Raw genomic sequence first — 112911 nt, 5'->3', positions numbered from 1 at the left:
ACGGTGCGACAGGACCTGTTCGAGCAGCGACACCAGCACCTGCTTCACCGAATCACGTCGTCTGGCATCGCATTCCAGCACCGGGATCCACGTCTCGAGTTCGAGTGCCTCACGGACCTCGTCGAGCGCGAAACGGGTGCCGCCGTCGAAGCGGTTGACCGCCACGACGAAGGGCGTGCCGCGCGCCTCGAAGTAGTCCAGCACCGGATAGCAGTCGTCGACACGGCTGGTGTCCACCACGATCACCGCACCCAGCGCGCCGTCGACCAGGTCGTCCCACAGGAAGACGAAACGGTCCTGGCCCGGCGTGCCGAACAGGTACAGCAGCAGTGCGCTGTCCAGGGTGATGCGCCCGAAGTCGAGTGCGACGGTGGTCTGTGTCTTGTCCGCCCCGTGCCCCGCGTCGTCCACGCCGACCGCCACCTCGGTCATCGCCGCCTCGGTCACCAGGGGCTCGATTTCCGAGATGGCCCCGATGAACGTCGTCTTCCCGACGCCGAATCCGCCGCTGACCACGATTTTCACCGAGGACGGCATAGCAGGCGTGCGTGTGTCAGAGTGCCCGGACAAGGTCCCTGATCCTCTCGATGGCGGCGGCGGTGAGCTGATCGGCGGCGCGCACGGTCACGTGTCCGGTGGCGGCCAGGTCGCTGACGACGACCTTGGCGACCCCGATCGGGACGCCGAGCGCGGTGCCGATCTCGGCGATGGAATGCGGCCGCTGACACAACCGCACGAGGGTGCGCTGCTCGAAGCGCAGCGGTGCGGACAGCGCGGCGGGCTCGGCCCGCACCAACGTCTCGACGCGCAGTCCGTCCAACAGCGGTGTGGTGCGTCCGGCGGTGACCACGAAGGGACGCACGAATCGGTCGTCGCCCGGAGCCGGTTCGTGTCTCATCGCCGCAGCGACTCGCGCAGCTCGGCGATGAGCGCGGGGTCCAGCAGCGCACCCGCACGGTCGGCGAGCACCGCCATCTCGTAGCCGACCAGTCCGACATCGCAGCCGCTGTCGGCGATCACGCCGAGACAGCTGCCGCTGCCCATGGCGGACACCAGGAGGAATCCGCGTTTCATCTCGATCATGATCAACTTCAGCCCGTCGAAGGAATAACTGCGCGATGCGCTTCTGGCGAGCCCGACCAGCCCGGACACCATGGCGGCGAGCCGGTCGGCAGAAGCACGGTCCAAGCCGTCGGACATGGCGATGAGCAAGCCGTCCGAGGAGACCGCGACCGCCTCGCGCACACCGTCGGTGCCGCGGACGAAGTTGGCCAGCAGCCAGTCGAACGTGTGCTGGTCGGCGCCCGATATGGGGGTGGTCACCGGATCTCCTCTGTCATGGTCGCTGCGGATCGGAGTTCGTGCGCCGAGTCGGCCGCGGGCAGGCGGTGGTCACCTTCGGCGGCGTGCCGCGCGGGCGCGCCACTCTGATGGCCCGATCGGAAGGCCGAGAGCATGCCGCGGATCTGCTCGGGTGAGCGTTCGACCGCGAGGGCGGGCTCCGGCCGTGGTACCGGATCGGGACGAACGCCGGTAGCGGCGGCGCGGGCTTTCTTGTTGCGTTTGACCAGGCCGTTCTCGGTGCGCCGCACGGCGTCTTCGTCCGCATCGGATCCCGTTGCCGCGCGGAGTGTTTCGGCTGCGCCGAGGCTTGCCGCGGGCTCGGATCGTGCGGCACCGAACTGGGTGCGGGCCGAAGACCGCGCTCGAACCGCGGTGTGAACTCCGGCAGTCCGAGTGGGGCGCGCCATCGGCGAACTGGAATCGCCCTGCCCGGTGGAGCGCGGCGCGGGCTCACGCGGGTCGCCGCGCTGTTCCTGCTCCGTCTCGAGCATCCCCGGCGGCAGCGTCAGGCGCGCGACGATGCCGCTCACCGGCGACACGCTCAACTCGACCGCGATGCCGAGCCGATCGGCGAGCCTGCCGACCACGTAGTGACCGAGATTACGGGTCGGCGCGACGATGAAATCCTGCTCGCCGCGCAGTCGCGCGTTGGCCTGGGCCAAGTGACCCGCAGGCATGCCGACACCGTGGTCGACCACCGCGAGCAGGTATCCGTTCGGTCCGGCACGCCCGTAGATCTCCACGTCGAGATCCGGCGGGGAGAACGCCAGCCCGTTCTCGATCAGCTCGGCGAGCATGTGTGCCAGTTCGCTCGCCACGGCACCCGCGACCAGGACATCGTCCATCCGGCGCAGCACCACCCTGCGGTAGTCGTCGACCTCGGACAAGCCGGCGCGGATCACGTCGCTGAGCGGGATCGGTTCGGCCCAGCTGCGCGGACCGGCCTCGCCGACCAGCACGAGCAAGCTCTCGGCGTTGCGGCGCATCCTGGTGGCAAGATGGTCGAGTTCGAACAGATTCGACAGCGCCTTGGGATCGAGCTCTTCGCGCTCGAATTCGCTGATCAGGCCGAGCTGGCGACGCACGAGGTTCTGGCTACGGCGGGCCAGGCTGACCATCGACTCGGTGGTGTTGCGGCGCACCAGCGCCTGCTCCGACGCGAGGTCGAACGCGGTGGACTGCACGCGATCCAGCGCTCGGGCCACGGCGGCGATCTCGATGCCCGCGCCCGGCGGCGCTCGCACCGGGGCGGGCGGGTCCGGCGGCCCGGCGTCGGCGCCGGCGCGCCAAGCGGAGATCACCTCGGGCAGTCGGCGGCCCGCCACGTCGTCGGCGTCCGCCGCCAGCGTGGCCAGCGGCCGGACGATCGCGCGCACCGCGGCGACGACCAGCGCCACTTCTCCCGCGATCGCCGCCAGCGCGGCCAGCACGAACGCGCCGAGGATCAGGGCGGCGTTGCGGCGCAGCGCCTCCGCCCGTTGCCGGACGTCGTCGCCGACCGCCTGTTGTACGGTGCGCTGCTCGTCGATGACCGCGGTCATCCGGGCCCACCAGGTGATCGGATCGACCGGTCGTGCCATCGGTCCGGCATTGGAGGCGATCGCGATGTTCTCCGACTCGGCGGCCGCGATTGCGTCCGCACCGTCCAGCACGGCGTCCAGAAGCGCCTGTTGGGCCGGGGTCGCGTCGCGGGCGAACGCGGCCAGACCGGCCAGCTTGGCCGCCCGGATGTCAAGGAACTGCACGTACTCGCCCGGCCCGAAGACATCCGAGGCGAAAACGCCGTTCAGGAAGCCGCGTTCGCGGGCCGTCTGCTCCTTCGCCTCGCCCAGTGCGTGCAGCGCTTGCAGCCCGTGCCGGACCGCCGGGTCGGCGGCCTGGTCGAGACCGAGGGACAGACGGTTCAGCCCATCGATGGCGTCGGTGTAGAACTGGAACGCCACCTGCCGGGAGGTGCGCTGTGCATCGATCCCCGACCGGGTCACGTCCAAGTCGGTGAACGGACGGGCCGCCGTACGCACCCGCTCCGCGCCGGGCGGGCCGTCCGCCGACGCCTGCCGCAACGTGCGCAGGGCGCCGTCGACCGCGCCGCGCTGGTCGTCGACCGGCTGCCGCAAGCGCTGGTCGCCGCCGAGCAAGCCATTGGTCAGGCCGCGCTCGCGTTGCGTCTCGTGCACGAGATCCTGCACCGCCAGCGCCAGCGACACCGCGCCCACCGTGTCCCGGCTCTTGCGATACGCCTCTCTCTCGCGGGCGACCATCCCACCCAGAAGGGCGAGCACCAGAACGAGCGAGACGACGAGGATGCGAGCCAGCTGCCCGCGGATGGTCCGCGGACGCATGATGCCACTGCCCGGCATTCGGCGTTCACCGTCGTGAGCGCGGAGCGGGACAACCGTTGCGCCCCCGGAACTCTCCGGTCGTCGAGGTGACCGCACCACCCTCTGCTCCTCCGATCAGCCGCCGCGCCTGCTCCACAGCGAGCACACCGAAATCAAGGGCAAACTGTCACAGGGCCGCCGCGCCGTCAACGCGAAAACCGGACCAATCGGACAGTGTGCGGACTTCTAAACACACTGGCAACGAGGAGTTACGAGCACGACAAACCGACATCCGCGTGGACGCGCGAGCGGATGCCGGACCGTCGGCTCATCCCCGCCTTCGACCGCCGCAAACCCCTCCAGCGCGAGTCCGATACAGCGGACGGGTGCGCGGCGCGTTCACCAGACCCGCGTGACGGGAGCGCCCGGCGCCACGCTCAACCCGCGCTACGGGCGACGAGGTGATCCGCCCGGTGCGACAGCACCTGTTCGAGCAGCGCCACCAATACGGCCTTGACCGAATCACGCCGGCTGGCATCGCAATCCAGCACGGGGATCCAGTCCGCGAGCGCGAGCGCCGCACGCACCTCGCCGAGGTCGGCGTGGGTGCCACGGGCGCGGTTGACCGCGACGACGAAGGGCGTGCCGTGCTGCGCGCAATAGTCCAGCACGGGATGGCAGTCGTGGACGCGGCTGGTGTCCACCACGATCACCGCGCCGAGCGCACCGTCGGCCAAGTCGTCCCACATCCAGGCGAGGTCGTCCGCACCCGGGGCGCCGAACAGGTACAGCAGCAGGGAGCTGTCCAGGTCGATCCGCCCCACGTCGACGGGGACGGTTCTCGGCTTCCAGTCCGCCCGGCGCTCCGGGTCGTCCAGGACGACGATCGGCTCGGCCGCCTCCGCCTGGGTCACCAGCGGGCCGATCTCGGAGACGGCCCCGACGAACGTCGTCTTCCCGGCGCCGAGTCCGCCGCCCACCACGATCTTCACCGAGGACGGCATGGTCTGCTTTCGCGTGTCGCAGTGCCAGGACAATGGCGCTGATCCTCTCGATGGCAACGGCGACGCGCACATCACGTGTCGGGCGGCCCGGTCGCGGACGACGGCTTGCCGATCCCGATCGGGACTTCCAGCGCGGTACCGATTTCGGCGATGGAAATGCGACTGCCGGCACAGCCGCACGAGAAACGTGGTACCCGTCCTCGCCCGCCGCGAAACCTCGCGGTGCGACTCTGATACAGTCCGGCGCGACACACCGGAGGGCAAGAGGGCTGGATGGCGCACCGAATTACGTTGTTTCCCTTGGCAATAGCACTTGTGCTCGGAGCGGCCGCCTGCGGCGACGAGTCCGGCGGGGCACCGGCGACCACCACCACGCAGGCCGCGAGCACCGCCACCCAGCTGTTCGATCCGTGCACCGGCATCCCCGACACCGCGCTGACGAGCGCGGGCCTCGATCCGGCGAGCAAGCAGGTCGGTGTCGGCGGGGTGAAACAGCCCGGTTGGGAGATCTGCGGCTGGAAGGGCGCCGACTTCACCCTCGGCGTGTTCTCCAACGGCATGTCCGTGGCCGAGTTCGAGCGCAAGCCGGGCAATGTCGACTTCCAGGACGTCACGATCGGCGGGCGCACCGGACGCCAGTTCCGCGTCGACGACGCCGCCAAGGACCAGATGTGCGACGTGCTCTTCCCCGCTCGCCAGGGCCTGCTGCAATTGACGCTGGTCAACAAGACCACCGAGCAGAACCCCTGCGAACGCCTCGCGACCGTCGGCGAAGCGATCGTGCCTACCCTGCCGAGATGAAAAGCCCTGGGCCTCAGCCGCCGAGGATGTCGAGCACCTTGTCGGAGGTGTAGAAGGGGGCGAGGCGCTCGCGGATCAGCCCGGCGAGCACTCCTTCCCGCTTCGCGCTGTCGATGACCGCGGGCCCGTACCGCAGGATCTCCGCGGCGATGTCGTCACCGGTGAGACCGAGTTCGGGCAGCATGGCCGCCAGGGTGTAATCGCCGTACTTGGTGAAGAACACCTCCACGCACTCGTCCAGCAGCAGGCCGAAGTACTCCTTCTCGCGCGTGGTGACGGCGATCTCGTAGCACAGCAGCACCAGTTCGTTGAGGTCCTTGCGGCTGAGGTATTCGCGCAGACCGCTGACCGGTTCGTCGGCGTGCAGATCCCAGAACTCCATCGCGGCGGCGTGCACCGGCGCGTCGCGCAGCATCTCGCGGATGGCGTTGTTAGTGCGCTTGAGCGCGAACAGCGCGCCCTTGCCCGCCAAGTCGCCGACGAACGTGCCGTCGGCGGCCTTCTTGGCGCGATTGGCCGCCGACTGGCCCAGCGACATCAGCGAGGAGACGCCCGGGATCTTCTCGGCGCGCTCGCGGTTGGCCTGCATGAAGTCGTTGATCAGCTTGTCCACGAATTTCGACGCGACGGTGGCCACCAGCGGGCTCTCGGTGAGCCGGTCCAGGATGCGCTCCTGCGCCTGGTGCATGCCGAAGATCTTCTCCAGCAGCGCCTCGACCGGCTCGCGCTCGACCACCTCGCCGAGGGTGTAGTCGTTGTTGGTCGCGATGTGGTCGTAGATGGAGTCGGCGAACACACCGACCATGTCGGCGAACACCGGACTGCCGCCGATCAGCTCGACGATGGTGCGGACGGTCTGCTTGGCCTGCTCGACCTCGACGACGTCCCGGAAGACGATCGTGTCGGCGACTCCGAGGACCTCCTCGGTGTCGCGCGCGATCACCTCCGCGAAGCGCTCGCCGGTGACCTCGGCGAGCAGGAATTCCACCTGGGCGTCCAGTAGCCGTTCGGCGATCTCACGCGGCTCGCTCATCGAATTCCACCCATCTTCATCCGGCGCGCCCGGCCCGGTTCACGTCTGGTGCGGCTCGGCGTCGTTGCCGTGCAACGATTCCCGGATCCGGTCCAGTCGTTCACGCGCGGCCTTCTCACGTGCCTGCCATTGTTCGTCCGCGCTGCGGCCCGCTGGAGTCTGCCGGTCGAGTTCGCCCATCCCCTGCGCGGTGCCGTAGCGCTGCTCGACCTTATCGCGAACTGACTCGAAAGTAGGAACACCGGAGACCGAATATCCGCCGCTCGGGGCGGTGCCGGGCATACCCGGCGGCGGTACCGGTACCGCCGGTACCGCGGAACCGCCGCCTACCTGGCCGGATACCTCCGACCCCTGCCCTGGGAGCGCGGTGCCGCCGACCGGGGTGGTAGGAGTCACATTCCCGGCGGTACCGGTATCCCCCGTCTCCACCAGCCCCAGCAACGCGGCGTGGACCGCCGCGAACCCGGGACGGCCCGCCGTGGCGACCAGCAGGACACCTGCCAGTTCCGCGTCGGACAGCCCGCCCAACCGGCTCGCGATATCGCTGTTGTCACTCATACCGCCAGGCTACGCAGCCACGACCGCGCCGCACATGGTTCACGACCGGACGAGCGCGCCCGCCCAGTCGCGCACGAGGTCGTACCAAGCCGAGCCGCCGACGACGATCAGATCGTTGTGCCCGGCCCCGGGAAACACGACGAGCCGTTTCGGCTCCGGCGCGGCGGCGTAGAGCCGGTGCGCGTGCCGCAGCGGCAGCAGCTCGTCCCGGTCGCCGTGCATGATCAGCACCGGAGCGCGCAGCGCACGGATGCGGCGTTCGTTCGGATAGGCGTTCGGCACCAGGGGCGCGGGCAGGAACGGATACACCGAACGAGCCGCGTCGCGCAGACCGCTGAAGGTGGACATCAGCATCACCCCCGCCGGCGGATGGTGTTGCGCCAGCTCGAGCACGACGCCGCCGCCGAGGGACTTACCCAGGTACAGCACACGATTCGGATCGACACCCGGTTGCGCGAGCAGCGCCCGGTGCGCGGCGTGCGCGTCCAGGTAGGTGCCGTGCTCGGTCGGTTTGCCGGTGCTGCGCCCGTACCCGCGGTAATCGAAGGCCAGCACGTCGAAACCGGCCTCGGTGAGCAACGCGTAGATCGGCACCCGGTCGCCGAGGTTGCCCGCGTTGCCGTGCGCGAACAGGATGTGCCCGACCGAGTTCCGGGCGGGCATCCACCACGCGTGCACGATCTCCCCGTCCGAGGTGGGCAGCGACAGCTCGGCGTACTCCATGCCGAGCAGCGCCGGGGTCTGCAGCACCGTCCGCTCCGGCAGGTAGGTCAGCGCGTTGAGGATCGGACGGGCCGGGTGCCGCACCGCGTCAGCCTCGCAGCACCGCGCCCACGGCGTCGGCCGCCGCCGCGACGGCCGCGTCGCGCGCCGCACTGGCCTCGTCTTCGGTGAGCGTCCGGTCGGCGGCCCGGAAACGCAGGGCATAGGTGAGCGACTTGCGTCCCTCGCCCGCCTGAGCGCCTTCGTACACGTCGAACAGCGCGATGTCCTCCAGCAGCTCCCCGCCGCCGGTGCGCAGCGCGGCCTGTACGGTCGCCGCAGGAATCGTCTTCTCGACACTCACCGAGACGTCCTGCAGCACCGCGGGGAACGGCGACACGACGGGAACGGGTCGCGCTTCCCGCAGCGGCAACGCGTCGAGGTCGAGTTCGACGGCGCACGTGCGCGGCGGCAGACCCGAACGTTCCAGCACGGCGGGGTGCAGTTCACCCGCGTAGCCGACGACCGTTCCGTCGACCACCAGCTCGGCGCAGCGACCGGGATGCCAGGGCAGCTGGGCCGCCGCCCTGCGCTCGACGGTCACACCGGCCGCGTCGGCGACGGCGTCGGCCAGTGCGAACGCGTCGGCGGCCTCGACGGCACGACCCGGACCCCACGGCCCACGCGGCTCTCGACGGCCGGTCAGCACGGCGGCCACGTGCACCGGCTGCTCGGGCAGCGAGTCGAGCAGCTCGGCGATCTCGGCGTCGGTAGGGCGCCGGTCCACCGGCAGCGGGTCGACCGCCCTGATGTTCGCCCCGGGCAGCACGACCTGCGCGATGCCGTAGATGGCCAGGTCACGCGCCCCCCGCGAGATGTTGCGGACGGCCACTTCGAGCAGGCCGGGCAGCAGGGTGGTGGCCAGTTCGGCGCGCTCCACGTCGAGCGGATTGAGCACCCTGGTGGTGGCGCGGCGCGGGTCGTCGGCATCCAGACCCCAGGTGTCGAACACCCCGGCGGGCAGGAACACCGGCGGCAGAACCTCCACGGCGCCGGCGAACGCCAGCGCGCGGCTGACCGCGCGGCGGCGGCGCTGGGTCGGCGTGAGTCCCCGCCCGGCCGGTGCGGCGGGCAGCACGGACGGGATCTGCTCGAGACCTTCCAGCCGCAGCACCTCTTCCACCAGGTCGGCGGGCTGGGCCAGGTCGGGCCGCCAGCTGGGCGGGGTCACCACCAGCTGGCCGTGCCCGGCCTCGCTGACAGCGACCTCCACGGTGCAGCCGATCTGGGCCAAGCGGCGCGCGGAGGTTCCGGTGGGGTAGGTGACGCCCGCGACGCGGTCGGCCAGGTCGATGTCCATCCGGATGGGCTCGGGCACCGGGATCGGGGCCCGGAAATCCGTCAGCACGGGTTCGACGGTGCCACCGGCGATTTCGGCGAGCAGGGTGGCCGCGCGGTCCAGCGCGGCGACGTTGATCTCCGGATCGACGACCCGCTCGTACCGCTTGCCCGCCTCGGACACCAGCTTGTGCCTGCGCGCGGTCCGGTAGACCAGCAACGGGTTCCAGGTGGCCGCCTCGAGCAGGATGTCGGTGCTCTGCGCGCCGACCTCGGTGCTCGCGCCGCCCATCACGCCCGCCAGCGAGACGACACCCGAATCGTCGGCGATCACCACGTCCTCGGCGTCGAGCGTGCGCTCCACCTCGTCCAAGGTGCGCAGCGTCTCGCCCTGGTTCGCGGTGCGGACCACCAGCCCGCCGGACACCTTCGCGGCGTCGAAGGCGTGCAGCGGCTGCCCCAGCTCGAGCATCACGTAATTGGTGACGTCCACCGCGGGCGAGATCGGGCGCACGCCCGACAGCAGCAGCCTGCGCTGCAACCACCAGGGGCTGACCGCCTTCGGGTCGATGCCGGTGACGCGGCGGGCCGCGAAGCGGGTGCACCGGGAGTCCGGCTCGACCCGGATCGACCAGGCTTCCTGCTCGTGGTCGGGCAGGGTACGCACCGCAGGGTCGGCGTATTCGAGATCGAAGCCGCAGGCCAGTTCGCGCGCCAGGCCGCGCACCGAGAAGCAGTAGCCGCGGTCGGGGGTGATGTTCAGTTCGATGACGGTGTCGTCCAAACCCAGCAGCGCGTTGGCGTCGGTGCCCGGCTCGGCGGTACCCGGTTCCAGCACCAGGATGCCGGAATGGTCCTTGCCGATACCGAGTTCGGCGACCGAGCAGATCATTCCGTTGGAGACGTGGCCGTAGGTCTTGCGGGAAGTGATCTGGAACCCACCGGGCAGCACGCCACCGGGCAACACCGCGACGACCAGGTCACCGACCTCGAAATTCCGCGCGCCGCAGATGATCTCCTGCAAGTCGGGCTTGCCGATGTCCACCTTGCAGAAGCGGATCGGCTTCTTGAACTCGGTCAGTTCGGTGATCTCGGCGACCCGGCCGACCACCAGCGGCGTCTCGCCGTCCTCCGGGCCCTCGACCCGATGGAGCTTGTCGACCTCTTCGACTTCCAGTCCGACCCGGACGAATCCCGCGTCGAGCTCCTCCGGCGTCACCGACCACTCCGGGTTGGTGCGCTGGATGATGTCGGTCAGCCAGGACTGCGCTACTCGCACTTGACGTTTCGCTCTCTCGATCGAAGGGTGAGGTCAGGACCGGATACCGAAGGGCAGCGTGAAACGCACGTCGCCCTCGACGATGTCGCGCATGTCCGGGATGCCGTTGCGGAACTGCAGCGTCCGCTCCAGGCCCATGCCGAACGCGAACCCGCTGTACACCTCGGGATCGATCCCGCTGGCGATCAGCACCTTCGGGTTCACCATGCCGCAGCCGCCCCACTCGACCCAGCCCGCGCCGCCCTTCTTGTCCGGGAACCACACGTCGACCTCGGCCGAGGGCTCGGTGAACGGGAAGTAGTTCGGGCGCATGCGGGTGCGGGTCCGGGGGCCGAACAGCGCCCTGGCGAACGCGTCCAGCGTGCCGCGCAGATGCGCCATGGTCAGGCCCTTGTCCACCGCCAGGCCCTCGACCTGCGAGAACACCGGAGTGTGCGTGGCGTCGAGCTCATCGGTGCGGAAGGTGCGGCCCGGGCAGACCACATAGATCGGCAGGTCGCGTTCCAGCATCGAGCGCACCTGCACCGGAGAAGTGTGCGTGCGCAGCACCTGCCGCGAGCCCTCCGGCGCGATGTGGAAGGTGTCCTGCATGGTGCGGGCCGGATGGTCGGGCAGGAAGTTCAGCGCGTCGAAGTTGAAGTGCTCGGTCTCCACTTCGGGACCTTCGGCGACCTCCCAGCCCATCGCGACGAACACATCGGCGATCTGCTCGGAGATGACGGTGATCGGGTGCCGGGCGCCCACGGCCGCGCGGCCCGCGGGCAGCGTCACGTCGATCGCCTCGGCGACCAGCACGGCGGCGTCGCGCTCGGCCAGCAAGGTGGCGCGGCGCGCCTCGAACGCCTCCGACACCCGGGACCTGGCGACGTTGACCCGCTTGCCCGCGTCGGCTTTCTCCGACTTGGGCAGGCCCCCCAGGGCACGCTGCGCCAGGGCCAGCGGCGCCTTGCCACCGAGGTGCTCGGTTTTCGCGACCGCGAGCGCATCCAGGTCGGCGGCAGCGGCGAACGCCTTCTCGGCGGCCGCCGCTGCCGCGGCCAGTGCCTCCTCGGTCAGCGCCGCGTTCTGCTCGCCTGCGTCGATGTCGTCGGCCACGATGCTCCGTCTCTCCCCTGGGGATCGGTTCACGGGCACGGCTGCCGCCTGCCCGCATTGCTGCTGGTCGCAATCGTATTCGATGCGCTGTGGCGGATTCACCCGGATTACCCGCGACGCCGCGCGAGCCGTGTGGTAGCCACGCGGGCCGTGCACCCGCACCCGCCGAGCAGGCCGGGCATGCGCCGGAGCCGCCCGGCAACCGGTCCGGAACGGCGCGGATCGTCACCACCTCCGGGACGCAGGCCGAGCAGGAAGGGATGAGGGGGAGTTCCGGCAACCGCCGCGGAACGCCCGGCCGAGGAGAGAAACTCCGGTGACCGGGCGTCCAGCGATCGGCGCGCGACAGTTCGGCGGTCAGCGCGCGACGGCGATGCGGGCGGGCAGCAACCGCGACACCACCGCGCCGACCGCGACGATCGCGGCGCCGACCCACACCGCGGGCGCCAGTCCGTCGACGTAGCTCTGCGGATCCTCGTAGGAGCCCTGCGCGGCGAAGACCGACGCCAGCACCGCGACGCCCATGGCCACCCCTACTTCGCGCAGAGTGTTGTTGGTTCCCGACGCTATCGCGCGGTCCTCCTCCGCCGCCGCGGCCATCACCACGGTGGCGCTCGGCGCGAAGGTCAGGCCCATGCCGATGCCGCCGAGCAGGAACGGACCGACGAACGACAGGTAACTCGCCTCGACGGAGGTGACCGCCGCCATCCAGGCCAGCGCGACGGCCAGTAACGCCTGCCCGGTGGTGAGCAGCGCCCTGGCGCCGACCCGGTCGACGATCAAACCCGCCAGCGGAGCGACGACCATGGGTGCCATCGTCCACGGCATGGTGCGGATGCCGGACTGCAACGGCCCATAGCCCTGCACGACCTGGAAGTACTGGGCCAGCAGGAAGATCGAGCCGAACACACCCATCGAGAAGGTGAAGCCGGTCGCATTGCTCACCCGGAAGGCGCGGGAGCGGAACAACCGCAGCGGCAGCATCGGCTCCGGCGTACGCAGCTCCCAGGCGATCAGGCAGCCGAGCAGCGCGACGCCACCGACCAGCGCGGACAGCACGCCGGAAGACGTCCAGCCATCGTCGGCGCCGTGGATCACGCCCCACACCACCGCGAGCACGCCGCCCGCCGACAGCAGCAGTCCCAGCAGATCGGCCCGCCTGCTGCCGCCGTGCGACTCCCCCAGTACCCGCAGCGCGAACGGCAGCACCAGCAGGCCGATCGGCACGTTCACCCAGAAGATCCAATGCCAGCTCAGCCCCTCGACGACCGCGCCGCCGATGAGCGGGCCCAGCGCCACGCCGAGGCCTGCGATCCCGCCCCAGATGCCGATGGCGGCGCTGCGCATCTTCTCCGGCACCGCCGCCGACAACAGCGTCAGCGACAGCGGCATCACCGCCGCCGCGCCGAAGCCCTGTACCGCCCGCGCCGCGATGAGCATGCCCGGTGCGGTCGCCAGCGCGCAGATCGCGGAGGCCGCCGTGAACACCGCGATGCCGAGCAGGAAGATCCGGCGTCGGCCGAGCCGGTCACCGAGGGCGGACGCGGTGAGCAGCAGCGAGGCGAACGACAGCGTGTAGGCGTTCACGAACCATTGCAGGTCGGCCAGCGAGGCGCCGAGTTCGGTGCGGATCACCGGCAGCGCGTTCGTCACGACCAGGTTGTCCAGCGTGACCATGAACATCGGGATTCCGACCGCGGCCAGTACGGCGGCGAGCCTGCGACCACCGATCGTGGCCGCGGGCGCGGCGACGGGCGCCGCGGCGGGTGGAAGGGTCTCGGTCATGTCCAGTCCTTGTTGTAATCGACTGATAACTAATGGAGAGAACGTTATGCATCGACTGATAACATGTCAAGACCGAGCCCAGACCAGCGAACACGGAGCACGATGGCGACCAGGACCAGGATGACGGCGAGTGAACGGGGCGAACAGGTGCTGCACGCGGCGATCCGCGCGTTCGCCGAAGCCGGTTACGCCGCCACCCGGACCGACGAGATCGCCCGGCGCGCGGGCGTGTCACAGCCGTACGTGATCCGGCTGTTCGGCACCAAACAGAACCTGTTCCGCGCCGCCCTGCACCGCGTGTGCGACCGGATCGAGGAGGTCTTCCGCGCCGCGCGCGCGGAGGCTGCGCCCGACGCAGACCCCGAAGCGGCTTTGGCGGCACTCGGCGGCGGCTATTCGGTCTTCCTCGCCGAACGCGAGCTGCTCCAGCTACTGCTGCACGGGTTCGCGGCCAGCATCGAGCCGGAGATCGGCAACCAGGTCAGGGCCCGCTTCGGGGAGATCTACCAGTTGATCCGGGAACTGACGGGCGCACCGGAAACGGAGGCGCGGCGCTTCCTCGCCACCGGAATGCTGCTCACGGTGATGAGCGCGATGCGAGTCGCCGGTCCGGACGCGGTGCCCGCGGCATGGGCGACGGAGATCCTGGAAGATCTGAGCATCCACGGCGATTGACGATTTGAAGTCGCCTTCACACGCGGCGCGATGCAATCGCACCTCGCCATCACCGAAGCGACCTCACGCCCCCACCAAAACCCTGGTAGTTGGATCACAACACGCGCAGCCACACCGCCTCCACGGGTTTCGAGCGAAGCGAGACCGAGCATCCGCCGTTCGCGGCCCGGCTCGCGTCCGAGTGGCCGCCGCGTAGGCGACGAAGGAGCAAGCGGCGGTCGCTCGGACGCGAGCCATGAAGGGGCCGCGAACACCCAGCGCCGCAGGCGCTGGAAAACCAACACAGAGATCAGGCACCGTAGCGAACGCGGGAGTTCGCGTACAGGCAGATCGCGGCGGCCGTCGCCAGGTTCAGGCTCTCGGCGCGGCCACGAATGGGAATGCGGATGCGATGGTCGGCCCGGCGGGCCACGGCCGGGTCCAAGCCGTGCGCCTCGTTGCCGAACAGCCAGGCCACCGGGCCGCTGAACAATGCGTCGGCGTCGTCCAGCCCGACTTCGCCGTTCGCCGCCGTCGCCAGGATCGTGATACCCGCCGCGGCGATCGCGTCCAGCGTCTCGGCCACATCGCGGTGCCGCGCGATCGGCACGTGGAAGATGCTGCCCGCGCTGGCCCGCACGCACTTGCCGTTGTGCGGGTCGACCGTGTCGCCCGCCAGCACCACGCCGTCGGCGCCGACCGCGTCGGCGACCCGCACGAGCGTGCCCGCGTTCCCGGGCTCGGCCATCGCGACCGGCACGGCCAGCATGCGCGGTCGCGCGTCCAAGATCCGGCTCAAGGGCACGTCGAGCAGGTCACAGACCGCCACCAGCCCCGGCGCGGTCACGGTCTCCCCGAGATGCTGTGCCGCTCGATCGCTGACCAGCGTGGTGCGGACCCCCACCGCGGCGGCCCCCGCGATCAGCGCGTGGTCGCGTTCGGCGGCCGCCGCCGAAAAGAACAACTCGTGGACGCGCGCGGTCTCCAGCGCCGCGGCGACGGCATTGGCGCCTTCGGCCAGGAATCGGCCCGTTTTGCGACGCTGCGCGCCACGCTGCAGCTTGACAGCGGAAACGACCCGCGGATTGCGCTCGCTGAGCGCTTCCACGGGTCGTTCCGAAAGATGTCCGTGTGCCAACGGATGCGACTCAGGCGGCCGGCGCGTTGACGTCCTGCGGCAGGGCGGCCTTGGCGACGGCGACGAGACCGGCGAACGCCTCGGCGTCCGACACTGCCAGCTCGGCGAGGATCTTGCGGTCCACCTCGACACCGGCGGCCTTCAGGCCCTGGATGAAGCGGTTGTAGGTGATGTCGTTGATCCGCGCGGCGGCGTTGATGCGCGCGATCCACAGCTTGCGGAAGTCACCCTTGCGCGCCCGGCGGTCCCGGTAGGCGTAGGTGAGCGAGTGCAGCTGCTGTTCCTTGGCCTTGCGGTACAGCCGCGAGCGCTGGCCGCGGTAACCCTTGGAGGCCTCGAGGATGGAACGGCGCTTCTTCTGAGCGTTGACGGCCCTTTTGACGCGTGCCACTGGTCAGTCCTGTTCGATCTGGGGGCGCGGGGCAGCGCCCGGAAATGGGTCGGTGGGTGGCGACGGAGCTGGTCCGGTCGCGGTGTGCCTATCGGTCTGCGCGGGCGCGATCAGAGACCGAGCAGCTTCTTCACGCGACGGACGTCGGCGGAGGCGACAACTTCCACGCCGTCCAGACGACGAGTCCGGCGGCTGGGCTTGTGCTCGAACAGGTGGCGACGGTTCGCCTGCTGGCGCAGCAGCTTGCCTTTACCGGACACCTTGAATCGCTTCGAGGCGCCGCTGTGGGTCTTCATCTTCGGCATGGATTCCTCTATCTGTCGTCCCGGCGGTCGGGGCGGACCGCCGGTGTTCTGATCGGTGTTACTGCGGGCCGGCGGTCTCGGCCTGCTCCGCAGCGGGCTGACCGGCCGGGGCGGCGCTGGGCGCCGGGCGCGGGGCCGACTCCTGCTGCGCCTTCACCCGGGTCTTCGCACCCTTGTGGGGCGCGAGGACCATGGTCATGTTGCGACCGTCCTGCTTGGCCGAGGTTTCCACGAATCCGAGCTCGGCGACGTCGGACGCCAGGCGCTGCAGCAGCCGGAAGCCGAGTTCGGGGCGGGACTGCTCGCGTCCCCGGAACATGATCGTCACCTTGACCTTGGACCCGGCCTCGAGGAAGCGAACGACGTTGCGCTTCTTGGTCTCGTAGTCGTGGTCGTCGATCTTCGGACGGAGCTTCTGCTCCTTGATCACCGTCTGCTGCTGGTTCTTCCGAGACTCGCGCGCCTTCTGCGCCGTCTCGTACTTGAACTTGCCGTAATCCATGATCTTGCAGACCGGCGGACGGGCATCCGGTGCCACCTCGACCAGATCGAGGTCGGCTTCGAGGGCGACGCGTAGTGCATCTTCAACACGCACGATCCCAACCTGCTCGCCGCCCGGTCCGATGAGCCGGACCTCGGGAACACGGATGCGATCGTTGATGCGGGTCTCAGTGCTGATGGGGCCTCCTAGGTCAAGCGGTGTCGTCGGACGACCGCGCGCAATAACTGCAACCCCTGTTCAACACGAAGGCCCCGGTGCGGTATTCCGCGACGGGGCCCGATGTCGACCGATCGCCGGCCACGAGTGAACTCGGGCCGACCCTCGCGTCCCGGTTCTCCACGAGAACCTCGGCACGAGAAACCCGCCCTCGCGGGGCGGGCGACCGGACCGTTGGCCGTACGATGATTCGTCGGCAACGGTGGGAGTCGGGCTCCACTTATCAGCCCCGGGGCAAGCCCGGGGCGGTCGTCAGCGGAAAGTCTAACATTCCGTTCCGCTATCGCCGAATCGGGCGGAAAACACCTTGCCCGGCGGTGTCCCGCATGCCACGCTCCCCCGGTGCTCACACCGCGCCGCGACCTGCTGCGATGGCAGTTCGACCTGACCTGGTCACTCGCCGGGATCCACCTCGACGCTCTCACGCCGGAGGACTTCCTCTGGGAACCCGCCGAACTCAGCTGGACGGTCCGCCCCGATGCCGACGGCGTATGGCGGCCGGATTGGGCGGATACCGAACCCGACCCCGTGCCCGTCCCCACGATCGGCTGGCTCACCTGGCACATCGGCTGGTGGTGGGGCGCCGCCATCGATCATGCCGAGGGCGTCACCCCGCCCGCGCGGGAGGACGTGCACTGGCCCGGCGATGGCGCCGCCGCCATCGCCTGCCTGCGCGATCTGCACGGCGAGTGGACGCGCGTGCTCGACGGGCTCGACGAGACCGCTCTGGACCGCCCTTCCGCCTATCCGTGGCCCGCCGAGGCCGGATTGACCGTCGCGCACCTGGCGGGCTGGGTGAACGCTGAGCTGATGAAGAACGTCACGGAGATCGGCCACCTCCGGATGCTGCGTGCGGCGTCGCTAGCCTGAAGGCATGACTGACGAGCTCGACGCCTCCGTACGCGAACTGGCCGACATCCCCGCTGTCGAGGTGATCAGCCGCGCCGCGGTGATGCTGATGAGCTCGGCGGCGGAGAAGCTCGGGCTGGCCGACGAGGACCCGGACGCCAGCCCGCGCCGCGACCTGGACGAGGCGCGCCGCCTGATCACCGCGCTGGCCGGACTCGTCACGGCGTCGGTGGAGTACCTGGGCCCGCACGCCGGACCGATTCGCGAAGGGTTGCAGTCGCTGCAACGCGCCTTCCGTGAGTCCTCCGCGCATCCCGACGAGCCGGGCAAGGGCCCCGGCGAGAAGTACACCGGCCCGGTCTACTGACCGGCTCGGCCAGGGCGCACGAGGACGTCGCGCGCCCAGCGGACCGATCCCGGCGCTGAGCGCGGACGCCCGGTGTCGCGCTGCGCCGAGCCGCCGACCGCGGGCGGCATACGGCGAGGACATACCCGTCGGGCCCCGGCCCGACGGAATTCCGAAGCGCGGCGGAAATTGTGGGCGAATCACGCACTGAGACAACGATGTTTAGGAAATTTCCCAACGGGTAGGGCACAGTGAGCCCATGGCTACTCGGATTCTGCTCGCTCCCGGATTCTGGCTCGGTGCATGGGCGTGGGACGAGGTCGCGCCCGATCTGCGGCAGCGTGGCAACGAGGTAACGGCGCTCACGCTCCCCGGCCTGGACGCGGCCGATCCCGATCGGTTGTCGGCCACCCTGGAATCCCAAGCGCAAGCGATCATCGACGCGGTGCCCGCGGGCGAGACCGCTGTGCTCGTGGCGCACTCCGGCGGCGCGGCGCCCGCCTATCTCGCCATCGACCGGGCGCCCGGCCTGTTCCGCCGGGCGATCTACGTCGACAGCGCGCCGCTGCCCAACGGCTTCGTCATCAACTCCGCCCTGGACATCGCCGCGCGCGAGTGGGCACTGCCGGAATGGTCCGATCTGGAGACCGGAGGCAGCAGCTTGGCGGGCCTGGACGAAGCCGCCCTGGCGCGCTTCCGCGAACGCGCCGTGCCGGAGCCCACATCCGTCGCGGCCGCGCCGCTGCGATTGAGCGACTCGGCCGCGCGGCTGGCGGTGGCGACCACCGTGATCTGCAGCAGCATGACCGCCGATCTGGTCGAGAAGCTGCGGGACAACGGGGAAGCCCCCCTCTTCGCCGAGTTGGCGCGGATCGATGCCGAGTACGTCGACCTGCCCACCGGGCACTGGCCCATGTGGTCGAAGCCGAAGGAACTCGCCGCACTGATCCACACCATCGCCAACCGCTGAGGCGAAAAGCGGCGCGGCCCCGGAGCATCCGGGCCGCGCCGCATCGGACGACGGGTCAGCCGACCGCCGCGGTCTTCTTCACCGCGCGCTTGGTGGCCTTCGCCGCGGCCTTCTTCGCCGGAGCCTTCTTCGCGGCGGTTTGCGGCGCGGGCGGCTGGTCCAGCACCTCTTTGAGGAACTGGCCGGTGTAGCTGTGCGCGACGGCCGCGACCTCTTCCGGCGTGCCCTCCGCCACCACGGTGCCGCCGCCGGAGCCGCCCTCGGGGCCCATGTCGATCACCCAGTCGGAGGTCTTGATGACGTCCAGGTTGTGTTCGATGACGATCACCGTGTTGCCCTTGTCCACCAAGCCGTTGATGACGTTGAGCAGCTTGCGGATGTCCTCGAAGTGCAGGCCCGTGGTCGGCTCGTCGAGGATGTACACGGTGCGGCCGGTGGACCGCTTCTGCAACTCGGCGGCGAGCTTCACCCGCTGGGCCTCGCCACCGGAGAGGGTGGGAGCGCTCTGCCCGAGGCGCACATAGCCGAGCCCCACGTCCACCAGCGTCTTGAGGTAGCGGTGGATCGAGGTCACCGGTTCGAAGAACTCGGCGGCCTCCTCGATGGACATGTCCAGCACCTCGGCGATGGTCTTGCCCTTGTAATGCACCTCGAGGGTTTCCCGGTTGTACCGGGCCCCGTGGCAGACCTCGCAGGGGACGTAGACGTCCGGCAGGAAGTTCATCTCGATCTTCAGCGTGCCGTCGCCGGAGCAGGCCTCGCAGCGACCGCCCTTGACGTTGAACGAGAACCGGCCCGGCTGGTATCCCCGCACCTTCGCCTCGGTGGTGGCCGCGAACAGCGTGCGGATCTTGTCGAAGACGCCGGTGTAGGTGGCCGGGTTGGACCGCGGCGTGCGGCCGATCGGCGACTGGTCCACCTGCACCAGTTTGTCGAGGTGGTCGAGGCCGTTGACCCGGGTGTGCCTGCCGGGCACCTGCCGCGCGCCGTTGAGCCGGTTCGCCAGCACCGTCGCCAGGATGTCGTTCACCAAGGTCGACTTGCCCGATCCGGAGACGCCCGTCACCGAGGTGAGCACACCGAGCGGGAAGGCGACGTCGATGCCCTGGAGATTGTGCTCGCTCGCCCCGACGACGGTCAGCTGGCGCTTCTTGGCGACCGGACGGCGCACCAGCGGCACCTCGATCCGCTCCCGGCCCGACAGATACGCCCCGGTCAGCGAGTTCGGGTCGGTGAGCAGTTCTTGGTAGGGCCCGCTGTGTACCACCGTGCCGCCGTGCTCGCCGGCGAACGGGCCGATGTCGACCACCCAGTCCGAGGCGCGGATGGTGTCCTCGTCGTGCTCGACAACGATCAGCGTGTTGCCGAGATTGCGCAGGCGCGTGAGGGTTTCGATGAGCCTGCGATTGTCCCGCTGGTGCAGGCCGATGGACGGCTCGTCGAGCACGTACAGCACGCCGACCAGACCGGAGCCGATCTGGGTGGCGAGCCGGATGCGCTGCGCCTCACCGCCGGAGAGCGTGGCGGCCGCGCGGGACAGCGAGAGGTACTCCAGGCCCACATCGAGCAGGAAGCCCAGCCGCGCCTGCACCTCCTTGAGCACCTGCCCGGCGATGGCCGCCTCGCGCTCCCCCAGGGTGAGCGAATTCAGGAACGCCGAGCACTCGCCGATGGACAGGTCGCTGACGTCGGCGATGGACTTCTTGTCGCCGTTCGCGGCGATGGTGACGGCGAGGATCTCCGGGCGCAGCCGGGCGCCGTTGCACACCGGGCACGGGATGTCGCGCATGTACCCGTCGTAGTGCTCTTTCATCTGCTCGGACTCGGTGCTCTCCAGGCGCCGCTGCAGGAACGGCATCACGCCCTCGAAGTCCGCGTAGTACGAGCGCTTGCGGCCGTAGCGGTTGGTGTAGGACACGTGCACCTGGTCGGCGCTGCCCTCCAGCACCGCTTTGCGTGCTTTGGGCGGCAGGTCCTGCCACGGGGTGTCCATGGAGAAGCCGATGGCGTCGGCGAGACCGGACAGCAGCCTGGTGAAGTACTCGGCGGTCTGGCCGCGCGACCACGGCGCGATCGCGCCGTCGTTGAGGCTCAGCGCCGGGTCGGGCACCACCAGTTCCGGGTCGACCTCCTTGCGGATGCCGAGGCCGGTGCAGTCCGGGCAGGCGCCGTAGGGCGAGTTGAACGAGAACGAGCGCGGCTCCAGGTCCTCGATGTCGAGCGGGTGACCGTTCGGGCAGGCGAGGCGCTCGGAGAAGCGGCGCTCCCGGTCGTGCGCGTGCTCGTCGCGATCGACGAAGTCGAGCACCACGATGCCGTCGGCGAGCCGCAGCGCGGTCTCGATCGAATCGGTCAAGCGCTGCTTGGAACCCGGCTTCACCGCCAGCCGGTCGACCACGACCTCGACGTCGTGCTTCTCCTGCTTCTTCAGCTTCGGCGGGTCGGTGAGCGGATACACCACGCCGTCGACCCGCACGCGGGAGTAGCCCTGGGAGTTCAGCTGGTCGAACAGGTCGACGAACTCACCCTTGCGGGTGCGCACCACCGGGGCGAGCACCTGGAAGCGGATGCCCTCCTCCATGGCGAGCACTTGGTCGACGATCTGCTGCGGCGTCTGCTTGGCGATCAGCTCGCCGCACACGGGGCAGTGCGGCGTGCCCGCCCGCGCGTAGAGCAGCCGCAGATAGTCGTAGACCTCGGTGATGGTGCCCACGGTGGAGCGCGGGTTGCGGTTGGTCGACTTCTGGTCGATGGACACCGCGGGCGACAGGCCTTCGATGAAGTCGACGTCGGGTTTGTCCATCTGCCCCAGGAACTGCCGCGCGTACGCCGACAGCGACTCGACGTAGCGGCGCTGCCCTTCGGCGAAGATCGTGTCGAAGGCCAGGCTGGACTTGCCGGAGCCGGACAGACCGGTGAACACGATGAGGCTGTCGCGGGGCAGGTCGAGATCGACACCCTTCAGGTTGTGTTCCCGAGCTCCGCGCACAGTGAGGCGTTCCGCCACAGGTCGTCCCTTCTCCTTCGTGTTCGGCGTCCAGACATACCCCCGGCCGCCATGCTAGGCATGGGCACCGACAAGTTTCGCGGACCGCCCGTCACCTCGACGAATAGCGGGAACCCGGCGACCGGACATTACGGATCGGGCCGGGGAAACAGGCCAGGACGCCTCCGTAGAATCGCCCTCCCGGCACCACTGGTCAACAGCGCGACCGCACTCGACATTCCCCCCGACATTCCCCCCGACGCGGCCGTCACGCTGCCGCCGCCCGCACCCGAAGCAGCCGGGACCTGGCAGGCGAGTGATCGCCAGCGCGGTGGCGCGGTGCTCGACGTCACCCCGCGTGTGCGTGACGACCCACATCGCGACCCTGGAACTCACGCTGGTCGAGACCGCGCCGACGTCTCCGGCCGCGCCGACTCCTCCGGGTCATCGCTCGGCGCAACTTCGCAGCGCACGCACGGACCGCCGATTAGACTGAGCGCGCTGTGCGCCCCCCACCGGCCTCCCCCGACTCCTTCATGACGGAACTCACCCCTCATCTCTCGTCAACGGTGCTCGACACTTTGCGCGCCCTCGTGCGGACCGCCACCCGTCTGGTCGACGCCCGCTACGGGGCGCTCGGCGTACGCGGACACGGCGACCGGCTGGTCGAATTCATCTTCCAGGGCGTCGACGACCTGACACCTGCCCACATCGGCCTCCCTCCGCGAGGGCGGGGCGTACTCGGCCTGCTGCTGGCGCACCCGCGACCGATCCGGTTGGACGACCTGTCGGAACACCCTGCCTCCGTGGGCTTTCCGCCCGGCCATCCGCCGATGGGCAGCTTCCTCGGCGTCCCGGTGCGGGTCGGCGAGGAGATCTTCGGCAATCTGTACCTCACCGAGAAGGCGGGCGGGCAACCCTTCACCGACGACGACGAGGCCATCGTGCTGGCGCTGGCCGCCGCGGCGGGCATCGCGATCGAGAACGCCAGGCTGTACGAATCCGCGCGGACCAGGCAGGCGTGGATCGAGGCGACCCGCGACATCGCGACCGAATTCCTCGCGGGCACGGCGCCGGATCTGGTGCTCGCGCAGGTGGTCGCCCGCGCCCGGGCGCTCACCGGTTCGCAGCAGGCGCTGCTGGCCGTGGTGGCCCCCGCGACGCCGCCCGACGAAGCCACCGAACTCGTGGTGGCGCAATGGTTCGGCCCCGGAGCGGGCCCGGAGCGGGTGCGCATCGCGGGCACCGTCACCGGCACGGCGTTCACGCAGCGCGCGCCGGTACAGGTGCCGGAGGCCGCCGCGGAGGATCTCGGCGCCGCGGTGGGCCCGGCGGGGCCCGCGCTGGTGCTGCCGTTGCGGACCGCGGACCTCGCGCTCGGCGTGCTGATCATCGCGCGGCCACCCGGGGCTCCGCCCTACCCCGGCGACCTGATCGAACTGACCGCCGCGTTCACCGACCAGGCGGCCCTGGCCATGCAACTGGCCGAGACCCAGCGCAGGATGCGCGAACTCGACGTGCTCGCCGACCGCGACCGCATCGCGCGCGACCTGCACGACCACGTCGTCCAACGATTGTTCGCGGTGGGGCTCGGGTTGCGGGCGACAGCGGCACGCACGCAGGATCCCGAAGTCCGGCAACGGCTTTCGGCCGAGATGGACGGGTTGCAGGAGGTCGTGCAGGAAATCCGCACGTCGATCTTCGACCTGCACGGCGGCGACCCGCTGCGGCGGCGACTGGAGGACGCGATCCGCCAGCAGACCGCCGACGGCGTCTTCCGGACCAGTGTGCGATTCGCCGGGCCGCTGTCGGTGGTGGGCGACGCGCTCGCCGACCACGCGGAAGCCGTGGTGCGCGAATCGGTCAGCAACGCGGTGCGCCATTCCGGCGGCAACCGGCTCGCCGTCGAGATCACCGTCGACGACGAGCTGACGGTGCTCGTCGAGGACAACGGCGCGGGCATGCCCGCTGAGGTCACACCGAGCGGGCTGGCCAACCTCGCGCAGCGGGCGAGCATGTCCGACGGCCGCTGCACGGTCGGGCGGACCGAGAGCGGCGGCACCAGGGTGCACTGGTCCGCGCCGCTGGCCTAGCGATCAGACAGGCGCGACGAGCGCCAGGTCGCCGTCGTGGCGCCGGTACAGCAGCCCGCCCCGGCCGCTGTCCGGGTCGGTACTGAACAGGAACGGCAGTCCGCCGCGGCACAACGCCGTCGCGGCCTCGGCCGGAGGCAGGCATGCGGCGGGCTCGGTGTCCACGACGATCGGCGGGGTGCTCCGGACCGGCTCCGGCGACCGGATCGGCGGATTCGTCGCCCGCTGGCGGATGAGCCGCACGCCCGGCGCTGCCCAGTGCACCACCGCGTCCTCGCCGGTCTCGGCGTCGGTGAACAGGTGGGCCTCGTAATCCATGGCGTCCAGCACCGCGACCGCTTCGGCGGGCGTGCAGGTGGACAGGGCACACCGCTTGCGGCGAACGATCGGACGCGGCTCCCCGGCGCGGGACAGCGGCGGCCGGGCCGGATCGGGCCAGGTCCGCGTTTCCCGCGCGGCCAGCCGGGCCAACCGGCGGTCGAGCCGCTCGGCGGCGAAGGTCACCGCGAACCCGCGTGGCCCGGTGACCTGGACCCGGGTCACGACGTCCCGGTGGCGGACGTCGACCTGCACCACCGTCAGGGCCTCCGGGCCGGGCAGCGCGCCGAGGCGCACCCGGGCGGGAGCGTCGAGATGGTGTCTGCGCAGTACCCGGGAGACGGCTCGCACCGCCCGCGTGACGTCCAAGGCGGCCACCTCCCCTCGCGTGGTCACCGCGACCTCCGGCCCCGCGGCCGTCGTCCACTGTTCCGATACGCACCGCAGCCCTGATGAGACCATCTGCATTGCCCCGCTCTCCAGATCGATCCGTCCCGCCCCTATGCCAGCACCGCGTGCGCTGCCGCGAACAGGGCCGAAAGTCCTTATCGGCGAAAAGTGCTGACACAGGCTCGAATCAGGCCGACCGGGCCGGGCGGGGCGTTCGCCCGCGCGGCGAATCGCGGTCAGGTGGCGCCGAGCACTACGACGGAGTTGTTGCCGCCCATGCCGAGGGAGAGCTTCAGGGTGACGCCGCCCTCGAACGGCGCCGGGCCGTCCAGCAACCGTGGATGCGCGGGCGCGACGATCGGGGCGGCGGGCACGATGCCGCGCTCGTAGCCGAGGGCGGCCGCCGCGACCTCGACGGCGGCCGCCGCGCTCTGGCAGTGGCCCACCAGCGGCTTCAGCGCGTAGATGTGCGGAGGGCCTGCGAACAGGTGCTCGATCAGATGATGCTCGGCCACATCGCACTGCCTGGTCCCGGTGCCGTGCGCGTTGAAATAACGCACGTCCGTGGCGGCGACCTCCGCGTCGGCGAGCGCGCGGTGAGCGCAGTCGAGGATCTGCTCGTGCGTCGGGTCGACCGAGACCACGTGATAGGCGTCGTTGGACATCGCGCCGCCGAGGACCGCGGCGTAGGGCCGGTCCGCCGAACGGGTCAGCACGAACGCCACCGAGGCCTCCCCCATGCTGAATCCGCGGCTGCCCTGCTGGAAGGGGCGGCACGCGTCCAGCGGTTCGGTGTCGGTGACCGCGGCGCCGAGCCGGACGAAGCTCTCCACCATGTCCGGGGTGGCGGACAGGTCGGTCGCCACGAAGATCACGTCGTCGGCCATGCCCGCGTCCAGCCAGAGCTTCGCGGTGATCAGCGCGACGTTGGCGGAACTGCACGCGGCGGACACGTTCATGGCCGGCCCGTGGAAGCCGAACTCCTGCATCAGCATCGAGACCGGGGTGGACGGCAAAAGCCGCAGATAGTCCCTCGACCGGCGGTTGCCCCCGTCGACGAGGTAGAAGTCGCGCCAGTCCGCCACGTCGCCGAGCACGATGGCGTGCAGCAGACCGACCGTGCGGCCGGGCCGCCAGCCCCGCTCGCGGGCGTCGGCGACGGCCTCCCGCGCCGCCTCGTGCACCGCCCGGCCGTAACGGCTCGTGCTCAGCTCGGGATCGCCGCCGTCGGGCACCAGCGATACCCAGGCGTCCTCGTCCCGGCCCGGCCCGTAGCCGGGCAGCAGGGCGGCGGCCGACTTGCCGCTGAGCAACCCGTTCCACAATCGCTCACGGCCCCACCCGTAGCCGGTGATCGCGCCGATCCCGGCGATGGTCATAGGATCTCGATGCCTCGGCGGAGTTCGGAACCGCGCGGCGGTGTTCGGGTCGGCACCCGGCATATCTCGCTCCTTCGCCGGCTGCCCGGGACGCTCGAGCGGTTCGCCCCTGCTCGACTCGGCAACCGGTATCTGCCATGATCGCCGGACCCCGGCCGAGAACGTGCCAGTACTGTGATCGAAGCAATACCGTGGACGATGTGATCTTGTACACGTCGATACCAGAATGATCCCGTGTTCCAATGGCCATAATCGGGTCGATGATCGGGGGTTCGAGTGGGTGACGACAAGCTGGCCGCCGCGGTCGACGCCGCCGAACAGCTGGCCGCGCGCTACCGCTCCCTGGTCGAGCACACCCCGGATGGAATCTGTGTGCACGAGCGCGGCCGGGTCGTCTACGTCAACCCGGCGACCGTCCGCCTGCTCGCCGCGGAGAACGCCGAGGAGATCGTCGGCCGCCCGCTGACCGACTTCGTCCACCCCGCGTCCGTCCCCTCGATGCTCGACCGCATCAGCACCCTCACCACCGCGGGCGCGGCCTCGATCCCCACCGAGATGACGCTGATGCGGGTGGACGGCGGCACCGTTCCGGTGGAGACGGTGTCGGTGCTGACCGCCTGGCACGACCGCCTCGCCTACCAGGTGGTGATCCACGACCTCACCGCCCAGCGCCACGCCGAGGCCGCGCAGCGCAGAGCCGAGCACTACTTCACGACGGTCGTCTCCCAGTTGGAGGAGGGCGTCGTGGTGATCGATCCGGAAGGTCGCATCGAATCGATGAACCCGGCGGCCAAACGTATCTTCGGCACCGAGGGACCCGACCGCCAGGTGATCGGGCGCACCATCCAGTCGCTGCCGCTGGTGCTACTGGACGCGAACGCCCAGCTGCTGCCGCCGAGCCGCCATCCCGTGGCGCGCACGCTCGCCACGGGCGAGACCATCACCGGCTACATCTTCGGCGTCGACCGGGTGGACGGTCAGCGCCGCTGGCTGTCGGGCAGCAGCCGCCTGCTCAACCCCGGCGACCCGCGCTCCTCGGCCGTGTCCTCCTTCGCCGACATAACCGAATTCCGTGCCAGCAGGCGGCAATTGGAGTATCAGGCCACGCACGACTCGCTCACCGGGCTGGCCAACCGCTCGCTGATCCTCTCCCAGCTGGCCGCCGCGCTGGCCAGCACCGATGAACTGCTGCCGGTGTCCACCGTGCTGTTCATCGACCTGGACGGGTTCAAGGCGATCAACGACACCCTCGGGCACGCCATCGGCGACACGGTGCTGCAGATCGTCGCCCAGCGGTTGCAGCGCGCGCTGCGCGGCGACGACATCGTCGGCAGGCTCGGCGGTGACGAGTTCCTGGTGCTGCTGTCCGGCCGCACCCGCCGCGTCGACATCGAAGCACTGGTGAGCAGATTGCGTTCCACCATGGCCGAGCCGATCATCGCGCGCGGGCACCGGATCGAGGTGAACGCCTCGATCGGCGTCACCGAACTCGAGGTGGGCGATCGGCGCAGCCCGGAAGCCGTGCTGCACGACGCGGACCTGGCGATGTACCGCGCGAAGCCGCCGGGGCGACGCGAAGGCACCGTCACCAAGGGCCGCAGGCCGAACAGCACCCACGCCTCCTGACGCGCATGATCATCGAACACGCCCTGCTGCCGGTTCGCCCCGAGCGCGCGGCCGATTTCGAGGCCGCTTTCGCCGCGGCGCGGCCGATCATCGCGAGCATGCCCGGCTTCCGGTCGCTGTCGCTGTCGCGCGGTGTGGAGTCGCCGGGCAGCTACCTGCTCCGGGTGGAATGGGACCGGCTCGACGATCACGTCGTCGGGTTCCGCGGCTCGCCGGAATATCAGCGCTGGAAGGACCTGCTACACCACTTCTACGACCCGTTCCCTGTGGTCGAGCACTTCACGCCGGTACCGCTCACCCCGGACCACGACCCCGGCCCCACTTCGCAGCCGGGGCCCTGACCTGCGGTTGCGGCGAGCCCGCCGCTGCACCGGTAAACTCGACAACTCTGCTTTCCGCGCGTTCGCCTGCCCGGCCGGGTAGCGTGCGCGCGCCTGTTCGCGGTGACAAGGAGTTCAGTTTGCCCGACCTCACTCAGGACCGTGCCGCCCACGACGGCACCCCCGAGCGGACCCGCGAGACCGACCGGGAACAGGCGTACCTGTCGGTGCTGTACGAGCGGCTGGACGAGATGCGCGACTACGCGCGCAACCGGTTGCGCACGGTGCTGCTGGAGACCGGGGGCACCCCGCAGGCGCGCAGCGAACGAGAGTCGTTCAGCCAGCTCTACACCGAGGACCTGGCGAAATACGATGCCGCCGAACACGGCCTGTGTTTCGGCCGCATCGACCTCGACGGCGAGCAGGACGAGTACCGCTACATCGGCAGGCTCGGCATCCTCGACGAGAAGGACGACTACGAGAGCCTGCTGCTGGACTGGCGCGCCCCGCTGGCGCGCCCGTTCTACCTGGCCACCACCGCGGCGCCGGACGGTGTGACCCGGCGCAGGCACATCCGCTCGCGCAATCGCAAGGTCACCGCGATCAACGACGAGTACCTCGATCTGGCGGCCGCGCGCCGGGCCGGCGTCACCGACGCCGACGGCGGTGTCGGCAGCGAGAGCGCGCTGCTGTCCGCGCTCAACGCCGCGCGCACCGGTCACATGAACGACATCGTCGAGACCATCCAGCACGAGCAGGACGCGATCATCCGCTCCGAGCACAAAAGCGTGCTCGTCGTGCAGGGCGGGCCGGGCACCGGCAAGACCGCCGTCGCGCTGCATCGCGCGGCGTATCTGCTCTACACCTACCGTCAGCAGCTGGCCAAGAGCGGCGTGCTGATCATCGGACCGAACGCCACCTTCCTGGACTACATCGGCCAGGTGCTGCCGTCGCTCGGTGAGACCGGCGTGCTGCTGTCCACCATCGGCGATCTGTATCCGGGCGTTCGCGCGGCCCGCGAGGACTCGCTGCGCGCCGGCGAGATCAAGGGCTCGCTGACGATCCTGGAGGTGCTCAAGCAGGCGGTGCGCGACCGCCAGGAAGTGCCCGCCGAACCCGTCCGGCTCAGCTTCGACGGCTATCCGGTCACGCTGGATCGCAAGATCGCCACCAAGGCCCGCGGTCGCGCCCGGTCCTCGCGCCGCCCGCACAACCTGGCCAGGCCGATCTTCGCCGCCTCGGTGATCGACGCGCTGACCGATCAGCTGGCCGAGACCATGGGCTCCGATCTCTCCGGCGGCCCCAGCCTGCTCAGCTCGGCCGACCTCACCGAGATCCGCGACGAGATGCGCGCCGATCCGCAGATCCAGGCCGCCATCGCGAAACTCTGGCCGATCCTGTCCCCGCAGGACGTGCTGGCCGACCTGCTCGCCGACCCGAAGCGGCTGGACCGGGCCGCGAGTTCGCTGGACCCGGCCGACCGCGCCGAACTGCTGCGATCGGACGACGGACGGTTCAGCGCCGCCGACGCGCCGCTGCTGGACGAGCTGGCCGAGCTGCTCGGTGTGGACGACACCGAGGAACGCGAGCGCGCCCGGCGCCGCTGGCGCGCCCGGATCGCCGAGGCGCAGGACGCCCTCGACATCCTCACCGGATCCGCCCCGCAGGATCTCGAGGACGATCTCGATCCCGAGATCCTCATGGCCTACGACCTGATCGACGCGAGCCAGCTGGCCGAACGACAGGACACCCGCTCCCGCCAGACGACCGCGGAGCGCGCCGCGGGCGATCGCACCTGGACCTACGGTCACGTGATCGTGGACGAGGCGCAGGAGCTGTCGGAGATGGCGTGGCGCATGGTGATGCGGCGCATCCCGAACCGGTGGGTCACCGTGGTCGGGGACGTCGCCCAGACCGGCGACCCGGCGGGCGCGTCCTCGTGGCAGCGGATGCTGGAGCCCTACGTCGCGTCCCGGTGGAAGCTGACCGAGCTCACCGTCAACTACCGCACCCCCGCGGAGATCATGGACGTCGCGGCCGACGTCCTTGCCGCCATCGATCCGGCGGCGACCGCGCCGCGTTCGGTCCGCGAGACCGGCGCCGCGCCGCGTGCGTACCGGGTCGCGCCCGGCGAGGTGCACGCGGAGGTGGCCCGGCTGGTCGCCACCGAGACGGGGCCGGGCACCACGGCGGTGATCGCGCCGCAGGCGCTGGTGGCGGAGTTGGCCGATCTCGCGGGCGAGTCGGTGCGGGTGCTGACCGTGCACGAGGTGAAGGGCTTGGAGTTCGACGCGGTCTACCTGGTGGAACCGCAGGACATCCTCGGTGAATCGCCCCGCGGGCTCAACGATCTGTACGTCGCGCTGACGCGCGCCACCCAGCGGCTCGGCGTGGTGCACGGTGCGGAACTGCCCGGTGTGCTCGCCCGGCTGCGCTGATCGACGCCCGGACATCGGAACGAGAAAGGCTCCGCGCCACATCGCGATTCGCGATGGACACGGAGCCTTTCGATCGTCGCGAGACTCAGCGCACGGTGTGCACGATCAGCACGTCGGAGCGGGACTTGCGCGCCACGTCGGAGGGCACCGAGCCGAGCAGCCGCCCGGCCAGGGTGTTCAGGCCCCGGTTACCGACGACCAGCAGGTCGGCGTCGACCTCCTTCATCAGCGCGAGCAGCGATTCCACCGGCTCGCCGACGATCGCGCGCTCGACGATGTCGGCCGCACCCGCCGCGATCGCCTTGTCGCGGGCGATCCGCAGGATCTCGTTGGTCGGCGCGGAACCGCGTACCTGGTAGGCCTCTTCCTTCAGCACGTCGGCCGCGGCCGCGACATCGCGGTCGTCGGTCGGGTAGTACGCGCAGGCGATGACCAGGGTCGCGCCGGACACACCGGCCAGGGCCCCTGCCTTCTCGACGGCGACATACGACGAGTCCGAGCCATCGGTACCGACGACAATGGTCCGGTAGGCGGTCATTCTCTCCTCCAACTATGCGGTGGGTCAGGTGCCGCGCACGGGTTCGTTCCGGTACGACCGGTACGCCGGCGCGGCGACTGGGCTCGACCATAGCGGCAAACCGGGCGGAAATATCAGAAATCGCAAGACATCACACTCGGGGTGTTCGGCCATTCCCGCCGCGGATTCGCCAGGGAATGCCGGAAGGGCCTGAGCAACCAGGGCGGACTCAATTCCAGGGAACTAAACCTGTGAGGTGCCACAACCGCGTCGAACCGTTTTGCGGCCCTGGGATATTCATCACAGAGCCAGGTCCGTCACAGGAAGACCGGCCTGTCCGGCAGGTGAATCGCGCGCCGGGAACAGGCCGATGGGAACCGGACTACCGTGCCGCCACGGCCACAGCCGATAGTTTGCCCAGAATATGCCAAGAATCGCTCCTATGCGGTCCATGGCTTCCTCTTCCTGCGCTGAAAACGATGCGCAGAATTAGCGCGCAGGGGCGGGACTAGAGGTCGAAAAGGGGCCCGGTGATGGTCAATCCGAGTTCGTCGACGTGTGCGAAGAACGCGAACAACATCAGGGCGGCGCCCGCCAGAGCAACGTCCTTACTGAACTGGATCAGCTCGCTCTGCTTGGTCTCCTCGTCGGTCTCCTGCCAGAACCGGTGCATCACGACGGCGGTGGGCAGCAGCGCGAGAACGAGCAGCAGTGCACCGAGGTCGGCCCAGACACCCAGCAGCACGCTCAGGCCGCCGAGGGCGAACAGCAGGCCCGAGCCGAGCACGGCGGCCTTCGCCATCGGGACTCCCTTGCTCTGGGCGTACCCGGCCATCGCCTCGGTCCGTGTGAAGTGCCCGAGGGCGGAAGTCAGGAACAGCACCGCGAACAACACTCGTCCGATCAACACCACGACGTCCATGTCCGGCTCCTCGTCGGCAGTCCGGCAACTAATCCCGCGTCCGTACGACCTTCGCGGTGACCTCGTTGCGGAAGCGTAGCGAATTCTTGGCGTATTCGAGGGGGGCCATACCCACTTCCGTGGTGAACTCACGCGAGAAGTGCGCCTGATCGAAATAGCCGAGTTCGGCGGCCAACGCCGCGAGATCTTCGGTACGACCCTTCGCCAGCAGATCGGCGCCGTCCTGCAACCGGTAGCGCCGCAGCACCCATTTCGGACCCGCACCGACGTACCGGCGGAACATGCGCTGCAATGTACGGGCGGGCACATCGAATCGCTCGGCGATCTGATCGACCCTGGTCAGCTCCTGATCGGTGGCCATGGCGTCGACGATGCGCAGCACCAAGTGATACGTCGGGTCCGCCACGACGGGATGGTCCGCGAGGTAGTTCTCGACGACAAGTCGGCGCCGCTCGGCGGTCGGCGCGTCGAACACCCGCTCGGTCAGGCTGGCGGCGTCGGGCAGCACGTCGCCGATGGGCACGGCGCGGTCGCGGAACGAGCCGACATCGAGGCCGGTGAACGCGCCGAACCCGCCCGCGCGGAAACGGATCCCGAACGTCTCCCCCTGCCCGCTGAGTTCCCGAATGAATTTCGTGGTGACCACGCCGTTGACGAATCCGCCGGTGCGCGTCTCGGATCGCTCGAAGGTGAGGTTCACGCTCGGGTAGGACAGCACCTCGGCTCGGTACGGCGGCCTGCCGCGCAGATCCCACCGCACCGCCCAGTACCACTCGATGTAGCGGTCCACCGCCGGGCTCGGCGGCAAGCGGAGCAGGGAGCGATGCTTCGCCTGCTCGTCCGGATGCAGGATTCCCTTGGTGTCGGTGGGCGCGGCGGGGTTGCGGGCCTGCGGCGGCTCGTCGGCGGATTCGGAACTAGGCGCCACGGTGTCGCTTTCTTACAAGACCCACCGGCCGTGACCGGCGAAAGTGGTGGGCATGACGAACACAGTGAATCCCATCGCCGACGGCTACCACTCGATCACCTGTTTTCTCGCGGTCGGCGACGGCAACAAAGCGATCGATTTCTACACCGCCGTCTTCGAGGCCGAGGTGATCACTCGCAACGACCTGCCCGATGGTCAGCCGGCGCACGCGGAACTGAAGATCGGCGATTCGACCCTGCAGATGGGGATGCCCATTCCCGACAACGGCGTCCTGGCACCGAACGGCGAGTGGGTGCACACCTCGATCGTGCACTACTGCCCGGACGTCGACGCGGTCGTGCGGCGCGCCGTCGAACACGGCGCCCGCAGCGTCGAGGAGCCGCAGACCTTTGTCACCGGCGATCGGTTCGCCGTGGTCATCGATCCCTTCGGCCACCGCTGGGCGGTGCTCACCAAGGTCGAGGACGTCTCGCGCGAAGAGGCCGAGCGCCGGGTGAACGAATGGATGGCCACCCAGTCCTGACGGCTCGGCTGCCTCCGCGGTTACCCGGCGAACGGCCCGCGGAGGCAGCGCCGCTGCGATCCGGGTCAACTCAATCCGGCGGCGTCCATGCCGCGCAGTTCCTTCTTCAGATCCGCGATCTCGTCGCGCAGCCGTCCGGCGAGCTCGAACTGCAACTCGCGCGCGGCGTTCATCATCTGTGCCGTCAGTTCTTTGACGAGATCGGCGAGTTCGGCGCGCGGCATCGACTTGACGTCGCGGCCCTCGTACACGCCGGCGCTCACCGCTCGTCCGGGCTCGCCTTGCGCACGCCTGCCGCGGCTGGCATTGCGGCCGGAGCCGCCGACCTCCACCTCGGTCTCGTCGGCTTCGCGGTACACCTGGTCGAGGATGTCGGCGATCTTCTTGCGCAGCGGCTGCGGATCGATGCCCATCTCGTCGTTGTAGGCGATCTGCTTCGCGCGGCGGCGCTCGGTCTCGTCGATGGCGAACTGCATGGAGTCGGTGATCTTGTCCGCGTACATGTGCACTTCACCGGAGACGTTGCGCGCCGCGCGGCCGATCGTCTGGATCAGCGCGGTGGTGCTGCGCAGGAATCCTTCCTTGTCGGCGTCGAGAATCGCCACCAGCGACACCTCGGGCAGGTCCAAGCCCTCGCGCAGCAGGTTGATGCCCACGAGCACGTCGTATTCGCCGAGTCGCAGCTGCCGCAGCAGCTCGACCCGGCGCAAGGTGTCGATCTCGGAGTGCAGGTAGCGCACCCGGACGCCCAGCCCGAGCAGGTAATCGGTGAGATCCTCGGCCATCTTCTTCGTGAGCGTGGTGACCAGGACGCGCTCGTCGCGCTCGGTGCGTTGCCTGATCTCGTGGATCAGATCGTCGATCTGGCCCTTCGTCGGCTTCACCACGACCTTGGGGTCGACCAAGCCGGTCGGACGGATGACCTGCTCGACCACCTCACCGCCGGTCTGCCCGAGTTCGTACGGGCCGGGGGTGGCCGACAGATAGACCGTCTGCCCGATCCGATCGGCGAATTCCTCCCAGGTCAGCGGCCGGTTGTCCACCGCGGACGGCAGCCGGAAGCCGTATTCCACCAGATTGCGCTTGCGGGACATGTCGCCTTCGTACATACCGCCGATCTGCGGAACAGTGTTGTGCGACTCGTCGATGACGAGCAGGAAGTCCTCCGGGAAGTAGTCCAGCAGCGTCGCGGGCGCCGAACCGGCCGGGCGGCCGTCGATGTGACGCGAATAGTTCTCGATGCCGGAGCAGAACCCGACCTGACGGATCATCTCCAGGTCGTATTGGGTGCGCATGCGTAGCCGCTGCGCCTCGAGCAACTTGCCCTGGCGTTCCAGCTCGGCGAGCCGATCCTCGAGTTCGGCCTCGATGTCGCGCACCGCGCGCTCCATCCGATCCGGCCCGGCTACGTAGTGGGTGGCGGGGAAGATCCGCAGCGTGTCCACCTGGCGGACCACGTCACCGGTGAGCGGGTGCAGGTAGTACAGCGCTTCTATCTCGTCACCGAAGAACTCGATGCGGACGGCCAGCTCCTCGTAGGACGGGATGATCTCCACGGTGTCGCCGCGCACCCGGAACGAGCCGCGGGTGAACGCCATGTCGTTGCGGGTGTACTGCACGTCGACCAGCAGCCGCAGCAGCGCGTCCCGGTCGATCTCGGTGCCGACCTGCAGCTGCACCGACCGATCGAGATACGACTGCGGCGTACCGAGGCCGTAGATGCACGACACCGAGGCGACCACCACCACGTCGCGCCGGGACAGCAGGCTGGAGGTCGCCGAATGGCGCAGCCGCTCGACATCGTCGTTGATCGAGCTGTCCTTCTCGATGTAGGTGTCGGTCTGCGCGATGTACGCCTCGGGTTGGTAGTAGTCGTAGTAGGAGACGAAGTACTCGACGGCGTTGTGCGGGAGCATCTCGCGCAGTTCGTTGGCCAGCTGGGCGGCGAGCGTCTTGTTCGGAGCCATCACCAGCGCGGGCCGCTGCAACCGCTCGATCAGCCAGGCGGTGGTGGCCGACTTTCCGGTACCGGTGGCGCCGAGCAGCACCACGTCGCGCTCCCCCGCTTTGATCCTGCGCTCCAATTCGGCGATCGCGGCGGGCTGGTCTCCCGCGGGCTGGTGCTCGCTGACCACCTCGAACCGGCCGCCGACGCGCTCGATCTCGCCGACGGGGCGGAACTCCGAGTGCGCGAGCGGCTGCTCGGCCGCCCTGTCCTCGAAGCCCTCCGCCGGAATCTCGGTTGCGAATGCCATGCTCACCAGCGTAGGCCCACCCACCGACAGCTTTCCCGGGGTGACGGGCGGGCCCGATTCCGACGATCTCACGGGGCCGACCCCCTCTGTGAAACCGGTCACATTCGAAGTGGGCGGCGATCCACCGGCCGCCGGACGCGAGGACCGGGGATGAGTCGGCGCCTACCCGGAAACCCCTGGCGCCATCCCGAAACAAAGCGATACGCGACGGCGCGTCGTGGGTACACAGATTTCGAGTCTTACCAACCATTTTCGACGAAAAACTGCGGGCATACTCCCGATCACTCACGGTGGCAGGGGGTTACCGGAAGCGGAGGCGTTGCCGCCGGCGCGCCCGCGGCCTCACAGCCGCGCCGAGCCCGCTCGGCGCATTCGGTTACATGTCCGAAATGTCCGTTGCCGCAATAGGTTTCGTGTTCGAGAACAGCTTATCTCGAACCGCGCGGTGGCCCCGCGCCAGGTGTAACCTGATCTGGTTGTTCGGACGTGAGGACAAGAGCCATGAGCGGTCTGATTCCATTGCTCGTCGCCGTGCCGGCCGTGACCGGCCTCGCCGGGTACGTCGCCAGAGACATCCGCGCGGTGGTTCCCTCCGTCGGCGGCGGCGCCGCCACGGCCGCCCCACCGGGGCCACTCGCCGCGGCCGCCCCGGCGCCGCACCGGCCCAGGGTGGAATTCTTCAATCTGGCCGAACTCACCAATACCGACGCCAAGGGCTTCGTCCGCCCGGTCGAGCGTTTCCACGTCGAGCCGTGGGGCCTGTACATGGCGCGCCCGGTCGCCGGACCGGATTCGCACTACCTCGAATCCTGGTTGCTGCCGGGGCTCTCGTTGCGCGCGACGCTGACGCGGACCAACCCGGCACACCATCGCGAACGCGTCTATCGCCTCGACATCGGGGAGTTCACCCGAGTCGGCCCGAAGCGCTGGAAGGCCGTCGACCACTACCTCGACATCGCCGTGCGCCCGCGCCGCACCGCAGAACTCCTCGGGGTCGACGAGTTGCTGGCCGCGCATGCCGCCGGGCTGGTCGACACGGCACAGGCGCACCGAGCGTTCGAGCGGGCCACGGCGGTGCTGGACGGGCTGGCCGCGCACGATCACTGCGTGGAGGAGTGGCTGGCCACCCACGGCATCACGCTCACCTGGATGTAGCCCGCCGATCACTCCATCGACTCGACGGGTCGAGAACGACGGTAGATTCTTGATGCATGACGCAGGCACCTATCGTCGACGTGCACCGCCCGAAGGTCGAGTACTTCAACATCGCGGATCTGACGAACACGGATCCGAAAGGCTTCGTGCGCCCGGTCGAGAAGTACCGCGTCGAGCCGTGGGGCCTGTACATGGCGCGCACGTCGGACCATCCGCAGTTCCACTACATCGAGTCCTGGCTGCTGCCGAAGTTGCACCTGCGCGCGACGGTCTTCCACTACCTCCCGGCGCATCGGCGCGACCAGGACTACTACCTCGACGTCGGTGATTTCACGGCGGTCGCGCCGAAGAAGTGGAAGGCCGTCGATCACTATCTCGACATCATCGTGCGCTCCTCGCGCGACACCCAGCTGCTCGACGTCGACGAGCTGATCGCCGCGCACGCGGCCGGACTGATCACCCTCGCCGACGCCGAGGCCGCCGTGCAGCACGCGACCGCCGCCATCGACGGCATCGCCGCCAACGGCCACACCTTCGAGGGCTGGCTGGAGACCATGGACATCACCTTGACCTGGCTGTAGCCCCCTGCGGGACGCTGCCCGCGCCGGTTCGGACGCTCGTCGGAGCCTAGGGCGCCGACGTGTCCCGCCAAGCGAGAGCTCGGGCATAAGCGGCGTCGAACCACGGTTCCTTGACGCCGAGGTAGGCGACGGTCGCCTCCGCGCCCGTCAGCCCCGCCGCCTCGGCTTCGCCCGCGCGCTTGACGGCGAGGTACTCCGCGCGCGCCTCGTCGTCCGCGCGCAGCCAATCCCGCAGCAGCAGCGCGTACTGCTGCCCGGGGGATCCCTCGGCGCGCACGTGCACGTTGGCCAACCTGCCCGGGTCGGCGTTCTGGTGGAAACGTTTGGTCCACAGCGCGGTATCGACACCCGCCGGATCCTGCGGTGTCGGCTTGGGATTGTCCTGGGTGGACTCCGGCCGCACCGGGAATCCGGCCGCGCCGAGGGCATCGCGCAAACCGTCGGCGGCGGCCAGATCGGCGACCGTGATCTGCAGATCGATCACGTCCTTCGCGGGCAACCCCGGTATCGAGGTGGACCCGACGTGGTCGATGCGCGACGCGGCGCTGCCGCAGGCGACCCACAGCCGGGCGATCAGCCGCTGCGCCTGCGCGGGCCAGGCCGGATCGGCGGGCACGAGCCGGATGCCGTCGCGGCGGGCGGGTGTCCCGGCACGCAGGTTGCGCTCGAACGGCAGCAAACGCTCGGCCCACAGCCTGCGCACCTCGGCCTCGACAACACCGGGTGCGCCACTGTTGTCCAGCAACACATCAGCGACGGCTCGGCGTTGTTCATCGGTGGCCTGCGCCGAGATACGCGCCCGCGCATCGGCTTCGGCCACGCCACGGAATTCCATCAGGCGGCGAATACGCGTTTCGGCGTCGACGTCGACGATGAGCACGAGATTCATCAGCGGCGCGAGGCCGTTTTCCACCAGAAGCGGAATATCCTGCACCACAATGGCGTCCGCGGGCGCGGCCGCGATCAATTCCGCGGTCCGCTTTCCCACGAGCGGGTGGGTGATCGAATTCAGTTTCGCGCGCGCCGCGTCGTCACCGAAGGCCTTGGCCGCCAGGGCAGGCCGGTCGAGGCTGCCGTCCGCGGCGAGAATGCCGGCGCCGAACGCCTCGACCAGAGCGGCCAGCCCCTCGGTGCCCGGTTCGACCACCTCCCGGGCGATCAGGTCGGAGTCGATGACCACCGCGCCCAGGTCGGCGAGTGCCCGAGCCACCGTCGACTTCCCCGCGCCCATGCCTCCGGTGAGGCCGATTCGTAACATTCGACCAGTCTCGCATCCGGCCCGCGCGCGGGCGTTCGCCGCCCCGATCGGGTCCCGAGCCGCGGGAACGGGAGATCCGGTCGATTACCCGATGCGCCCGTGCATTCCACCACTGGTGGCGCCATTTGCCCGATCCGTGACTGCGCCGAGACCGATTCGCAACAATTCCGGATGTTTACGGTTCGACCGCGGCGACTTTCCGACACGCCGAGGCAATTACTCGGGCAAAATACTCTGCCCCGCAGTTTCGTTCCGCTAATCTTCGCCGTGGCGATCCAGGCCGACACCAGCGAAGCAAAGGAACACCATTGGGCACCAGAATCAACCAGGCGGGTCGCCACCGCCTGGGCATGGCGGGGCGAGTGCACTGCATTCACATCCCTGCTGTCGCGGCGGCGCTCGCCGAGCACCGCCGCTCTTGGTTCACCGCGTTCATCAGTCCCGCGCGGCACAGTTTCGCTGCCATGCGGAACCGTCCGGCCGCACCCGCGGTCCGGTGGGTACCTGCTACCGCAAGCTGAACCCGAGTTCGAAGTGGCCCAGCCTCTCGCCAAGGCTGGGCCACTGTTTTACGTGCCCGGAGCACGGTCGGGAATGAAGCGGAGCACCGCGTTCGCCGGTCGGCGAAATACCACCGAAGAATTCCCATGACCGAGCGACGAGCACGCGGGGTACCGCCACGAAGGCCGGACCACGCGGGGGCTCGATTCCATTTCGGACGACAATCGCCGCGGGCGAGATAGTTCCCACACCCCCAAGACGATTTCTCGCTAATCGCGGCACCGCGCGAAAGACCGCGAAACAGCGGCATCTCCGTTCGCCATTTCGATGTGCCGTGTTTCGCATACCGCATACGAGCCCGAGCTGCCGAGTCGTCGGGGAGTCCGGGATACACCGATGACGGCAAATTTCTGGTCACGGCCATCGATCCGGGTTCATTTCCGCACCACTGGGCCGCCGGACGCCGGACGCTCCTCCAGTGACCCCAGCGCCGACCAGACCGACGGACTCAGCCGGTCGTCACCGGGTGCTGTCGCGGCTTTCGACCTCGGGCTGATCGACAGCGGCCGGCCGCCTGGCCGACGACGGCGTTGCGCCTGGGTGCAGGCCTGCTGCTGTTGATCGCGTTCGTCGTGCGCGAACGGCGCCACGAATCACCGCTGGTTCCCCTGTCGTTCTTCCGTGATCGCGATCGCGCCGTCGCCAATACGGCCAATGTCATGTTCTGCTCGGCGATCCTGTCGATGCTGTTCTTCCTCACCCTCCATCTGCAGCAGGTCATGCACTACACCCCGGCTCGCACCGGCGCGGCGTGGCTGCCGTTCTGCGCGTTGGTGATCGCGGGCTTCGCGACCTCGGCGACCCTGACCCCACGCCTGGGCGTCCGCATGGTACTGACCACCGCCATGGTCGCCTGCGGCCTAGGGGCTCGGCGATTCTCGCCCTGGCCGCGCTGCTCGTCGGCGTCGGCATCACAGCCGCAGCCGGTACCGCCCCGGCGCCGACTCGGTGACTCCGCGCCCCCGAGGCGCCGAATGATCGCCGGAGGGCGGAGAGACCGACGACGAGGCATCCACGGGAAGCCTCGTCGAAGGTGCGCTACCGGCGGGACTCTCGGATCACGCCACCGTCGAGTGCAGCTGACGAGGGGGATTCGGCAGGCCCAAGGCGGCGTTGAGCCGGTAGGCCCCGCCCAGGCCGTGGAAGATCGCCATACTCAGGCCGCCCAGGCCGATCCCCACAGCGCCGGCCCAGGGATGACTCGGCAGGTCGGCCCAGGACGCGATCATCGCCGTCAGCAGCAGTCCGAGGAATCCGGCCACGGCGTTGCGGACCGGCGCGTTACCCGTCACGTTCGGGAACTCCTCCCCCATCATGCCTTTCACGAAGTGCGGAACGGCGTTCACCCCGAGGATCCCGGCGACCAGCGACAGGGCGACGGTGGACCACATCGGAACCACCTCACTTTCCAGTTCAGTCAACAGTTGTAGACCGAAACCTACCGCCGCGCGACTATTGAGTCAACAGACGTAGACTGAATTCATGGATTCGACCCCCACGCGCGCTCAGCAACGCCGGAACACCGAGAACCGGATCCTGGCGGCGGCGGGCAGGTTGTTCGCGGAGATCGGATACGACCGGACGACCATCCGGGCCGTCGCGACGGAGGCGGACACCGATCCCAGCCTGGTGATGCGCTATTTCGGGTCCAAGGAGAAGCTGTTCGCGCGCGTCGCGGTCTTCGCCGACGACCACCCGATCACCGGCACACCGGAGCAGGTGGCCGAGCTCCTGCTCGACGCGCTCGCCATCAAACTCGCCGACCGGCCGGTCAACACGCTGGCGGCGATCCGCTCGATGCTCACCGTCCCGGAGGCCGCCGACGAGGTGCGCGCGGCCATGACCGCGCGCCAGCGCGGAGCGGCGGGGCAGCTCGCCGACGACGAGGCGGACCTGCGCGCCGGGTTGCTCGGAGCCCTGACCATCGGTGTGGTGATCGGCCGCCACCTGCTCGAACTCGACGGGCTGCGCGACGCGCCGCCGCAACGGATCATCGCTTTGCTGCGGAACGCTTTTCACGACATCGCACATGGCCCCACCGAGCCGGAGTCGCTCGCGGCGGCACCGCAGGTCCGCTAGGCCACCGCCCCCTTGGAGGGCCGCTTCGGGGCTTCACGGACCCGCCCGCGCCCTCGGGTTCACTCAAAGCCCGAGCGAGCGGACCAGGTCGCGCATTTCGGCGCGGAAAAGCTTTGCCGGGTCCTGGGATTGCGGGCGCAGATGGCCGTACACCTCGAGCGCGATCGGTCCGTGCATCCGGCCCCACATGCGCAGCGCGAGGGCGAGTGCATCGGGAGGCACCTCCGGAAAGCCGGAGCGAACATGCGCGACCAGATCCGGGTCGAAGTCCGACCACGCGCAGTCGTCGGCCGCCTGCGTGGCCGCCGCCTGCGGCCACGCGGCGGCCGCCAGACCGACCAGGCCGGTGCAGGCCCGCGATTCCGCCGCGGCGGCGGGTCCGCCCGGCGGCGGCCGATAGCCGGCGACCGGATCCCCGTAGATGAGCCGGAATTCGGCGGGCCGCTGCACCGCCCACGCGCGCACAGCCTCGGCCCAAGCCATGATGCGCCCGGCCGGATCCTCCACCGCCACCGCATCGCGCGCCGCTTCGAGCCGGTCGACCAAGGCGGTGTACACGTTCGAGATGAGAGCGGAGATCAGGTCGTCGCGGGTGGCGAAGTAGCCGTAGATCGCGCCCGCCGTCATGCCCATCTCACGGGCGATGGCGCGCAACGAGATCGCGTCCGGTCCGCCTTCGGCGAGCAGCCGCATGGCGATCTTCTCGATGTCCTCCAGCGTCTGGGCGCGCAGGCGCTCCCGGCGACTTCTCACGATCTCGGCCACGGTTGACACCCTACAGCGTTCGTCTACTATCTGCCGTATCTAAACTGAACGGCGTGTAGTAAATGAACAATGTTGAGGAGTGTTCGTGGATCTTGGGGTTTTCGGGGCTACCGGCGTCATCGGTTCCCGCGTCGTCACCGAAGCAGTGCGGCGGGGGCATCGGGTCACCGCCTTCACGCGCGATGCGGCGCGCTTCCCGGCCCGGCCCGGGGAGGAGACATGGGCCGTGGCCGATTGGTTGGACGCGGGCAGCATCGCGGACGCCATCGCCGGCCTCGACGTAGTGGTGAGCGCGGTGAACGCCGGGCGCGGCATCGCCGACACCATTGCCTCGGCCGACAACTTCGTGGTGGGCGCGCGAGCGATGGTCGCCGCGCTGGACCGGCAACCGCGCGTCCGGCTGATCGCCGTGGGCGGGGCGGGCAGCTTGGAGGTCACACCGGGCACGCAATTGCTGGACACCGGTGCGCAATTCACCCGCACCCTCACCGAGGTCCTCGACGTCCCCGCGGAGTACGCCCAGGTGGTACGCGCGCTACGCGACGCCTTGAACATCTACCGGCTGTCCAACCGCAATTGGACCTACCTGAGCCCCTCCTCGGGGCGGATCAATCCCGGCGAGCGCACCGGCCGCTTCCGGGTCGGCGGCGATCAGCTCTTGGTAGGAGGCCCGGACATCTCCGCCGAAGACGTGGCCGTCGCGATCCTCGACGAAGCCGAGCTGCCGCGTTTCGTGCAGCGCCGCTTCACCGTCGGCTACTGAGCGGACGGTTCGTACGCCGTTTCTGTCGGACCCCTGCGGCACAATAATCAGTGTCGGACGTCGATCAGGTTGCCACGCAATGTAATCCGCAACCCGAGAGATAGGGGCCCCATGCCCGACGTCCAAGCTTCGACGCCCGACCCACGCGCCGTGGACCACGAGGAACTCGTGGCATTCGCGGCCGAGATCGAGCGGCACCGGTCTCTGCTGCGCCACGCCGCGGAGGATTATCGGTGGCGCGTGGCCCAGCGGATCGAGCACTTGGACCCGTCGGACCAAGAGCCGTTCCTGCGGCAGGCGGAGCAATTCGTCGAGTCGCTGATGATCGACCCGATCCGGCACAGCACGCTGGATCTGGATGCCTACCGAGCCATCCGCGACGGCGTACCCGTGCGATTCGACACCGAACGCCGCGCCTACGTGTTGCGTCGTCCGGAGCGGGATCCGCTGGTGATCCGCCCCGGATTGCCGGAGCATCGGCTGGGCGTCATCGCCCGGCTGGCCTCGCTCGGGTTGCGGCTGGAGCAAATTCAGGTCGTCGCGCTCACCACCGCACAGATGGTCGCGCCACATGAGGCGGCGCGGCGGCCCGCTCCCGCGCCACAAGTCAATCGCGGCACCACGAAACCCTCGCGCCGCGAGAACGTCTGAAGACCGCAGCAGAAACGACTGTGCCCCAACCGGATTCCGGTTGGGGCACAGTCGTTCGACTATTGCCTATCAGGCGTTGCCGGACAGCTTCTCACGCAGAGCCGCCAGCTGGGCGTCGCTCGCCAGCGAACCACCGGCGGACTCGGCCTGGCGCTCGGAGGACTGCGAACCGCTCTCGGAGGAGTAGTTCGACGCGCCGCCGCCGTTCGCGGCCTCGGCCGCGGCGTCGGCCGCCATCTTCTCCATCTGCGCGGTGTGCATCTTGTGGCGACGCTCCGCCTCGGCGTAGCGGCCTTCCCACTCTTCGCGCTGCTTGTCGAAGCCCTCGAGCCACTCGTTGGTGTCGGGATCGAAGCCCTCGGGGAAGATGTAGTTGCCCTGCTCGTCGTAGCTGTCGGCCATGCCGTACTTCGACGGGTCGAACTCGGCGTGGTAGTCCTCGTTGGCCTGCTTGAGGCTCAGCGAGATCCGGCGACGCTCCAGGTCGATGTCGATGACCTTGACCATCGCGTCGTCGCCGACGGCCACGACCTGGTCCGGCACCTCGACGTGGCGCTCGGCCAGCTCGGAGATGTGCACCAGGCCCTCGATGCCCTCCTCGACGCGGACGAACGCGCCGAACGGAACGAGCTTGGTGACCTTGCCCGGCACGATCTGGCCGATCGCGTGGGTGCGGGCGAACTGACGCCACGGGTCTTCCTGGGTCGCCTTGAGCGACAGCGAGACCCGCTCGCGGTCCAGATCGACGTCGAGCACCTCGACGGTGACCTCGTTGCCGACCTCGACGACCTCGGACGGGTGGTCGATGTGCTTCCAGGACAGCTCGGAGACGTGCACCAGACCGTCCACGCCGCCCAGGTCGACGAAGGCGCCGAAGTTGACGATCGAGGAGACCACACCCTTGCGGACCTGGCCCTTCTGCAGCTGGTGCAGGAACTCGCTGCGGACCTCGGACTGGGTCTGCTCCAGCCAGGCGCGGCGGGACAGCACGACGTTGTTGCGGTTCTTGTCCAGCTCGATGATCTTGGCCTCGATCTCCTTGCCGACGTACGGCTGGAGATCGCGGACCCGGCGCATCTCGACCAGCGACGCGGGCAGGAAGCCGCGCAGGCCGATGTCGAGGATCAGGCCGCCCTTGACGACCTCGATGACGGTGCCCTTGACGGCCTCGTCCTTCTCCTTGAGCTCCTCGATGGTGCCCCACGCACGCTCGTACTGCGCCCGCTTCTTCGACAGGATCAGGCGGCCTTCCTTGTCCTCCTTCGTGAGAACAAGGGCCTCGACCTCATCACCCACGGAAACGACCTCATTGGGGTCGACATCGTGCTTGATGGAGAGTTCGCGAGAGGGGATGACGCCTTCGGTCTTGTAACCGATGTCGAGCAGGACCTCGTCGCGATCGACCTTGACGATGGTTCCTTCGACGATGTCGCCGTCGTTGAAGTACTTGATCGTGGCGTCGATGGCGGCGAGGAAATCCTCGGCGGAGCCGATGTCGTTGACGGCTACCTGCGGCGAGGTGACGGTGGTGGGCATATGTCGGTTTGCTCCGGACGGATTGTGGTCGGTTGCGGACATTGGAACTTTCGGTACGCTGCGATCTCACCGCGAGGTGTGAAGACGGACACTTAGGAACGTACCGCACGCGACGCGCGTGAAACTCAGCACGGGTTGAACTTCGGTACGGTTGTACGGAAGACACTCGCGCGTTCAGCGTACGCGACCTCGGTCCGGCCGGGCAAACCGTCGGGTCGCCACGCCGATAGTCTGATCGGCGTGTCGGAAGATCGCCATGCGCAAGCAAACGCACTGCTCGGAACGACGGGCATCGCGCGGACCCGGATCGGGTCGGCGGCCAGCAAGCTGGCCAGCCGGCGGTGGTGGGACGCCGACGCCGCCCAATACCACGAGACGCACGCGGAGTTCCTCGGCGTGGACTCCCCCGGCGGCGAGTTCGTGTGGTGCCCGGAGGGCCTGCACGAGGGCGATATGCGATTCCTCGGCGACGTCACCGGCAAGCTGGTGCTGGAGATCGGCTGCGGCTCCGCCCCGTGCGCTCGCTGGCTGGCCGGGCAGGGCGCGCGGCCGGTCGGGCTCGACCTGTCGCGCGGCATGCTGGAGCGGGGCCTGGCGGTGATGGCGCGCGGCGGCCCTCGGGTACCGCTGGTGCAGGCGGACGCCGAGGCTCTTCCGTTCGCGGACGCGTCGTTCGATCTGGCCTGCTCGGCATTCGGCGCCGTGCCGTTCGTCGCCGACTCCGCGCTGGTGATGCGGGAGGTCGGGCGGGTGCTGCGACCGGGCGGGCGCTGGGTCTTCTCGGTGAACCACCCGATGCGCTGGATCTTCCCGGACGACCCCGGTCCGGCCGGCCTGACCGCCACCATCCCGTACTTCGACCGCACCCCTTACGTGGAGGTCGACGGCGACGACGTGCCCACCTACGTCGAGCACCACCGGACGATCGGCGACCGGGTCCGGGAGATCGTCGCGGCGGGACTGGTGGTGGAGGACATCGTCGAGCCGGAATGGCCGGAATGGCTCGACCGGGAATGGGGACAGTGGAGCCCGCTGCGCGGCGAGCTGTTCCCCGGCACGGCGATCTTCGTCACGAGGAAGCCCGGGCGGTGAGGCGGCGGTCGTCGACCAGCTCGAGGATGGAGACCTCATGGCTGACCAGCAGCATCTGTGTCCGCGGCAGGTCGATGAGCTGGTGCAAACCGTCCCGGAAGGCCTCGGCCTCCGCCGCGGTGTCGAAGTCGAGCTCGACGATCACCCGGTTGGGATTGTGCGTGAATCGCGCCACTCGGCAGTTGCGGGCTCCCGCCTCCGCCATGTACTGCTCGAGACCGTCGAACGCAGGCTTCCACGTCTCGTAGTCGCGCACGGTGTCGTCGATGTGCACAGTCGTGGTCATCATTGCCCCTTTCGGTGATTGCCCCTTCCGGTGCGGACAGCAGGACAGTCGCTGACACCTAGCCAGTCTTCGCGCCATGGGGCCGGCGCACCATCTCTGATCGGTATCGAGGTCGTGTCACTGCGACTTCGGTTTGCGCCCGGCCTGCTCCAGCGCCAGACGCAGCGCGTACTCGATCTGGGCGTTGATACTGCGCAGGTCGTCGGCCGCCCACTTCGCGATGGCGTCGTGGACGGCCGGGTCCAGGCGTAGCAGCAGCTTCTTGCGCTCAGCCATGGGCTGCCCGCCTCACGAGTACAGCGAACCGGCGTTGACGACGGGCTGGGTGGCGCGATCACCGCACAGCACGACGAGCAGGTTCGACACCATCGCCGCCTTGCGTTCCTCGTCCAGTTCCACCACGCCCTGCTGGGCGAGCCGCTCCAGCGCCAAGCCGACCATGCCGACGGCGCCCTCGACGATCCGGGTCCGCGCGGCGACCACCTGGGCTGCCTGCTGGCGCACCAGCATGGCCTGGGCGATCTCGGGCGCGTAGGCGAGGTGGGTGATCCGCGCCTCCAGGACTTCGATACCCGCCATCTCGGTGCGGTCACGCAGTTCGACGGTCAGCTCCTCGGCCACTTCGGCGCCGTCGCGCAGGCTGGTGCGGTCCGCTTCGTGCGCGTCGTAGGGATGCGTCGTGGCGAGGTGCCGGACGGCGGCCTCGGACTGGGTCTCGACGTACTCCTCGTAGTCGTCCACGGCGAAGGCGGCCTTGAAGCTGTCCACCACCCGGTAGACGACCACCGCGGCGATCTCCACCGGGTTGCCGTCGGCGTCGTTGACCTTGAGCTTCTGGGTCTCGAAGTTCCGCACGCGCAGCGAGATGCTCTTGCGATCGGTCAGCGGGAGCACCGAGAAGAAGCCCGGCTCGCTCACCGAGCCGATGTAGCGGCCGAAGAATTGCACCACTTTGGCCTCGTTCGGGTTCACCACCGTCAGGCCGGTCGCCGCCAGCAGCAAGACGACGACCACGACGATCGCCGCCACCGCGCCGATGACGGCGGCGGCGTTGTCGTGCCGGGCGCCCACGACGAAGCCGAGCACCGCGGCGCCGCCGAACAAGAGGGTGAGCACGAACCACCCCAGCAGCACCAGGAAACCGTTGACGTGGAACGCGGGTCGAAACTGCATGACATCCTCCGAATATCAAAGTGATATCACGAAGATAGCATGGCATCGCCGCGCCACACTACGCGCGGCGGCGGGAGATCACCCGGCGTGCGGCCGGATGTTGCGGTTGAAGCGGAACAGGTTGCGCGGATCGTGCCGGGCCTTGAGCGCGGCGAGCCGGGCGTAGGTATCCGGCCGATAACCCGCGCGAGTCTGCGCCTCGTCCGCGTCGGCGCCCGCGCCGTAGAGGAAATTGAGGCTGTGGCCCAGCGTCCACGGCGTCAGCGCGGCACGGATGCCCGCTCGGGCCGCGGCGTCCTCCGGGCCGGTGATGATCCGCACGATGTAGGCGGCGTCGCGATGGTCCACCGCGATTCCGGCGTCGCTCGCGCGAGCCAGCGCGCCACCGAGGTGACGGACGTCGACAACCGCTCCGGCGCCGGATTCCGGCCCCGCGACCTCGAGCAACGCCGCGGCCGTCTTCTCGGTGAACTCGCCGAGCAGTGCGTTGGCGGCGGCGTAGGCATGCGGATGGTCGGGGTCGCTGTGAATGGTGTGCGACTCGGTGTACGGCATCGCCCGCAGGTCGTCCTTCATTCGTTCCCCGACCGCCCGCAGCGGTGCGACCAGACGCTCGCCTTCTTCGGCGAGACCGCTGTACGCGATGCGGATCGAGGCGACGTACCGCCCGCGCATCGGTGCGGGGACCTGCGGGATGTCCGGGAAGGCGAGCATGCTCACCGTCGAGGTCAGTTCTTCCGGCACGGTCGCGGTCCAACGCCGCCACGCCTCCAGCGCCGGCTCGACCAGCGGTGTGTCGAACACGAGCTGGCCGCCGTACACCGTCGTGACCGGGACCAGCCCGACCTCCAGCGCCGTCACCACGCCGAAGTTGCCTCCGCTGCCGAGGACGGCGCCGAACAGCTCGTCGTCCGGTGTCAGCGTGCGCACCCGGCCGTCGGCGGTGACCAGCTCGATCGTCCGCACGTGCTCGGCGGCGTACCCGAACTGCCGTGCGAGCAACCCGACTCCCCCGCCGAGCAGGTAGCCCACCACACCTACCGACGGCGACGAACCGTTCAACGGCGCGAGCCCGTGCTCGGCCGCGGCCTCGACCAGCGCGCCCGCGCGCACCCCCGCGCCGACCTGCGCGCTCCGGCGCGCCGGATCGATCCGGATGCCGGTCATCCGCCGCGTGCTGATCAACACGCCGCCTTCCGTGGCGACGGACAGGCCGTGGCCGGTGGCCTGCACGGCGATCGGCAGCTCGCGGCGCGCGGCGTACTCCACGGCGGCGCGCACGTCCTCGGCGTGCACGGCGCCGACGATCAACCCGGGCCGGTGCGTGTAGGCGGTTTGGAACCCGGCGATCTCCGCGTCGTAGCCCTCGTCGCCCGGACGGAAGACCGGGCCGGTGAAGATGTTGTTTTCCATGACTTCGACCCTGCTGCACAAGCTGAAAGAAGTAAAACAGATAGTTTTTCTTGTTTCTATAATGGTTGCTTATGGAACTGCGACAGCTGCGCTACTTCGTCACGGTCGTCCAGGAGGCGAGCTTCACTCGAGCGGCTGCTCGGCTGCACTTGGCCCAGCCTGGACTCAGCGCGCAGATCCGGCAATTGGAGCGCGAACTGGGCCACCCCCTACTGGACCGTGGCGGGCGCACGGTCACTCCGACGGAGGTCGGCGCCGCCGTCCTGCCGCACGCGCGGGCGGCACTGGCCGCCGCCGAGCGGATCACCCACACGACGGAGGAGTTCACCGGTTTGCTGCGGGGTCAGGTCAGGATCGGGCTGATCTCCGGGGCGGCGGTCGAGGAATTCGACGTCGCCGCCGTGCTCGCCGATTTCCACCACGACCACCCGCAGATCGGTATCAGCCTGACCGAGGACACCTCCGAGCGGATGCTCACCGCGCTCGACCGCGGTGAGCTGGATATGGCCCTGGTCGGGATGACCGGCGCGGAACTCGATCCGGCCATCGGCGTCGAAGTGGTGCTGGAGACGGCGGTGGTGGCCGCCGTGGCCGCAGCGGATCCCGGCTACGGCGACGAGGTCGCGCTCACCGCGCTGCGGGATCGCCCGCTGATCTGCCTCACGCCGGGCACCGGCATTCGCGGCGTCTTCGAGCGAGCCTGCGCGGCGGCCGGATTCGAGCCCGGCATCGCCTACGAGGCGGCGGCGCCCGCCCTGCTGCTGCGCCTCGCCGCACGCGGTCTCGGCGTCGCCGTCGTACCCGAACTCACCGCCGAGGAGGCCGCGGCTTTCGGGGTGCGGACCGTCCGCATCGTCGAGCCGGAACTGCGCGGGCGCCTTGCGCTGGCCTGGCGCACCGACCGTCCCGCGAGTCCGGCGGCCAAAGTCCTGCTCGGGCAGCTGCGCATCGCCCTGCGCGCCGACGCGTGAATCGGCTCAGAGCAGGCGCGAGAGGAACGCCTTGGTGCGCTCGTGCCGAGGATCGGCCAGCAGCTCCCCGGGCGCTCCCGCCTCCACGACCACCCCGCCGTCCATGAAGACCAGCTGATCGGCGACCTCCCGCGCGAAGCCCATCTCGTGGGTCACCACGACCATCGTCATGCCCGAGCGAGCGAGTTCCCGCATGACCGTGAGGACCTCCCCGACCAGCTCCGGATCCAGCGCGGAGGTCGGCTCGTCGAACAGCATGAGCTTGGGGTCCATGGCCAGCGCACGGGCGATCGCCACGCGCTGCTGCTGACCGCCGGACAGCTGCGCCGGGTAGGCGTTCGCCTTGTCCGCCAGGCCGACCCGGTCCAGCAGTTCCCTCGCCCTGGTCACCGCGTCCGCCTTGCGCAGCTTCTTCACCTGGGTGGGCGCCTCGATGACGTTCTCCAGCGCGGTCCGGTGCGGGAACAGGTTGAAGTGCTGGAACACCATGCCGATCTCGCGGCGCTGCTTGGCCGCGTCGCGCGGGTGCATCTCGTAGAGCCTGCCGTTCTTCTCCCGGTAGCCCACGATCTCGCCGTCGACGTAGAGCCGGCCCGCGTTCACCTGTTCCAGGTGATTGATGCAGCGCAGAAAGGTGGACTTGCCCGAGCCGGACGGACCGATCAGGCACATCACCTCGCCGCGGCCCACTTCGAGGGAAACGCCCTTGAGTACCTGTAGCGCGCCGAAGTTCTTGCAGACCCGGTCCGCGACGATCATCGCGGGGGCGGTGGCCTTCTCGACATCCACGCTCATTTCGCCTTCTCCCCCTGCTGCGCGTCGGCGAGTTCCTGTAGCTGTTTGGCGGTCAGCCGGCGGGAGACGCCGCGCGAGTAATAGCGCTCCAAGTAGTACTGCCCGACCATGAGCACACTCGTGATGGCCAAGTACCAGGTGGCGGCGACCAGCAGCAGCGGGATGGGCTGGAAGTTCACGCCGTAGATATCGCGCGCCCGGCCGAACAGATCGGTGCTCAGCGGGATGCCGGTGACCAGCGAGGTGGTCTTCAGCATGCCGATGAGCTCGTTGCCGGTCGGCGGGATGATCACGCGCATGGCCTGCGGCAGCACCGTGCGGCGCATGGTCTGGCTCCAGGACATGCCGAGCGCGAACGACGCCTCCCGCTGCCCCTCACCGACGGAATTGATTCCGGCCCGGACGATTTCGGCCATGTAGGCGGCTTCGTTGAGACCGAGGCCGAGCACCGCGAAGGCGAACGCGGCCTGCAGGTGCTGCACGTCGAACTCGAAGAACTGCGGTCCGAACGGGATGCCCAGGTGGATCTGCCGGTACAGCGAGGGGACCAGCCCCCAGAACACCAATTGCACGAACACCGGGGTGCCGCGGAAGATCCAGAGATACACCCACGCCGTGCTCCGCAACACCGGATTCGGTGACAACCGCATGACGGCGAGGGTCGTCCCGAGCGCGACCGCGATCGCCATCGCGCACACGGTCAGTTCCAGCGTCACGATGGCGCCCGCGGTGATCCGGGTGTCGAACAGGTATTTCCCGTAGGTATCCCAGCGATAGGCCGGGTTCGTCGCGGCGCCGTAGACGAACAGCGCCACCAAGACGAGGATGACCGCCGCCGCTATCCAGCGCCCCGGCCTGCGCAGCGGAACCGCTTTGATCGGCTCCGGCTCCCGCGCCTGGTCCGCTCCGCCGGGCCCGGGATCGCCGGGCGCCGGCCGAGTGTCGTCGTCCGTCATCGATCAGCTCACAGCGCCGTTGACGACGGACTTGGTGATGGCGCCTTCCTGGACGCCCCAGTTCTTCGTGATCTCGAGGTACTTGCCGGTGTCGATCAGGTGCTGAACCGCTTTCTGCAACACGGCGGCCAGCGGCGCGCCCTTGGGCACCGCCCAGCCGTAGGGCGCGGAGTCGAACACCGGGCCAGCGTTCTCGATCTTGCCGCCGCTCTGCTTGATCGCGTACGCCGTCACCGGCGAGTCGGCCGACATGGCGTCGACCTGGCCGAGCACCAGCGCGTTGGTCGCGGCGCTCTGCTCGTCGAACGGCTTGATGTCGATGGCGGGTTTGCCCTCGGCGACGCACTTGGCGCTCTTGGCGGGCACCTCGTCGGTGTGCTCCACCGTGGTGGCCTGCACGGCGACCTTCTTGCCGCAGGCGTTCTCCGGGTCGACCGGCTTGCCCTTCTGCTGGGCCCACTGGACGCCCGCGTTGAAATAGGTGGTGAAGTCGACCTGCTGCTCGCGTTCCTTGGAGTCGGTGATCGACGACATGCCCACGTCGTAGGTTCCGGCCTGGATCGAGGGGATGATCTTCTCGAAGGCCGACTCGACGTATTCGGCCTCGACGCCGAGCACGGAGGCGACCGCGTCCATCAGGTCCACGTCGAAGCCGACGATCCGGCCGCCGGCGTCCTTGTACTCGTTCGGCTGGTAGGGGATGTTCACGCCGACGGCGAGCTTGCCGGATTGCTTGATCTTGTCGGGGAGTTGCGCGGCGATCTCGTCGACCTTGTCCACCTGCACCTTGGCCGCCGAGGGTCCGGTGTCCTCGGTGTTCGTAGTACAGCCCGTCAGTACCAACGCACCCGCGGCGAGCGCACCCATGGTGGCTCGCAGGGCGCGCCTGCCGAGAAACGAACGATCAGACACAACAGCCCTCCACATTTCGGCTCCACGAAACCCGGGCGTCACCACCCGTTTGGCAATCTAAGCGACCAGGACGCTCCGCGCTGGACAGTAATGCAACAGCAACACGACCGGGCGCGCCGTCCATGCCGGTTCACCGGCGGGACACCCTACCCTCCCGGTCGCTGACCTGCGAATTCAGGACCGGGCGCGGGCCGCGCGGAGCCCTTGGCGAGCGAACGCCGACGGCGTACGAACGGCCGGTTCCGGCTACCGGCGGTGCACCCTGGCGCACACCTGCTCGGTGAACTCACCGGTGGAGGCGAGCCCTCCGAGATCGGCGGTGGCGATGCCCGCCTCGAAGGTCGCGGCCACGGCCCGCTCGATGCGCTCACCCGCCCGCGCCAAGGTCACCTCGGCGTCCCGGGTCGCCAGCCAGCGCAACAGCATCGCCGACGACAACTGCAGCGCCGCCGGGTTCGCCCGGTTGTGCCCGGCCAGCGACGGCGCCGCGCCGTGCACCGCCTGGGCCATCGCCGTGGTGGCCGAACAGTTCAGCGACGCGGCCAGCCCGAGCGATCCGCTCAATTCCCCGGCCAGGTCGGACAGGATGTCGCCGAACAGGTTCTCGGTGACCAGTACGTCGTAGTCGGCGGCGGCTCGGACCAGGTGAGCGGCCGCCGCGTCGACGTGTTCGTCGTCCACCTCGATCCCCGGGTATGCCCGGCCGACCTCGTGGCAGACGTCGCGGAACAGCCCCATCGTCAACGGCAGGACGTTGGCCTTGTGCACGATGGTCACCCGCTTGCGCCGTGTCGCGGCCAGCCGGAACGCCTGGTGCGCGATCCGCTCGCAGGCCGCACGGGTCACCAGCCCCACCGACATCGCGACGTCCGGCGTCGGCCGGAACTCCCCCGACCCGGCGAACATGTTGCGGTCGGCGTAGAACCCTTCACTGTTCTCCCGGACGATCACCAGGTCGATGTCCGGCGCCGCGGCGTGCACACCGGCGAAGGCCCGCGCGGGACGGATGTTGGCGTAGAGGCCGAAATGCTTGCGGATCAGGCCGCCGGGCGCGACGCGATGTTCGGCCGGATAGGACGCGTTGTCGTGCGGGCCGAGAATCCACGCGTCCACCCCGGCCAGCTCCTCGAGCGTCCGCTCGGGCAGCGGGGTGCCGAACTCGGCGATGGCGTGGTGCCCCATGAGCAGCGGCACCCATTCGACCGGCGTGGCTCCCGCGGCGGCCAGCGCCTCGTCGACTACCTGCCGGGCCGCTCGCACCACCTCGGGGCCGATACCGTCGCCATCGATCAGGCCGAGCCGCAGCGCCCGGTTCCGGCGGGGTTGGTTCGCGTCGTTCACCGCAACATCCTCCCGCCGACGCGCCCGGCTGCCCGAAGCGGCCCGCGGACACGCCGAGTGCGGTTACCTTCGGGGACCATGGTGCAGTCGGTCGAACTACTTCTCGACGAGGCCGCGGACGCCGAGATCCGCAGGCAGTGGCAACTGCTCGCGGAGGCCGGTGTGCGGAGTCTCGCCGCGCGCACCGACGAGTCCAATCGTCCGCACATCACCGCCGCGGTGGCGAAGCAGATCTGGCCGCGCATCGAGCAGGCGCTCGACGAGCAGATCTTCGCGCCGATCCCGGTACGGCTCGGTGGCGTGGTGGTCTTCGGTGCGCGCCGTTGCATCCTGGTGCGGCTGGTGGTGCCGACCGAGGCGCTGCTCACCCTGCACCGCCGGATCTTCCACACGATCTCCCCGTGCCCCGGCGTGCCTGCCAATGTGCGACCGGACGCGTGGACCCCGCACATCACCCTGGCCAGGCGGGTGCCGCCGCACCAACTCGGCGAGGCGATCCACGCCGTCGCCAGGGACCGGGATTTTCCGGCGACCGTGCTGGGTATCCGTCGATGGGACGGGGATCAGCGGCGCGAGTGGCCGGTCGGCCGGATCCGCCGTGGAAGATAACCGGAGCAGCCCGCGTTGTAGCAGGCACACCGAAACGAGAGGACGTCATGGCCACCCAGACGCTGACCCAGCAGAACTTCGACGAGGTAGTCACCGGAAACGACGTGGTACTCGTCGATTTCTGGGCCGATTGGTGCGGTCCGTGCAAGAGTTTCGCACCGACTTTCGAGGCCTCCTCCGACAAGCACCCCGACGTGGTGCACGGAAAGGTCGACACCGAATCCGAGCAGGGCCTCGCGGCGGCCGCGAACATCCGCTCCATTCCGACGATCATGGCTTTCCGGGAGGGCGTGCTGGTGTTCGCGCAGCCCGGCGCGCTGCCGCCCGCGGCGCTCGAGGATCTGGTGAGCCAGGTCAAGGCGCTGGACATGGACGAGGTGCGCAAGCAGATCGCCGAGCAGCAGCAGGCCGCCGAGTAGCAGACCCTCGGTGGACCACGCGGCGCGACAGGCCTTGCGCCGCAACGGTATTGATTCGGGCCCGGGTACGGACACGCGAAGGCGGCAGCCCGTATCCGGGCCCGCTCCACGTCCGGCGCCGGTCAGCGTCCGGCCGCGGGGCGACGTACTGCCGCCCCGCGGCCGCACGCCGGATCTCAGGACACGCCGAGCAGGTTGACGCCCGCGATCATGGCGCGGACCGTCGACTCGGCGCCGTCGTCCGCGATCGCCGCGCCCCAGCCGCGCCTGCCGTTGCATTCGCACTGCACGAACGTGGCGGTGCCCTCCGCGGTGCGCCGCTGGTGGAATTGCAGGATCTCCACGGGATAGCCCTCCTCGTAGAGGGCCGAGGTCATCGCCGCGACGGGGCTGCCGGTGGCGATGACGGTCCGCAGATGGCCCGCGAACTCCAGCGTGGCGGTGAACTCCGCGGTCCTGGCGCCGGCGGGCGACCATTCGCCGAGGCGGATCGGACCGCCGTGCGCACAGTAGCGGCTGTGGAACTCCGCCGAGGTCAGCCCGGCCGCTTCGGCACGTAGGGCCTTGGGAGCGGCGGCGTGGAACAGGTCTGTATCAAGAGTCAGGATGGTCATTGAAAGTAGGTCTTCCCGAAGAATGTCGTGGCTCAGTTGACAGAGGGGACCAGCACTAACAAGTGGAAAAGCCCGCAGCGAGGGGGCCGGCCCGGATCAGACCCCGCTACGGCGGGCTACTACGAGAACTCGGAGACGCGGCGCCACCGTCGCGATGAGCGGAAGTAGCTCGGCGCGAACCTCGGACTCGGAGGCGGTAGCCTGCGCAGCCACGGAGGGCCCGATGAGCGACGCCGAAAGCAGAGCGCCGTCGCGGTCTGCGACGGTGAGCGCTGCACTGCGGCGGTCGGCGGGATTCGGCACGGCATCGAGGATAGGGACATCGCGGCGCAATAGCAACCACATCCGATGCCCGATTTGTCTACTGACGAGTACCATCCCCGCAGTTCAGGACGTTGCGGCCGGTACGAGGGTAGCGTCGGTGACATGGGTCTCCTCGTGGCCATGACCATCCCGGGTCTGGCGGTACTGCTCATCCTCTTGGCCTTCGCCGAAGTGGCTTGGAACAGGCTCACCGGCAGCCGAGCACTGCCCTGGACTCGCGCGCGGTCCGGCCGTCCCGTGGCGGCCGCGGGCTTCGAGGAGGTCACGGCAGTCTTCCAGGGCGGCAAACACCACGAGTTCGAGCAGCGCATGACGACGCTCATGCACCGGGAGGACCCCTCCGACGGCGCGCCGCCGCGCGACGACGTGGACCTCACAGCGGGTTCGGCGCGCCTCGTTCCGCGCCAGCTCTCGTGAAATACGCCGGAACACAGTGAGATCCGGGGAATCTCTCCCGGATCTCACTGGCACAGTGGGAAATTCGCCTTACCGGCGAACAAGGACCTCGTTCAGTTTGCCGGTGGCCACGTCGAACACGAAACCGCGGATCGAGTCCTTGTGCGGCACGAAGGGGCTGGCGACGATGCGCGCGATCGATTGGCGCACATCGGTTTCCAGGTCGGAGAACGACTCCGCCGACCACTCCGGCTTGATGCCGGTCTCCTCCTGGATGCTCGCCTTGAAGTCGTCGTCGGTGAAGGTGAGCATGCCGCAATCGGTGTGGTGGATCAGGATGATCTCCCTGGTCCCGAGCAGTCGCTGGCTGATCGCCAGCGAGCGGATCTCGTCGGAGGTGATCACGCCGCCCGCGTTGCGGATGACGTGCGCCTCGCCCTCGGCGAGGCCGAGCGCGCCGTAGACGTTCAGCCGCGCGTCCATGCACGCGACCACGGCCACGCCCTTCGAGGGCGGTAGCGGCAGCGGGCCCCGGAAGGTGCTCGCGTAGGCCGCGTTGTTCTCCAGGTACTCATCGGTGACAGTCATGGGCCATCCCCTGCGCTCGGTATGCGTGAATCCCTCGGTACGACCAGCCCCACGGTAGGTGGCCGCGCGGCACGGGGCATCCGTCCCGTTCACCGTGATTCGTTTACTTGCACGCGGCGGCCCGATAGTAGCTCTCCGGATGCCGGATGCCGGGCCCCTGCGGTCGGGCCCGGCATGTCCTCCTGCGCCGCGCCGGTCAGTGCGCGGCGGAATCCCAGCTGTGGCCGACGCCGACCGATACCTCCAGCGGCACGGAAAGGGCGATGGCGGCGGACATCTGCTCGCGTGCCAGCGCCTCGAGCGTCTCTCGTTCCCCGTCGGCGACCTCGAACAGCAGTTCGTCGTGGATCTGCAACAGCATCCTGGAGCGCAGCCCCGCCTCGCGCATCGCCCGGTGCACGTTGATCATCGCCACCTTGATGATGTCGGCCGCGGTGCCCTGGATCGGGGCGTTGAGCGCCATCCGCTCGGCCGACTCCCGGCGCTGCCGGTTGCTGGAGTCCAGATCGGGCAGGTAGCGGCGGCGGCCGAACAGCGTCTCGGTGTAACCGACCTTGCGCGCCTGCTCCACCACCTCGTAGAGGTAGTCGCGGATGCGGCCGAAGCGGGCGAAGTAGACCTCCATCTGCTCCTTCGCCTCGGTGGTGCTGATCTTCAGCTGCGCGGACAGGCCATAGGAACTCAACCCGTAGGCCAGGCCGTAGGACATCGCCTTGATCCGGCGGCGCAGTTCCGGACTCACTTCGGAGATCGGGATGTCGAACGCTTTGGATGCCACGAAGGTGTGCAGGTCCTCACCGGAGTTGAACGCCTCGATCAGCCCCTCGTCCCCGGACAGGTGCGCCATGATCCGCATCTCGATCTGGCTGTAGTCGGCGGTCATCAGCGACTGGTAGCCGGAGCCGACCACGAAGGTGTCGCGGATCTGCCTGCCGGTGTCGGTGCGGATCGGGATGTTCTGCAGGTTCGGTTCGGTCGAGGACAGCCGCCCGGTGGCCGCGATCGTCTGGTTGAACGTGGTGTGGATGCGGCCGTCGTCGGCGACGCATTTGAGCAGGCCGTCGACGGTGACCTTGAGGCGGGTGGCGTCGCGGTGCGTGAGCAGATGCTCCAGGAACGGATGCTGGGTCTTCTCGTACAGCGACTCCAGCGCGTCCGCGTCGGTGGTGTAGCCGGTCTTGGTGCGCTTGGTCTTCGGCATGTCCAGCTCGTCGAACAGCACCACCTGCAACTGCTTGGGCGAGCCGAGGTTGATCTGCTTGCCGATCACCTCATAGGCCGCCTCGGCCGCCTCGGCCACCCGATCGGCGAACTGCCGCTGCAGCGTCGCGAGCTGGTCGGTATCCACCGCGATGCCCGCCTCTTCCAAGGTGGACAGCACACCCAGCAGCGGCAGTTCCATCTCCGCCAGCAGCGGAGTGGCCTCGATCTGGGCCAGTTCCCCATCGAGCGCGTCGGCCAGGTCCGCGACGGCACGCGCGCGCAGCATCTGCGCCCGCGCCAGCTCGGCGTCGACGGCGTCCTCTTCGTCGAGCAGCGACAGCTGCGCGGTCTCGCCGGTCTCGGCGCGCAACTCCCGGTGCAGGTAGCGCAGCGACAGGTCGTCGAGGTTGAACGTGCGCTGGCCCGGGCGGACCAGATACGCCGCCAGCGCGGTGTCGCTGGCCAGCCCGCCGAGGGTCCAGCCGCGGCCGCGCAGCGCGTGCACGGCGGCCTTGGCCTCGTGCAGCGCCTTCGGCACCGCCGGGTCGGCGAGCCAGGCGCCCAGCGCGGCCTCGTCCTCGGGGGTGAGCACGGTGACGTCGATGTACCCGCTCTCGCCGTCGCCCGCCGCGATGGCAAGCGCGCGGACGTCACCACCGGCCGGGGAGCCCGTGCCGAGAATCGAGACACCGTGGCGCACACCGGCTTTCGCGTGCTCGCCGAGCCAGTCCGCGACCGCGCCGATCTCCAGCGCGCCGCCGCTGATCTCGAAACCCGCCTCCGCCTCCGGCTCCGGCGGCGCCAGCGTCTCGAACAGCCGGTCGCGCAACACGCGGAATTCGAGGTCGTCGAACAGCTGATGGATCTTCTCGCGGTCCCACGGCCCCTGCGCCAGCTGGTCGGGGGTGTACGGCAGCGGCACGTCCCGCATCAGTTCGGTGAGCTGCCGGTTGAGCACCACGCTGCTCAGGTTCGCCCGCAGCGCGTCACCGACCTTGCCCTTCACCTGGTCGACCTTCTCGACCAAGGTGTTCAGGTCGCCGTACTCGCGGATCCATTTGGCGGCGGTCTTCTCCCCCACGCCCGGGATACCGGGCAGGTTGTCGCTCGGGTCGCCGCGCAGCGCCGCGTAATCGGGGTACTGGTTGGGCGTGAGGCCGTATTTCGCCATCACCTCGTCCGGGGTGAACCGGGTCAGGTCGGAGACGCCCTTGCGCGGGTACAGCACCGTGACGTTCTCGTTCACCAACTGGATGGAGTCCCGGTCGCCGGTGACGATCAACACGCGGAAGCCCGCGGCCGTCGCCTGCGTGGTGAGCGTGGCGATGAGGTCGTCGGCCTCGAAGCCCTCGATCGCCATCACCGGGATGCCCAAGGCGCCCAGCACGTCCTTGGTGAGTTCCACCTGGCCGCGGAACTCGTCCGGGGTGGCGCTGCGATTGGCCTTGTACTCCGGGTACGCCTCGGCGCGGAAGGTCTGGCGCGAGACGTCGAACGCCGCGGCCACGTGCGTGGGCTTCTCGTCGCGCAGCAGGTTGATCAGCATCGCGGTGAAGCCGTAGACCGCGTTCGTGGTCTGCCCGGTGACCGTCTTGAAGTTCTCCGCAGGTAGCGCGAAGAACGCGCGATAGGCGATCGAATGCCCGTCCAGCAACAGCAACGTCGGCCGGTCTCCCGAGCCGGGATCGCCGGAGCCGGACGCGGGGGCGGGACGCGGAGCGGTCGTGGGTGAACTCACGCCCCAGAGTCTAGGGACCGGCACCGACAAGGCGATACGCCGACACCCAGGTGCCCCCGGCGCCGGACTTCCGGCTCACGGGACGCGTGTCGATCGCGCCCCGCGGCCGTCACAGCGTGGCGACCAGTTCTCGCAGCACCGGCAGGCTCACCGATCCGGAGCCGAGCACCACGTCGTGGAATGCCTTGATGTCGAAGTCCGCGCCGAGCCGCTCGGTGGCCGCCACCCGCTGGCGCAAGATCTCCAGCTGGCCGACCTTGTAGGCGACCGCCTGCCCCGGCATGGCGATGTAGCGGTCCACCTCGACGGTGATCTCGGCCAGTCCGACCGGCGCGTTGGCCACCATGAAGTCGATGGCCTGCTGCCTGCTCCACCCCTTCGCGTGCAAGCCGGTGTCGACCACCAGACGGCAGGAGCGCCACGAGTCTCCGGCCAGCATGCCGAGCCGGCCCAGATCGTCCTCGTACAAACCCATTTCGTCGGCCAGCCGCTCGGTGTAGAGCGCCCATCCTTCGACGAAAGCGGTGTTGGCGAAGGACTGGCGCTGGAAGCGCGGCAGATGGTCGAGTTCGTTGGCGATGGTGAGTTGCAGGTGATGGCCGGGAATCGCCTCGTGGTAGGCCACCGACGCGGTCTCGTAGCGGCCGCGGCCGGTGGGATGGTGCTGGTTGACGAAATACGTGCCGGGCCTGGAACCGTCGGCGGCGGGCGGGAAGTAGTACGCCGCGGGCGAATCCGCGGCGAGGAATTCCGGCACCGGGACGATGTCGCAGGACTCCTTCGGCAGGCGCCCGAACCAGTTCCCCATCTCGGTGCCCGCCATGGCCAGCGCGCGGCGGGCGTCGAACACGATCTGCTCCGCGTCGTCGTAGCACAGCGCGGGATCGTCACGCAGGCGGGCGAAGATCTCGCCGAGATCGCCGGTGCCGAACAGGCGCGCGCCCACCGTCGCGTACTCCTCGCGCAGCTTCGCCAGCTCGGTGAGCCCGAGGTCGTGGATCTCGTCGGCGCCCAGATCGGGCAGCGTCGTATGGTGGCGCAGCAGTCGCTGGTAGATGTCCTCGCCGTCGGCGCCGAGCCAGCCGAGGCCGGGCCGGTCGTCGGGACGGGCGGCGGGCAGCAACTCGTCGTACAGCGCGTCGCGGTAGACCTGGAACGCGGGCCGGATGACATCCCGCGTCACGTCGGCCATTTCGGAGCGCCACGCGGCCTCGCCGTCCCAGCCCTCCGGTCCCGCGAAGGTGACGAACGGGTCGGCGGCGAGGTCGGAATCCAGGTAACCGTCCAGCTGGTTGAGCGAACGCTCGATGGTGATCCGCGCGGGCGCTCGTCCCGCGGCCAGGCCCGCCCGGAACCGTTCCACGGCCTGGCCGAGCATGTCACCGAACTGCCGGTAGCGCCGCACCAGTGCCAGCGCGTGCTCGGGCCGCGGCGCGTTCGTCTGCGGCGCCACCATCAGCACGCCCGCGTGCACGCCGTTCATCTGGTCGGAGGCCATCTCCACCGGCCGCCATTCCAGATGCTCGACCGCGCCGCTCAACTCGGTGCGCAACAGGCTGCGAGTGATGCGGTCGGTGGGGCTCAACGGCTCCGCGTCGAGCGCGTCGACCGCGCGCAGCAGATCGCGCCAGGTCGACAGCAACCGCTGCTCCGCGTCGACGGACAGATCCTCGATCCGATCGTCGAAGCGGCGGTCGCCGAGCAAGGTAGCCTCACTCGGCGCCGCCTCGAGCACACTGTCCCAATACCGCTCGGCCAGGCTCATCAGCTCGTCGTGACCATCCATGGTCACGATCATGCCTCGAGCAGGCGCGCGCGGCACCGGAGTCGGCGCGCCTGCCGGGCACCGGGCACGCATGACACGTCCCCGGCCCGCGCACGGCGAGGCGGGCGTCTAACCCACGCCCAGATACGCCGATTTCACCGCGGGATCGGTGAGCAGTTCCGCGCCGCGACCGGTTTTGGTGACCTCACCGGTCTCCATGATGTAGGCGCGGTCGCTGCGGGCCAGCGCCTGCTGGGCGTTCTGCTCCACCAGCAGCACCGTGGTGCCCTGCTGGTTGATCTCGCTGATGATCCGGAAGATCTGCTGGATCACCATGGGCGCCAGGCCCATCGACGGCTCGTCGAGCAGCAGCAGCCGCGGCCGTGCCATCAGCGCGCGGGCGATGGCGAGCATCTGCTGCTCACCGCCGGAGAGCGTGCCGCCCACCTGCTTGCGCCGCTCGAGCAGCCGGGGAAACAGTTCGAACACCCACTCCAGCGTCCGGTCGTACTCGGCCTTCTGCTTGAAACCCCTTCCATAGCAACCCATGTCGAGGTTCTCCTGCACCGTCATACCGGGGAACACGCCCCGGCCCTCCGGCGCCTGGATCAGCCCGTGTGTCACCCGCTCGTGCGCCTTCATCCGGGTGATGTCGCGGCCCTCGAACATGATCCGGCCACGGGTCAGCGGCAGCAGCCCGGACATCGCGCGCATCGACGTCGTCTTGCCCGCGCCGTTGGCGCCGAGCAGGGTGACCAGCTCGCCCTCGGCCACGCTCAGCGAGATCCCGTGCAGCGCCTGGATCCTGCCGTAGTTGACGACCATGTTCTCGACTTCGAGCAGCGGGGCTCCCCGACCGGCGCCCGCGGGCTCGCGCGTCGCCTCGGGCACCGGCTCGGTGACCGCCGTCTTGCCGAGCGGCACGGCCGCGGGCTCCGGATCCGACGTGGACTCGTCTTCGCCGTCTGCTGTTGCGGGAGAACCGGATTCGCCAACCTCGGTATCCGGCACGCCGAGGTACGCGGCGATCACGGCGGGGTTGTCGCGGATGTCCGCGGGCAGCCCGTCGGCGATCTTGCGGCCGAACTCGAGCACCACGATCCGGTCGGTCACCCCCATGACCAGCCGCATGTCGTGCTCGATCAGCAGCACGGTGAACCCGTCGTCGCGGATCTTGCGGATCAGATCCATGAGCGCGGACTTCTCACTCGGATTGAACCCGGCCGCGGGCTCGTCCAGACACAGCAGCTTCGGCTCGGTGGCCAGTGCGCGGGCGATCTCCAGGCGGCGCTGGTCGCCGTAGGACAGATTGCGCGCCTTCTCCACCGCGCGCGGGGCGATGCCGACGAACTCCAGCAGCGCCATGCCGCGCTCGATGGCGTCGCGTTCCTCACGCCGATGCCGCGGCGTGCGGAACACCGCGCCGGGCACCGAGGTCCGGTGCCGTGCGTCGGTGCCGACCACGACGTTCTCCAAGGCGGTCATCTCGCCGAAGAGCCGCACGTTCTGGAACGTGCGCGCGATGCCGAGGCGGGTGATCGCGTTGCGCTTGGTCTTGGTCAGTGGCTTGCCGTCGAAGTACACCAGCCCGGAGGCGGGCTGGTAGACACCGGTGATCGCGTTGAAGCAGGTGGTCTTGCCCGCGCCGTTGGGCCCGATGAGACCGAGGATCTCGCCGCGGCGGATCTCGAAACTCACCTGGTCCAGGGCGGTGAGACCGCCGAACCGCACCGTCAGGCCCTCGGTGCGCAGCAGCGGCTCGCCCACCGCGGTCTCGATATCGCGATGCGGCGCGACGACTTCCGCGACGGTCTCGGCGTCGGCGAGGTCCGGGATCACCTGGGTGACGTCGACCGTGCCCGCCGACTCCGGCTGCGGTTCGGCCACGTAACCCGCGGCCATGTCCTCGTTGTCGAACAGCGCGTCGCCCGCGCCCGGCCCGGTCATCGTCCCGCTCCGATCGGCTCGGCGGCGACCGGTCTGCGCACGGCCAGATACACCTGCCTGCCGTAGGTGAGCAGCTTCTGGCGCACCGGGAAAAGACCCTGCGGACGCAAGATCATCATCACCACCAACGCGATACCGAAATACAGATATTTGAGGTCGCCCAGTGACTGCGCGCCGCCCTTGCGGAACAGCAGCACGCTGCCGAGCAACAGCAGCGCCAGCACGCCGGTCACCACCATGCCGGTGATCACCCCGCGCCGTGGCCAGACGCTCAGCCTGCCTGCCCACAACCGCCAGGCGACGATCAGCGCGACGAACACCGCGACATCGATCGCCAGCAGGACATACCCGGTCGACTCGTTGCCGACCAGGTTCACCGACTGCAGCCGCGCGGGCAGGTAGGCGATGACGAACGCGCCGAAGATCACTCCGAGTTTGTTGCCCTGCCCGCCGATGACCACCGCACACAGGAACAGCATCGAGTTGATGATGTTGAAGCCGGTGGGGTTGATGAACTGCACCTGCCCGGCGTAGATCGCGCCGGACATGCCGCCGACCGCGGCGCCGATCATGAAGGCCCACAGCTTGAACTTGAACGTGGGCACGCCCATGATCTCGGCCGCGTCCTCGTCCTCGCGGATGGCCACCCAGGCGCGGCCGACCCTGCTGCGCTCCAGATTGCCGACCACCAGCAGCACCACGACCACCAGCGCCATGCCGAACCAATACCAGTAGGTGCCGTAGCTCGCGCGGTCGAGGAGGTTGACGCTGTCGGGATCGCCGCTGTTGCCGCCGGAGAACACGCCCTCCGGTTTGCTCGCGGATTCGCCGACGTGCGGGTAGGCCACACCCGACAGGCCGAGGCTGCCGTTGGTGATCTCGGTGAGGTTCTCGGCGAGCAGGCGCACGATCTCACCGAAGCCGAGGGTCACGATCGCCAGATAGTCGCCGCGCAGCCGCAGCGTCGGCGAACCGAGGATCAGGCCGGATACCGCGGTCACCGCCACCGCGATCGGCAGGCAGGCCAGCCATGCCCACTTCGGATCGAGCCAGCCGCCGTCGGTCTGGTTCCACGGGCTGTTGGGGCTGGTGAGCAGGCCGACGGTGTAGGCGCCGACCGCGTAGAAACCGACGTAGCCCAGATCGAGCAGACCCGCCTGCCCGACCACCACATTGAGGCCGATGGCCAGCAGCGCGTACATCGCGACCTGCGCCATCACCAGGCCGAAGTTGTAGGAGGGGGTGTTCAGCAGCGGCGGCGGGAACAGCGGCAGCAGCGCGAGCAGCAGAAGGATCGGGACGCCGACACCCCACTGCGCGGGCCTGCTCAGGCCGTCCCACCAGGTGCGGATCGCATCGCCGAGGCCGCGGCGCGCGGTGTCCGGCGCGGACGCCGTCTTGGTCGTGTCGGTCATGCGCGCGCCCTTCCGAGACTCTCGCCGAGGATGCCGGTCGGGCGAACCATCAGCACCAGGACCAGCACCACGAACGCGACCACGTCGCGCCACTCGGTGCCGAAGAGGATCTGGCCGTATTGCTCCACCACACCGAGCAGCAGGCCGCCGAGCAGCGCACCGCGCAGATTGCCGATACCGCCCAGCACCGCGGCGCTGAACGCCTTGATGCCGAGCACGAACCCGCCGGAGTAGATGATCCCGTTCGGGATCTTCAGCGTGAACAGCATCGCCGCCGCGCCCGCGAGCACGCCGCCGATGAGGAAGGTCAGCATGATGACCCGTTCGCGCGAGACGCCCATCAGCGTCGCGGTGTCCGGGTCCTGGGCCACGGCCCGGATGCCGCGGCCGAACTTCGTCCGGTTGATCAGCACCTCGGTGGCGATCGCCAGCACCACCGCCGCCGCGACGATCAGCAGCATGATGTTGGTGACGTCCGCACCGCCGAAACTGAACTGAATGGTCGGCTCGACCAGCCGGATCGGCTGCTGAGCGTTGGTGCCACCGAGATCGGGGCGCAGCTTCGGCAACACGAAGTGCACCAGCTCCTGCAGCACGAACGACATGCCGATCGCCGTGATCAGGAAGGCCAGCGGTTTCGCGCCCCGTTTGCGCAGGGGCCGGTAGGCCACCCGCTCCAATCCGACGGCCGCGCCGCCGGATACCAGCATGCCCACGATCATCGCCAAGCCCAGATAGACGACGGTGAGCACCACGCCCTGGGTGTACACGTCCGGACTCGCGACGAATCCGAAGATCATCAAACCGACCAATTGCCCGAACAGCCCGAGCATGAAAATTTCCGAATGGGCGAAATTGATCAGCCGCAATACGCCGTAGACCAAGGTGTAGCCCACGGCGACCAACGCGTAGATGGCGCCGTATGTCACGCCGTCGACGGTCAGCCGCCAGAAACTGTCGGCCAACCCCTCGTAGTTGAAGTCGATCGAACCGGCAGCGAGTTCAATCGCACCGGCCGATAGCGTTTGTTTCATTGATTTCTGCCCCTCATCCTTTCGCCCACCGAACAACGGCACGTACGGGGATTCGGATGAACCCCCGTACGTGCCGTTCGCCCGGGTTCCGGGACTACTTGACCTCGTACACCCAGATCAGCGCGTTCGTCAGCTCGCCGTTCGGGTTCCACTTGTACTGACGCGCGAGGCCGGCACCGTCGTACGTCCGTACATAGTCGAGCAGGTCGGGGCGGGTGACCTTACCGCCGTCGATGCCCTTGGCCAGGATCGTGGTCAGGTCGTACGCCTCGACGGAGTAGACACCGGGCGCCTGGCCGTTGAGCGCCTCGTAGTCCGCGGCGAACTTCTCCGGGGCGGGACCGCACGGGCACGACAGCTTCGCGCCCTTGGCGGCGCTGCCCGCCTGGGCGACGAACTGCGGGTCGTTGGTGCCGTCGGCGGAGACGAAGACCGCCTTCACCCCACCGGACTTCAACTGCTGGGCCAGCGGCGCGCCCTCGGAGTAGTAGCCGGAGTAGAAGATGGCGTCGGGATTCGCGGCCGCCACCTTGGTGACCGTCGCGGAGAAGTCCTTGTCGCCCTTCTTGATGCTGGCGGCGCACGCCGGGTCGGCGGCGGCGCCGAGGCCCTCGGTGATCGACTTCGCCAGGCCGGTGCCGTAGTCGGTGTTGTCCTGGATGACGCAGACCTTCTTGTAGCCCGCACCGTTGACCAGGTACTTCGCCACCGAGGGCCCTTGTACGTCGTCGTTGGCGAGACCGCGGAAGAAGGTGGTCCAACCGTTCTGGGTCAGCGTGGCGTTGGTCGCCGAGGAGGTGACCGAGACCAGGCCCGCATCGCTGAGGATCTTGCCGGTCGCCTTCGTCTCGCCGGAGAAGGCGGGACCGACCAGCCCGATGATCGAGCGGTCGTTGACGATCTGCGGGATCACCTGGGTGGCCTTCTGCGGGTCACCCTCGGTGTCGAACTGCTTCAGCTCGATCTTGCAGCCCGGGTTGGCCTTGTTGTGCTTGTCCAGGGCGAGTTTGACGCCGTTGACGATGTTGATGCCGAGCGCGGCGTCGGGGCCGGTCAGCGCACCCGCCATCGCGATGGCCGTTCCGGGCGCGCAGGTCGCCTTGCCGTCACCCGCGGGGTCGGCCGCCGCGGCCGCGTCCGCCTTGGGCACTTCCTTGCCCTGCTGGTCGACCTGGAGAAGCGGCTGGATGGACAGGCCGCCCGCGCCGTTGGTGCCCGAGGAATCCGAACCGCTGCTGGTGGATTTGTCGCTACAACCGGTCAGCACCAGCGCGGCGGCGGCGCCGACGGCCAGAACAGCTCGCGTCGAGCGACTGCGCCATGTCGAACTAAGCACGTTTCACCTCATCTAAGTTCTGTGCTCCCCCGGGGTCGCCGAGGAGGCCGAGACATCAGCCCGGTCAGAACATAGCGTCGGTACGTTAGTTCCGCATCACATTCGGATCATGCGCGCGACATCGTTTCGAATTCTTCTTCACCGCGACGTTTCGACTGCGTAAATTCTCCCGCCGCGCGCACGGTCACTTCGGTGTCAGGTTCTCCAAGACGACCTCGGCGACCGCCTTCATCGTGGTGCGGCGGTCCATTGCGGTGCGCTGAATCCACTTGAACGCCTGCGGCTCCGAAAGGCCCTGCGTCTGCATCAGAACACCCTTGGCACGCTCGACCAGCTTGCGCGTCTCGAGCCGCTCGGCGAGATTCGCGACCTCGCTCTCCAGCGCGGTGATCTCGTGGAAGCGGCTGGCCGCCAATTCGATGGCGGGCACCAGATCCGATTTCGTGAACGGCTTCACCAGGTAGGCCATCGCGCCCGCGTCGCGCGCCCGTTCCACCAGATCGCGCTGACTGAACGCGGTCAGGATGACCACCGGGGCAACGCGTTTCGACGCGATCTCGGCCGCCGCGTCGATGCCGTCGCGGCGCGGCATCTTCACATCCATGATGACCAGATCCGGCCGGTGCTCCACCGCGAGATCCACCGCCTGCTGGCCGTCACCCGCCTCGCCGACCACCTGATAGCCCTCTTCGGTCAGCATCTCGACCAGATCCATGCGAATGAGCGCCTCGTCTTCGGCGACGACGACCCGCTTCGCCCCGGCGTCCCGCTTGGTGCCGGTGCCCCCAGCTGCTGTGCTCATAGGTAGACCCCTCTGGTTCCGATGCCCTGTCCCGACCCAACCGAAAGAAAGCCGCGCTCGCACCGGGCGACCATCGGCCATCCATCGGGCTGTCGAGTGATGTAAAGAGTACCTTTCACTTCGACATAGAACGCATATACCCTGCGCAAACCGCGCCCTCGCGCCGCGAAGGGCAACCCATTCGCGCTCACGCCACCCGACCCGCTATAGTTGCCACCCGGTGCGCCGAGTTGGCGGAACTGGCAGACGCGACGGTCTCAAAAACCGTTGTCCGAAAGGACGTGTGGGTTCGAGTCCCACACTCGGCACCACGGTGGAGCGCAGGCTCCGCGCCGCACCTCGCGCAGGGCGATCGCCCACCGATTCCGGCACCGGCGGCAGTGGCCGGAAACCCACCCGGCGGCAGCGCATGGCGTCCGCGAGCGTCGGCTCCCCGCGCGTCGACGGCAGACCGATTCCTCGCTCCGAGAAATGGGAGCCGTTCCGGCACGCTGGAGCGGCCGCGCGAGCTTTCGCGGAACACAACTCGGCACCACACGAATGCCCTTCCGCACGCTTCGAGACTTCAGTGGGCGACCTCCGCGGTGTTAGAATTTGCTCAAAGTTTGCGGCCAAGTCGTCATCGACTCACCCCACGCGGGAGAGGAATTGTCGGATGGATGGGACGGAAGTAACAGTCGCAATTCTGGCAGGTCCCATAACGGCCGGCCTGGTAGCAGCGATAGGCATATCGGAGCAGCGCCGGGCGGCTCGCGACCTGGAGGCACGCCGGAACAAGTTGGTCAGCTCGGCTCACGACCAGCTCGCTGCCGTACAAATATGGGAATCGATCAAGGGCGCCAACGGCAGCGATTCCCCTGAATTCTCGAAAAAAGCGGAGTCGATAATATCAACTGCGTTGGAATCACTCCTCCAAGCGCAAGCGATGCACCAGCCGCAGATGGTTCGCCAGCGCAACAAGGTCAGTGAGATGTGGTTGATCGGCAGCATCGACACGGCGGGCGGAAGAATGCTGCGGGGGCTTTACTACCTCGTATTCGCCTGGATGATCTCGGTTTTCGCGCTGGGCGTTCTCGCTGCCGGATTTCCGCCCTACGAAAATGTTCTCGGCACCTTGCTCGGCGTTCTCGTCATCGGAATTGTCACCGGCCTGTTCCCGGCTTTCTTCCTGAGGTGGGCGGCACTGTCCTACGATCGTCATCGAAAACTGGCCTCCTCGAACAGAAGTGGCGAGCGCGGGAGGCGGCCCCGTACTCCGATGCAACCTCCACCTCCTGTGCATCAGCGGCCGCCGAGTCCCCCCGCCGGGTGGCACCCGCCGCCGATGCCGGATCCGGGTGGAGTCCGTCGCTGAAACAGGTGGTATCTCGGCAGCAGCCGATTTTCTGGATTCCACGCGTCTGGCCCGCGGATCGGTGGATCGCTTCGCACCGTCGCTTCGAGCCCGCTCGCGGGGCCCGGTGCCTCGGTTGGAGCGCGGCTCCGTCGGCTCGTATGCCGGCGGTGGGTGATCGGCGACGCGGCGCCGAGGTCACGAGTAACCGGAGTTCCGTTTTCATCGAACCGATACGGTCGGTGGATCGTTGTCCATGTGGCGGCATCGACGGCCGGGCGGTGAGGTATGCGATGCGAGTGAACAGGACCACTGTGGATCTGTCCGGGTATCCGGATCTGGTGGTCATCTACATCGGCATGCGGGTGCGGCGGCCGAGGGGGATGCTGCGGCTGCTCGGGCTGGGGCCCAAACTCTATCGCTCGCACAAAGATCGGCCGGACGGGTTGTTGCTGCACGAAGACGTCGTGTGGGCGCTGTTGCCGCCGCACTGGGGCGCGCGGCAGTACTGGCGCGATCTGGACAGCCTCGAAGCGTGGACCCGGACGGCGCCACACCGGGACTGGTGGCAGAAGTTCCTGCGCGACTCCGGGGGCACCGGGTTCTGGCACGAGGCCTACTTCGCCCGCGGCGGCATCGACGCGATGTACGACGACATGGACCCGGCGACGGGACTGGCACGGTTCGCGCCCGTCGTCGCCTCACGTGGGCACCGGTTCTCCACCCGCGGCCGAGTCGAGGGCAGTCCGTCCGAGGTCGAACCGGTCGTGCCCGAATCCATCTACTACAGCGACGAATCCGAGTAGGCCGCGCCGGCTGTCATATCACAAGGAAATCACAAAGCAGCGTTTGAGCGCGTGAGCCCGGGGGTACAGCCATGAATAGAATCGCACCACACCGCTCTTCGGAGTGACGCACGTCGCAGGCCGGTGGCCGAAAACGGCGCGCTTCGTGTACGGCGCGCTACGGGCAGATGAATATGTTGTTCCCACATGTGGGACCAACGACTTGGGACCGTCTGGTAGCCTCCCTGCCGTTTATCGTGTTCTGTATGCACGTCCTGTTCGTCTGCAACGGCAATGTTTGTCGGTCGGTGATCGCCGAGCGGCTCACTCGCGCCCTCGCGGTCGAACACGATCTCCCCTATCTCACCGCCGAAAGCGCCGGCACCCGCGCCTTGGTCGGATTTCCGGTCGAGCCGCTCGCCGCGCAGACCATCACCGGGCTCGGCGCGGACGCGAGCAACTTCCGGGCCCGTCGCCTGAAGCCGGAGATGATCGATAAGGCCGACCTGGTCCTCACGATGACCGAGCAGATTCGCGAGCACGCGATCGACTCGGCCTTCGGCGCGGGCGCGCGCACCTTCACGCTGCTGGAGGCCCACCGCATCGCGCACGTCACCGGCGCGCGTACGGTCGCCGAATTGCACCGCGCGCGCAACGACCTGTCGCTGGTCGGCCGGGAGAACATCGCCGACCCGGTGGGGCTGTCCGCCCAGGCTTTCTGCGACGTCGGCGATCGTATCGCCGAGGCGCTCGTACCGCTGCTGCTGGCGCTCGCCCCGCACGAGCAGCCGCGCTGGCCACACGACGAGCGCCGGGGACTGGTGATCCGCCCGGGTGGCGCGCCTGCGCCGCTGGCGACCTTCCTCGCCGCCCAGCGCACCCGGTGACCGCCGCGGCGACGACCGCACCGGGCAAGGCGCCCGGATAGACCGCGTATCAACCTGTTACCACGCGGCTGTGTCCTTTTCCCTCCCCGACGCACTAAACTCCCGCCGGACACCATTCTCCGCCGTTGCTGCGTCGACACAGGACAGGAATCAGACATGCCGAAACGCATTTCGGATGTTTCGCTCCATGTTTATGTGACACCGGAAATACTCGAACGCGTCGTCGACACCGTGCGCGAGGTGGTCGACGACCACCTCGCCGACCGTGACGTTTTCGCCTGGCGCTTCACCTTGCCGGTCGACGCCGACGACCCGGCCCACCTGGCGCTCGAGAGCGGCTGCCGCGCGGATCCGCCCGGCGGAATTCCCGGCAACCGCGGCACCTACGAAATCGCGCTCAGCCTGGTCGGTGCACCGGATCAGCTGACCGGCGCCCACATGGCCGCATTGGAACACGAACTGCTGCACGCCGTCTCGGGGCTGGCGCGAACCGAGCCGGGAGGCGGGATCCCGGTCTCGATCCGCGCATCGCAACGCACCGACGTCGACCTGGACATCGATCGCGACCGCGAACTGCTCTAGTTCTAGCGCCGCGGCGGGAAGTGGCGGATGAGTCCCTCTTGCACCGTGGTGGCCAGCAGATCGCCGCTGCGGGAGTAGAAGCGGCCGGTCGCGAGGCCACGAGAGCCCGCGGCTACCGGCGACTCGGTGCAGTACAGCGCCCACTCGTCGAAACGGAACGGGCGGTGGAACCAGATCGAGTGGTTGACCGTGGCCGCGACGATGCGGTCCAGACCCCACGACAGCCCGTGGGTGGTGATGATCGAGTCCAGCACCGTGGTGTCGGACGAATAACCCAGCGTCGCCACATGGATCAGCGGGTCGTCGGGCAACCTGCCGTCCGCGCGCATCCACACGCGGTTGTGGTTGAGCCGCTCCCCGGTGCCCTTGAGAATCCAGGCCGGATCGTTGGTGTAGCGCATATCGATCGGATGCGGCGCCTTGACGAACATCTCCAGCTTGTCCTCCAAGCCTTCGAAGCTCTCCTCCACCCGCGGCAACGTCTCCGGATCCGGTACGTCCGGCTGAGCGTGCGCGTGCTCGAGCCCCGTGCCCCAATCCTGGAACGCGGCGAGCATCACGAACAGCTCCTGGCCGTCCTGGCTGGCGGTCACCGTGCGGTTGGCGAACGCGCGACCGTCGCGATGCCGATCCACCCGGTACTCGATCGGCTTCTTCACATCGCCGCCGCGCACGAAATGCGCGTTGACGGCGTGCACCGGACGGTCACCGACCGTCCGGCCCGCCGCGATGATGGCCTGCGAGACGAGCTGACCGCCGAAGGTCCGGCTCCATACCTTCTCCGGGTGCTGGCCGACGAAGACATCCTCGTCCATCTGCTCGAGATCGAGCAGGCCAAGCAGCACATCCAGGTCGGAGCGCGGCGCGTGCGGATCCGCGATGTCGACGGGGCTGCTCAGGGAAGCACTCACTAGTGGTCCTCCTCACCGATTCGGTGAACGTGGATCAGGTTGGTGGAACCGACGGTACCGGGCGGCGACCCGGCGACGATGACCACCAGGTCACCCTTCTGGTATCGGTCCATCGACAGAAGTGCTACATCCACCTGGTGGATCATGGCGTCGGTGCTGTCGACCGTGGGCACGATGAAGGTCTCGGTGCCCCAGGTCAGCGCCAGCTGACTGCGCACCTCCGGCAGCGGCGTGAACGCCAGCAGCGGCAGCGGAGTGTGCAGCCGGGCCAGGCGGCGCACCGTGTCGCCCGACTGGGTGAACGCGACCAGCGCCTTGGCGTTGAGCCGCTCGCCGATGTCACGGGCGGCGTAGGAGATCACACCACGCTTGGTGCGCGGCACGTGGGTCAGCGGCGGCACCCTGGTCGATTCGGTTTCCACCGCGTGCACGATGCGCGCCATCGTGCGCACCGTCTCGATCGGGTACTTGCCCACCGAGGTCTCGCCCGACAGCATCACCGCGTCGGCGCCGTCGAGCACCGCGTTCGCCACGTCCGAGGCCTCGGCGCGGGTGGGGCGGGAGTTCTCGATCATCGATTCCAGCATCTGCGTGGCGACGATGACCGGCTTGGCGTTCTCCCGGGCCATCTGGATGGCGCGCTTCTGCACGATCGGCACCTGCTCGAGCGGCAGTTCGACACCGAGGTCGCCGCGCGCGACCATCACCGCGTCGAAGGCCAGCACCACGGCCTCCAGGTTGTCGATCGCCTCCGGCTTCTCCAGCTTGCCGATCACCGGCACCCGGCGGCCCACCCGGTCCATCACGTCGTGCACCAGCTCGACGTCGGACGGGGACCGCACGAACGACAGCGCGATGAAGTCCACCCCGAGCTTCAGCGCGAATTCCAGGTCCTCGATGTCCTTCTCCGACAGCGCGGGCACCGACACGTCCATGCCCGGCAGCGAGACGCCTTTGTTGTTGGAGACCGGGCCGCCCTCGGTGACCCGGCAGACCACGTCGTTACCGTCGACGCGGGTGACGGTGAGGCCCACCTTGCCGTCGTCGACCAGCAAGCGGTCGCCGGCCTTGGCGTCCTGCGCCAGCTCCTTGTAGGTGGTGGACACGCGGTCGTGGGTCCCGTCGACGTCGTCGACGGTGATGCGGACCTCTTCGCCCGTCGCCCAGACGGTTCTGCCTTCCAGGAAGCGTCCCAGGCGGATCTTGGGACCCTGCAGGTCGGCGAGAATGCCGACCGCCCGGCCGAGGTGGTCGGCCGCCTGACGCACCTTCTTGTAGTTCTCGGCATGGTCGCTGTGCTCGCCGTGGCTGAAGTTCAGCCGAGCCACGTCCATGCCGCTCTCGACGAGTTCGCGGATACGGTCCTCGGTGGCAGTGGCCGGGCCGAGCGTGCACACAATCTTCGTCCGTCGCATCACGAGTAGAGCCTAGTCCCGCTCGGTGGGCAGGTCCTGCCGTGGCCACGGTGAAACCTTGGTGAAAAATATGAACGACAGCCACGCGGCAGGTACAAACGGATACTCATCGGGCGACATGACGGGCCAACCTCGTTTCCAGCCGGGTCTGCCCGAACCCGAGGATCAGGCAGATCACCCAGTAGTACAGCGCCGCGACCCCGTAGAGCGCGAAGAAATCGAACGTCGGCGCGGCGGCGAGCTGGGCGACGCGCAGCAGCTCGGTCACCAGGATGGTCGAGGCCAGCGAGGTGTCCTTGACCAGGGAGATCAGCGTATTCGACAGCGGCGGTACGGCGATGCGCGCGGCCTGCGGCAGGATGATCTGCCGCAGCGTCAAGGGATACGACATGCCGAGCGCCTGCGCCGCCTCCCATTGCCCCGCCGCGACGCTCAGGATGGCGGCCCGCACCACTTCGGCCGCGTAGCCGCCGACGTTGAGACTGAACGCGATGACCGCCGCGGGAAACGGATCGATCACGATGCCGAACTGCGGCAGCGCGTAGAACACGATGAACAACTGCACCAGCAGCGGTGTGCCGCGAATGATCGAGATGTAACAGCGGGCCGCCGCCGACAGCGGCCACACCGGCGACATCCTGGCCAGCGCGACGAACAGCGCGAGCGCCAGGCCGACGGCGAAGCTGATCGCGGTGAGCGGCAGGGTCTTGGTGAGGGTGGCCTGCAGCATCGGCCACAGGTTGTGCCAGATGAGATTCCGGGTGGCGGCGTCCATGAACGATGTCGGCTACTGGCTGACGTCGGTCCCGAAATACTTCTGGGAGATCTTCGCCAGCGTGCCGTCGGCGCGCAGCTGGTTCAGCGCGTTGTCCACGTCGGTGATCAGCGCGTCGCCCTTGCGCCCCGCGAACGCCTGCTTGCTCACCGATCCGGTCCGGGCGGCGATCTTCACACTGGTGTCACCGGTCTTCGCGGTGTACTCCGCGACGGCCAGGTTGTCGTTGACGGTGGCGTCCACGCGGCCGTTCTTCAGCAGCTGGATGGCCTGCACGAAGCCCTCCACGGCCTCGACTTTCGCACCCGCGTCGGTGGCGACCTTGCTCCAGTTGCTGGTGGCCGACTGCGCGCAGGTCTTCCCGGCGAGGTCGGCAAGCCCGGTGACGGCGTTGTTGTCGGCGCGGGTGACGATCACGCCCGCCGAGGTGGTGTAGGGCGCCGACAGCGCGTATTTCGCCGTGCGCTCGTCGTTCACGGTCACCTGATTCGCCACCAGATCGAAGCGCTTGGACTCCAGGCCTGCGAAGATGGCGTCCCACGGCGTCTGCACGAATTCGACCTTCTTGCCGAGTTTGTCGCCGACCGCACGGATCACCTCGACGTCGTAGCCGGTGAGCTTGCCGTCGGAGCCCTGGTAACTGAACGGGGTGTAGGTGCCCTCGGTACCGACCTTCAGCACGTTCGGGTCGCTCCCGCCGCACGCGGTCAGCCCGGTGGCGGCAAGGATGGCCAGCACGGCGGCGGCGAACAACTTACGGCGCACGGAATCCCTCTCTTCGGTGCGTGGCGTTCCACACACGGCACGCGAATCCGGTCATGCTACGCCCGGACCGCCGCGAGCGACAGTATCGCGATCATGGTGCGCGCAAGGGTTGCGCAGGGCTGTCACCCGCGTCGACCGGGAGGCGGGCACCCCGCTCCCGCCTGCCGGTTCCGCCGAGATCAGTCGCGCAGCGGGCGGCCGTTGCTGTCGGGCACCTTGCCGGTGAGCATGAGGACGCCGTCGACGATGCCCCAGATCCAGCCGACGGTGAAACAGGTGAGGATGCCGACGACCAGCTGAGCCACGCCGAGGCCGGTGTATCCGAGGTAGAAGCGGCCGACGCCGAAACTGCCCAGGAAGATTTGCAGGAGCCCCGCGACGAGCTTCTGCTTGTCCGACAGCGGTACGCCGAAAGGGTCACGGCCCCAGGGCGCCTCCGGGTCGTTGGGGTTGTAGCCCTGCGGCCCGACCGGGTAGGGGACGCCCGGGTAGCCCATTTGCTGTTGACCATAGGGATCGACGGGCTGGCCGTACTGGGGCTGACCGTAGGGGTCCGATGGCGCGCTGTACTGCGGCTGGCCGTAGGGGTCCGACGGGGCGCTGTACTGCGGCTGGTTCTGCGCGTCCAGCCGCTTGGTCAGATCGGGACCGGTGCCGGGCGGGCCGTACTGCGGGCCACCGGTTTCCGGATTCTGCTGGTAAGGGTCGGTCACTCAGGTCCTCCTCGGTCGTGCGGGCACCCTCTGGTCGGCCCCCGGTCCTGCTGAATCGCCGAACTGCCGTTTCGCGACGATCACGAGCCATTGTCACGGGGATCGACCTGGTTGTCGCCCTGGTGGCATTCGGCCCCGCGCACAGTTATCGCGACGGATCGCCCGAACGTTGCCGCCGCGGCGATTCCGTGCCGACGGTGCCGGGTCGAGTCGAGAACCGTACCCTTCGGCTCCCGGCTGTACCGGGTGATCAGTTCTTGTCCGAGTTCGACTTTCCCGAATCGGCCTTCTCCGAGGCGGTCCGGGAAGCCTCGCCGGTCTCGCCCGCCTGCTGCCCGCCCGGCTCCGCCGAGCCGGACTCGGCCTCGGACACCGCGCTCTCGGAGGTCGGTGCATCGATGCCGGTCGTGGATTCGCTGGTCGGCGCGGACTTTCCGGGCGCCGCCCCGGCCTCGCGCAGGGCGCGGATCTGCCACGGCCACGGCCGCGGGCTCGCGCCGGGTTGCAGCTGCTCGGGCGTTTCGCGGCCCTTCGTCGCGAACACGAAGTAGGCGATCGCGGCGAGGAATACGACGGCGGAGGTGAACGAGTTGATCCGGATGCCCGCGATCTTCGTCGCCTCGTCGGCGCGCATCAGTTCGATGAAGAACCGGCCGAAGCAGTAGCCGGCGACGTACAGCGCGAACAGGCGGCCGTGCCCGATCCGGAAACGCTTGTCCACGTACACCAACAGCACGACGACGAGCACGTTCCACAGCAGTTCGTACAGGAAGGTGGGATGCACGATCTTGTCGACCACGCCGGTGGAGGCGCCGTTCATCATGTCGAGCCTGCCGTCGTCGCCCACCCGCCGGTAGATCTCCAGGCCCCAGGGCAGGTCGGTCTCGCGGCCGTACAGTTCCTGGTTGAAGTAGTTGCCGACCCTGCCGATGGCCTGGGCGAGCAGGATCGGCGGGGCGACCGCGTCGCCGAGGGCGGGCAACGGGATCCGGTACACCCGGCAGCCGATCCACGCCCCGATGCCGCCGAGCAGCACCGCGCCCCAGATGCCGAGCCCGCCTTGATAGATCTTCAGCGCGTCGACCGGATTGCCGTCCGCGCCGAAGTACTTCTGCCAATCGGTGGCCACGTGGTAGAGCCTGCCGCCGACCAGACCGAACGGCACCGCGAACATCGCGACGTCCAGGATCGCGCCGGGCTGCCCGCCGCGTGCGCGCCAGCGTCGTTCGCCCCACCAGATCGCGACGACGATGCCGAGGATGATGCACAGGGCGTAGGCCCGCAGCGGGAACGGGCCGAGCTGCCACACGCCCCGCGCGGGGCTGGGGATGTAGGCCAGCAGGGCGCCGCTGACGCCGCCGTCGGCCAGGACACTGTCTGCGAGGACTCGTAACGTCACGGGGTCACCGTAGCGGAGAAGCTCGGCCGCCACGCCACCACCGCACCGCCCTTGTCGTGGTGAGGCGCGCCATCGCGTCGCCCCGCCCATCGGTAGCGCCGCGAGATCCCCGTGGTTGCGGCGGGCGCGGCCGAGCGCGCTCCCGTGACTCGCATGTCCTTCGACGGGAATCGCGCCATCCGTAGCACCGGCTCGTCCGCGTCAGGTCCGCCGGACGGGATCGCCGGTCTCGTGTCACAGCGGCGGGGCCGGGCCGATTTCGCCGCCCGGCCGAACCGCCTTCCTAGGACGCCACGGTGGCCGAGCGAACGCCTTCGGCGAGTTCCGCCGTCAATGCCCGGACGGCATCGAGACCCTGTCCCGCCGCGCTCACCAGCGCCGAGCCGACGATCACGCCATCGGCGAAGGACGCGATCTCGGCGGCCTGCTCGCCCGAGCGGACGCCGAGCCCGACGCCGATCGGGATGTCGGAGTGCGTCCGGATCCGCGCGCACAGGGCGGGCGCGGCCGAGGACACCACGTCCCGGGCGCCGGTGACGCCCATGGTCGAGGCCGCGTAGACGAAGCCGCGGCTGGCCTCGAGCGTTTTCACCAGGCGCTCCTCGGTGGACGACGGCGCGACCAGGAAGATGCGGTCCAGGTTGTGCGTGGACGAGGCGACGAACCAGTCGTCGGCCTCCTCCGGAATCAGGTTCGGGGTGATGATGCCCGCACCGCCCGCGGCGGCCAGATCCCGCGCGAAGCGATCCACGCCGTACTTGAGCACAGGGTTCCAGTAGCTCATCACGACGGCCTTGCCGCCCGCGCCGGTGATCGCCTCGACCACCGTGAACACGTCGCGCACCCGTACGCCGCCGCGCAACGCCTGCTCGGCGGCGGCCTGGATGGTCGGGCCGTCCATCACCGGATCGGAGTAGGCGACGCCGACCTCGATGATGTCGCATCCGGCGTCGACCATGGCGCGCACGACCTCGATCGAACCGGCGAGATCGGGGTAGCCGGCGGGCAGGTAGCCGATCAGCGCCGCGCGACCTTCGGCGCGGCAGGCGGCGAAGGTGTTCGCCAAGCGGGACTGCTGGCTCACCGGCCCTCCTCCTTCGGCTCGTCGTCGAACAGCCCGAACCACCGTGCTGCCGTGTCCATGTCCTTGTCACCGCGGCCCGAGAGGTTCACCAGGATGACCGCGCCGGGGCCGAGTTCCTTGCCCAGTTGCAGCGCGCCTGCCACCGCGTGCGCCGACTCGATCGCGGGGATGATGCCCTCGGTGCGGCTGAGCAGCAGCAGCGCGTCCATCGCCTCGGTGTCGGTGATCGGCCGGTACTCGGCGCGGCCCACGTCCTTGAGGTAGGCGTGCTCCGGGCCGACACCCGGATAGTCCAGGCCTGCCGAGATCGAATGCGACTCGATGGTCTGGCCGTCCTCGTCCTGCAGCAGATACGAGTAGGCGCCCTGGAACGCTCCCGGCGTGCCGCCGGTGAAGGTGGCCGCGTGCCTGCCGGTGTCGACGCCGTCACCGGCCGCTTCGTAGCCGATCAGCCGGACGTCGGCGTCGTCGAGGAACGCGTGGAAGATTCCGATGGCATTGGATCCGCCGCCGACGCAGGCGACGACCGCGTCGGGCAGCCCGCCGGTGGCGGCCTGCACCTGGGCGCGAGCCTCCATGCCGATGATGCGCTGGAAATCGCGCACCAGCATCGGGAACGGGTGCGGGCCCGCGGCGGTGCCGAAGCAGTAGTAGGTGTCGTCGGCGTTGGTCACCCAGTCGCGCAGCGCCTCGTTGATGGCGTCCTTGAGGGTCTGCGAACCGGAGGTCACCGAGATCACCTCGGCGCCGAGCAGGCGCATGCGCGCCACGTTCAGCGCCTGGCGGGCGGTGTCGACCGCGCCCATGTAGACGACGCAGTCCAAGCCGAGCAGCGCGCAGGCGGTCGCCGTGGCGACGCCGTGCTGGCCGGCGCCGGTCTCCGCGATCACCCTGGTCTTGCCCATCCGCTTGGCGAGCAGCGCCTGGCCGAGCACGTTGTTGATCTTGTGCGAGCCGGTGTGGTTCAGGTCTTCGCGCTTGAGCAGGATGCGAGCGCCGCCCGCGTGCTCCGCCAGCCGCGTGCACTCGAACACCGGCGACGGGCGGCCGGTGTAGTCACGCTGCAACCGGTCCAGCTCGTTGAGGAAGGACTCGTCGATCCGGGACTTCTCGTATTCGGCGGTCACCTCCTCGATGACGGCCATCAGGGCCTCGGGGACGTGCCTGCCGCCGTAGACGCCGAAGTGCCCGCCCACATCGGGCTCGTGGCCGCTGCGCTGGGCGACGCCGTCACTGGCCTGTGGTACCGCTGCCACGCCGGTCACCGGCCCCGCCGTGCCGGCTTCGGGCAGGACGGGTGGGTGCCCGCGGTCACCAGTTCCGAGACCGCCGCGCGGGGGTCGCCACTGGTCACCAAGCCCTCGCCGACGAGAACGGCGTCCGCGCCCGCACCCGCGTAGGCCAGCAGGTCGGCGGTGCCGCGGATGCCGGATTCGGCGATCCGGATGACCTCGGTGGGCAGTCCGGGCGCGATCCGCGCGAACACGTCGCGGTCGACCTCGAGCGTCTTGAGGTTGCGGGCGTTCACACCGATCACCGACGCGCCCGCTTCCAGCGCGCGGTCGGCCTCCTCCTCGGTGTGCACCTCGACCAGCGCGGTCATGCCGAGCGACTCGGTGCGGTCGATCAGGGAGGACAGCACGTCCTGCTCCAGTGCCGCGACGATCAGCAGAATGACGTCCGCGCCGTGCGCGCGCGCCTCGTGGATCTGATAGGGGCCGACGACGAAGTCCTTGCGCAGGATCGGGATGTTCACCGTGGCGCGGACCGCGTCCAGGTCGTCGAGCGACCCGTTGAAGCGGCGGCCCTCGGTGAGCACGCTGATGATCCGCGCGCCGCCGTCCTCGTAGGACTTGGCCAGGCTCGCCGGGTCCGGGATGTCCGCCAGCTCGCCCTTGGACGGGCTTGCCCGCTTGACCTCGGCGATCACGCCGATGCCGTCCTCGAGCAGCGCCGCGCGGGCGTCCAGCGGCGCGGGCGCGGCCGCGGCGGCCGCCTTGACCGCCTGGAAATCGAGAAGGGCTTCCCGAGCGGCCACATCCGCGCGGACCCCGTCGAGAATCGAGTCGAGTACCGTCATCTGGCTCGAATCCTTTCTGGGGAGACGGACTTGCTACCTGAGAATCCCCCCAGGCGCTGTCTCACCGATGCTGACAAAGAATAAATGGACCTACCGGGCGCGGATGCGCCGGGGCTCGGGTTCAACCATGCGGAAGGGCTCCGCGCAAGGTGGTACCCGCCACACCCGCCGTGCGGGAACAGCTCAGCGGCCACGTCGGTCCGCCTCACCGTGCTCCGGGTCCGCCGGACCCGGCGGCCCGGCAGCGGGCTCGTCGGTCGGGTCGGTCCCGGCGTCCAGCGCGTCCCACAGCACGCGCTCGGACAGCTGGGGCGAGGACACATCGTCCGGGGATTGCGCGCGCCGTTGCGCGACCTCCGCGGTGGCGTCGGCGCGCCGGAAGACCGGGTTGTCGTACTTGCCGGACATCCGTGCCGCCTCGGCGGGCATCCGGGCCAGCAGCGCGCCCGCGCCGAACGCGGCGAGCGCGCCGAGCAGCGCGAGCACGGCCGGGAACGCCGACGTGGTCGCCGTTTCCACTTGGGCGCGCGCCGGGAGCTCGGCGAGTGTCGCGGCCCGTTCGGTGATCTTGCCGGAATCGGTCAGCAGCGCGAACGCGGGCACCGCGGCCACCGCCGCGACCAACGCGATCAGCACGCCGACCACGCGCCGCAGCCAGCCCTTGGTGGCCAGCACGGCCGCGATCGACGCGAGCAGCACCAGCGCCAGCGGCGTGAGCGCGCCGAACCACACCCCGCCGTCGAGATGATCGGTGCGGGGCTGGGTGAGGCCGTCGGAAGAGCTGACCGTCACCCAGGTCATCCGGGACGACGCCCACAGCGCGGCGGCGGCGACGGCGAGCAGCGCGACCGGGGCCACAGGGTATCTCCGGCGCGACTCGCTTCCCGTGTCCGCCGGCTCGGTGCGTGCGGCGGAATCCGGTGCGGCTGGACCGGCTTCCGGCCCGCCGGTCTCCGGGGCGGACTCCCGCGCCGGGCCGGGTTCGTCTTCGGGATGGGCAGCTGTCATAGCGATCCGCCGTCCGCCGCATCCGGCTCCGGCTCCGTGCCGTAGGCCCGCACCGTTCCGGCCGCCGCGACCGCCTTCAACACCGCCATCGCCTTGTTGCGCGACTCCACGTCCTCGTATTCCGGATTCGAGTCCGCGACCACGCCCGCGCCCGCCTGCACGTAGGCCGTGCCGTCCTTCAGCAGCGCTGTGCGGATGGCGATGGCGGTATCGGCGTCACCGGCGAAGTCCAGGTACCCGACGACGCCGCCGTAGACGCCGCGCCGGGTCGGTTCGAGTTCCTCGATCAGTTCCATCGCGCGCACCTTGGGCGCACCGGACAGGGTGCCCGCCGGGAAGCACGCCCGCACCGCGTCCAGCGCGATCCGGCCGGGCGCCAACCGGCCCGACACCGTGGACACCAGGTGCATGACATGGCTGTAGCGCTCGATGTGCCGGTACTCGGTGACCCGCACGGTGCCCGGCTCGCACACCCGGCCCAGGTCGTTGCGGCCGAGGTCGACGAGCATGAGGTGCTCGGCGTTCTCCTTCTCGTCGGCGAGCAGGCCCTTCTCCAGCAGCAGGTCCTCCTCCTCGGTGCCGCCCCGCCAGCGGGTGCCCGCAATCGGATGGGTCGTCGCCACACCGTCTTTCACGGTGACCAGCGATTCCGGGCTGGAGCCGACGATGGAGAACGCGGTGCCGCCATGGCCGTCCGGGATGTGCAGCAGATACATGTACGGGCTGGGATTGGACGCGCGCAGCATCCGGTACAGGTCGATCGGCGACCCGTCGTAGTCCATCTCGAAACGCTGGGACAGCACCACCTGGAACGCCTCGCCCGCCTCGATCTCCTTGACCAGGCGGCGCACGCCCGCGCCGAACTCCTCGGTGGTGCGCCTGCGCCGGTACCGCGGCTCGGGCTGGTCGAAGACCGACACGGTGGATTCGGCGGGCGCGCCGAGCGCGGCGGTCATCCGGTCCAGCCGGGCCACCGCGTCGTCGTAGGCCTCGTCGACGCGCTCGGCGGTGCCGTTCCAGTTGACCGCGTTGGCGATCAGCGTGATGGCGCCCTCGTGGTGGTCGAACGCGGCCAGGTCGGTGGCGAGCAGCAGGACCATCTCCGGCAGCCGCAAGTCGTCCAGCGCCAGGCTGGGCAGCCGCTCGATCCGGCGCACCGCGTCGTAGCCGAGGTACCCGACCATGCCGCCGGTCAGCGGCGGCAGTCCTGGCAAGCGCTCGGTGCGCAGCAGTTCCAGCGTCTCGCGCAGCGCGACCAGCGGATCGCCGCCGGAGGGCGCGTCGGCCGGGACGCTGCCGAGCCAGGCCGCCTCGCCGTCCACCACGGTCAGCGCCGACGGGCTCCCCGCGCCGATGAACGACCAGCGCGACCACGACCGGCCGTTCTCCGCGGACTCGAACAAGAAGGTGCCCGCCCGGTCGGCCGCGAGTTTGCGGTAGGCCGACAGCGGAGTCTCGGAGTCCGCCAAGACCTTTCGGGTCACCGGGACCACCCGGTGCTCCGCGGCCAGTTGATGGAACTGTTCGCGGGTCGTGGTGGTGGGAGTGGACGCGCCTGGCATGCACTCATCATCCCAGGCCGGGCCGATCGACCGGTGAGCGGTGCCGGTGACACGGGGCCGGACGCGACAAACGCGACAAATCAGGTCGACCGTCCGGTTCTCACGCGGCCGCCGGAGGTGTGGCGGCGCTCACTACACTCGCGGCGTTCCACGTCGCATGCGGTATCCATCTCGAGAGGAGACAACTGATGTACCCCTCGCAATCGGTAGCGCCCGAGGGTCCTCGGCACATCCCGAACCACAGCGTCCCGCGCCCGCACGCCCCGCGCCCAGGGGCCACCGGCCAGCCCGCCTACCCCCAGGGTGCTCCGAGCAACGCGCTCGCATCCTTCGTCACCTACGTCAAAGCACTGGAGTCCCTGGACAAGAATCGTTTTCCCGACGAATACGCCGTCCACAGCCACCGCATCAAAGAGCTTCGGCCGTTCCTGCGAGCCCACGGCATCCTCGATGTGATGGCGATCAAGAACCCTGAGGTGGCGGCGCTCATCGGCGCGTAGCCGGCACACCCACGGCTCGTGCCCGGCCACCGGCGCGACGATCGGAGCGCGGGCGGCGCCTCGACGGGCACGAGCAACGGAGCGTGGTTTCCCGACCGCCGCCGCCGGAGAGCGGGATACCCGATACGACCAAGCGCCCGGTAGGCTTTCCCACTATGCAGCAAGGACAGCTCGCCCCCGCTTTCGAGCTTCCCGATCAGTCCGGCACCCCCCGCTCGCTCGACGCGCTGCTGGCGGACGGCCCCCTGGTCCTCTTCTTCTATCCCGCCGCCAATACGCCCGTGTGCACGGCCGAGGCCTGTCACTTCCGTGACCTCGCCGCCGAGTTCGCCGCGCTCGGCGCCACCTGCGTCGGCATCAGCACCGACAACGTGGACACCCAGGCCGGCTTCGCCGACAAGCAGCGCCTCGGTTATCCGTTGCTCTCCGACGCCGACGGCGCCGTCGCCGCCGAGTTCGGCGTGAAGCGCGGCCTGCTCGGCAAACTCGCGCCGGTGAAGCGGCAAACGTTCGTCATCGACACGGACCGCACCATTCGCAAGGTCATCACCGGCGAGTTGCGCGCCGCGGTGCACGCCGACGAAGCCCTGAACTACCTGCGCACCAAGTAGTCCGCGCGGCGCGCCGCAGCCGCTGCAGGGCGGCGGTGCGGCCTAGGCTGGATCCATGACTTCGACCGAGGTCCAGCCCGGCGAGGGCAAACCCACCGCAGCCGTCTGGCGCACCCGGATCATCGGTGGCGCCGTGCTGCTGGCCGTCCTCGTCGTTCTCTACTTCATCCTGTCCGCGTTCATCCCGCGCTGGTGGGCGCAGCGGGTGGGATCGATGGTGCACGGCAGTTTCGCCAAGGGCATCGGCTGGGGCCTGTTCTTCGGCGGGATCTGCACCATCGTCACCCTTTTCCTGCTGCTGTTCGCCGTGCTGGTGTGGCGGCGCAAGGCAGGCAAGTTTCTCGCCGGTGCGGCCGGGGTCGTCGCCATCCTGTTCGCGCTGCCCAACCTGATGACGCTGACCATCGTGCTCGGCAACAGCAGCGCCGCCCACGCGGGCGAACGGATCCTGGATGTCGACGCGCCCGCCTTCCGTGGCGCCGCGCTCACCGGTGCCGTCGTCGCGGCACTGCTGCTCCTGCTCGCGGTAGCGCTGTTGCTGCTGCGCCGGTGGCGGCGCACGCATCCGCGCCGACCGAAGACCGAGCAGACGCCCTCGAGCGGCGTGTGAGTGAACTCACGTCATGCAGCATCTTTATGACGGTCGAGCGAAGTCGTGGCAAACTCGTTGTCGCGGGTGACTGTGCACAAGCTTCTCGACAATCACTAGGACAACGAACAAAACCACGTCACTTGGCTTGAAAGAAGGCACACAGTGACGAAGTGGCTCGACCCGGTCGAACAACGCGCTTGGCGTGCGATCGTGGCGCTGATGACGCGACTGCCAGGGGCTCTGGACACCCAGCTCCAGCGCGAGTCCGGCGTGACGCATTTCGAGTACTGGGTACTGACCCTGTTGTCGGAGGAACCGGGCCACCGATTGCAGATGAGTGAGCTTGCCCACAAGGCAAATGCATCGCTATCGCGCTTGTCACACGTGGTTTCCAAGCTGGAGCGGATGGGCTGGGCACAACGCTCGGCGACCGCGGGACGGCGCGGCGTGCACGCCGTGCTCACCGACGACGGGTACCTGAAGGTCGTCGAGGCCGCGCCCGGATATCTGGCGGCCGTGCGGCACCTGGTCTTCGACGGCCTGGACGACGCGCAGAAGGCCCAGGTCGCCGAACTGGGCGAACTGCTGGCCGAGCGGCTCGTCGACGCGCTCGACCAACTCGACCAGCTCGGCGGACTCACCCCGGCGACGGACGACCAACGCCAGAACGGCGGCTAGCCCGGCGCCTGCTCAGGATCGCGGGGCCAGGAGCACATCCGAGTCGAAGCAGGTGTGCGTGCCGGTGTGGCAGGCCGCCCCCGCTTGATCGACGACCAACAGGATCGTGTCGCCGTCACAGTCGAGCCGCACTTCGTGCACGTACTGGGTGTGGCCGGAAGTCTCCCCTTTGACCCAGTACTGCTGACGGGAGCGCGAATAGTACGTCGCCTTACGGGTTTCCAGCGTGCGCGCCAGCGCCTCGTCGTCCATCCACGCGACCATCAGCACGTCACCGGTGGCGCGTTCCTGCGCGACGGCCGAGACCAGCCCGGCGTCGTTGCGCTTGAGACGGGCGGCGATAGCGGGATCGAGACTCATGGCACCGTTATAACAGGGGCGCCGTGGCGCGCAGTACCCGGTCAGTGCACCCGGGAGCGCTGGAGTTCGGCGGATTTCCGCCAACCGCTACCGGATGACGATCTTCTCCGCCCGCATCGAATCCTTGACCTGGCCGATGGTGAGATCGCCGAAATGGAACACGCTGGCCGCGAGCACGGCGTCGGCGCCCGCGTGCACGGCCGGGGCGAAGTGCTCGACCGCGCCCGCGCCCCCGCTGGCGATCACCGGGACCGTCACCGCCCCCCGCACGGCGCGGATCATCGGCAGGTCGAAACCGGCCTTGGTTCCGTCGGCGTCCATGGAGTTGAGCAGGATCTCGCCGACGCCGAGTTCGGCGCCGCGCACCGCCCATTCGACGGCGTCGATGCCGGTGCCGCGTTTGCCGCCGTGCGTGGTGACCTCCCAGCCGGAGGGCGTCTCCGGCTGCCCGTCCGGCACGGTGCGCGCGTCCACCGACAGCACGATGCACTGGGAGCCGAAGCGCTCGGACATCTCGCGCAACACCTCCGGTCGCGCGATCGCGGCGGTGTTCACCGAGACCTTGTCCGCGCCCGCACGCAGCAGGCGGTCCACGTCCTCGACCGTGCGCACCCCGCCGCCGACGGTGAGCGGGATGAAGATCTGCTCGGCGGTGCGGGTCACCACGTCGATCATCGTGCCGCGGTCACCGGTGGAGGCGGTCACGTCGAGGAAGGTCAGCTCGTCGGCGCCCTGCGCGTCGTAGAGGGCGGCCAGTTCGACGGGATCGCCCGCATCGCGCAGGTTCTCGAAGTTGACGCCCTTGACCACCCGTCCCGCGTCGACGTCCAGACACGGGATCACCCGTACGGCCAACGTCATTGCCTCACCCTTCCTCCGCGGCCGCCGGATCGGCGACCGTGCAGATCATGTCGAGCAGTTCCTCGTGCACGCCGGGCGCGGCCGCGAGCACGGAGCCGGAGGAGATGGTCCACGGCCTGCCCACCAGGTCGGTGACCACGCCGCCCGCCGCGCGCACCAAGGCGACGCCCGCCGCGTTGTCCCAGGGATGGTGCCCGAACACGATCGCGCCGCCGAGCACACCGGAGGCGGTGAACGCCAGATCGATGCCGGTCGAACCGTGCATGCGCACCCGGGAGGACAGCCTGCTCAGCGGTCCGAGCAGGTCGAAGCGGAACTGTCCGGGGATGCGGCCGTGCGCGTCCACGTTGAACGCGCCGAAACCGATCATGGCCTCGGCGAGTTTCCCGCGCGGCAGCGGCGGCAGCGGCTGCCCGTCCAGCAGCACGGGGCCCCCGGCCATGGCGGCGTAGCGGCGGCCGAGCAGCGGCAGCCAGGTCAGTCCCAGCACCGGTTCCCCATCGCGGACCAGCGCGAGCAGCATGCCCGACAGCGGATGCCCGGAGGAGTAGTTGAACGTGCCGTCGATCGGGTCGAGCACCCACGCGGTGCCGGAGGTGAGCTGCGGTCCGCCGAACTCCTCGCCGTGCACCTCGATCCCGGTGCGGCGCAGCAACTCGGCGGAGACGGTGCGCTCCAGCTCCAGGTCGAGTTCCGTGGCGAAATCGTTGCGGCCCTTCTCGACCGCGCTCGGCGCGCCGATACCCTCGACGAACCGCGAACACACCGAATCCAGGACCTCGCTCGCCGCCACGAGCAGGCTCGACAGTTCCCGGGTCATCTCACCGCGGCCAGCGCCTCGGGCAGGGTGAACCGGCCCGCGTAGAGCGCCTTGCCGACGATCGACCCCTCGACGCCGTCGGGCACGAGTTCGGCGATCGCGACCAGGTCCGCGATGGTGGACACGCCGCCGGAGGCGATGACGGGTGCGTCGGTGGCCGCGCAGACCTCGCGCAGCAGGTCCAGGTTCGGGCCGGTGAGCGTGCCGTCCTTGGTCACGTCGGTCACCACGTAACGCGAGCAGCCGTCGCGCTCCAGGCGCTCGAGCACCTCCCACAGATCGCCGCCGTCGCTGACCCAGCCGCGGCCGCGCAGCCGGTACTCGCCGTCGATGATGCGCACGTCGAGGCCGACCGCGATGCGCTCGCCGTGCCGGGCGATGGCCTTCGCGCACCAGACCGGGTCCTCCAGCGCGGCGGTGCCGAGATTCACCCGGGCGCAGCCGGTGGACAAGGCCGCCTCCAGGCTCTCGTCGTCGCGGATGCCGCCGGACAGTTCCACCTTGACGTCGAGTTCGCCGACCACGCCCGCCAGCAGTTCCCGATTCGAGCCGCGCCCGAACGCCGCGTCCAGATCGACCAGATGCACCCATTCCGCGCCGGCTTCCTGCCAGGCCAGCGCCGCCTCGCGAGGCGAGCCGTAGCTGGTTTCGCTGCCGGCCTCTCCTTGCACGAGGCGCACAGCCTCTCCGTTGGCGACATCGACGGCGGGTAGCAGCACAAGACTCACGAGAGCAGCCTAGTGGTTACCCGGCCGCGTCCGAGTGCAGGGCCTGGGCGGATGGGACGTCGATCACCGCGGCGGGCCCGCCGCGTGCGCGTCCAGGATCCGGGTCAGCAGCGTGACCAGGGTCTGCCGATCGCGCTCGGAGAACCCCGCGAGCAATTCGTCCTGGGCGACCTTCAGGCGCTCGTCGAGATCGTCGAGGTGGCGCGCGCCCGCCGCGGTGAGCGTGACGATGTTGCGGCGGCGGTCGGCGGCGTCGGGGTTGCGCTCGACCAGCCCGCGGGCGGCGAGATCGTTCACCGCCGCGACCACGTCACTGCGGTCGATGCGGGTGCGCCTGCCCAGCTCCGCCTGGCTGGCCGGACCGAACTCACCGAGCGTGGCCAGCAGCGCGTAGTGGTGCCGCCGGGAGCCGGTGGGCTCCAGCGCCCGCTCGGTCGCCCGATTCGCCACCAGCGCGACCTGATTGACCAGCCTGGTGGGCAGGACGCGGAGCCGTCCCGCGGCGTCGTCGTGCGCGATGTCCATGCGGCCACTCTAACAAGAGTTATTGGCAGCACCCACGATCTGTTACGTTGGAGTCACCAACGTTGGACACGCCAACGTTCTGTTCGGAAGGCGACTTCGATGCGCAAGATTCGCTCGGCCCTCCCCCTGCTCGTTCTCCCGCTGGCCGCCCTGACCGCCGCCTGCGCCTCCGCCACCCCCACGCCGGAGGTGCGCGAGATGCTGGACCGCGGGCAGATCACCGCTCTGGTCGACCGGCTCGGCCGCGCCTTGGACGAGGGCCGCTTCGAGGACCTGCGGGCGATCTACACCCCGGACGCGACCGCGAAGACGCCCGGCGGCACGGCCGAGGGGCGCGACGCGCTGATCGCCCAGGCGAGCCGCAACCACGGCGAGGACAAACGCATTCAGCACGTGATCGGCAACGTGCTGATCGAGCTGCGCGGCGACACGGCCGACGTGCGGGCCAACTTGATCGCCACTTTCGCATCCGCCTCCTCCGACGGGACGATTCCGCGGCCGCAGTACACCCTCGGCGAGGTCTACCGTTTCGACGCAGTCCGCACCGCGGAGGGCTGGCGGCTGTCCCGAGTGCAGACCACCCCGATCTGGTCCACCGGCACACGTCCTTGAATCGGCGCGGCGAGCACGGCTGCGATGACAGGCGAGGCGCGCAACGCGCACTGCGCACGACCCGGCTGTCGTCGACGAGCCCCCGCACGCGTCCCACCAGGTAGCCGTTGATCACCGCGCCCCGCCGCCCGCAGGACCTGACGATCACTGGCGGAACCGCGGCGACGGGTCGGCGTATGCCCGGACCTACCAGCCCGGTCATCGGCAGGAGTCGGCATAACCGCGGCACGGGCGGCGCGGAAGGTAACGTCTCCGCTCGGCGATCATCCCCGGTCGCCGCTTCCCTTTCGCACCGAGGAAGTGCATGTCACGATCTGAAATCGCTGCCGCCCTGTCGCTTTCGGCAGCAGCCTGCTTCGCGGCGTTCGTCGCCGCACCCGCCGCCAACGCCGCCGCGCCCGAGGAGGCGCGCCTGGCGGGATGCGAATTCGGCTCCGCCGCGGCGACCTACGACTACGCGCGGTTCGGCGAACACGCCCGCCGGATGCTCGACCTCAGCACCGGAGAGTTCCGCGCCGAGTTCGAGAACTTCCGCGCCAACATCCAATCCAGTGCCGAGGCCGCGCACAGCCGCGCCGAGGCCAACTCGGCCGACTGCCGCATCGTCTCCGGCGACGACAATCGGGCCGAGGTGGACGTTGACGTGGTGCGGACGGTGACCAGCGATGAGACCGACGGTCTGCCGCAGACCAGCCGCATGGCGATGACCGTGACGGTGGACAACGTCGACGGACGCTGGTTGGTCAGCAAGGTCCGCAAGCACTGACCGCGGCGGCGATCCCGCGCGCCTCGGCGCGCGGGATCCGTCCTACAGCGAGTTCACCCAGTTGCGCAGCAGGTGGGCGCCCGCGTCACCGGATTTCTCCGGGTGGAACTGGGTCGCCGACAGCGCGCCGTTCTCCACCGCGGCCAGGAACGGCACCCCGTGCTCGGCCCAGGTCAGCTTGGGCGCGGCGAAGTGCTCACTGGGCGGCAGGTCCCAGGTCTGCGCGGCGTAGGAGTGCACGAAGTAGAAGCGGGTCTGCGCGTCGAGGCCCGCGAACAGCACGCTGTCGGGCGGGGCGGAGACGGTGTTCCACCCCATGTGCGGCAGCACCGGCGCCGACAGCCGTTCGACCGTGCCGGGCCATTCGGCGCACCCGTCGCTCTGCTCGCCGAATTCCACACCCCGCTCGAACAGGATCTGCATGCCGACGCAGATGCCCAGTACCGGGCGCCCGCCGGCCAGCCGCTGACCGATCAGGCGTTCGCCCCGCACCGCACGCAGCCCCGCCATGCACGCGGCGAACGCTCCGACGCCCGGCACGACCAGCCCGTCGGCGGCGAGCACGGCCTGCGGGTCCGCGGTCACATCGACGCGGGCGCCCGCCCTGGTCAGCGCCCGTTCGGCGGAGTGCAGGTTGCCCGACCCGTAGTCGAGCAGGGCCACCGTTTTCGCGCTCACAGCGTTCCCTTCGTCGAGGGGACCCCGCTCACCCGCGGATCGAGTTCCACCGCGGCGCGCAGCGCACGGGCCACCGCCTTGAATTCGGCCTCGGTGACGTGGTGCTGATCGCGGCCGTAGAGCACCCGCACGTGCAGCGCGATACGCGCGTTCAACGCGATCGACTCGAACACGTGGCGGTTGAGCACGGTGGAGTACGGCGCGCCGGGACCGGACCCGGGAATCACCGTGTGCACCAAGTGCTCCGGCTCTCCGGTGTGCACGCAGTAGGGGCGGCCGGACACGTCGACGGCGGCGTGCGCCAGCGTCTCGTCCATCGGGATGTAGGCATCGCCGAACCGGCGGATCCCCGTCTTGTCGCCCAGCGCCTTGCCGAGCGCCTGACCGAACACGATCGCGGTGTCCTCGACCGTGTGGTGCGCTTCGATCTCGGTGTCGCCCTCCGCCCGCACGGTCAGGTCGAAGCTCGCGTGCGCGCCGAGCGCGGTCAGCATGTGGTCGTAGAACGGGACGCCGGTGGCGATCTCGGTCTTGCCGGTGCCGTCCAGATCCAGCTCGACGACGATGCCGGATTCCTTGGTGACCCGCTCCACCCTGGCGGTCCTACTCATGCTCACGTCCAATCGAGTTGTCGCCGATGGCTTCTCGGCGCTGGTTCATCGGGGTGCCAGGTCGCTGTCTGCCAGCAGCCCGCTGACCCGCAGCAGTTCGTCGTTCTCGGCGGCGAGGCCGATCGTGGTGCGCAGATAGCCGGGAAGGCCGACGTCGCGGATCAGCACGCCGTGCTCGAGGTAGCGCTGCCAGCTGCGCGCGGCGTCGGCGAAGCGGCCGAACAGCAGGAAGTTGGCGTCGCTGGGGATCACGTCGTATCCGAGCTCGCGCAATGCCGCCGCAACCCGGTCGCGCTGGGCGGCGAGTTCGGCGACGCTGCCGAGCGTCTCGTCGGCATGCCGCAGGGCCGCGCGCGCGGCGGCCTGGGTGACCACCGACAGGTGGTAGGGCAACCGCACCAGCAGCATCGCGTCGATCACCGCGGGCGCGGCGACCAGATAGCCGAGGCGCCCACCGGCGAACGCGAACGCCTTGCTCATCGTCCTGGTCACCACGAGCTTCGCGGGGTAACGGTCGATCAGCCCGATGGCGCTCGGCTGCGCGGAGAACTCGCCGTAGGCCTCGTCGACCACCACGATGCCGGGGGCGGCCGCGAGGATGCGCGCCAGGTCCTCCTGCGGGATGCTGTGCCCGGTGGGGTTGTTCGGGCTGGTCACGAACACCACGTCGGGGGCGCGCTCGGCGATCGCGGCCAGGGCGTGATCGATGTCGAGGGAGAAGTCGGCGTTGCGCTTCGCCTCGATCCACTCGGTGTCGATGCCTTCGGAGATGATCGGGTGCATCGAGTACGAGGGCACGAACCCCAGCGCGCTGCGGCCCGGTCCGCCGAAGGCCTGCAACAACTGCTGCAGGATCTCGTTGGAGCCGTTGGCGGCCCAGACGTTGCCGGTGTCCACCGCGATACCGGTCTGCGTGGTCAGATACCGCGCCAGGTCGGTGCGCAGCGCGACGGCGTCGCGGTCCGGGTAGCGGTGCAGGTCCGCGGCGGCGGCGCGGATCGACTCGGCGACGTCGTCGATCAGCGCCCGGCTGGGCGGATGCGGGTTCTCGTTCGTGTTCAACTGGACGGGCACCGTCAACTGCGGTGCGCCGTAAGGCTTCTTGCCCCGCAGGTTATCCCGCAGCGGCAGGTCGTCCAGGGTCAGGTCCGCGCCGGGCGCGCTCGCCGCGCGCGTCACGAGAGGGCCTCGAAACGCGCCTGCACGGCCTGGCCGTGCGCGGGCAGGTCCTCGGCGTTCGCCAGCGCCACCACGTGGCCCGCGACATCCTTCAGCGCCGCTTCGGTGTATTCCACGACGTGGATCCCGCGCAGGAAGGTCTGCACGCTCAGCCCGGAGGAGTGCCGCGCGCAGCCCGCAGTGGGCAGCACGTGGTTGGAGCCCGCGCAGTAGTCGCCCAGACTGACCGGCGCGTACGCGCCGACGAACACCGCTCCGGCGCTGCGCACCCGCGCCGCGACCGCGGCCGCGTCGGCGGTCTGGATCTCCAGGTGCTCGGCGGCGTAGGCGTTCACCACGCGCAGGCCCTGCTCGATGTCGTCGACCAGGACGGTGCCGGACTGCTTGCCGCGCAGCGCCTCGCCCACCCGGTGGGCGTGCTTGACCACGGTCAGCTGCGTGGTCAGCGCCGCGTCCACCGCGTCGGCCAACTGCTCGCTGTCGGTGACCAGCACGCTGGCGGCGAGCACGTCGTGCTCGGCCTGGCTGATCAGGTCGGCGGCGACGTGCACCGGATCGGCGGTCGCGTCGGCGAGGACGGCGATCTCGGTGGGGCCCGCCTCGGCGTCGATGCCGACCAGGCCGCGGCACAGCCGCTTGGCCGCGGTGACGTAGATGTTGCCCGGCCCGGTGATCAGGTCCACCGGCTCCAGCTGCGCGCCGTCGGTGTCGACGCCGCCGTAGGACAGCAGCGCCACGCCCTGCGCTCCGCCGACCGCCCATACCTCCTCGACGCCGAGCAGCTGCGCGGCCGCCAGGATGGTGGGGTGCGGCAGCCCGCCGAACCGCGCCTGCGGCGGTGAGGCCACCACCAGCGAGCCGACGCCCGCGGTCTGCGCGGGCACCACGTTCATCACGACGCTGGACGGGTAGACGGCGTTACCGCCCGGCACGTACAGGCCGACCCGCTCGACGGGCACCCAGCGCTCGGTGACGGTGCCGCCCGGCACCACCTCGGTGGTCTTGTCCGTGCGCCGCTGATCGGCGTGCACCTTGCGCGCCCTGGCGATGGACTCCTCCAGCGCCGCGCGGACCGCCGGGTCCAGCCGTTCCAGCGCGGCTTCCAGCTCGGCCGCGGGCACCCGCACCGTCGCCGGGATCACCCCGTCGAAGCGCTCGCTGAACTCCAGCGCCGCCGACACGCCCTGATCACGGATCGCCTCGACCACCGGACGCACCTGATGCAGCACCGAGTCCACGTCGACTCCCCCGCGCGGCAGCGCGGCGCGCAGCTCGGCGACGGAGGGAGTACGACCGCGCAGATCGACGCGGGCGAGCTCGATGCGGGATGTCATGTGGTGTCGGTCCTTGTCTCCAGCTGAATCCGCAACAGGAAAGTTGCCGCTACCAGCCTAATGGGCCGATGCGAGCCGTTATCGCCGTGGTCCGGGCGGCCGGGTCGCGAGGCAGCGGTGTGCGCAGGTCGGCGGTCGGTAGGTGCGGTCGGTGCGCCGGGCTGTGGCGTTGCTCTCCTCAGGCGGAAGGCGTCGCGCCCGGTGCCGCCGCGACAGCGGTCGCGTCGCCGCTTCCGAGCCCCGACACCCGCGTCAACGAGTGTCGCTGTCGATCTGCACGGACCCGCTGCCGGGGTTGATCACCCGGAGCGTGACCGACTTGTTCTGACCGCCGTAGGTCACGCTGGCCACATTGACGTCCACCGAACCGTCCGCGTTGGTACCGGTACCGCCTCCGGCCGTGTCGACGGTGTTGAAGCCGGTGACCCGGTTCTGCGTCCAGTAGTCCTCGAAGGCTTGCTGGCTACCGTAGACCTGCTGGGCAGCCGGGGTCAGCTGCTTCCAGGCAGCGGACAGACTCAGGTAGGTGAGGTTGTTGTAGAAGTTCACCACCATGTCGATGGACTGCCGCGAGTCGGCCTTGCCGACGCTCTTCGTCTCCCCCACGGGGACGGCGGCCGAGGTCGTGTTGCCGCCGGGGCGTGTGGAGGCGACCACCGACGAGGTATCGCCCTGCGCGGCGTTGGTGTTCGAGCCCGACGAGCTCAGCATGTTCACCATGACGGCTGCGGCCACCACGACCGCGCCGATCAGCGCACCGATCAGCACCGCGCGCCGTTTCCCTCCCGAGCCCCGGCTCGGTGTCGGGCGCGGCTGCGCCATGGTGCGGGGATGGGCCGCGGTGTCCGGGTGGACGGGCGGTGGGGGCGTGGGACGGGGACGCGGCTGGCGCTCGGTCGGCGTGTAGGGCGCGGAGGCCATCGCCGAGGGCCGCAGCGCGCGGGTCGCCGATTCCGGCTCGCCCGCCCTCGGCCGGGTGAAGGCTTCGCTGGCGGGCACGAACCCGGCGGCCACCGGCGCGGGGCCCGCATCGGCGAACGCGGCGAGGTGGTCGCGCGCGGCCCGCATGCTCGGGCGCTCGCGTGGCTCGGGGCTGAGCAGGTCGAGCAGGAAATCCGTGGCGGGCCCGGCGTTGCGCGGTTCGCTCAGCTGACCGTTGGCCGCGGCGTAGAGCACCGCGAGCGGGTTGGAGCCCGCGCCGTAGGGCGGTTCACCCTCGAGCGCGTGGAACAGCGTGGCGCCCAGCGCGAACACATCGGAGGCGGGGCTCGGATCGGAGCCGCGGGCGACCTCCGGCGCGAGGTAGGCGGCGGTGCCGCAGATCAATCCGGTCTCGGTGAGCGTGACGTCGCCGGTCGCGCGGGAGATGCCGAAGTCGGTGATCTTCACCGTGCCGTGATCGTCGAGCAGGATGTTGCCCGGTTTCACGTCGCGATGCACGATGCCCGCCTGGTGCGCGGCGATCAGCGCCGAGGCGACCTGTTCGCCGATCCGCGCGACTTGGGTCAGCGGCAACGTGCCCTGGGCGCCGATCACCGCCGCCAGGCTCTTGGACTTCAGGTACTCCATCACCAGGCAGGGATCGCCCTCGTGCTCGGTGATGTCGAACACGACGATCGCGTTCGGATGCTGGAAGCGGGCGGCGTTGCGGGCCTCCCGGATGGCGCGCTGGCGCACCACGACGCGTTCGGCCTCGGGCAGGCTCGGCTGGATGTGGATCTGCTTGACGGCGACGGAGCGCTGGAGGCGTTCGTCGACGGCACGCCAGACCACGCCCGTGCCGCCGCTACCAATCCGCTCGACCAGGCGGTAATGCTCCGCGATCAACTGACCGGTATCGATGGCGCCTACTCCGAACCTTCTCGAAATCGTGACATCCCGCATATTGATTACTCACGCGGTCCGGGGATGAGTGTAGCGGGCGCCGGAACACTCGTACGCGTCAGCCGGACCTTTCCGCGGCCCCGAATCGCCCGGCGCGGACTATCCGCGAGCACGCAGCATCCGGCCCGCGGCGTCCACCGCGGGCGCCGAACTGCTCGCGTCGCTGATGAACACGGCAAATGCCAGGTCGCCGTCGATGCCGACGAACCAGCCGTGCGCGTGGGCGTCATCGATGTACTCCGCGGTACCGGTCTTGCCGAGCAGCCCCGGGAGGTCCCGTAATTGTGTCGCGGTGCCGTCTGTGATCGTCTCGCGCATCATGGCTTTCAGCTGGTCGTCGACCTGCGGCGGCAGTGCGTCCGCCGTCCGGTCTGGGGTGCCCGGCTTGCCCGCGACGAGGGTGGGCGCGGGCACGGCGCCGCGGGCGATGGACGCGGCGAGCAGGGCCATGCCGAACGGTGACGCTGTCACCTGCCCTTGACCGATCGCCGATTCCACCCGCAGCGCGGAGGTCTCGGCCGCGGGAACTTTTCCGGTGACGGTGGTCAGGCCCGGTGTGACGTAGTCGATGCCGAGTCCGAGCTGTGCGGCGGCTTTCGTCAGGGCATCGGCGGGCAACTGCGCGCCGAGCGCGCCCATCGTGGTGTTGCAGGACCGGGCGAACGCGGTGTGCAGCGGAACCGAGCCGAGATCGAAGTTGTTGTCGTTGGGGATGCGACGGCCCTCGATGTTCGCCGTACCGGGGCAGGGCAGCACGGTGTCGGGTGTCACGGCGCCGGCCTGCAACGCGGCGGACACGGTGACCGTCTTGAACGTCGATCCCGGCGGGTAGAGCCCGGTGAGCGCGATCGGGCCCTGCGCGTCGGCGGCGGCGTTCTGCGCGATCGCGACGACCGCACCGGTCGAGGGCCGCAGGGCGACGATCGCGGCGGGCTGGGCGACCGGGGCCAGCGCCGCCTCGGCCGCGCGTTGCAGGCCGGGATCGAGCGTGGTCGCGATGTCGCCGGTGGGCCGCGGGTCCGTCCCGGCGACGCGCTGGGTGCCCTGCGGGGTCTGGGCGCGCACCGCCCACCCGGCGTTCGCGTCGGCGGACTCCTGCCACAACTCGGTGAGTCCGGACAGCGTCGGGGCGGCCAGCGCCTTGTCGGTCGTCAGCAGCCGGGTCTGCGGCGCGAGGGTGACGCCGGGCAGCGCGGTCAGGCGCTCCCGGATCGGGGCGAGGTCCGTCTCGCGCAGGGTGATCGCGGTGATCGGCTTGCCTTGCGCCGCGGCCAGTTCCGTTTGCAGCGACTGCGCGCCGAGGCCGGGCGAGAGCGGGCCGAGCAGCTCCGCGACCGCGGCGAGGTCGGCGCCGGGTGCCAGGTTCACCAGCGTGACGATCTGCTCGGTCATCAGTTCGCCGCCCGCGGCATCGAGGATGCGCGCCGGTTGCGGATAGACCCTGCTGTAGCTCAACGGCCCGCCGGCCAGGCCCGGGGCGACCGTGGCGGGATCCCACTTCACCCGCCACCCCCTCCCGTCGTCGTGCGCGGCGCCGTTGGTGGTGTAGGTCCACTCGGACTTGCCGTCCCCGCCCAGTTTCCAGGTGGCGGCCAGCGTGAAACTCTCGTCGTCGACCGAGCGGACCTCGTAGCGCACGTCCTTGCCGAGCCCCTCGTAGAGCGCGCCGAGGGTGTCGGAGGCCTGGGCCGGGTTGTCGGTGAGCGCGGCCGCCGCGGCGACGTCGTCCCGGTTCAGCGCCTCGGCGAACTGCCCGGCCACGGTATCGGGTTGATCCGGTCCGGACGAGCAGGCGGCGAGCACGAGCATCGGTGCGGCGAACAGGACGAGGGACTTCCGGTTGGTACGCACGCCGACGACCTTATCGGGCCGACCGCGATGCCGGGCGGGGCTCGAGGTCAGTCGCGCGCCCACCTGGCCTCGGCCAGCGCGGCGGCGTCGTCGTCGGAGAGGTCGATGTCGAACACCTCGGCGAGGATCTTGGGGAGTTCGGCGGGTTCCAGTTCCCGCGTGTCGCTCGTGCCGTCGGGATACTCGGTGACGAACGTGGTGCCGTCCAGCACGTGGTGCGCCTGCGGGTGGAAGCGCTGCACATACGGCCGCATGGTGAACGGGGAACGCGGTGAGGTCGATACGAAGTGATTGCCGACGGCGTAGTCGATGCGGTACTGCGGATTCAGCGTGAAGCTGTGCCGGTCGATCCATCCGTCGCGGCCGTATTGGTGCAGCACCCACAGCTCGGAATCCAGCTCACCGCGCGTGCGCTCCAGCCGGAACTTCCACTCCCCCGCCGCGAATTCGCCGGTCTCCGAGGACAATTCGAACGGCGCGAGCGGTCCGGCGCCGAAGCCCACGTCGCACAGCCATACCCGATCGTCGTCGGTGGTCGTCACGCGCACCAACGCGTGGGTGGCGGGCCGCAACCCGGCGCCCGCGCCCATGCTCACCCGCCCGCTCAGCCCGGTGACGCCGAAACCGAGTCGTTCCAGCGCGGCCGCGAACAGCCCGACGTTCTCGTAGCAGTAGCCGCCGCGGCGGCGGCGCACGATCTTGTCCTGCAAGCTCGCCAGGTCGAGGGGAATCGACCGGCCCAGGATGATCTCCAGGTTCTCGAACGGGATGGCGGTGGTGTGCGCCCGCACCAGGTCGTGCAGCGTCCGGACGGTCGGGGCGCGCTCGCCGTCGAAACCGATCCGGGCCAGGTAGGCGTCCAGATCCAGATCCGCTCCGTTCCAGTGGTAGGCCGGGTCGGTCGGCTTGCTCATCACGTCCTCGCTTCGTCGTTCGGTCTTCTCGATCAACCGCGCGGGACGACGATCGTGTTCCCGGCGCCTCACGCCGCGCACTTCGCGCCCGCGGGTGCGGGCGGGGCGGTGACGACGCCGTGCGCGACGTCGACGAGGTAGTCCCGGTCCGGGCCGTCGACCGGTTCGGTGCCCAGCAGCAGGCGTTCGACGACGCAGCCGCCTTCGAAGAAGGCCGGGCCGACGCTGTGGTCGCCCGGCGTCACCCGCCCGTTCAGGTCACGCCCGGTGACGACGGTGTACATGGAGGTGGGCTTGCCCGCGGCGGCCAGCCCCGCGCGCATCTCGACGCTCGTGGCGTAGGGCACCACGTCGTCGGCGGTGCCATGGACGAGAAACGCGCGCCGCACGTCCATCCGGGCCGCCAGCAGGACGGGTGAGCGTTCGGCGTAGGCGAGCGGGCAAGCGGCGGGCGGGCAGCCACCCGCGTCGCGCTCGATCTGCGCGGGCAGTGCCGGATCCACGGCCACCGCACCCAGCCACATCGTGAAATCGTCGGCGGGACCGTAGTTGTCGACCCAGTAGTCGAACATCCCGCGCGGACCGTGCGCCGCCGCGAGACCGCTGGTGATGCCACCCTGACTCCAGCCCCACAGCACCGTGCGGGTGATCGAGGCGTGGACCTGGCGGTACCACGCGGTCGCGGCGACGATATCGCCCCGGCCCGCCCACAGATTCCACTCTCCGGTGCGCCACCGGCTGTCGGCGGAGCGTAGATCCATCGACAGGATCGGAGTCGCGGTGCGCCGCGCGATCGACTCGAGGTAACCGGCGAAATCCGCCGACGACCCGTCGTGCCCGTGCACCGCGACCACGAGCGCCTCCGGGGTCACGTCCCCCTCGGCGCACCGGTAGGGCTCGTACACCCGCCCGGTCGCCTCCTCACCGTCCACGGTCAGCGAGACCGGGCGCACGGTCACACCTGTCGCGCACGCCGGATCCGCCGAGACACGTGGCGCGGCAGCGATTGTCGTCACGAGCACGCCGGCCAGCGCGCAGCAGAGAAGTAGTACCGGATGGGCCCGTCGCATCCTCGGATGATGTCACGCCGTCAGCGGCGTCGCGGCGTCCCGGCGCAGGCGCGTCAGGACGAGCAGTCCGCCCCCGGCGGCGGCGAGACCCACCACCGCGCCGAACACGGTCACCCCGGCGCTCAACCCGTAGGCGTCGGCGAGGAACCCGGCGGTCAGCGGCAGCGCCGCGGCCGGAAGATAGCCGCCGACGTTCTGCGCGGCGTTCGCCTCGGCCAGCCGCCCGCCCGGCACGCTCGCGCCGATCGCCGTCAGGCCCCCGAACTGGCCGAGCCCTTGACCGGCACCGGCGAGCGCGGCGGCCGTCACGAACAACGCGAGCGAGGTCGTCGCGAGCGACACCACCAGCGCGATCATGCTCGTCACGGTCGCGACCGCGCCGCCGAGCAGGATGGTGCGCACGCCGAATCGCCGCGCGGCGAACTGAACTCCGGTCGCGGCGAGGAACATCGTGAACGCCACCGCACCCGCGAGCACCCGGTCGGCGGCGCCGAGCAGATGCGTCAGCACCGACGGTCCCAGCGACAGGACGAACGACGTCGCGGTGATCCCCGGTCCGAACACCGCGATCCCGAGCAGCACGGCGGTCCGCCCCTCCCGCGCGACCGAAGGAATCCGGATCCACGGCCCGCGTCCGCCGGGACCCGAGGGCAACGGCAGCCGCGCGGTCACCGCCAAAGCCGTTGCCAGCACCGCGATCTCGAGCGCGAAGACCGTCACCGTGGGACCGGGCAGCGTTTCGGACAGCAGGCCCGCCAGCAACGGGCCGCTCCCGGCCCCGAGCACCATCGCCGTGGAGGCGGCCAGCGCGGCGACGCGTCCGCGGTCGGGCCCGCCCACGTCCGTGACCGCCGCCATGCCCGCCGAGACGGCAGCGCCGACCGCCACACCGGTGAGCAGCCGTGCCAGTGCCAGCAGTAGGACCGACTGCGCGATCGCGAACAGCACGCAGGCCGCCATCGCCGCCGCCACCGCGGGCAGCAGGACCGGCTTGCGCCCCACCCGGTCCGACACCACGCCCGCGACCAGCAGCGCTCCCAGCAATCCGACGATGTAGCAGGCGAACACCGCGGTCAGCGTCCCGGAGGAGAAACCGATCGTCCGCTGCCACACCACATACAGCGGCGTCGGCGCGTTCGACAGCGCGAACACCGCGAACACCGGCCAAGCCGCACGCCACACCGGAGAGCCGCTCGTTCGGCGCACTTCCGCGCGGGGCCGCGTCACCGTCGATCCCATCACCACTCCTTTGTTCGAATTTTCTCGTACTGGTACGACAATAACCGAACCCGCGCGCGTAGTACGATAGAAGTCGTACCAAGGAGACGCGAGCGAGGAGACGCGATGCCAGCGGCCACCGAGGACACCGCCGTGCTGCCCGAGCCGGATCGCGCCGATCTGCGGCTCGACCAGGTCCTCGCCGCATTGAGCGACCCGCTGCGCCTGGCCATGGTCCGCAGGCTCTTACTGGACTCCCCCGAGGACGACCGGCCCTGCTCCTGGTTCGGCATCGATCGGCCGAAATCCACACTGACGCACCATTTCCGGGTGCTGCGCGAGGCGGGCGTCACCCGGCAGCGGCGCTACGGACTCGAGCGCCGCAGCCAGGTGCGCGTCGCCGACCTCGAAGCGCGCTTCCCTGGCTTGCTCGACCTGGTCCGCGCCTGGGAACCCGAGAGCTGATTCCGATTTTTGGGGGCAGGACCCGGCGTCGCGGCCCTGTTACGGTCCGGGTATTCATTCCGAGTCCGGATGGCACGGGTCCGCGCGTTCGGACGTCTTCTCATGGAGTCCGCCATGACCTTCGCACCCCGCCGTATCCCCGACGCGACCCCGATCAGTACGGCCGAGACCGCCGCGACGTGGCGGGCACAATTGCTGGCCGACCGGAACCGGCTGCGCGGCGGGAGTTTCCGTGACGCCGCCGTCGCCCTGTGCGCGCTGGTCGCCGTGGCCGACGACGCGACCGCGGCGACCGGCCGCGCCACCGTCGCCGAGCTGGTCACGACCGATCCGGTCCTGCGCAATTTCCCGGTCGACGACTTGCGCGCCCTTTTCGAGGACAACTGCAATCGGCTGGCGAACGATCCGATCCGCGGTTGCGCGCACGTGCTGCGGCAGATCGCCAAAGCGGGCGGCAAGCCGGACGAGGCGGACGCGGTGATCCGCACCGGCATCCTGATCGGCGGCGAGGCCGGCGCCTGCGGCCCGGAAGCGACCGAGGCCGTGCGCGACGCCTGCCGGGCGCTGCGCCTGGCCCCGGAGCGCTTCGGCCTCTGAGCCACGGCGCGGACGTTAGGATTCGCCTATGCGTTCGATTGATGCCGCGCAGCGGCGCGCTCGGCTGGCGGTGCGGCACCGGTTGGCGATGCCGGAGCGCACCGGGCGGGTCGCGGAGATCGCCCGCTCGATGGTCGCGCTACACGCGACCGATCCGGCGACCGTGTACCTCTCCGTCGCGTCCCGTGCCGACGGGCTCACACCCTCCGACGTCGAACAGGCGCTCTACGAGGATCGTTCGCTGCTGCGAATGCTCGCCATGCGGCGCACCATGTTCGTCGTGCCGGTGGAATCGGTTCCGATTCTCCAGGCTTCGTGCGCGGACGCCCTGGCGCACAAGCAGCGGCGCACCTACGGCAAGTACCTGACGCAGGCGGGCATCGGAGACGGCGATACGGCTGGCTGGTGGGCCGAGGTCGAAGCCGAGACGCACAAAGCGTTGCTGGCCCGCGGCGCGGCGACCGGCGCGCAGCTGAGCAAGGACGTCCCGCGGTTGCGCACCCAGGTGAACACCGCACCGGACAAGGCGTATTCGAAGCCGACGAACATCACCACCTGGGTACTGGTGACGCTCGGCTGCGAGGGCCGCATCGTGCGCGGCAGGCCGAACGGCGGCTGGACCAGCAGCCAGTACACTTGGGCGCCGATCGAATCGTGGCTGCCGGACGGCGTTCCCGCCCTTCCCGCCGCCGAGGCCAGGGTGGAACTGGTCCGTCGCTGGTTGCGCGCCTTCGGTCCCGCGCCGGTATCCGACGTCAAGTGGTGGACGGGGTGGACGCTCGGCGAGGTGCGCGCGGCACTGGGCGCCCTGGATCTGGTGGAGGTCGACCTGGACGGAGCGACCGGCGTGCTCCTGGCCGACGACGTGGAGCCGGTCGCCGCGCCGGAGCCGTGGGCGGCGCTGCTGCCCGCCCTCGATCCGACCCCGATGGGCTGGCAGGCGCGGGAGTGGTACCTCGGCGCGCACGCACCCCGGGTGTTCGATAGCAACGGCAACATCGGACCCACGGTCTGGTGGGACGGACGCGTCGTCGGCGGCTGGGCGCAGCGCAAGGACGGCGAGATCGTCTACCGCCTGCTCGAAGACGTCGGCGCGGACGCCGAAACGCTGATCGCCGCGCAAGCCCAACGCGTCACCGACTGGTTCGGCGAGGTCCGCGCCATCCCACGGTTCCGGACACCGCTGGAACGCGAGCTCACCGCCTGAGCCAACGGGCGCCGGACAGCTCGGACGGCATGGAGATTCGCGCGACAGCGACCGAGCGGGCTGTTCGCGAACCCGCCCACCGCTACTCGACCGATACCGGCCCGCCCCCTACATGTCCAGCCCGAGGTCGAGCACCCGGACCGAGTGGGTGAGCGCGCCGACCGCGAGGTAGTCGACGCCGGTGCGGGCGTAGTCGGCCGCGACGTCGAGGCTCAGGCCGCCGGAGGACTCCAGTTTCGTCTGCGGGGATGCGGTGTTGCGGCGCTGGACGGCCGCCTGGGTCTGCCAGAGCGGGAAGTTGTCCAGCAGCACGAGTTCCACGTTCTCGGCGAGCACCGCGTCGAGTTGTTCGAGACTGTCGACCTCGACCTCGCAGGCGATGTCGGGTGCGGCGGCGCGGACCGCGCGCAGCGCCTCGACCACCGAACCGGCGGCGACCACGTGGTTGTCCTTGATCAGCGCGGCGTCGCCGAGACCCATGCGGTGGTTGACACCGCCACCGACCCGCACGGCGTATTTCTGCAGCCCGCGCAGTCCGGGCAGCGTCTTGCGGCTGTCGCGGATGCGGCAGCGGGTGCCTGCGACGGCGTCCACCCAGGCGGCCGTCGCCGTCGCGATGCCGGACAGATGACACACCAGGTTGAGCATGGTGCGCTCGGCGGTGAGCAGCTTGCGTGTCGGCGCGATCACCGTCAGCACGGGCTGTCCCGGCGACACCCGGGTGCCGTCGGCGACGCGATCGGTGATCTCGTACTCGCCCGCGCCGATCACCTCGTCGAGTACCAGCACACCGGCGTCGAGCCCGGCCACGGTCCCCGGTTCGCGCGACACCACCGACGCCTTGATCACCGCGTCCGCGGGCACGGTGGCCATGGTCGTGACGTCCGGGCCGTAGCGCAGGTCCTCGTCCAGCGCGGCGCGGATGAGGCGCAGCACCTCGTCGCGGTCCAGGGCGGCATCCAGAGCCATCGAAGTGTTCCTCTCTCGCCGAGCGGGGCGGTGGACAGCTCGCGGCGTGTCCGGCTCGGCGCGTGTGGTCAGGGAAGTGGTGCGTACTCGGGCACGCCGTCGTCGTTCAGCCGGATCGGGAGGCTGTGGCGGAGTTCGTCCACGGCGTCCGGGTGATCCGACCGGGTGTGACAGCCGCGGCTCTCGGTGCGGGCGAGCGCGGCCAGCAGCAGGGTGCGTGCCGCCAGGGTGAGCGCGGCGTCCTCGATTCCGGCGATCGGGTGTGCGGCGGCGGTCGGTCCGGGCGCCGCTGAGGTCGGCGCGCAGGGCGACGGTGTCGGAATGCGCGGGTCGCGGCGGACGGCCATGTCGTCGAGCCGCTTGAGCGCTTCGGCGAGGCCCGCGCGGTCGCGGACCACCGAGGCGTGCGTGGTCATCAGGCTCTGCACCACCGCACGGTCGGCGAGCTCGGCGGTGTGAGTGGAGATCTCGCTCACCCCGGCCCGCTCACCGAGCCGTTCGGCGGCGGCGGCCCCGGCGCGCTCGCCGACCACCAGTCCTTCCAGCAGGCTGTTGGACGCCAACCGGTTCGCCCCGTGCAAACCGGTGCGCGCGACCTCACCGGCCGCGTACAGGCCGGGAACTCCGGTACGGCCGTGGGTGTCGGTGACGACTCCCCCGCACTGGTAATGCGCGGCGGGCGCGACCGGGATGAGGTCTGTGCGCGGATCGATGCCCGTCGCCAGGCACGAGGCGGTGATCGTCGGAAATCGTTGCGCGAAACCGTCGATCGAGCGCGCGTCGAGGTAGACGTGCTCGGTGCCGAGCGCTCGCATGCGCGCGGCGATGGCACGGGAGACGACATCGCGGGGAGCCAGGTCGCCGCGCGGATGCACCCCCGCGGTCACCGAATTGCCTTCGGTGTCGACCAGTGTCGCGCCCTCGCCGCGCACCGCTTCGCTGATCAGCGGCCTGCGCCCCAGGCCGCCCGGGGTGTAGAGCACGGTCGGGTGGAACTGCACGAACTCCAGATCGGCGACGGCGGCACCGGCCCGAAGCCCGAGCGCGATGCCGTCCGCGGTGGCGCCCGGCGGATTGGTGCTCAGCGCGTACAACTGACCGAGGCCGCCGGTGGCCAGCAGCACGGCGGGCGCGTGGACGACGCCGAAGCCCTTCTCCGACACCGCGACCACACCTCGCACACCGTTCGGCCCGGTGACGATCTCACCGACCGCCGCGCCGAACAGCACCGGCAGGCCGGCCTCGTTCAGCGCCCGCTGCACCTCCGCGCCGGTGGCGTCGCCGCCCGCGTGGATGATCCGGCGGGTGCTGTGGCCCCCCTCGCGGGTCCGCGAGATCTGGCCGTCGCGGCCGAGGTCGAACACCGCGCCCAGGTCGGTCAGCGCGGCCACCGCGGCCTGGCCGCCCTCGACGATGGAACGCACGGCGTCCACCTCGCACAATCCGGCGCCCGCCTCGACGGTGTCGTACACGTGCGATTCGACCGAGTCACCGTGCGGCGCAACGACGGCGATGCCGCCTTGGGCGTACTGGGTGGACGTATCGGTCGGGCCACCCTTACTGAGCGTGAGCACCCGCAGGCCACGCAGCGAGGCGGTGCGCGCCGCGGTCAGTCCCGCGACGCCGCCGCCGATCACGACCAGATCGGCCTCGGCCTCCCAGTCGATCGAAACCCGGGTTGTCATCGGCCCGCGCCTCTCTGTCTCCCGATCCGCGAACGTTCCCCCGCGCGGACACGGTGGTCAGCGCCGTGGCCACCGTGTTCCGCCGGAGAACGACCCACCGCCCTACGGGCAGCGGTCGGACTCATTCACCGCCGCCGGGATTGCCGATCGCGATCATCCGCTGCACCGAATTGCGTCCCAGTGCGGCGGTTTCGGGATCGACGTGCACCTCGTCACGGCCTTCGACCAGGCAGCGCAGCAGCGCCGCCGGGGTGATCATCTTCATGTACTTGCACGACGCCCGGTCGTTCACGGCCTGGAAGTCGATGCCGGGGGCGGCCTTGCGCAGCTGGTGCAGCATGCCGACCTCGGTGGCCACCAGCACCTGACTCGACTTCGCCGCCTTGGCCGCGTCGATCATGCCTCCGGTGGACAGGATGTGCACCCGATCGGCCGGGAACGCGCCCTCGCCCGCCAGGTACAGCGCCGAGGTGGCGCATCCGCATTCGGGGTGCACGAACAGTTCCGCGTCCGGATGGGTGCGCGCCTGCTCGGTCAGCTCGTCGCCGTTGATGCCCGCGTGCACGTGGCACTCACCGGCCCAGATGTGCATGTTCGCGCGGCCGGTGACCCGCTTGACGTGCGCGCCGAGGAACTGGTCCGGCAGGAACAGCACCTCGCGGTCCGGGTCGATCGAGGCGACCACGTCCACCGCGTTGGACGAGGTGCAGCAGATGTCGGTGAGCGCCTTCACCTCGGCCGTGGTGTTGACGTAGGACACGACCATCGCGTTCGGGTGTTCGGCCTTCCACGCGCGCAGTTCGTCGGCCGTGATGGAATCGGCGAGCGAACATCCGGCGCGCTGGTCCGGGATGAGCACGGTCTTGGCCGGGCTGAGAATCTTGGCGGTCTCGGCCATGAAGTGCACGCCGCAGAACACGATGGTGTCCTCGGGCGCCTCCGCCGCGATCCGTGACAGCGCCAGCGAATCGCCGACGTGGTCGGCCACGTCCTGGATCTCCGGCAGCTGGTAGTTGTGCGCCAGGATCGTCGCGTTGCGCTCTCGAGCCAATCGCTTGACTTCCTGCGCCCACTCCGGCGTTGCCTCGACACCTGCGAACCCGGAGGGCCCGTCGAACACCTGCCCCATCAGCGGGGGCGCCAGTTTCGCACCCGTCGTCGCCATGGATGGCTCCCTTCCTCGTGCGGTCGGCCGCGCGCCGATTCGCACCAAACCAGGTTTTCGACTTACAATCGAAAACGTGGCCCATAGTAGCACCATCCACGAATCGCTCACCGCGGTGTTCCAGGTTCGCCGCTTCCCCAGCGGCATCGCCGCAGGTCACCGCCCCGTGGACCGCGCGGAGAGCATGCTGCGGCGTTGCCCGCCCGATCAGCGGACCGAACTCGCGGTGTTGCTGTGGGAACGGGCGCTCGACCCGCAGAAGGGCACCTGGTCGCTGCCCGGCGGCCGCCTGCGCGACGACGAGGATCTCGACACCTCCGCCCGCCGCCAGCTCGCCGAGAAGGTCGACGTGCGCGAGCTGAGCCATCTGGAACAGCTCTCGGTGTTCAGCGCCCCCGACCGGGTGCCGAGCCCGCGCCGCATCGCCTCGGCCTACCTCGGCCTCGTTCCGCTGACCGCCGACCCGCACCTGCCCTCGGACACCGCATGGCACCCGGTCTCGGCGCTGCCGGACATGTCCTTCGACCACCGCACGGTGGTCGACCACGCCCGCACCCGCCTCGCGGCGAAACTGTCCTACACCAATATCGCCTTCGCCCTCGCGCCGGACCGGTTCACGATGTCGACCTTGCGTGAAATCTACTGCGCGGCACTCGGATACGACGTCGACACGACCAACCTCCAACGAGTCCTCTCCCGCCGCGGGGTGATCACCCCCACCGGAGCCACCGCGGCCCCCGGCCGCGCGGGCGGACGCCCCGCCGCGGTCTACCGCTTCACCGACTCGGGCTTGCGCGTCACCGACGAATTCGCGGCACTGCGCCCGCCCGGCCCCTCCTGATCAACGGCGCCGCCATGAGGGGCATTTTCACACTGCACGGCTTTCGTGAACGAACCCGTCGTACCGCCGGCATATGGGTCAATGGTCGGTGGCCGCTTTCCGGTGCTTGTCCTGGCGGCGATACTGCCGCTTACTCCGCACCGGGCGCGCGGCGTTGCTGCGGCGCAAGGCATCTCGGCGTCGCCAAGCCGCTAGATCCGCGCGCTCCTGCGCGGCAGGAGGCGTCTCGGCCCCCGCTTCCCGTGCTCGATTCATCGCCCGCCTCCTCTCGATATCCGGGCGGCCACACTATCCCCGCTATCGGCCCACTTCCATTCATTTTCTCCGCGGAACAGGTCGGCCACGGCGGCGCCCGCGACCGCGGCCCGGATACGCCGGCCGGCGGAGGCCTCGCTCGCGATTTCCGCGCCGTCTGTCCGCCGTGGCCCAGCATCACGGCTTGGGACAGCCGATTCGGCCGGAATCGCTGGAGCGAGCGCGTCGGCCGCCCCCAAGGCCGGATCCGGCGTGTCACGCGCCGGGACCGGCGAAGTCCGCTTGTGTCGGTTAGCTCACAAACCAGGGCGCTCGGTGTCGCGCGGCCCCGGTTCATGGCAGTGTTGACCGTTGAGACCGGGCCATCGATGTGATTCGCTCGGCTCATCTACAGAAAAGAATGAAGTAAAGCAATGGCTCAAGGCAGTGTGAAGTGGTTTAACAGCGAAAAAGGCTTCGGCTTCATCGCGCAGGACGGCGGCGGCGCCGACGTCTTCGTTCATTACTCCGCCGTGTCCGGCTCGGGATTCAAGTCCCTTGAAGAGGGACAGCGCGTGGAGTTCGAGATCGGCCAAGGACAGAAGGGCCCGCAGGCTCAGGACGTCCGCGCGATCTGATCGACGTGGCTAGGTAGGAGCCCCGCGCCTCTAGAGGTGCGGGGCTTTTGCATGTGGTGGCGCGAGTTCCAGTTCGGCCACCACCAGCCCTCTGAAGGACCGTGACCGGTCAGGCGGTTTTCATCTGCGGGTCGGGGGGCGGGGCCTCGGTCCGCCGGGTCACCCGGGATGCGGCCCAGAAGGCCAGTTCCACCAACCAGAACAGCAGGAGGAAGACCGTCACCACGGTGACGGGTACCGCGAGGAAGAGCACCGAGGGAACGGCGACGACGATGAACCGGGCGACGTCGGCCGGGCCGGCGCCACGCAACCCGTGGGCCGCGCGGACGGCCGCCCACATCATCCAGCGGCGCGGCAGCGATACGCCGAGTTCGTGCAGACTCCGGCGGAAGATGCCGTCGGCGTCGGCGACACTCACCGTGTCCGAACCGAGCAGGTAGTCGTGCAGGATCGCGGCGCGGGTGTAGCTGCCGTAGCGCGGGATCAGCCAGACCAGCGCGCGCGGCACCGAGGCGAAATCGGTGCGGAAACCGGCGGGAACCACGAATTCCTCCGTCGCGCCGCGATAGACGAGGGGTTCGGCCACCCGCCAGAACTTGGCGTCGAGTTCTTCGACGACCGGCCCGCCACCGACAAAGGTCACGTCCTGTTCCTTCCGCGCGCTTCGTTCCCACCCACAGGGCCGGCTCGGAAGCCTTCCGTCGCCGCAGCTGCCCGCCGGGCGACGCGTCAGTACCGCGGACGGTACTCGGGTACCGAATACCCTTCCGCGGCAGGCTCGTAGCCACGATAGGGCAGCTGCGCCCCACTCGCAGCGTCACCGTAGGGCGGGAGGGAGCCGAAGGCCTCCTCCTCGTCGCGGGCGGCGCGGCGTCCGCTGCCGAGATCCTCGGATGTACTGAGCGCGGCGAGGAACAGCATGACGAACGACGCGATCAGCGGCTGCACGATGAACGCGAGCGCACTGCCCATTTCGACGGGCAACGTGACGATCTGCCCGACCGGCGGGTCGTGCGGGCGCGGATGCAGCCATTCGGCGACCTGCTCCCCCACCTGCGCCATCACCACCGCGCCGAGGCCGGAACCGACCAGCAGGCCCAGTTGCAGCAGCGGCCCGCGCGCCGAGCGCCACCGCCACACGGCGAGCGCGCAGAGCAGACCGAGCACCGCGCCCGCGAGCACGAACAACGCCAGGGCGTCGAATTGATGCGCGCTCTCACCGGTCAGCGCGACTCCGCGGCCCGGCTCGACCACCAGCAGCCGCTCGGTCGGCGCCAGCAGGCCCCATCCGGCACCGGCCAGCGCGCTCACCACCACCACGGCGACGGCGATCACCGTCGCCGCGCGCGCCTCACCCCGCAACGGCGACGCCACTAGCGGCGTTCCGATTCGGCCGAGTCGGTGACGCCGTGCCGCGAGCACTTGGCCCACCAGCCGTCCGGACTCACCTGCACGATCATGCGGCGACCGCACTGTTCGCAGAAGCGCGGCGGTTCCAGGCCCAGTGCGGCGGCGGCCGGGATCGCGTCGTCGAGACCCGGCACGATTCGCTTGCCGGTGAACGGGTTGTAGCGCTCGTCCATATTCATGACAGTACCCATGCTCGCCTGCCTCATCGTCGCAACCGAGCCGGGTCAGAGTGTTTCGTTGAGCGCCTTGATCGGCATCTTCAGCTCGCCGAGCAGATCCAGGTCCTGTTCGGCCGGGCGACCGAGGGTAGTCAGGTAGTTGCCGACGATGACGGCGTTGATGCCGCCCAGGATGCCCTGCTTGGCGCCGAGATCGCCCAGGGTGATCTCGCGGCCGCCCGCGAAGCGCAGCATGGTCCGCGGCAGCGCCAGCCGGAACGCGGCCACGGCGCGCAGCGCGTCGGAGGCGGGCAGCACCTCGAGGTCGCCGAACGGGGTACCCGGGCGCGGGTTGAGGAAGTTCAGCGGCACCTCGTCGGGCTCGAGTTCGGCCAGGTTCGCGGCGAACTCGGCGCGCTGCTCCAGCGTCTCGCCCATGCCGAGGATGCCGCCGCTACAGACCTCCATGCCCGCCGCACGGACCATGCGCAGGGTGTCCCAGCGCTCCTCCCAGCTGTGCGTGGTGACCACGTTCGGGAAGTAGGAGCGGGAGGTCTCCAGGTTGTGGTTGTAGCGGTGCACGCCCATCGCGGCCAGTTGGTCGACCTGCTCCTGGGTGAGCATGCCCAGCGAGCAGGCGACCTGGATGTCGACCTCGTTGCGGATCGCCTCGACGCCTGCGGCCACCTGGGCCATCAGGCGCTCGTCCGGGCCGCGTACGGCGGCCACGATGCAGAATTCGGTGGCGCCGGTCTTCGCGGTCTGCTTGGCGGCCTCGACCAGGCTCGGGATGTCCAGCCACGCGGCGCGCACCGGCGACTGGAACAGCCCCGACTGCGAGCAGAAGTGGCAGTCCTCGGGGCAGCCGCCGGTCTTGAGGCTGATGATGCCCTCGACCTCCACTTCGGGGCCGCACCACTTCATGCGCACCTCGTGGGCCAGGGCGAGCAACTCCTCCAGCCGGTCGTCACCCAGACGCAGCACCTCGAGGGTCTGCTCCTGGTTCAGCCCTTCCCCGCGTTCGAGCACCTGCTCGCGGGCGATCGACAGAATGGGCGACGTCCCGACCTGCGTCGGTCCTGGCGCAAGCGGCGACGTCCCGACCTGCGTCGGTCCTGGCGCAAGCGGCGACGTCCCGACCTGCGTCGGTCCTGGCGCAGCGGTGTCTGCGGGTGCCTGGGTCACTGCAACGCATCCCTTCGTTCGGCCGAGGTGGCCGTGCAACTTGAACGGTGTTCAGGCTAGGGTAGCGGTAGGAGTGAGTCAAAGCACGACGGGAAGGGCATCGAGTGCAGCTGCACCGGGCGGACGTGGTCGACGGCGCCATCGCGATTCTGGACCGATACGGCCTGGCCGACCTGACCATGCGCAGGCTGGCCGGTTCCCTCCAGGTCCAGCCGGGCGCGTTGTACTGGCACTTCCCCAACAAGCAGGCGCTGCTCGGCGCGGTCGCGGACAAGATCCTCGCGCCCATGGAGGACCCGATCCAGGCCGAGGAATGGGCCGGGCAGATCACCGAATTGGCCCACCGGATGCGCGACTGCCTGCTGGCCTATCGCGACGGCGCCGAATTGGTCTCGGCGACATACGCTTCCAGGCTCACCACGAGCAAGGGACGAGAACGACTGGTGAGCGCCACGATTCGCGCGGGCATGCCGCGCCAGGAGGCCGAACTCACAGCGTTCACGCTGCTCTACTACGTCCTCGGCGAGACCGTGGACGAGCAGTCGAGGATGCAGATGGACTCGGCGGGCGCCCTGCCCGACGGCGCGTCACCGCTGGAGGAAACCACGGACGCCACAGCCCGTTTCGACTTCGGTCTGCAACTGTTCGTGGCTGGCGTGCGGCACCTGCTCGGCACCCGCGTCCGCTGAGGCGGGGCGCGGCTCGCGGGTGCGCGTCCGGCGTCAGCGCAGGTGCGCGTTCAGGAAAGCCAGCGCGTCCGGAAGCGAAGCCAGGAACGCGCCGCTGTGGTCTCTGCCAGGGTATTCCTCGACCGTGACCCGTATCCCGGGATTGGCCTCCTGCAGGCGCCTCCCGTAATCGGCGGTGTCGGTGGGAAGCACATCGACGTCGTCGGTGCCGTAGCCGATCATGAGATCGCTGGTGAACCGGTCTTGCGGGTATCCGGCCAAGGCGGCGACGTCGTCGGCGAAGGTGGGCGTCGGCCGGTCGGGATCGGCGAACAGCGCCGCCGGTCGGCGGCCCTGCGCGCGTACGACCAGATCGGAAAGGCATTCCTGGGCGGCTTTCGCCACGAATTCCTTACCGAAATCGGAGAGATACGGCATGACGCTGCCGGGTCTCCATTCCTCCAGCGAGGCCAGGAAGTACGCCGCGTAGGCGATCTGGTTCTTCGAGCCGCTCGAGGTCGGCCGGAACATCTCCGGCAGGCTCTTGCTCGGGTCGGTGCGCAGACCGGTGACTACTACCCCGCTCAACCCCGTAGCGGAACCGCCTTTCTCGGCATTCGAGGCCGCCGCGCTCATCGCGGCGTGCGCCCCTTCCGACTGGCCGATCACCACCCATCTCCGCGACAGCGGAAAGGGAGTGTTGCGAATCGCCGCGACCGCGTCCGATATCGACGCTCCCTCGACGTTCGAGTTGTAGTAGCTGAACTGCCCTGCGGTGCCGAGCCCTTGATAGT

Annotated in this window: 112 protein-coding genes, 1 tRNA gene and 1 pseudogene (2 of these 114 running past the window's edge); 37 read left to right on the top strand and 77 right to left on the bottom strand. The window is 69.5% G+C overall.

The window, feature by feature from the left end; translation table 11 throughout:
- The 5 genes from ABZ803_RS23460 to ABZ803_RS23440 all read right to left on the bottom strand — a co-directional run.
- Positions 1 to 537, bottom strand: partial view of an ATP/GTP-binding protein gene (locus tag ABZ803_RS23460; RefSeq protein ID WP_040866111.1) — the 5' portion only. 33 nt of this gene lie to the left of the window's left edge; only the first 537 of its 570 coding nucleotides appear in the window; the start codon lies at positions 535 to 537; its stop codon lies off the left edge, out of view.
- 16 nt (positions 538 to 553) lie between these two features.
- The gene (locus ABZ803_RS23455; protein ID WP_040866110.1) at positions 554 to 898 is read right to left on the bottom strand and encodes a DUF742 domain-containing protein; all 345 of its coding nucleotides are present in this window, start codon (positions 896 to 898) and stop codon (positions 554 to 556) included.
- A complete protein-coding gene (locus tag ABZ803_RS23450; protein ID WP_357042033.1) occupies positions 895 to 1311 on the bottom strand; it encodes a roadblock/LC7 domain-containing protein in 417 nt (138 codons plus the stop codon). Before ABZ803_RS23450 ends, ABZ803_RS23455 begins: the two co-directional genes overlap by 4 nt.
- Positions 1312 to 1319: 8 nt before the next feature.
- On the bottom strand, positions 1320 to 3686 hold the full coding sequence (locus ABZ803_RS23445) for a nitrate- and nitrite sensing domain-containing protein (protein ID WP_357041831.1): 2367 nt from the start codon (positions 3684 to 3686) through the stop codon (positions 1320 to 1322).
- A gap of 416 nt (positions 3687 to 4102) precedes the next feature.
- Positions 4103 to 4702 (bottom strand): ATP/GTP-binding protein, encoded by a 600-nt coding sequence (locus ABZ803_RS23440; RefSeq protein WP_357041828.1) that lies wholly within the window; start codon positions 4700 to 4702, stop codon positions 4103 to 4105.
- 267 nt (positions 4703 to 4969) lie between these two features.
- On the opposite strand from ABZ803_RS23440, the gene ABZ803_RS23435 reads away from it, so the two are divergent.
- Positions 4970 to 5470, top strand: coding sequence for a DUF3558 domain-containing protein (locus ABZ803_RS23435; protein ID WP_357041825.1), 501 nt, complete (start codon positions 4970 to 4972; stop codon positions 5468 to 5470).
- A gap of 13 nt (positions 5471 to 5483) precedes the next feature.
- On the opposite strand, the gene ABZ803_RS23430 is transcribed toward ABZ803_RS23435, so the two are convergent.
- The 6 genes from ABZ803_RS23430 to ABZ803_RS23405 all read right to left on the bottom strand — a co-directional run bounded on the left by ABZ803_RS23430 (position 5484) and on the right by ABZ803_RS23405 (position 13260).
- Complete coding sequence (locus ABZ803_RS23430; RefSeq protein WP_357041822.1) at positions 5484 to 6503, bottom strand: hypothetical protein; 1020 nt, start codon at positions 6501 to 6503, stop codon at positions 5484 to 5486.
- 39 nt (positions 6504 to 6542) lie between these two features.
- The gene (locus ABZ803_RS23425) at positions 6543 to 7061 is read right to left on the bottom strand and encodes a hypothetical protein (RefSeq protein WP_357041820.1); all 519 of its coding nucleotides are present in this window, start codon (positions 7059 to 7061) and stop codon (positions 6543 to 6545) included.
- A 39-nt stretch (positions 7062 to 7100) separates the two neighbouring features.
- Positions 7101 to 7868, bottom strand: a complete 768-nt coding sequence (locus ABZ803_RS23420) for an alpha/beta hydrolase (RefSeq protein WP_357041817.1) — start codon at positions 7866 to 7868, stop codon at positions 7101 to 7103.
- Positions 7869 to 7872: 4 nt separating this feature from the next.
- Complete coding sequence (gene pheT, locus ABZ803_RS23415) at positions 7873 to 10380, bottom strand: phenylalanine--tRNA ligase subunit beta (RefSeq protein WP_357041814.1); 2508 nt, start codon at positions 10378 to 10380, stop codon at positions 7873 to 7875.
- Between the two features lie 33 nt (positions 10381 to 10413).
- Complete coding sequence (gene pheS, locus ABZ803_RS23410) at positions 10414 to 11475, bottom strand: phenylalanine--tRNA ligase subunit alpha (RefSeq protein ID WP_357041811.1); 1062 nt, start codon at positions 11473 to 11475, stop codon at positions 10414 to 10416.
- Between the two features lie 357 nt (positions 11476 to 11832).
- Positions 11833 to 13260, bottom strand: a complete 1428-nt coding sequence (locus ABZ803_RS23405) for an MFS transporter (RefSeq protein ID WP_357041808.1) — start codon at positions 13258 to 13260, stop codon at positions 11833 to 11835.
- A gap of 102 nt (positions 13261 to 13362) precedes the next feature.
- On the opposite strand from ABZ803_RS23405, the gene ABZ803_RS23400 reads away from it, so the two are divergent.
- Positions 13363 to 13935, top strand: a complete 573-nt coding sequence (locus ABZ803_RS23400; protein ID WP_357041805.1) for a TetR/AcrR family transcriptional regulator — start codon at positions 13363 to 13365, stop codon at positions 13933 to 13935.
- 289 nt (positions 13936 to 14224) lie between these two features.
- On the opposite strand, the gene ABZ803_RS23395 is transcribed toward ABZ803_RS23400, so the two are convergent.
- The 4 genes from ABZ803_RS23395 to infC form a co-directional block, all read right to left on the bottom strand.
- Positions 14225 to 15022: an RNA methyltransferase gene (locus ABZ803_RS23395; protein ID WP_357041802.1), complete on the bottom strand. Its 798-nt coding sequence runs from the start codon at positions 15020 to 15022 to the stop codon at positions 14225 to 14227.
- Between the two features lie 40 nt (positions 15023 to 15062).
- On the bottom strand, positions 15063 to 15443 hold the full coding sequence (gene rplT / locus ABZ803_RS23390; RefSeq protein ID WP_039797323.1) for a 50S ribosomal protein L20: 381 nt from the start codon (positions 15441 to 15443) through the stop codon (positions 15063 to 15065).
- A 110-nt stretch (positions 15444 to 15553) separates the two neighbouring features.
- Positions 15554 to 15748 carry a 50S ribosomal protein L35 gene (rpmI, locus tag ABZ803_RS23385; protein WP_039797322.1) on the bottom strand — a complete coding sequence of 65 codons (195 nt, stop codon included), beginning with the start codon at positions 15746 to 15748 and terminating at the stop codon, positions 15554 to 15556.
- 58 nt (positions 15749 to 15806) lie between these two features.
- Positions 15807 to 16472, bottom strand: a complete 666-nt coding sequence (gene infC / locus ABZ803_RS23380; RefSeq protein ID WP_083863358.1) for a translation initiation factor IF-3 — start codon at positions 16470 to 16472, stop codon at positions 15807 to 15809.
- Between the two features lie 336 nt (positions 16473 to 16808).
- On the opposite strand from infC, the gene ABZ803_RS23375 reads away from it, so the two are divergent.
- From ABZ803_RS23375 to ABZ803_RS23365, 3 genes are all read left to right on the top strand, one after another.
- The gene (locus ABZ803_RS23375; RefSeq protein ID WP_357041799.1) at positions 16809 to 17336 is read left to right on the top strand and encodes a DinB family protein; all 528 of its coding nucleotides are present in this window, start codon (positions 16809 to 16811) and stop codon (positions 17334 to 17336) included.
- 4 nt (positions 17337 to 17340) lie between these two features.
- Complete coding sequence (locus ABZ803_RS23370; protein ID WP_040866072.1) at positions 17341 to 17682, top strand: DUF1844 domain-containing protein; 342 nt, start codon at positions 17341 to 17343, stop codon at positions 17680 to 17682.
- Between the two features lie 238 nt (positions 17683 to 17920).
- The gene (locus ABZ803_RS23365; RefSeq protein ID WP_357041795.1) at positions 17921 to 18631 is read left to right on the top strand and encodes an alpha/beta hydrolase; all 711 of its coding nucleotides are present in this window, start codon (positions 17921 to 17923) and stop codon (positions 18629 to 18631) included.
- A gap of 55 nt (positions 18632 to 18686) precedes the next feature.
- Here ABZ803_RS23365 and uvrA read toward each other — a convergent pair whose 3' ends face one another.
- Positions 18687 to 21638, bottom strand: coding sequence for an excinuclease ABC subunit UvrA (uvrA, locus tag ABZ803_RS23360; RefSeq protein ID WP_357041792.1), 2952 nt, complete (start codon positions 21636 to 21638; stop codon positions 18687 to 18689).
- A 515-nt stretch (positions 21639 to 22153) separates the two neighbouring features.
- Between uvrA and ABZ803_RS23355 the strand changes: the two genes are divergently transcribed.
- The gene (locus ABZ803_RS23355) at positions 22154 to 23710 is read left to right on the top strand and encodes a GAF domain-containing protein (protein ID WP_357041789.1); all 1557 of its coding nucleotides are present in this window, start codon (positions 22154 to 22156) and stop codon (positions 23708 to 23710) included.
- A gap of 3 nt (positions 23711 to 23713) precedes the next feature.
- On the opposite strand, the gene ABZ803_RS23350 is transcribed toward ABZ803_RS23355, so the two are convergent.
- Together ABZ803_RS23350 and ABZ803_RS23345 are read right to left on the bottom strand one after the other, a co-directional pair.
- Complete coding sequence (locus tag ABZ803_RS23350; protein WP_357041786.1) at positions 23714 to 24424, bottom strand: sigma 54 modulation/S30EA ribosomal C-terminal domain-containing protein; 711 nt, start codon at positions 24422 to 24424, stop codon at positions 23714 to 23716.
- 230 nt (positions 24425 to 24654) lie between these two features.
- Positions 24655 to 25797, bottom strand: coding sequence for a beta-ketoacyl synthase N-terminal-like domain-containing protein (locus ABZ803_RS23345; RefSeq protein WP_357041783.1), 1143 nt, complete (start codon positions 25795 to 25797; stop codon positions 24655 to 24657).
- A 276-nt stretch (positions 25798 to 26073) separates the two neighbouring features.
- Here ABZ803_RS23345 and ABZ803_RS23340 point away from each other — a divergent pair, with 276 nt between their 5' ends.
- The 3 genes from ABZ803_RS23340 to ABZ803_RS23330 all read left to right on the top strand — a co-directional run bounded on the left by ABZ803_RS23340 (position 26074) and on the right by ABZ803_RS23330 (position 30181).
- On the top strand, positions 26074 to 27423 hold the full coding sequence (locus tag ABZ803_RS23340; RefSeq protein WP_357041780.1) for a diguanylate cyclase: 1350 nt from the start codon (positions 26074 to 26076) through the stop codon (positions 27421 to 27423).
- A gap of 5 nt (positions 27424 to 27428) precedes the next feature.
- Positions 27429 to 27764, top strand: a complete 336-nt coding sequence (locus ABZ803_RS23335; protein WP_357041777.1) for an antibiotic biosynthesis monooxygenase — start codon at positions 27429 to 27431, stop codon at positions 27762 to 27764.
- 206 nt (positions 27765 to 27970) lie between these two features.
- Positions 27971 to 30181: an ATP-binding domain-containing protein gene (locus ABZ803_RS23330; RefSeq protein ID WP_357042030.1), complete on the top strand. Its 2211-nt coding sequence runs from the start codon at positions 27971 to 27973 to the stop codon at positions 30179 to 30181.
- A gap of 85 nt (positions 30182 to 30266) precedes the next feature.
- Here the strand turns inward: ABZ803_RS23330 and ABZ803_RS23325 are convergent, their stop codons facing one another.
- The 3 genes from ABZ803_RS23325 to ABZ803_RS23315 form a co-directional block, all read right to left on the bottom strand.
- Complete coding sequence (locus ABZ803_RS23325; protein WP_040866066.1) at positions 30267 to 30719, bottom strand: universal stress protein; 453 nt, start codon at positions 30717 to 30719, stop codon at positions 30267 to 30269.
- 487 nt (positions 30720 to 31206) lie between these two features.
- Complete coding sequence (locus tag ABZ803_RS23320) at positions 31207 to 31620, bottom strand: DoxX family membrane protein (protein ID WP_357041774.1); 414 nt, start codon at positions 31618 to 31620, stop codon at positions 31207 to 31209.
- Positions 31621 to 31648: 28 nt separating this feature from the next.
- Entirely contained in the window at positions 31649 to 32548 is a 900-nt protein-coding gene (locus ABZ803_RS23315; protein WP_357041771.1) for a helix-turn-helix domain-containing protein, read from the bottom strand.
- A 52-nt stretch (positions 32549 to 32600) separates the two neighbouring features.
- Here ABZ803_RS23315 and ABZ803_RS23310 point away from each other — a divergent pair, with 52 nt between their 5' ends.
- Positions 32601 to 33071 carry a VOC family protein gene (locus ABZ803_RS23310; RefSeq protein WP_040866102.1) on the top strand — a complete coding sequence of 157 codons (471 nt, stop codon included), beginning with the start codon at positions 32601 to 32603 and terminating at the stop codon, positions 33069 to 33071.
- Between the two features lie 65 nt (positions 33072 to 33136).
- On the opposite strand, the gene uvrB is transcribed toward ABZ803_RS23310, so the two are convergent.
- Positions 33137 to 35326 carry an excinuclease ABC subunit UvrB gene (gene uvrB / locus ABZ803_RS23305; RefSeq protein ID WP_357041768.1) on the bottom strand — a complete coding sequence of 730 codons (2190 nt, stop codon included), beginning with the start codon at positions 35324 to 35326 and terminating at the stop codon, positions 33137 to 33139.
- A gap of 501 nt (positions 35327 to 35827) precedes the next feature.
- Here uvrB and ABZ803_RS23300 point away from each other — a divergent pair.
- Positions 35828 to 36481 carry a DUF402 domain-containing protein gene (locus ABZ803_RS23300; RefSeq protein WP_357041765.1) on the top strand — a complete coding sequence of 218 codons (654 nt, stop codon included), beginning with the start codon at positions 35828 to 35830 and terminating at the stop codon, positions 36479 to 36481.
- 56 nt (positions 36482 to 36537) lie between these two features.
- Entirely contained in the window at positions 36538 to 37062 is a 525-nt protein-coding gene (locus ABZ803_RS23295) for a DUF402 domain-containing protein (protein ID WP_062970809.1), read from the top strand.
- A gap of 46 nt (positions 37063 to 37108) precedes the next feature.
- Here ABZ803_RS23295 and coaE read toward each other — a convergent pair whose 3' ends face one another.
- Positions 37109 to 38320, bottom strand: coding sequence for a dephospho-CoA kinase (gene coaE, locus ABZ803_RS23290; RefSeq protein WP_357041761.1), 1212 nt, complete (start codon positions 38318 to 38320; stop codon positions 37109 to 37111).
- Between the two features lie 1619 nt (positions 38321 to 39939).
- Positions 39940 to 40272 (bottom strand): hypothetical protein, encoded by a 333-nt coding sequence (locus ABZ803_RS23285; RefSeq protein ID WP_357041758.1) that lies wholly within the window; start codon positions 40270 to 40272, stop codon positions 39940 to 39942.
- A 91-nt stretch (positions 40273 to 40363) separates the two neighbouring features.
- Between ABZ803_RS23285 and ABZ803_RS23280 the strand changes: the two genes are divergently transcribed.
- Positions 40364 to 40960: a TetR family transcriptional regulator gene (locus ABZ803_RS23280; protein ID WP_357041755.1), complete on the top strand. Its 597-nt coding sequence runs from the start codon at positions 40364 to 40366 to the stop codon at positions 40958 to 40960.
- 63 nt (positions 40961 to 41023) lie between these two features.
- Here the strand turns inward: ABZ803_RS23280 and ABZ803_RS23275 are convergent, their stop codons facing one another.
- Positions 41024 to 41725, bottom strand: coding sequence for a TetR/AcrR family transcriptional regulator (locus ABZ803_RS23275; protein ID WP_357041752.1), 702 nt, complete (start codon positions 41723 to 41725; stop codon positions 41024 to 41026).
- Positions 41726 to 41810: 85 nt separating this feature from the next.
- Between ABZ803_RS23275 and ABZ803_RS23270 the strand changes: the two genes are divergently transcribed.
- Together ABZ803_RS23270 and ABZ803_RS23265 are read left to right on the top strand one after the other, a co-directional pair.
- Positions 41811 to 42488 (top strand): NAD(P)H-binding protein, encoded by a 678-nt coding sequence (locus ABZ803_RS23270; RefSeq protein WP_357041749.1) that lies wholly within the window; start codon positions 41811 to 41813, stop codon positions 42486 to 42488.
- Between the two features lie 111 nt (positions 42489 to 42599).
- A complete protein-coding gene (locus ABZ803_RS23265; protein ID WP_357041746.1) occupies positions 42600 to 43139 on the top strand; it encodes a hypothetical protein in 540 nt (179 codons plus the stop codon).
- Between the two features lie 69 nt (positions 43140 to 43208).
- Here ABZ803_RS23265 and rpsA read toward each other — a convergent pair whose 3' ends face one another.
- Positions 43209 to 44675 carry a 30S ribosomal protein S1 gene (gene rpsA, locus ABZ803_RS23260; protein WP_062970818.1) on the bottom strand — a complete coding sequence of 489 codons (1467 nt, stop codon included), beginning with the start codon at positions 44673 to 44675 and terminating at the stop codon, positions 43209 to 43211.
- Between the two features lie 240 nt (positions 44676 to 44915).
- Between rpsA and ABZ803_RS23255 the strand changes: the two genes are divergently transcribed.
- Positions 44916 to 45767, top strand: coding sequence for a class I SAM-dependent methyltransferase (locus ABZ803_RS23255; RefSeq protein ID WP_063050503.1), 852 nt, complete (start codon positions 44916 to 44918; stop codon positions 45765 to 45767).
- Here ABZ803_RS23255 and ABZ803_RS23250 read toward each other — a convergent pair.
- From ABZ803_RS23250 to ABZ803_RS23235, 4 genes are all read right to left on the bottom strand, one after another.
- Complete coding sequence (locus ABZ803_RS23250; protein ID WP_357041741.1) at positions 45745 to 46053, bottom strand: hypothetical protein; 309 nt, start codon at positions 46051 to 46053, stop codon at positions 45745 to 45747. The genes ABZ803_RS23255 and ABZ803_RS23250 overlap by 23 nt on opposite strands.
- Before the next feature lie 117 nt (positions 46054 to 46170).
- Complete coding sequence (locus ABZ803_RS23245) at positions 46171 to 46329, bottom strand: hypothetical protein (protein ID WP_168434213.1); 159 nt, start codon at positions 46327 to 46329, stop codon at positions 46171 to 46173.
- Positions 46330 to 46341: 12 nt separating this feature from the next.
- The gene (locus ABZ803_RS23240) at positions 46342 to 47226 is read right to left on the bottom strand and encodes an SPFH domain-containing protein (RefSeq protein ID WP_357041738.1); all 885 of its coding nucleotides are present in this window, start codon (positions 47224 to 47226) and stop codon (positions 46342 to 46344) included.
- Between the two features lie 78 nt (positions 47227 to 47304).
- Positions 47305 to 48639: an FAD-binding oxidoreductase gene (locus ABZ803_RS23235; RefSeq protein ID WP_357041735.1), complete on the bottom strand. Its 1335-nt coding sequence runs from the start codon at positions 48637 to 48639 to the stop codon at positions 47305 to 47307.
- A 71-nt stretch (positions 48640 to 48710) separates the two neighbouring features.
- Between ABZ803_RS23235 and ABZ803_RS23230 the strand changes: the two genes are divergently transcribed.
- Positions 48711 to 49610 (top strand): LysR family transcriptional regulator, encoded by a 900-nt coding sequence (locus tag ABZ803_RS23230; protein WP_357041732.1) that lies wholly within the window; start codon positions 48711 to 48713, stop codon positions 49608 to 49610.
- A 6-nt stretch (positions 49611 to 49616) separates the two neighbouring features.
- On the opposite strand, the gene ABZ803_RS23225 is transcribed toward ABZ803_RS23230, so the two are convergent.
- The 4 genes from ABZ803_RS23225 to ABZ803_RS23210 all read right to left on the bottom strand — a co-directional run bounded on the left by ABZ803_RS23225 (position 49617) and on the right by ABZ803_RS23210 (position 53614).
- Complete coding sequence (locus tag ABZ803_RS23225) at positions 49617 to 50369, bottom strand: amino acid ABC transporter ATP-binding protein (protein ID WP_357042027.1); 753 nt, start codon at positions 50367 to 50369, stop codon at positions 49617 to 49619.
- A 32-nt stretch (positions 50370 to 50401) separates the two neighbouring features.
- Entirely contained in the window at positions 50402 to 51361 is a 960-nt protein-coding gene (locus ABZ803_RS23220) for an amino acid ABC transporter permease (RefSeq protein ID WP_357041728.1), read from the bottom strand.
- A gap of 3 nt (positions 51362 to 51364) precedes the next feature.
- On the bottom strand, positions 51365 to 52228 hold the full coding sequence (locus ABZ803_RS23215) for an ABC transporter substrate-binding protein (RefSeq protein ID WP_357042024.1): 864 nt from the start codon (positions 52226 to 52228) through the stop codon (positions 51365 to 51367).
- 291 nt (positions 52229 to 52519) lie between these two features.
- A complete protein-coding gene (locus tag ABZ803_RS23210; RefSeq protein ID WP_357041725.1) occupies positions 52520 to 53614 on the bottom strand; it encodes an isocitrate/isopropylmalate family dehydrogenase in 1095 nt (364 codons plus the stop codon).
- Between the two features lie 78 nt (positions 53615 to 53692).
- On the opposite strand from ABZ803_RS23210, the gene ABZ803_RS23205 reads away from it, so the two are divergent.
- Positions 53693 to 54223: a 2'-5' RNA ligase family protein gene (locus ABZ803_RS23205; protein WP_357041722.1), complete on the top strand. Its 531-nt coding sequence runs from the start codon at positions 53693 to 53695 to the stop codon at positions 54221 to 54223.
- A 47-nt stretch (positions 54224 to 54270) separates the two neighbouring features.
- Positions 54271 to 54642, top strand: a complete 372-nt coding sequence (gene trxA / locus ABZ803_RS23200) for a thioredoxin (RefSeq protein ID WP_357041719.1) — start codon at positions 54271 to 54273, stop codon at positions 54640 to 54642.
- A 176-nt stretch (positions 54643 to 54818) separates the two neighbouring features.
- On the opposite strand, the gene ABZ803_RS23195 is transcribed toward trxA, so the two are convergent.
- Positions 54819 to 55256, bottom strand: coding sequence for an alpha-isopropylmalate synthase regulatory domain-containing protein (locus ABZ803_RS23195; protein ID WP_062970839.1), 438 nt, complete (start codon positions 55254 to 55256; stop codon positions 54819 to 54821).
- A gap of 426 nt (positions 55257 to 55682) precedes the next feature.
- Between ABZ803_RS23195 and ABZ803_RS23190 the strand changes: the two genes are divergently transcribed.
- The gene (locus ABZ803_RS23190) at positions 55683 to 55997 is read left to right on the top strand and encodes a DUF6191 domain-containing protein (RefSeq protein WP_357041715.1); all 315 of its coding nucleotides are present in this window, start codon (positions 55683 to 55685) and stop codon (positions 55995 to 55997) included.
- Positions 55998 to 56066: 69 nt separating this feature from the next.
- Here ABZ803_RS23190 and ABZ803_RS23185 read toward each other — a convergent pair whose 3' ends face one another.
- The 9 genes and pseudogenes from ABZ803_RS23185 to ABZ803_RS23145 all read right to left on the bottom strand — a co-directional run bounded on the left by ABZ803_RS23185 (position 56067) and on the right by ABZ803_RS23145 (position 67804).
- A complete protein-coding gene (locus ABZ803_RS23185; protein ID WP_357041712.1) occupies positions 56067 to 56564 on the bottom strand; it encodes a carbonic anhydrase in 498 nt (165 codons plus the stop codon).
- A gap of 196 nt (positions 56565 to 56760) precedes the next feature.
- Positions 56761 to 59505 (bottom strand): DNA polymerase I, encoded by a 2745-nt coding sequence (polA, locus tag ABZ803_RS23180; protein ID WP_357041709.1) that lies wholly within the window; start codon positions 59503 to 59505, stop codon positions 56761 to 56763.
- 109 nt (positions 59506 to 59614) lie between these two features.
- On the bottom strand, positions 59615 to 61291 hold the full coding sequence (locus ABZ803_RS23175; protein WP_357041706.1) for a DUF885 domain-containing protein: 1677 nt from the start codon (positions 61289 to 61291) through the stop codon (positions 59615 to 59617).
- 108 nt (positions 61292 to 61399) lie between these two features.
- Positions 61400 to 62095, bottom strand: coding sequence for an ABC transporter ATP-binding protein (locus ABZ803_RS23170; protein WP_245548902.1), 696 nt, complete (start codon positions 62093 to 62095; stop codon positions 61400 to 61402).
- Between the two features lie 168 nt (positions 62096 to 62263).
- Positions 62264 to 63217 (bottom strand): annotated as a pseudogene (locus ABZ803_RS23165) (ABC transporter ATP-binding protein); the annotation flags it as partial.
- Positions 63214 to 64632 (bottom strand): branched-chain amino acid ABC transporter permease, encoded by a 1419-nt coding sequence (locus ABZ803_RS23160; protein WP_357041703.1) that lies wholly within the window; start codon positions 64630 to 64632, stop codon positions 63214 to 63216. The gene ABZ803_RS23160 and the pseudogene ABZ803_RS23165, both read right to left, overlap by 4 nt.
- The gene (locus tag ABZ803_RS23155; protein ID WP_357041700.1) at positions 64629 to 65666 is read right to left on the bottom strand and encodes a branched-chain amino acid ABC transporter permease; all 1038 of its coding nucleotides are present in this window, start codon (positions 65664 to 65666) and stop codon (positions 64629 to 64631) included. The genes ABZ803_RS23160 and ABZ803_RS23155 overlap by 4 nt, the downstream gene beginning before the upstream one ends.
- 94 nt (positions 65667 to 65760) lie before the next feature.
- Complete coding sequence (locus ABZ803_RS23150; RefSeq protein WP_357042021.1) at positions 65761 to 66960, bottom strand: branched-chain amino acid ABC transporter substrate-binding protein; 1200 nt, start codon at positions 66958 to 66960, stop codon at positions 65761 to 65763.
- Positions 66961 to 67186: 226 nt separating this feature from the next.
- Positions 67187 to 67804, bottom strand: coding sequence for an ANTAR domain-containing response regulator (locus ABZ803_RS23145; RefSeq protein ID WP_040866041.1), 618 nt, complete (start codon positions 67802 to 67804; stop codon positions 67187 to 67189).
- A gap of 224 nt (positions 67805 to 68028) precedes the next feature.
- Here ABZ803_RS23145 and ABZ803_RS23140 point away from each other — a divergent pair.
- The 5 genes from ABZ803_RS23140 to ABZ803_RS23120 all read left to right on the top strand — a co-directional run bounded on the left by ABZ803_RS23140 (position 68029) and on the right by ABZ803_RS23120 (position 71391).
- Positions 68029 to 68115 (top strand) — tRNA-Leu (locus tag ABZ803_RS23140).
- A gap of 344 nt (positions 68116 to 68459) precedes the next feature.
- Positions 68460 to 69158 (top strand): hypothetical protein, encoded by a 699-nt coding sequence (locus tag ABZ803_RS23135; protein ID WP_357041697.1) that lies wholly within the window; start codon positions 68460 to 68462, stop codon positions 69156 to 69158.
- A gap of 272 nt (positions 69159 to 69430) precedes the next feature.
- The gene (locus ABZ803_RS23130; RefSeq protein ID WP_357041694.1) at positions 69431 to 69943 is read left to right on the top strand and encodes a DUF4188 domain-containing protein; all 513 of its coding nucleotides are present in this window, start codon (positions 69431 to 69433) and stop codon (positions 69941 to 69943) included.
- Between the two features lie 245 nt (positions 69944 to 70188).
- A complete protein-coding gene (locus tag ABZ803_RS23125; RefSeq protein ID WP_357041691.1) occupies positions 70189 to 70809 on the top strand; it encodes a low molecular weight phosphatase family protein in 621 nt (206 codons plus the stop codon).
- Positions 70810 to 70965: 156 nt separating this feature from the next.
- Positions 70966 to 71391, top strand: coding sequence for a hypothetical protein (locus ABZ803_RS23120; protein WP_357041688.1), 426 nt, complete (start codon positions 70966 to 70968; stop codon positions 71389 to 71391).
- A 2-nt stretch (positions 71392 to 71393) separates the two neighbouring features.
- Here ABZ803_RS23120 and ABZ803_RS23115 read toward each other — a convergent pair whose 3' ends face one another.
- From ABZ803_RS23115 to ABZ803_RS23065, 11 genes are all read right to left on the bottom strand, one after another.
- Positions 71394 to 72206, bottom strand: a complete 813-nt coding sequence (locus ABZ803_RS23115) for an acyl-CoA thioesterase II (protein ID WP_357042018.1) — start codon at positions 72204 to 72206, stop codon at positions 71394 to 71396.
- A gap of 95 nt (positions 72207 to 72301) precedes the next feature.
- Entirely contained in the window at positions 72302 to 73720 is a 1419-nt protein-coding gene (pyk, locus tag ABZ803_RS23110) for a pyruvate kinase (RefSeq protein WP_174371804.1), read from the bottom strand.
- 103 nt (positions 73721 to 73823) lie between these two features.
- Entirely contained in the window at positions 73824 to 74492 is a 669-nt protein-coding gene (locus tag ABZ803_RS23105) for an amino acid ABC transporter permease (RefSeq protein ID WP_357041684.1), read from the bottom strand.
- Positions 74493 to 74504: 12 nt separating this feature from the next.
- Positions 74505 to 75257, bottom strand: coding sequence for an amino acid ABC transporter substrate-binding protein (locus ABZ803_RS23100; protein ID WP_357041681.1), 753 nt, complete (start codon positions 75255 to 75257; stop codon positions 74505 to 74507).
- Between the two features lie 179 nt (positions 75258 to 75436).
- Positions 75437 to 75970, bottom strand: coding sequence for an NINE protein (locus ABZ803_RS23095; RefSeq protein WP_357041678.1), 534 nt, complete (start codon positions 75968 to 75970; stop codon positions 75437 to 75439).
- Between the two features lie 250 nt (positions 75971 to 76220).
- Positions 76221 to 77369: a prolipoprotein diacylglyceryl transferase gene (gene lgt / locus ABZ803_RS23090; protein WP_357041674.1), complete on the bottom strand. Its 1149-nt coding sequence runs from the start codon at positions 77367 to 77369 to the stop codon at positions 76221 to 76223.
- A 283-nt stretch (positions 77370 to 77652) separates the two neighbouring features.
- Positions 77653 to 78453 carry a tryptophan synthase subunit alpha gene (gene trpA / locus ABZ803_RS23085; protein WP_357041671.1) on the bottom strand — a complete coding sequence of 267 codons (801 nt, stop codon included), beginning with the start codon at positions 78451 to 78453 and terminating at the stop codon, positions 77653 to 77655.
- Positions 78450 to 79718, bottom strand: coding sequence for a tryptophan synthase subunit beta (gene trpB / locus ABZ803_RS23080; RefSeq protein WP_357041668.1), 1269 nt, complete (start codon positions 79716 to 79718; stop codon positions 78450 to 78452). Before trpB ends, trpA begins: the two co-directional genes overlap by 4 nt.
- Positions 79715 to 80533 carry an indole-3-glycerol phosphate synthase TrpC gene (gene trpC / locus ABZ803_RS23075; RefSeq protein ID WP_062970871.1) on the bottom strand — a complete coding sequence of 273 codons (819 nt, stop codon included), beginning with the start codon at positions 80531 to 80533 and terminating at the stop codon, positions 79715 to 79717. The genes trpB and trpC overlap by 4 nt, the downstream gene beginning before the upstream one ends.
- 183 nt (positions 80534 to 80716) lie before the next feature.
- Positions 80717 to 81541: a TIGR02234 family membrane protein gene (locus ABZ803_RS23070; RefSeq protein WP_357041664.1), complete on the bottom strand. Its 825-nt coding sequence runs from the start codon at positions 81539 to 81541 to the stop codon at positions 80717 to 80719.
- On the bottom strand, positions 81538 to 83103 hold the full coding sequence (locus ABZ803_RS23065; RefSeq protein WP_357041661.1) for an anthranilate synthase component I: 1566 nt from the start codon (positions 83101 to 83103) through the stop codon (positions 81538 to 81540). Before ABZ803_RS23065 ends, ABZ803_RS23070 begins: the two co-directional genes overlap by 4 nt.
- Positions 83104 to 83291: 188 nt before the next feature.
- On the opposite strand from ABZ803_RS23065, the gene ABZ803_RS23060 reads away from it, so the two are divergent.
- The 4 genes from ABZ803_RS23060 to ABZ803_RS23045 all read left to right on the top strand — a co-directional run bounded on the left by ABZ803_RS23060 (position 83292) and on the right by ABZ803_RS23045 (position 85484).
- Positions 83292 to 83603, top strand: a complete 312-nt coding sequence (locus tag ABZ803_RS23060; protein WP_357041658.1) for a hypothetical protein — start codon at positions 83292 to 83294, stop codon at positions 83601 to 83603.
- A 155-nt stretch (positions 83604 to 83758) separates the two neighbouring features.
- Positions 83759 to 84214 carry a peroxiredoxin gene (locus ABZ803_RS23055; protein WP_357041656.1) on the top strand — a complete coding sequence of 152 codons (456 nt, stop codon included), beginning with the start codon at positions 83759 to 83761 and terminating at the stop codon, positions 84212 to 84214.
- Between the two features lie 55 nt (positions 84215 to 84269).
- Entirely contained in the window at positions 84270 to 84824 is a 555-nt protein-coding gene (locus ABZ803_RS23050) for a permease (RefSeq protein WP_357041653.1), read from the top strand.
- Between the two features lie 201 nt (positions 84825 to 85025).
- Entirely contained in the window at positions 85026 to 85484 is a 459-nt protein-coding gene (locus tag ABZ803_RS23045; RefSeq protein WP_357042015.1) for a MarR family transcriptional regulator, read from the top strand.
- A gap of 12 nt (positions 85485 to 85496) precedes the next feature.
- Here ABZ803_RS23045 and hisI read toward each other — a convergent pair whose 3' ends face one another.
- The 5 genes from hisI to ABZ803_RS23020 form a co-directional block, all read right to left on the bottom strand.
- Complete coding sequence (gene hisI / locus ABZ803_RS23040) at positions 85497 to 85844, bottom strand: phosphoribosyl-AMP cyclohydrolase (RefSeq protein ID WP_357041650.1); 348 nt, start codon at positions 85842 to 85844, stop codon at positions 85497 to 85499.
- An 87-nt stretch (positions 85845 to 85931) separates the two neighbouring features.
- Positions 85932 to 86705, bottom strand: a complete 774-nt coding sequence (hisF, locus tag ABZ803_RS23035; RefSeq protein WP_357041647.1) for an imidazole glycerol phosphate synthase subunit HisF — start codon at positions 86703 to 86705, stop codon at positions 85932 to 85934.
- Between the two features lie 4 nt (positions 86706 to 86709).
- Complete coding sequence (locus ABZ803_RS23030; protein WP_357041644.1) at positions 86710 to 87525, bottom strand: inositol monophosphatase family protein; 816 nt, start codon at positions 87523 to 87525, stop codon at positions 86710 to 86712.
- Positions 87522 to 88253 (bottom strand): bifunctional 1-(5-phosphoribosyl)-5-((5-phosphoribosylamino)methylideneamino)imidazole-4-carboxamide isomerase/phosphoribosylanthranilate isomerase PriA, encoded by a 732-nt coding sequence (priA, locus tag ABZ803_RS23025; protein WP_062970890.1) that lies wholly within the window; start codon positions 88251 to 88253, stop codon positions 87522 to 87524. Before priA ends, ABZ803_RS23030 begins: the two co-directional genes overlap by 4 nt.
- 63 nt (positions 88254 to 88316) lie before the next feature.
- Complete coding sequence (locus ABZ803_RS23020) at positions 88317 to 88778, bottom strand: MarR family transcriptional regulator (protein ID WP_357041641.1); 462 nt, start codon at positions 88776 to 88778, stop codon at positions 88317 to 88319.
- A gap of 99 nt (positions 88779 to 88877) precedes the next feature.
- On the opposite strand from ABZ803_RS23020, the gene ABZ803_RS23015 reads away from it, so the two are divergent.
- Both ABZ803_RS23015 and ABZ803_RS23010 read left to right on the top strand, forming a co-directional pair.
- Entirely contained in the window at positions 88878 to 89390 is a 513-nt protein-coding gene (locus tag ABZ803_RS23015; RefSeq protein WP_357041638.1) for a nuclear transport factor 2 family protein, read from the top strand.
- Between the two features lie 304 nt (positions 89391 to 89694).
- Positions 89695 to 90156: a hypothetical protein gene (locus tag ABZ803_RS23010; RefSeq protein WP_357041635.1), complete on the top strand. Its 462-nt coding sequence runs from the start codon at positions 89695 to 89697 to the stop codon at positions 90154 to 90156.
- 42 nt (positions 90157 to 90198) lie between these two features.
- Here the strand turns inward: ABZ803_RS23010 and hisH are convergent, their stop codons facing one another.
- The 9 genes from hisH to ABZ803_RS22965 form a co-directional block, all read right to left on the bottom strand.
- Entirely contained in the window at positions 90199 to 90834 is a 636-nt protein-coding gene (hisH, locus tag ABZ803_RS23005; protein WP_357041632.1) for an imidazole glycerol phosphate synthase subunit HisH, read from the bottom strand.
- The gene (hisB, locus tag ABZ803_RS23000) at positions 90831 to 91445 is read right to left on the bottom strand and encodes an imidazoleglycerol-phosphate dehydratase HisB (protein WP_357041629.1); all 615 of its coding nucleotides are present in this window, start codon (positions 91443 to 91445) and stop codon (positions 90831 to 90833) included. The genes hisH and hisB overlap by 4 nt, the downstream gene beginning before the upstream one ends.
- Before the next feature lie 45 nt (positions 91446 to 91490).
- Positions 91491 to 92624 (bottom strand): histidinol-phosphate transaminase, encoded by a 1134-nt coding sequence (locus ABZ803_RS22995; RefSeq protein WP_357041626.1) that lies wholly within the window; start codon positions 92622 to 92624, stop codon positions 91491 to 91493.
- Entirely contained in the window at positions 92621 to 93958 is a 1338-nt protein-coding gene (hisD, locus tag ABZ803_RS22990) for a histidinol dehydrogenase (protein ID WP_040866017.1), read from the bottom strand. Before hisD ends, ABZ803_RS22995 begins: the two co-directional genes overlap by 4 nt.
- Positions 93959 to 94210: 252 nt before the next feature.
- Positions 94211 to 95785, bottom strand: a complete 1575-nt coding sequence (locus ABZ803_RS22985; RefSeq protein WP_357041623.1) for a protein kinase — start codon at positions 95783 to 95785, stop codon at positions 94211 to 94213.
- Between the two features lie 156 nt (positions 95786 to 95941).
- Positions 95942 to 97651, bottom strand: coding sequence for a penicillin-binding transpeptidase domain-containing protein (locus ABZ803_RS22980; RefSeq protein ID WP_357042012.1), 1710 nt, complete (start codon positions 97649 to 97651; stop codon positions 95942 to 95944).
- Positions 97652 to 97740: 89 nt separating this feature from the next.
- Complete coding sequence (locus ABZ803_RS22975; protein WP_357042009.1) at positions 97741 to 98607, bottom strand: arylamine N-acetyltransferase; 867 nt, start codon at positions 98605 to 98607, stop codon at positions 97741 to 97743.
- A gap of 68 nt (positions 98608 to 98675) precedes the next feature.
- On the bottom strand, positions 98676 to 99623 hold the full coding sequence (locus ABZ803_RS22970) for a prolyl oligopeptidase family serine peptidase (protein ID WP_357041620.1): 948 nt from the start codon (positions 99621 to 99623) through the stop codon (positions 98676 to 98678).
- Positions 99624 to 99689: 66 nt separating this feature from the next.
- Entirely contained in the window at positions 99690 to 100916 is a 1227-nt protein-coding gene (locus ABZ803_RS22965; RefSeq protein WP_357041617.1) for an MFS transporter, read from the bottom strand.
- Between the two features lie 105 nt (positions 100917 to 101021).
- On the opposite strand from ABZ803_RS22965, the gene ABZ803_RS22960 reads away from it, so the two are divergent.
- The 3 genes from ABZ803_RS22960 (at position 101022) to ABZ803_RS22950 (ending at position 103164) form a co-directional block, all read left to right on the top strand.
- Positions 101022 to 101360 (top strand): ArsR family transcriptional regulator, encoded by a 339-nt coding sequence (locus ABZ803_RS22960; protein ID WP_357041614.1) that lies wholly within the window; start codon positions 101022 to 101024, stop codon positions 101358 to 101360.
- 114 nt (positions 101361 to 101474) lie between these two features.
- Complete coding sequence (locus ABZ803_RS22955; RefSeq protein WP_357041611.1) at positions 101475 to 101957, top strand: TerB family tellurite resistance protein; 483 nt, start codon at positions 101475 to 101477, stop codon at positions 101955 to 101957.
- A gap of 28 nt (positions 101958 to 101985) precedes the next feature.
- The gene (locus ABZ803_RS22950) at positions 101986 to 103164 is read left to right on the top strand and encodes a winged helix DNA-binding domain-containing protein (protein ID WP_357041608.1); all 1179 of its coding nucleotides are present in this window, start codon (positions 101986 to 101988) and stop codon (positions 103162 to 103164) included.
- Positions 103165 to 103272: 108 nt separating this feature from the next.
- On the opposite strand, the gene nadC is transcribed toward ABZ803_RS22950, so the two are convergent.
- From nadC to nadA, 3 genes are all read right to left on the bottom strand, one after another.
- Positions 103273 to 104133, bottom strand: a complete 861-nt coding sequence (nadC, locus tag ABZ803_RS22945; protein WP_357041605.1) for a carboxylating nicotinate-nucleotide diphosphorylase — start codon at positions 104131 to 104133, stop codon at positions 103273 to 103275.
- Between the two features lie 68 nt (positions 104134 to 104201).
- A complete protein-coding gene (locus ABZ803_RS22940) occupies positions 104202 to 105818 on the bottom strand; it encodes an L-aspartate oxidase (RefSeq protein WP_357041602.1) in 1617 nt (538 codons plus the stop codon).
- A 121-nt stretch (positions 105819 to 105939) separates the two neighbouring features.
- A complete protein-coding gene (gene nadA, locus ABZ803_RS22935; RefSeq protein WP_062970919.1) occupies positions 105940 to 106983 on the bottom strand; it encodes a quinolinate synthase NadA in 1044 nt (347 codons plus the stop codon).
- A gap of 76 nt (positions 106984 to 107059) precedes the next feature.
- Here nadA and ABZ803_RS22930 point away from each other — a divergent pair, with 76 nt between their 5' ends.
- Positions 107060 to 107824 carry an NUDIX domain-containing protein gene (locus ABZ803_RS22930; RefSeq protein WP_357041599.1) on the top strand — a complete coding sequence of 255 codons (765 nt, stop codon included), beginning with the start codon at positions 107060 to 107062 and terminating at the stop codon, positions 107822 to 107824.
- A gap of 668 nt (positions 107825 to 108492) precedes the next feature.
- Complete coding sequence (locus tag ABZ803_RS22925) at positions 108493 to 108696, top strand: cold-shock protein (RefSeq protein ID WP_040741190.1); 204 nt, start codon at positions 108493 to 108495, stop codon at positions 108694 to 108696.
- Positions 108697 to 108805: 109 nt separating this feature from the next.
- Here the strand turns inward: ABZ803_RS22925 and ABZ803_RS22920 are convergent, their stop codons facing one another.
- The 4 genes from ABZ803_RS22920 to bioB all read right to left on the bottom strand — a co-directional run bounded on the left by ABZ803_RS22920 (position 108806) and on the right by bioB (position 111317).
- Positions 108806 to 109339, bottom strand: coding sequence for a DUF1353 domain-containing protein (locus tag ABZ803_RS22920; protein ID WP_357041594.1), 534 nt, complete (start codon positions 109337 to 109339; stop codon positions 108806 to 108808).
- A gap of 86 nt (positions 109340 to 109425) precedes the next feature.
- The gene (locus ABZ803_RS22915; protein WP_357041591.1) at positions 109426 to 110070 is read right to left on the bottom strand and encodes a DUF2567 domain-containing protein; all 645 of its coding nucleotides are present in this window, start codon (positions 110068 to 110070) and stop codon (positions 109426 to 109428) included.
- Complete coding sequence (locus ABZ803_RS22910; protein ID WP_357041588.1) at positions 110070 to 110297, bottom strand: hypothetical protein; 228 nt, start codon at positions 110295 to 110297, stop codon at positions 110070 to 110072. The genes ABZ803_RS22915 and ABZ803_RS22910 overlap by 1 nt, the downstream gene beginning before the upstream one ends.
- Positions 110298 to 110330: 33 nt before the next feature.
- Positions 110331 to 111317: a biotin synthase BioB gene (gene bioB, locus ABZ803_RS22905; RefSeq protein ID WP_040866012.1), complete on the bottom strand. Its 987-nt coding sequence runs from the start codon at positions 111315 to 111317 to the stop codon at positions 110331 to 110333.
- 236 nt (positions 111318 to 111553) lie between these two features.
- On the opposite strand from bioB, the gene ABZ803_RS22900 reads away from it, so the two are divergent.
- Positions 111554 to 112138, top strand: coding sequence for a TetR/AcrR family transcriptional regulator C-terminal domain-containing protein (locus tag ABZ803_RS22900; protein WP_357041585.1), 585 nt, complete (start codon positions 111554 to 111556; stop codon positions 112136 to 112138).
- 33 nt (positions 112139 to 112171) lie between these two features.
- Here ABZ803_RS22900 and ABZ803_RS22895 read toward each other — a convergent pair whose 3' ends face one another.
- Positions 112172 to 112911, bottom strand: partial view of an alpha/beta fold hydrolase gene (locus ABZ803_RS22895; RefSeq protein ID WP_357041582.1) — the 3' portion only. 403 nt of this gene lie beyond the right edge of the window; only the last 740 of its 1143 coding nucleotides appear in the window; its start codon lies beyond the right edge, outside the window — the gene reads right to left on this strand; its stop codon occupies positions 112172 to 112174.

This window comes from Nocardia sp. NPDC047648, from assembly GCF_040642815.1.
GTDB lineage: Bacteria > Actinomycetota > Actinomycetes > Mycobacteriales > Mycobacteriaceae > Nocardia > Nocardia gamkensis.
This window is presented reverse-complemented; position numbering and strand designations above follow the sequence as displayed.

Bases quoted from the DNA above. Each gene is read 5' to 3' on its own strand.
- nadC (WP_357041605.1), bottom strand. From the start codon at position 104,133: ATGGCTCTGGATGCCGCCCTGGACCGCGACGAGGTGCTGCGCCTCATC.
- ABZ803_RS23285 (WP_357041758.1), bottom strand. From the start codon at position 40,272: ATGTGGTCCACCGTCGCCCTGTCGCTGGTCGCCGGGATCCTCGGGGTG.
- ABZ803_RS23365 (WP_357041795.1), top strand. From the start codon at position 17,921: ATGGCTACTCGGATTCTGCTCGCTCCCGGATTCTGGCTCGGTGCATGG.
- ABZ803_RS23405 (WP_357041808.1), bottom strand. From the start codon at position 13,260: ATGACCGAGACCCTTCCACCCGCCGCGGCGCCCGTCGCCGCGCCCGCG.
- ABZ803_RS23335 (WP_357041777.1), top strand. From the start codon at position 27,429: ATGATCATCGAACACGCCCTGCTGCCGGTTCGCCCCGAGCGCGCGGCC.
- nadA (WP_062970919.1), bottom strand. From the start codon at position 106,983: ATGGCGACGACGGGTGCGAAACTGGCGCCCCCGCTGATGGGGCAGGTG.
- ABZ803_RS23055 (WP_357041656.1), top strand. From the start codon at position 83,759: ATGCAGCAAGGACAGCTCGCCCCCGCTTTCGAGCTTCCCGATCAGTCC.
- ABZ803_RS23190 (WP_357041715.1), top strand. From the start codon at position 55,683: ATGGGTCTCCTCGTGGCCATGACCATCCCGGGTCTGGCGGTACTGCTC.
- ABZ803_RS23020 (WP_357041641.1), bottom strand. From the start codon at position 88,778: ATGGACATCGCGCACGACGACGCCGCGGGACGGCTCCGCGTCCTGCCC.
- ABZ803_RS23400 (WP_357041805.1), top strand. From the start codon at position 13,363: ATGGCGACCAGGACCAGGATGACGGCGAGTGAACGGGGCGAACAGGTG.
- hisD (WP_040866017.1), bottom strand. From the start codon at position 93,958: ATGACATCCCGCATCGAGCTCGCCCGCGTCGATCTGCGCGGTCGTACT.
- ABZ803_RS23345 (WP_357041783.1), bottom strand. From the start codon at position 25,797: ATGACCATCGCCGGGATCGGCGCGATCACCGGCTACGGGTGGGGCCGT.
- ABZ803_RS23030 (WP_357041644.1), bottom strand. From the start codon at position 87,525: ATGACCCGGGAACTGTCGAGCCTGCTCGTGGCGGCGAGCGAGGTCCTG.
- ABZ803_RS23300 (WP_357041765.1), top strand. From the start codon at position 35,828: ATGAGCGGTCTGATTCCATTGCTCGTCGCCGTGCCGGCCGTGACCGGC.
- ABZ803_RS23295 (WP_062970809.1), top strand. From the start codon at position 36,538: ATGACGCAGGCACCTATCGTCGACGTGCACCGCCCGAAGGTCGAGTAC.
- ABZ803_RS23220 (WP_357041728.1), bottom strand. From the start codon at position 51,361: ATGACGGACGACGACACTCGGCCGGCGCCCGGCGATCCCGGGCCCGGC.
- ABZ803_RS23250 (WP_357041741.1), bottom strand. From the start codon at position 46,053: ATGACCACGACTGTGCACATCGACGACACCGTGCGCGACTACGAGACG.
- trxA (WP_357041719.1), top strand. From the start codon at position 54,271: ATGGCCACCCAGACGCTGACCCAGCAGAACTTCGACGAGGTAGTCACC.
- ABZ803_RS23155 (WP_357041700.1), bottom strand. From the start codon at position 65,666: ATGAAACAAACGCTATCGGCCGGTGCGATTGAACTCGCTGCCGGTTCG.
- ABZ803_RS23195 (WP_062970839.1), bottom strand. From the start codon at position 55,256: ATGACCATCCTGACTCTTGATACAGACCTGTTCCACGCCGCCGCTCCC.
- hisF (WP_357041647.1), bottom strand. From the start codon at position 86,705: ATGACGTTGGCCGTACGGGTGATCCCGTGTCTGGACGTCGACGCGGGA.
- ABZ803_RS23160 (WP_357041703.1), bottom strand. From the start codon at position 64,632: ATGACCGACACGACCAAGACGGCGTCCGCGCCGGACACCGCGCGCCGC.
- ABZ803_RS23205 (WP_357041722.1), top strand. From the start codon at position 53,693: ATGGTGCAGTCGGTCGAACTACTTCTCGACGAGGCCGCGGACGCCGAG.
- ABZ803_RS23175 (WP_357041706.1), bottom strand. From the start codon at position 61,291: ATGGATGGTCACGACGAGCTGATGAGCCTGGCCGAGCGGTATTGGGAC.
- ABZ803_RS22965 (WP_357041617.1), bottom strand. From the start codon at position 100,916: ATGGGATCGACGGTGACGCGGCCCCGCGCGGAAGTGCGCCGAACGAGC.
- ABZ803_RS23065 (WP_357041661.1), bottom strand. From the start codon at position 83,103: ATGCCAGGCGCGTCCACTCCCACCACCACGACCCGCGAACAGTTCCAT.
- ABZ803_RS23235 (WP_357041735.1), bottom strand. From the start codon at position 48,639: ATGGAAAACAACATCTTCACCGGCCCGGTCTTCCGTCCGGGCGACGAG.
- ABZ803_RS23320 (WP_357041774.1), bottom strand. From the start codon at position 31,620: ATGGACGTCGTGGTGTTGATCGGACGAGTGTTGTTCGCGGTGCTGTTC.
- ABZ803_RS23125 (WP_357041691.1), top strand. From the start codon at position 70,189: ATGCACGTCCTGTTCGTCTGCAACGGCAATGTTTGTCGGTCGGTGATC.
- ABZ803_RS22950 (WP_357041608.1), top strand. From the start codon at position 101,986: ATGCGTTCGATTGATGCCGCGCAGCGGCGCGCTCGGCTGGCGGTGCGG.
- ABZ803_RS23425 (WP_357041820.1), bottom strand. From the start codon at position 7,061: ATGAGTGACAACAGCGATATCGCGAGCCGGTTGGGCGGGCTGTCCGAC.
- ABZ803_RS22940 (WP_357041602.1), bottom strand. From the start codon at position 105,818: ATGACAACCCGGGTTTCGATCGACTGGGAGGCCGAGGCCGATCTGGTC.
- ABZ803_RS23455 (WP_040866110.1), bottom strand. From the start codon at position 898: ATGAGACACGAACCGGCTCCGGGCGACGACCGATTCGTGCGTCCCTTC.
- ABZ803_RS23130 (WP_357041694.1), top strand. From the start codon at position 69,431: ATGCGAGTGAACAGGACCACTGTGGATCTGTCCGGGTATCCGGATCTG.
- ABZ803_RS23045 (WP_357042015.1), top strand. From the start codon at position 85,026: ATGACGCGACTGCCAGGGGCTCTGGACACCCAGCTCCAGCGCGAGTCC.
- ABZ803_RS23060 (WP_357041658.1), top strand. From the start codon at position 83,292: ATGTACCCCTCGCAATCGGTAGCGCCCGAGGGTCCTCGGCACATCCCG.
- ABZ803_RS23145 (WP_040866041.1), bottom strand. From the start codon at position 67,804: ATGAGCACAGCAGCTGGGGGCACCGGCACCAAGCGGGACGCCGGGGCG.
- ABZ803_RS22960 (WP_357041614.1), top strand. From the start codon at position 101,022: ATGCCAGCGGCCACCGAGGACACCGCCGTGCTGCCCGAGCCGGATCGC.
- ABZ803_RS22955 (WP_357041611.1), top strand. From the start codon at position 101,475: ATGACCTTCGCACCCCGCCGTATCCCCGACGCGACCCCGATCAGTACG.
- ABZ803_RS23280 (WP_357041755.1), top strand. From the start codon at position 40,364: ATGGATTCGACCCCCACGCGCGCTCAGCAACGCCGGAACACCGAGAAC.
- ABZ803_RS23185 (WP_357041712.1), bottom strand. From the start codon at position 56,564: ATGACTGTCACCGATGAGTACCTGGAGAACAACGCGGCCTACGCGAGC.
- ABZ803_RS23105 (WP_357041684.1), bottom strand. From the start codon at position 74,492: ATGGACGCCGCCACCCGGAATCTCATCTGGCACAACCTGTGGCCGATG.
- hisB (WP_357041629.1), bottom strand. From the start codon at position 91,445: ATGAGTAGGACCGCCAGGGTGGAGCGGGTCACCAAGGAATCCGGCATC.
- rpsA (WP_062970818.1), bottom strand. From the start codon at position 44,675: ATGCCCACCACCGTCACCTCGCCGCAGGTAGCCGTCAACGACATCGGC.
- ABZ803_RS23120 (WP_357041688.1), top strand. From the start codon at position 70,966: ATGCCGAAACGCATTTCGGATGTTTCGCTCCATGTTTATGTGACACCG.
- ABZ803_RS23325 (WP_040866066.1), bottom strand. From the start codon at position 30,719: ATGACCGCCTACCGGACCATTGTCGTCGGTACCGATGGCTCGGACTCG.
- ABZ803_RS23215 (WP_357042024.1), bottom strand. From the start codon at position 52,228: ATGGGTGCGCTCGCCGCGGGTGCGTTGGTACTGACGGGCTGTACTACG.
- ABZ803_RS23225 (WP_357042027.1), bottom strand. From the start codon at position 50,369: ATGATCGTCGCGGACCGGGTCTGCAAGAACTTCGGCGCGCTACAGGTA.
- ABZ803_RS23445 (WP_357041831.1), bottom strand. From the start codon at position 3,686: ATGCGTCCGCGGACCATCCGCGGGCAGCTGGCTCGCATCCTCGTCGTC.
- coaE (WP_357041761.1), bottom strand. From the start codon at position 38,320: ATGTTACGAATCGGCCTCACCGGAGGCATGGGCGCGGGGAAGTCGACG.
- trpC (WP_062970871.1), bottom strand. From the start codon at position 80,533: ATGACGGTACTCGACTCGATTCTCGACGGGGTCCGCGCGGATGTGGCC.
- ABZ803_RS23310 (WP_040866102.1), top strand. From the start codon at position 32,601: ATGACGAACACAGTGAATCCCATCGCCGACGGCTACCACTCGATCACC.
- rpmI (WP_039797322.1), bottom strand. From the start codon at position 15,748: ATGCCGAAGATGAAGACCCACAGCGGCGCCTCGAAGCGATTCAAGGTG.
- ABZ803_RS23370 (WP_040866072.1), top strand. From the start codon at position 17,341: ATGACTGACGAGCTCGACGCCTCCGTACGCGAACTGGCCGACATCCCC.
- ABZ803_RS23070 (WP_357041664.1), bottom strand. From the start codon at position 81,541: ATGACAGCTGCCCATCCCGAAGACGAACCCGGCCCGGCGCGGGAGTCC.
- hisI (WP_357041650.1), bottom strand. From the start codon at position 85,844: ATGAGTCTCGATCCCGCTATCGCCGCCCGTCTCAAGCGCAACGACGCC.
- ABZ803_RS23010 (WP_357041635.1), top strand. From the start codon at position 89,695: ATGTCACGATCTGAAATCGCTGCCGCCCTGTCGCTTTCGGCAGCAGCC.
- ABZ803_RS23230 (WP_357041732.1), top strand. From the start codon at position 48,711: ATGGAACTGCGACAGCTGCGCTACTTCGTCACGGTCGTCCAGGAGGCG.
- ABZ803_RS23015 (WP_357041638.1), top strand. From the start codon at position 88,878: ATGCGCAAGATTCGCTCGGCCCTCCCCCTGCTCGTTCTCCCGCTGGCC.
- ABZ803_RS23135 (WP_357041697.1), top strand. From the start codon at position 68,460: ATGGATGGGACGGAAGTAACAGTCGCAATTCTGGCAGGTCCCATAACG.
- ABZ803_RS22925 (WP_040741190.1), top strand. From the start codon at position 108,493: ATGGCTCAAGGCAGTGTGAAGTGGTTTAACAGCGAAAAAGGCTTCGGC.
- ABZ803_RS23050 (WP_357041653.1), top strand. From the start codon at position 84,270: ATGACTTCGACCGAGGTCCAGCCCGGCGAGGGCAAACCCACCGCAGCC.
- ABZ803_RS22910 (WP_357041588.1), bottom strand. From the start codon at position 110,297: ATGGGTACTGTCATGAATATGGACGAGCGCTACAACCCGTTCACCGGC.
- ABZ803_RS22980 (WP_357042012.1), bottom strand. From the start codon at position 97,651: ATGCTCGTGCTCGCCGCCTGCTCGTCCGGACCGGATCAACCCGATACC.
- ABZ803_RS22975 (WP_357042009.1), bottom strand. From the start codon at position 98,607: ATGAGCAAGCCGACCGACCCGGCCTACCACTGGAACGGAGCGGATCTG.
- ABZ803_RS23245 (WP_168434213.1), bottom strand. From the start codon at position 46,329: ATGGCTGAGCGCAAGAAGCTGCTGCTACGCCTGGACCCGGCCGTCCAC.
- ABZ803_RS23355 (WP_357041789.1), top strand. From the start codon at position 22,154: ATGACGGAACTCACCCCTCATCTCTCGTCAACGGTGCTCGACACTTTG.
- uvrB (WP_357041768.1), bottom strand. From the start codon at position 35,326: ATGGCATTCGCAACCGAGATTCCGGCGGAGGGCTTCGAGGACAGGGCG.
- ABZ803_RS23430 (WP_357041822.1), bottom strand. From the start codon at position 6,503: ATGAGCGAGCCGCGTGAGATCGCCGAACGGCTACTGGACGCCCAGGTG.
- ABZ803_RS23115 (WP_357042018.1), bottom strand. From the start codon at position 72,206: ATGGACGAGGATGTCTTCGTCGGCCAGCACCCGGAGAAGGTATGGAGC.
- ABZ803_RS23265 (WP_357041746.1), top strand. From the start codon at position 42,600: ATGCCCGACGTCCAAGCTTCGACGCCCGACCCACGCGCCGTGGACCAC.
- ABZ803_RS23170 (WP_245548902.1), bottom strand. From the start codon at position 62,095: ATGGTCGTCAACTACGGCAGGATCCAGGCGCTGCACGGGATCTCGCTG.
- ABZ803_RS23240 (WP_357041738.1), bottom strand. From the start codon at position 47,226: ATGCAGTTTCGACCCGCGTTCCACGTCAACGGTTTCCTGGTGCTGCTG.